The organism is Acinetobacter sp. ACIN00229 (assembly GCF_016106645.1).
GTDB classification, from domain to species: domain Bacteria; phylum Pseudomonadota; class Gammaproteobacteria; order Pseudomonadales; family Moraxellaceae; genus Acinetobacter; species Acinetobacter oleivorans.
Window position 1 is genome coordinate 1 of the sequence record NZ_JADWOM010000005.1, and the last position, 115,343, is coordinate 115,343.

Sequence of the window (115,343 nt, forward strand, 5' to 3'; positions counted from 1 at the left end):
CGTGGGAATTAAATGGGAAAAATAAAACTGAAAATATTATGAAAGATTCATGCTATAAATAATAAGAAAATTACATACTTAAATATGAATAATAAGGGAAAAGCATCTATGATAATTTATGGTGATGTAGGTTCAGGTAATTGTTATAAGATTAAACTATTACTTTCCTTATTAAATATTAAACATAGATGGGTCCACATTGATATTTTAAAAAAAGACACTCAAACAGCAGATTTTTTATTCTTAAATCCTAATGGAAAAATACCTGTATTGGTTCTGGATGATGGCCGTGTTTTAAGTGAATCTAACGCTATTTTAGGCTATCTGGCGGAGGGAACAGAGTTTATTGCTACAGATTCCTATACGAAAGCAAAAATGTATCAGTGGATGTTCTTTGAACAGTATAGTCATGAACCATTTATTGCAGTTGCTCGTTTTATTAATAAATATTTAGGGTTACCACCAGAAAGAATAGAGGAATACCATAATTTACAGCCAAAAGGCCATAAAGCACTATCTATTATGGATAAAGCTTTAGTAGATCAAGACTATCTTGTTGGAGATCAATTAACTATTGCTGATATTGCCTTGTATGCATACACGCATGTCGCGGAGGAAGGTGGTTTTGATTTGGAGCTATATCCAAATATTCAAGCGTGGTGTCAAAGGATTCGAGAATATTTAGGTTATGTAGATATGATTTAAATAAAAAAGAACTCATATAGAGTTCTTTTTTATTTCTGAAATTCTGATTTAGAAATGTGCTTCTAGACCTATATATGGGCCTTTAAACTCAAATTTAAGGTCAGTGTTATCGTAGTCATCTAAATCAATATTAAGTACGCGATACCCTGCTGTTAAACCAAGATCAATGAGTAAATTATCTGCAAATTTATATTTTACTTCTGCTAATGCATCTGTGATTCGTGCATCATCAAAGTTCGTATAGGTTGCTTCACCTTTAGCACTTAAGCCTGTAAATGGAAGTTTGACTTCACCAGATAAATAAGCAATAGGATACGTTTTATCAATATCTACGCGCTTACCTGTATAAGCAGTAATATCACCATTTAGTACAGTTGCACCAAGCCCAGCATCTACACTCACAATATTGTCTAGTAACTCATAATAGAGAATAAAATCGCTATGATCTAAATCAACTTTATAGTTAGCTTGACCTAGAGTTTCTGATTTAGTTTGAGTATCTAAATTTACATAACGTATTTTTGCATTTGGAATAAATGGGATTGGGTGTTCTATTGCCAATGAGAGTTGAGCACTACCTTTTTGATCTAGATCTTGATCATCAGGAAATTGAGAAGACATATTCGCTTTACCATCGTAAAACCAGTAGCCGACATCTCCCTTTACTCCAACAAAATCTGCTTGAGCAAGGCCACTTAAGCCCATCCCGAGCGTTAATAAAGATATTTTTAATATTTTCACTTTGAACATCCGCATAAAAGAAATCTTTGAGCGCATCATATAGACATCTTGCTACAGATGCATTGATAAAAAATATGAGTCTGAAGCCTATATTATTAATAATTTTTCTAAGCTAGATAAAATATTAATCATTTCAAATAATTAATATTTACTTTTTTTATTTGGATAACATTAGCCCTCTACAGATTTTAGTATAAATTTTGTCATCTAAAAAATGGGTATTATCAAATTTTAATTGGAAATTAAGGAAGAAATTAATGGATAAGTCGAGTAATTAAATAGATCTTTTTAAGATTTGGAAGAAAATGTCATTGAACAATATTGTCTGACTATTTGATTTAAACGTAAAGATTAGCTGAAAAATAACCAATTGTGAAAAAAACTTAAAAAATTCGTAAAATTTCTGATGGAAATTACAGTAAAAAGAAATAAAAACAGGTATTGTTCAGCTATATAGGGGCAAAAAATGGACAAAAATCTTTAAGGAAGAATTTTCTATTTTTGCTTGTTTGAAATGAAAATAAAAATACTCACAAGGTGCCTTTTATTCTCAATCAAACACAAAAGTATTCTTTGGTTCTTTTTTTGCATGCGGAATAACAATCAACAATAGCAGTAAAAATAAGCAATCTTTTAACATTAGGTGTTCTATGACAGATTCTCGTGAAAACTGGACGTCACGATCTGGTTTTATTATTGCAGCCGTTGGTTCGGCTGTAGGCTTAGGTAATATTTGGCGCTTTCCATACGTTGCTTATGAAAATGGTGGTGGGGCTTTTCTTATTCCTTATCTATTGGCACTCATTACTGCTGGTTTACCGTTACTATTTTTAGATTATGCGGTCGGTCATCGTAGTACTGGTTCACCTCCAAAAGCATACCGGGCCTTATTTAAAGGTGGAGAAACATTAGGTTGGTGGCAAGTTTGTGTCTGTATCATTATCGGTTTGTATTATGCGAGCGTTTTGACATGGGCAGGTAGTTACGTTTACTTCTCTATTGGTCAAATGTGGGGAAGTGATCCGGAAGGTTTCTTCTTTAATACCTATTTACAAACGTCAAAAGCGACTGGTTTTGATTTACAGTTTGTAAGTCATTTATTCTGGCCGATTGTTGGAATTTGGGCACTTACTTTAATCATTCTTTATGGTGGGGTGAAAAAGGGTGTGGAATTATCCAATAAAATTTTCATGCCATTATTATTCATTCTCTTCACTATTTTGGTGATTCAGTCATTGCGTTTACCAGGTGCAGTTCAAGGTTTGAATGCATTCTTTACGCCAAACTGGTCAGCAATGATGGACTATAAAGTATGGTTAGCCGCTTATGGTCATACTTTCTTTTCATTATCTGTTGGTTTCGGGATCATGGTTACCTATGCATCTTATTTAAAACCAAAAACGAATTTAACTGGTTCTGGCTTAATCGTTGGTTTTGCAAATGCATCAACTGAGATTTTGGCAGGGATTGGTATTTTTGCTGCTCTTGGTTTTATGGCACATGCAGCAGGTACTGATGTTAAAGATGTCGTGAGTGGCGGAATTGGATTAGCATTTATCGCATTCCCTAAAATTATTTCAAGCTTAGGCGCTGGGGCTGATTTATTTGGTCTTTTATTCTTCTCTTCACTTTTCGTCGCAGGTATTTCTTCGATGGTCAGTATTTTGGAAGTGCCGATTGCAGCAATGCAAGATAAGTTGAAATGGGGCCGTAAAAAAGCTGTAACGATTATTGGTGGTGGTAGTGCACTTGTATCAATTATTTTATTCTCAAGTGTAAATGCAATTAAGTTGGTTGATATTGTTGATCACTTTATTAATAACATTGGTATTATCGGTGGCGCATTAATATCAATTATTAGCGTAGCTTGGTTTAAACGTTCAGCTCTTAAAGAACTTAGTGACCATATAAATCGTATCTCAACCATTCAAGTTGGTAAGGGATGGGATTTCACTTTAACGGTTATTACATCTTTAATCTTGTTAACTACACTCTGTATGACTGTTTTTAATTTGATCAAAAATGGCTATGATACTTATAGTATGAGCTTACAAGGTGTATTCGGCTGGGGCAGTGTGATTTTCTGTGCGGTCGTTGCAATCGTGTTAAGCAAAATGAAAGATCGCTAGGAGGATAAAATAATGAATACTTCGGCAATCGTGATGATGGTGATTTCGATGGTGTTTTTATGGGGTGGGTTGGCTTTATCCATTCTACATTTATCGAAACATCCTGAAGAGTTAGATGACGTTTTAGAAGATGTAAAAGATCAGCATACGCTTTGATGCTGATCTAAAAAAGCAGGCTTAAAGCCTGCTTTTTTTATGCAATTTTTTGAATTTTACAATAGTAAAATCCATCGCCAGACTGTGCTTGCGGTAATAATTGTCGACCATGAATTTGTTCAAGTCCCCAATTCGCTTCAATCTTAATTTCTTTTGCATCAGTATGTTCTGCAAAGAAATTTATCATCTGCTGTTCATTTTCAGCTTTTAAAACTGAACAGGTAATATAGAGCAATGTGCCTCCAACGTTGAGTTGTTGCCACATGTGTTCCAAAATTTGCTTTTGCAGTTCAATCGTTTGAGCTATGTCGCTAGATTGGCGCAATAGACGTATGTCAGGATGACGACGAATAACGCCTGTAGCGGAGCAAGGTGCATCAAGCACAATACAATCTACTGGTTGTGCAGGTACCCATTGGGTTGCATCGGCTGCCAAAATTTCTGTTTGACTTTGATCAAGTGCTAAGCGGTTTAAATTCTCAGTTACACGGATTAAACGATTCGAATCTTGGTCAATAGCAATCAGCTGAGCCGGTTTAAACTTTTCGAGTAAATGAGCTGTTTTTCCACCGGGAGCTGCACAGGCATCAATTACTGTTTTATTATTTAGATCTGGCAATAATGTTGCACATAGCTGAGCATGTTCATCTTGTACAGAAAACCATCCCTCTTCAAAGCTGGGTAGCTGAGTAATTTGTACAGATTGTTCAAGAAGAATACCTGCTTCAGACAGAGTACAAGCACGTGCCTGAATATCTAGACTTTGTAATTTTGCTAAATAAGCATCACGGCCAATATGACGCTGGTTAACTCGCAAGGTTAAAGGTGCGACTTGTTTTAATGATTGGCAAAGAGATTCAGTTTGTTCACCCCAATCCTTTTTTAACCTTTTGAAAAGCCAACTTGGTAAGCCATGCGCTTGCTGTAAACCTTGCTGAAAGTCATCAGTTTCACGAGTAGCTCGGCGCAAAATAGCATTCACAATACCGCCGAGCGCAGGAAAACCAAGTTGTTTGGTGGCATCTACTGTTTCTGATATAGCAGCATGCGCTGCAATACGCGTGCATAAAACTTGATAAAGCCCAACATACAGACAGGTTTCAACAGTTTCATTATTTAACGGTTTACTGAGTAAAGGTAGGCTAATTGATTTAAGAGCAAACCATTGGCGTAGCGTACCTAGAACAAGTTCATGAAATAGTGCGCGATCACGTTCTGCAACTTGATTCAGTTGTGTATTTAATATACTAGCAAGTGATTGCCCTTGCTGGACTTTTAATAACGTCTGAACGACTTGAGCACGTAAGTTAAATCGTGACGAATTTGATGAAACCTGACTCATGGTAGAATTTGTCCTACGTGAAGTTTTTGAGTTTGTGCAATTTGTTGTGCATTCATTGCTTTACCACCCGGCCATTGCACGCTGGTCAGACAAATAAATGTATTTTCACCGCAAGCAACATGTACGCCTTGTTTATCAATCGCGATAATTTCACCAGTTTGGGCATTTGCTTGGCTTTGAGTGGAAGTGGTTGAGTTCCAAACACGCAAAGCACTATTTTCATCTAACTGAATGAATGCAACTGGCCAAGGGTTGAACGCACGAATATTTCGGTCAAGCTGAACAGCATCATTTGACCAGTCAATACGAGCTTCTGATTTCACTAACTTATGTGCATAGACAGTTAGGCTTTCATCTTGAACTTCACGCTCTGCTAAATATTTTTGTAGTGTTTCTTCTGACTCGAGTACGTCACAAATTGCTGTTGCGCCTTGAGCTGCGAGTTTGTCATGTAAAGTCGCTGATGTATCTTCGGCTGTGATTGGACAGTAGGTTTTATACATCATATCGCCTGTATCTAAACCAGCAGCCATTTGCATGATTGTGATTCCGGTTTCTTCATCACCTGTTGCAATCGCACGTTGAATGGGTGCTGCACCGCGCCAACGTGGTAATAGTGAACCGTGAATATTTAAACAGCCATATTTAGGTGTATCAAGCACAGCTTGTGGAAGAATCAAGCCATAGGCTGCAACGACCATCACATCGGCACCTAAAGCTGCAAGTTCTTGTTGGGCTGCGAGCCCTTCTTCTGTAGATGCTTTAAAGTGAAGTGGTTGATAAACAGGGATACCATGTTCAAGCGCAAGCTGTTTTACAGGAGATGGCGTTAATTTTTGTCCACGGCCTGCTTTACGATCTGGCTGGGTGTAAACGGCGATAATTTCATGGGAAGTTTTTAATAATGCCGCCAATGGTGTTGCAGCAAATTCGGGGGTGCCAGCAAAAATAATTTTCACAAATGCAATCCAAAAAGAGTTTATGGGTAGTATACGTGAAAAACGTTTGAAGCCCTAAACTCATGGCTATTGAGAGATTTGATTTTTAAATAGTGAACAAAAAATTATTCAAAAATTTTTATTGATAAAAAAAGGTTATGAAAAAATAAAAAATTATTCATGTAAGTTTTGCTAAATATTGACTGACTATTACTGTTCTTGGCTTTCCGAATATTATTTGCTTCTATAGAATGGAGAATGATCAAATTATGATGATGAGTCAATATTCCGACTGATCTAACGCTATATCAGTATCATTCAGCCAGAGTGGAAGAAATTCCGCTCAAGCACAACTTGTTGGAAACACTAATGCCTGACTATCGTTCAAAAACATCGACACACGGAAGAAATATGGCTGGCGCACGTGGCTTATGGCGTGCAACAGGAATGAAAGATGAGGATTTCGGCAAACCGATTATTGCGGTGGTCAACTCATTTACTCAATTTGTTCCGGGCCATGTACATCTTAAAGATTTAGGGCAACTAGTCGCAGCAGAAATTCAGGCGGCAGGTGGTGTTGCTAAAGAGTTTAATACGATTGCAGTAGATGACGGGATCGCAATGGGGCATGACGGCATGCTTTATTCATTACCATCACGTGATTTGATTGCTGACTCAGTTGAGTACATGGTAAATGCACATTGCGCCGATGCGATGGTATGTATTTCTAACTGTGACAAAATTACTCCGGGAATGTTGATGGCTGCGATGCGCCTGAATATTCCAGTTGTTTTTGTGTCTGGCGGACCAATGGAAGCGGGCAAGGTCAAGTTCCGTGGTAATGAAAAAGCGATTGACCTTGTTGATGCAATGGTTGTTGCAGCTGATGAAAGTTATACAGACGAAGAAGTTGAAGAGTTCGAACGTTCGGCTTGTCCAACATGTGGTTCATGTTCAGGTATGTTCACTGCAAACTCAATGAACTGTTTAACTGAAGCTTTAGGTTTATCTTTACCGGGTAATGGTTCGATTGTTGCGACACATGCAAACCGCAAGAAACTATTCTTAAAAGCAGGCCAACTTATTGTTGAATTGGCTAAGCGCTATTACGAACAAGAAGATGCAAGTATTCTACCTCGTTCAATTGCAACCAAGGCTGCGTTTAAAAATGCAATGACCCTTGATATTGCAATGGGTGGTTCAACCAATACGGTTCTGCATTTATTGGCTGCAGCAAGTGAAGCAGAAGTTGATTTTACAATGGATGACATTGACGAGTTGTCACGTCGAGTTCCTGTACTGTCTAAAGTAGCGCCTGCGAAACAAGACGTTCACATGGAAGATGTTCACCGTGCTGGCGGTATTATGGCCATTTTGGGTGAGCTTGACCGTGCGAAGTTACTTGATGTATCAGTGCCAACTGTACACGAGAAAACTTTAAAAGATGCATTGGATAAGTGGGATATTATTCGCACTGAAGATGCAGACGTATATGAGTTCTATCGCTCATCTCCGGGTGGTGTACCAACACAAGTTGCATTCTCTCAAAATCGTTACTATGCAACTTTAGATGGCGATCGTGAAAAAGGCGTTATCCGTAATGCAGAACATGCATTTTCTAAAGATGGTGGTTTAGCTGTGCTATACGGCAACATCGCGCTTGATGGTTGTATTGTAAAAACTGCGGGTGTAGATGAATCGATCTTGAAATTTACGGGCACAGCGCGTGTATTTGAAAGCCAAGATGCCGCTGTCGATGCAATCTTGGGTCATGATATTAAAGCTGGCGATGTTGTTGTGATTCGTTATGAAGGTCCACGTGGTGGTCCGGGTATGCAAGAAATGCTTTACCCAACCAGCTACCTTAAATCGAAAGGTTTAGGAAAAGACTGTGCATTGGTGACAGATGGCCGTTTCTCTGGTGGTTCATCAGGTCTTTCAATCGGACATGTTTCGCCAGAAGCTGCTGAAGGTGGTGCAATTGGTTTGGTAGAAGATGGCGACACCATTGAAATCGATATTCCGAACCGTACCATTCACTTAAACGTTGATGATGCGACTATGGCGCACCGTCGTACAGTTCAGGAAGCGAAAGGCTGGCATCCGAAAGAAGAACGTAAACGTAAGGTATCAAAAGCGTTAAAAGTTTATGCAATGCATACAACAAGTGCAGCGAAAGGAGCTGTACGCGTTCTATAAAATATTCAATTTTATTAATTGAATAGAAACTATGCATCCATTTGCACGATGAATTATTATCATGCTGATGGGTGCTTTTTTTACATCTGTTCGAAAAAATAGGCTTGTAGATGAGGGTGTTGCAAGTCATTCTATGGGTTTGCCATAAAATGATGATAAAATCTTCACCGATGCAGGAATATGTGCAATAACATGATCTTTGTTCTGTGTAAGCAGAGCTCATCAGCATTTTGTATATGAAGTTTCTGCGGTACTTTGTACTGCGATCAAAGCAGTTTTTTGGTCTTGCTTAGGATTTATTTTTTAGAGGCTCTACTCTCATGTCACTGCTACGCCGTTGGTTTGACCCTATCCGATCGAGTTGGTTTTACCAAAAACCTTCACGTCAAGCGGTGTTACCCACGGAAAATGGTTTAAGTATTTATTTACGACTTGATGATGTGTATAGCTATTTAGCTGTTCAGCAACTGTCTCAGCTTGATGAGATTTTAAGTGATGAACTTAAGCCCTTAAAAATTATTATTTCCCATACGGCTTCTGAACCTCCGAATGGTATGTCGCATGAAGAATGGCAAAATTATTGTTTGAATGATGCCAAAATATTAGCCAAACAACATCGTTTTGCTTTTGATGAATTTCCAGAAATCCCAAGCCAAGAATCTTTAAAACAAGCCGCTGTCATATTAAAAAGAACCCCATTACAAGGTCAGAATTTCTTACATTTACTTGAAGACATTTTTCATATGCTTTGGCAGCAGCAATACGGAAAGCTGCGTACTTTACATGCCATGGCAGTTAAACATCAGCTTCCTCAACATTTTTCAGAACGTATTTTTACGGATGAGCCTGTACCGGCAGCTTACTTTGAATTTGGTGGACGTAAATATCATGCAGTAGATGATTTATTACGTTTAACCCGTCGTCTAAAACAGCAAAAATTACTGACTGGCAATCCGATCTTTTTAATTAATCATATTGAATGGCGTGAACATTTAATTAATGATGCTGAGGCACTTACCGAAATTCAGACACTTCATCCTGAACTTGATTTATATATTGCCTTAGAAGATCCAATGAGTTGGCTGTTGCTTGCTTATATTAAGGAAGAACTGGCTGATTATTATGATATTCAATTAAAAGTTTACCCTTTAAGCTACCAAGGCCGAGACTGGTTTGATTGGAGTTTGGCAACACGTGTTTCTAAACGAACAGATGTCGCTTTTACTCCTTTTTGCCGCCCTACCGAAGAAAGTGCGCTTGAAATGGCAAAGCTTTTCTATAGTGTGCAGGAAAATCAGCAAATCGATACGATTTTTACGATCTTGCAAGCAGTTTGGACAAAAGGCAAAGATTTATCTTTCCAAAAGCATTTCCAAGAATTACAGCATCAGCTGGGAATTGAGCAGTTAACAGAGCAGGATGTGCCAGCTGTTCTGACACAAAATGATGCTTTTTGCAAAGATAAACATCAGCCTGATTTACCAGTTCTAGAGTTGCGTATTGATGGGCAAAGTTATGTATTTAATAGCTTGTACCGCGTTTGGATGATTGAAAGTATTTTTAGTAATGTTTTAGAAGAAAAATACAAAACGGCCTCAACTTCTAATTGAGGCCTACTCCTAAAAACAAGAATAGGGCAAAACCTGTTTTTTTCCGTAGCATAACCATGTAGGGAATCGGAGATAAACAGTGACTTTTTTAGTAATTATTATGATGGTGTTTGCCTTTGCTGGCATGATTAAAGGCATGATCGGTTTAGGGTTGCCCGCAGTATCGATGGGCTTACTCACCATCGCAATGAGTCCTTTTCAAGCAGCCTCTTTACTCATTGTTCCTTCAATGGTCACCAATGTCTGGCAGCTTTTTGCTGAAGGACATGTCTGGGCTTTTATTCGCCGTTTCTGGACTTTGCTTGTAGGTATTGTGGTGGGCTCAATATGGAGTTTTCTACCGACTTTAAGCCAAAGCCATGGGCAGAGTAGTGAGATTTTATTGGGCTGTATGTTGGCCTTATATGGTCTTTATGGACTGTGTGTCAAAAAGCTTCCGCACTTAGGGAAGCATGAGCGCTGGTTATCGCCGATTATTGGGTATATTGGTGGAGCAGTCACCGTAGCAACAGGCGTCATTATTATTCCGATTGTTCCTTATTTGCAGTCTTTGCATTTAAAACGTGATGAGCTGGTACAAGCTTTGGGATTAACATTTACAGTCTCTACCATTTGCCTTGCTGTTTTTTTACACCATAACCCGATGTCTGCAGTAACACTGGACTATCGTTTATCTTTTGCTGCGTTGTTGGCTGCACTCGTTGGAATGTGGTTAGGTAAAAAAATCCGTTATCGACTCAATGAGCAGTTATTTCGCCGTATCTTTTTCATAGGGTTAGTGTCGTTAGGTCTTTATATGATTTTGCACTAAACCAAGTTTCTAAGGGCGATGCTCTAATAGGAAATCTGCAAATTGCTTATAACTGCTAGGCAGCTGATTGAAGTTTTGCGTGGCTAAAAGCAGTTTACGATTTGCCCATGCACCGAGTAATTGGATCGAATGAAAATCATAATCTGATTGCAAACGCTGTGCAGCACGAGCTGGCATAATCGCAATTCCCACGCCTTTGGCGACTACCTCAGCAATTGCGCCAAAGTTAGGTAAGCGCAAACGGTACTGTATGTTAAAGCCTAATAGCTTAGCTTGGGTCTCGATAGACTGTTGCAAAGAGTGATGGGGTTTAAGGCCAATAAAGCCATAACTTAGAGCATCTACCAAATTCAGCTCTTGGTATTGAGCTAAATTGTGAGTAGTAGGGCAAATCAGAACTAACGGATCACTCGCAAATTCCTTAGTTTGCAAATGTCTGGTATCAAAAAAACTTGAGACTAGACCGAGACTCGCAATTCCTTGGGTTAATGCATCTACAATTTCTGAGCTTTCTGCCTCATGCAAATCGATATTCATTTCTGGATGAAGCACCAGATATTGCGGTAATAACGTAGGCAAATATTCACTTTGAGCAGAAGAGTTACACCAAAGCGTTAATGCCTCTGTGGTAGGGTGCCTAAACCGCTGCATTTCTTGTTCGAGTTGATCTTTTTGTACTAAAAGCTGACGAGCATGTTCTACAAAAGCATGTCCAGCTGTGGTGAGTTCTACCCCAGTGGTTTGGCGAACAAATAAGGGTGTCTCAAAATACTGTTCGAGTTTTTTTATACGCTCGCTCGCTGCTTGAAGTGAAATAGCAGAGCGATCAGCACCTTTAGTTAGGCTACCAGTCGAGACAATATGAAGAACCAACTGTAAATCAAAAAAATCAAAACGCATGATAGGAACGTATTGAAACGCAAAAATTCATCATACTAAATCGTAATCAAAAAAGGCAGCTTACGCTGCCTTTTTGAATTTAGGTTTTATCTTTTAAACTAAACAACCAATTTAGAATAATGGCTGCAAATGTTGCTGTACCAATGCCACCTAAATTGAAATTGCCAAACATTAATTCAAAATTTCCTGCACCTAAGATAATTGTTACAGAAGCAACAATCAGGTTTTTATTGTTAGAAAAATCAACTTTGTTTTCAATCCAGATTTTTGCGCCGGCAATGGTAATTAAACCAAACACGACAATAGATGCGCCTGTTAAAACAGCACTTGGAATCGTACTAATTACCGCGCCAAATTTTGGAGATAGGCCTAAGAAAATGGCGAAGACACCAGCAATCACAAAAACAATGGTTGAGTACACACGAGTGACTGCCATGACTCCAATGTTTTCGCCGTAAGTAGTCATCCCCGGTGCACCAACACTACCAGAAAGAGTGGTTGCTAAACCATCTGCAACAAATGCTTTGCCTAATTGCGGCGTCAGGTTTTCACCAGTCATTGCACCTACTGCTTTAATATGACCTAGGTTTTCTGCTACTAAAATAAGCGCAACTGGCGCAATAATTAACATAGCCTTAGTATCAAAAGTAGGATGTGAAAAGCTTGGAATTCCGAACCATGCAGCCTGTGAGATTTGGCTAAAATCGATTGGTTTACCAAAACCTAGACCATTAGTGGTGATAGCATAAATTGCATATGCCAAAATTAAACCGACCAATAGAAGCAAACGTTGCAATAAGCCGCGAGTAAAGACTGCAATACTACCCATACAAAGTACGGTAATTAAGGCCATCCACATTTCAAATGGTTGGCCTGCAACACCTCTAATGGTAACGGGTGCGAGGTTTAGACCAATAATCATCACAATGGCGCCAGTCACCACAGGCGGCATGAGTTTTTCAATCCAGCGTGTACCCGTAAGCATCACAATAAAACCGATAATGGCATAAAACACACCACATGCTACGATTCCGCCTAAAGCCATCGAAAGGTTTGGATTGGCCCCTGAACCTGTAATATGTCCAGTTGCTGCTGCAACCACACCAATAAATGCAAAACTTGAGCCTAAGTAACTCGGAACACGACCACCCGTAATTAAAAAGAATAGGATGGTACAGATACCAGACATTAAAATGGCAAGGTTAGGATTAAAGCCCATGAGTAATGGTGCTAAAACAGTTGCTCCAAACATGGCAAACGCATGTTGAATACCTAAAATAGCACTTTGAACTGGAGGGAGATATTCGTTGGTAGAGACCGGTCGGTGGTCAATATCACCTTGGTAAGGCTGCCATTTTGGAAACCAATTGGACATAAAATAAGCTCGTTATTCTTTAATTGGTGCCATGATACTCTTTCTTGAGAGTGCATTTAATCTCTAGAGAGAAGTATGTTAGTGAAAAGTAATTGTTTTTTAACGATTGGTATAATTTTATGAATTCTAAATATAAGGAATTAGTTATTTTTTTCTCATAAAGACTAATTTTTTGATTTTAAAAAAATATTCAAAAAAATAGAAAATCGAGGAAAATTTAAGAAAAATAGAGAATTTTGCAAGTAAAAAGCAGTACATCAAGATGCACTGCTTTGTTAAACAATTGGTAAAATTAGCTTAGCCCGTATTACGTAAACCAGCAGCAATACCCGCAATACTCACCATAAGTGCATGGTCAACAGGCGTGTTCTCTGCCTGACGCTCAGCAAGATAATCACGGCGGCGTTTCATGAGTTCAGCCTGTAAAAGATGCAAAGGAAGTAAGTACGGTTTACGAACCTGCATTGATTGATCAAGAACTTCGTTGTTACTAAGAAGCTTTGATTCATCTTTCAATTTAAGGAGCGTTTCAACAGCATCTTTTAAGCGCTGACGTAATTGATTACCGAGCACTTTTAAATCTTCATCTTCAGTCAAATGAGACTCGTAATAGAGTGCAATGTTGGCATCGGATTTAGACAATACCATTTCCAGCATATCAATAAGCGTCTGGAAATAAGGCCATTGCTGGAGCATTTCATCAAGCGTTGCTTTTTGCTGATCGGCAATCACTTCATTAATGGCAGCACCAGTACCTAGCCATGCAGGTAGCATCAAACGGATTTGAGTCCATGCAAATACCCATGGAATCGCACGTAAAGACTCAATACCCCCACTCACTTTACGTTTTGCTGGACGTGAGCCTAATGGCAACATTTGTAATTCGAGTTCAGGCGTAACGGTCCGTAAATACTTCACAAAATGTGGATTTTCACGCACTGTCTGGCGATAAACCTTAACGGAGTGATCTGTCATACGGTTCATGATTTCACGCCACTCGGCTTTTGGCTCTGGTGGTGGTAATAAAGTCGCTTCGAGTGTTGCTGCGGTATAGATTTCAAGGTTTTGCATGGCAATCCCTTCTAAACCGAACTTAAAGCGAATCATTTCACCTTGTTCTGTGACACGGATTGCACCAGAGATCGAACCTGGCGGCTGTGAAAATAGTGCCTGTTGTGTTGGAGCACCACCACGACTAATTGAGCCACCACGGCCGTGGAACAGCGTCAACTGTACGCCGTGTTTTTGAGCAATTGCAGTTAGCTCTTCTTGAGCACGATATTGCGCCCAGTTAGCTGACATGAAACCAGCATCTTTTGCAGAGTCGGAGTAACCGATCATCACTTCGTGTTTACCCTGAATGTGCTGTTTATACCAATGCATATTGAACAGCGTATTCATGGTTGTTGCAGCGCCATCTAAATCTTTTAAAGTTTCAAATAGAGGAACTACACGTAAAGGGTGCTGAATACCTGCTTCTTTTTGCAATAACAACACAGCTAAAACATCACTTGGATATTCAGCCATCGAAATAATATAAGCCCCTAAAGACTCAGGCGGTTGGTCTGCCAAAGTACGCATGGTTGCAAATACTTCTTGGACATCTGGGTGCCCAATCAAACTGCCTTCAGGTTCATTAATATATTTCGGTAAAAGCGGGCGCTTGCTTTGTAATTCCTGAATTAGGAAGTTTTGGCGCGCTTGTTCAGTCCACGATTCAAAATTACCTAAACCTAAATATTCGGTAATTGCTGAAATCGCTTGGCGATGACGACCTGATTCTTGGCGAATGTCGAGTTTAAGTAGTTCAATACCAAAACAGTTCACACGGTAAATAAAGTCGAGAAGTTGACCATTCGCAATTTCAGGCAAGTTGCTGTCGATTAAAGAGCGATAGCACAGCAATAAAGGCTGTAAGAGTTCGTCTTTGCTTTTAATGACATTGCTGTCGTCTGCTTCTAAGCCTTGTAGGCGCTGCGCTAACCAGTGGCGAGTCGCTTTTAAGCGTTCGCGTGTAGCACGTAAATATTCACGATAAGGCTCTGCATGTTGGTTACCAATAGCCTGAATCATTTCTTCAGAACAGGTTTGGATCGAAAGTTCCCAACGTAAGTTTTCGATATCTCTTAGGTAAAGGTCAGCAGCTTGCCAGCGAGATAACCACAGTACTTCTTGGGTAATTTGATGAGTAACATTTGGGTTGCCATCACGGTCTCCGCCCATCCAAGAAGCAAAGCGTACCGGCGCAATATTGAGTGGTAAGTTTTGTTGGCAATTATCTTGAACCAACTCATTTAATTCACGAATAAATTTAGGTACGGCATTCCAAAGTGTTTGTTCAATGGTTGCAAAGCCCCATTTTGCTTCATCAACAGGGGTCGGGCGGTGTTGACGAATTTCATCTGTTTGCCATGCCGAACTAATTTGTTGCTTTAAGTTGGCAAGTGCACTTTGACGCTCTCGAGGTGTAAGTTTTTGCTGATCAAGTTGAGAAAGACAAGCATTGATATCATCATATTTTTGAATGAGGGTACGACGGCTAACTTCGGTTGGGTGCGCCGTAAGTACCAATTCAATATTAAGATCACAAATTTGCTGGAATAGTTTTTCTGTTGAAATACTTTTGTCTTTAAATTTTTGAAATAGGTGAACAAGCGGATTTGGAGAGTTAGCCTCCGAATCAAATTCTGCCTGTCTGCGGCTACGCACTACATGGTATTGCTCGGCAATATTGGCAAAATTTAAAAAATGAGAAAAAGCGCGGGTAAGAGGCAATAGCTCTTCATCGGGCAATTCTAAAAATAATTGTTCTAATTGCTTTTCGGCTTCAGCTTGACCATCACGTGCACCTTTGGCAAGCGCACGGATTTGTTCGATCTGATTAAACAGTTCTTGTCCTGCATGTTGTTTTAGGGTTTCACCTAACAAATTGCCAAGTAAACGGACATCCTCACGCAGTGGCGCATCGATTTGCTGAACCATGCTATTTTCTCCTGTTCTTATTCTTATCGAATATAGCGCGATTAACAAACATTCCAAGCTTTGAGCGTAAGAAAATGTGAATTTTTGCTTAAAAAATAACATTTAATTCGCTTATTGCATCTTAAAAGTAGACATGCACTCAGTGCAACTTTTGGCAATCGGACTTTGGTTTAATTCCGATATTTGAGCAAAAATAAATGAATTGCATCTTTAATAATTTGTTCTAGCTCTTCTGCATTAGGTACGGCAATAATTCTAAGTAGAACCTTATGGTGACGTACACCAAGCAACAAAGTTAAAAGAAGCTCTGTTTGATAAATTGGATCATCGGCTTGGATAAAACCTAATTCAGCTGCTTTTTGGAAGAATGCGGCTAACTGATTTTGAAGTCGTGTATGCGATGCATCAAAAAACTGTTCAGCTAAAGGGCTTTGTTCTGCTGCGAGCTCAAATAATACATGTTCCAGCTTTAATGCTTCAGGTGAATAAATAATCTGCAAAGCGCGTGAACACACAATAAAGAGTGCTTGATAAAAGTCTACCGATGCATCTAATTCAAATTGTTTAGGATTTAGCGTCTCTTCACAGGTTTGCGTAATTGCACAGATAAACAGGTTTGCTTTGTCTTGAAAGTGATTATAAACCGTGAGTTTAGTGACACCTGCTTCCTGGGCAATCTGGTTCATGCTGGTACCGTGATAGCCAGATTTTAAAAAAATAGCTTTCGCGGCTTGTAAGATACGAGCACGTTTTTCCAGATCTTTGGGACGACCACTTTGATTAACTGTTTGCACAAAATCCTCTGATAAAAATTTAAAAAGATAGCAATTTATAAGTTTTTCTTTAATTAATGTACCCATGGGTATATTAATTAAAAAATAAACAATTTATGATGCAAGCATATTGTGCCTTAAAAAATCAGTTTGAATAAGAGCGATAAGATATGAATCTGTTAAAACCTCTCATCATGAGTATGGTGATTGTTTGTACGGTCACATTAATGGGGTGTAGTAAAGAAGCTCCCAAAACAGAAGAAATACCCTATGTAATGGTGGCCCAACCCTTAACTACTCTCAATGAACAAAAAAGCTATGCAGGGGATGTGCAGGCCAGACAGCAAACAGCTTTAGCATTTCGGGTCGGTGGACAGGTTACGGCACGTTATGTGGATGTAGGTGATCGAGTTAAAGTCGGACAAGTTTTAGCAAAGCTTGACGTAGCAGATGCTCAGCTACAATTAAATGCCGCTAAAGCCCAACTGGACAATGCACAGGCTTCAGCAAAAACAGCAGCAGACGAACTTAAACGTTTTCAGCAATTATTGCCGATTAATGCGGTAAGTCGTTCGCAATTCGATACGGTAAAAAATCAATATGACGCTGCGCAAGCGGCTCTACAGCAAGCTCGTTCTAATTATGAAGTTTCTGCAAACCAAACTGGTTATAACCAACTCGTTTCTAATAAAAACGGGGTGATTACTGCACGAAACATTGAGATTGGACAAGTCGTTGCTGCGGGCCAAGCGGCTTATCAACTGGCGATTGATGGAGAGCGTGAAGTTGTCATTGGTGTGCCAGAACAAGCGGTTTCCGAGATCAAGGTTGGCCAAGCAGCTTGGGTGACGTTATGGTCTAAACCGAATGACCGATTTGCTGGTTATGTGCGTGAAGTTTCCCCAGCAGCGGATCAGTCTCGTACATTTACAGTGAAAGTTGCACTCAAAGAAGGTCAATCTGCTATTCAGCTTGGACAAAGTGCACGCGTATTTTTTAGCTCGACTCAAACCAATGTGATGAGTGTGCCACTTTCAAGTGTTTCAGCAACAGATAATCAGCCTTATGTCTGGGTGGTTAATGTGAATCAGACTTTACGTAAAGTACCTGTAACGATTGGTGCATATGGCAAAGATAGTGTACCTGTGTTATCTGGCTTGGCTCCAAATGATTGGGTTGTGATTGGCGGCGTACATTTGCTACGTGATAAACAGAAGATTCATCCGATCGATCGTGAAAACCGTGGGGTGAAAATTCAGGGAGCAACCCAGCCATGAAATTCAATCTCTCGGAATGGGCATTAAATAATAAGGGCATTGTCCTTTATTTTATGCTGTTGCTTGGCATTATCGGTGCAATCTCTTATTCAAAATTATCACAAAGTGAAGATCCACCATTTACCTTTAAGGTCATGGTGGTGCAGACCTACTGGCCTGGGGCGACTGCCAAAGAAGTTTCTACTTTAGTTACTGACCGTATCGAAAAGGAACTCATGACAACAGGGCAGTATGACAAGATTATGGCTTACTCCCGTCCGGGTGAGTCGTTGGTCACTTTTGTAGCGAAGGATTCACTGACTTCTGACAAGATTCCTGATGTTTGGTACAACGTTCGTAAGAAGGTAAATGATATACGCCATGAACTTCCAAACGGTGTACAAGGTCCATTTTTCAATGACGAATTTGGAGACACTTACGGCAATATTTATGTACTGACAGGCAAAGACTTTGACTATGCACTTCTTAAGGAATATGCAGATCGTTTGCAATTACAGCTTCAACGTGTCAAGGATGTCAGTAAGGTTGAATTAATTGGTCTGCAAGATCAAAAAATCTGGATTGAGATTTCTAACACCAAAGCGGTACAGCTTGGTATTCCAGTTACAGCGATTCAAGATGCCTTACAAAAGCAAAATAGTATGGCAAGTGCAGGTTTTTTTGAAACAGGCACAGACCGCATCCAGATTCGGGTAAGTGGTCATTTACAAAACATTGATGAAATTAAGAAAATGCCTTTACTGGTAGGTGATAAAACCATTCAGCTCGGAGATGTCGCTGATGTCTACCGTGGTTTTAGTCAACCTGCTCAGCCACGTATGCGTTTCATGGGTGAAAATGGCATTGGTATTGCTTTATCAATGCGTAAGGGCGGTGACATTATTGCCTTAGGTAAAAATCTCGACACAGAATTTGCCCAACTGCAAAAAACTTTACCTTTAGGCATGAAGCTCCAAAAAGTTTCTGACCAACCTGTAGCAGTACAACGCAGTATTCATGAGTTTATAAAGGTACTCGCTGAGGCAGTTATTATTGTCTTGTTAGTGAGTTTTTTCTCTTTAGGTTTCCGTACAGGATTGGTTGTCGCTTTTTCTATTCCTTTAGTTTTAGCAATGACTTTTGCGGGGATGAATCTATTCGATGTCGGACTGCATAAGATTTCACTGGGTGCTTTGATTCTGGCGCTAGGTCTATTAGTCGATGACGCCATTATTGCCGTCGAGATGATGGCAATTAAGATGGAGCAGGGTTATAGCCGGATTAAAGCCGCCGGCTTTGCGTGGAAAACAACTGCATTTCCGATGCTCACCGGAACACTGATTACTGCGGCTGGTTTCTTACCGATCGCTACAGCTCAGTCTGGTACAGGTGAATACACTCGCTCTATCTTTCAGGTGGTAACGATTGCCTTATTAGTCTCTTGGGTTGCAGCAGTTTTATTCGTACCTTATTTAGGCGAAAAGCTATTACCCGATTTTACTAAAACAGGTCATCAAGCACCTTGGTATGTCCGTTTATGGGCGAGGCTAACCAAAAAACCGCAACCGCAAACTGTGGCCATTTCACAGGACCATCACTACGATCCTTATCAATCTAATTTCTATTTACGTTTTAGAAAGATGGTCGAGTTTTGTGTGACTTACCGTAAAACCGTAATTGCGACGACGGTGGGTGTTTTTGTGCTATCTGTGCTGATGTTTAAGATAGTGCCTCAGCAGTTTTTCCCACCTTCAAACCGTGCTGAGATTTTAGTCGATTTAAAACTTGAAGAAGGCGCTTCTTTAACAGCGACAGAACAAGCTGTGAAAAAGGTTGAAAAATTCCTGTCTAAACAAAAAGGTATTGATAACTATGTGGCATATGTCGGTACAGGGTCACCACGTTTTTATTTACCGTTAGACCAGCAATTACCGCAAGCCAGCTTTGCACAGTTTGTTGTACTCGCATCATCGCTTGATGATCGTGATGAAATCCGACGCTCGTTAGACAAACAAATTAGACAATTGCTGCCGCAAGTTCGTACTCGCGTGTCATTACTGGAGAATGGCCCTCCTGTTGGTTATCCATTGCAATATCGTGTGTCGGGTGAAGATCAAAATCTGGTCCGTCAAGAAGCACAGAAAGTCGCTAAACTGATTAGCGAAAACCCGAATACCACCAATGTACATTTAGATTGGGGTGAGCCGAGTAAGATTATTTCAATTCAAATTGATCAAGATCGTGCTCGACAAATGGGTGTTTCTAGTGTGGATTTAGCGAACTTCATTAATGCATCAATTACAGGTAGTGCAATTGAGCAATATCGTGAAAAGCGTGAACTCATTGAAATCCGTTTACGTGGTGATCAGAGCGAGCGAGTTGAAGTGGCTTCCCTAGCAAGTTTAGCTGTACCAACGAACAACGGAACGACTGTGCCTTTAGCCCAGATTGCTAAAATTGAGTATAAGTTTGAAGATGGTTTAATTTGGCATCGTAACCGCTTACCGACCATTACTGTTCGCGCAGATATCCGCACTCAATTACAACCAGCTACAGTAGTTGGCGAGTTAGCTGAATCGATGGATAAGTTACGGGCTGAATTACCAAGTGGTTATCTTGTTGAAGTTGGTGGAACTGTAGAAGAGTCTGCACGTGGGCAAAATTCCGTTAATGCGGGTATGCCACTGTTCTTGGCTGTGGTCATGACATTACTGATGATTCAGCTCAAAAGCTTATCTCGCGCGACCATTGTGTTGTTAACAGCTCCGCTTGGTTTAATTGGTGTGGTTTTATTCTTGCTCCTATTTAACAAACCATTTGGCTTTGTGGCCATGTTGGGCACAATTGCGCTCTCTGGCATGATCATGCGTAACTCGCTTATTTTGATTGATCAAATTGAACAAGACAGGCAAGCAGGGCATCCAACATGGGAGGCGATTATTGAGGCGACAGTGCGTCGATTCCGCCCGATTATTTTGACTGCATTAGCCGCGGTTTTGGCCATGATTCCACTTTCACGAAGTATTTTCTTTGGTCCAATGGCAGTTGCGATCATGGGCGGCTTGATTGTTGCCACCTTACTGACATTATTTTTCTTACCTGCGCTCTACGCAGCATGGTTTAAGGTGAAAAAAACCGCATAAAATTCATAAATTTTTTGTGAATAAAGGTGCGAAATATTGAAAACTCCAATATAGTAGCACCTGTCTTTACACAAAAAATACAGGATTATTTCGCTGCATAAAAAATAGGCTAAGTGCAGTGGATTGAGGTGAAATACAGATGGGGCAAGACCATATCGAACAGCATCGCCGTTATATAGTAATTTCTTATGCGTTCATGTTTCTTGCATTGTTTACGGTTATTTTTGCGGCCTTTGCTTATTTGGTCGCTCGTAAAGTGGCGGTTGTAGATAATGCAGAAGTTTGGATTCATGCGCATGCACTATGGATTATGCGAAACGGGATTCTATTTCTTTGTATGGCAATTTTTGCTGTGGTCTGGTTTATTCCGCTCTTCTTTTTTGCATGGGACAGTAACCTCTGGATAACCGCCTCTACGGTTGCGGGTGTGGTATTTAGTGCTATTGCGTGGTTATTTCTATTAAATGCATGGTTAAAAGGCTTGTCTAAATATTTAAAAAATAAGGCAGTTTTTTAATATATCTATTTTTTAAACATTTTACCCTTGTAAATTCGGCTAAAGCCCCCCATTTAGTCGGCAATAGAGTATTGATAAAATTCCGTGAGGAGCACCGCCAAAAATGGCTAAACGTGATTATTATGAGGTTTTAGGCGTTTCAAAAACCGCAAGTGATGATGAGATCAAAAAAGCCTACCGTAAATTGGCGATGAAATATCATCCTGATAGAAACCCTGACAATGCCGAAGCTGAAGAGAAATTTAAAGAAGCTGCTGAAGCTTATGAAGTTTTATCGGACAGCGAAAAGCGTAGCATGTACGATCGCATGGGTCATAATGCGTTCGAAGGCGGCTTTGGCGGCGGTGGTGGTGGCTTTGGTGGATTTAGTGCCGAAGACATTTTCAGCCAGTTCGGTGATATCTTCGGTGGTGCATTCGGTGGCGGTGGACGTCAACAGCGTCAACGTCGCGGATCAGATCTACGCTATGTAATGGAACTTACCCTTGAAGAAGCTGTAAAAGGGGTGAAAAAAACCATTACCTTTACTGCTCCAGCACCTTGTGATGTGTGTGATGGTAAAGGTTCAAAAAATCCAAAAGATGTTGAAACCTGTAAAACTTGTCATGGTTCAGGACAAGTGCGTATGCAGCAAGGTTTCTTCTCTGTACAACAAACATGTGGTACTTGTCGTGGCCAAGGTAAAATTATTAAAAACCCTTGTCAGGCATGTCATGGTTCAGGTGTTGCTGATCGCCAGCAAACGTTGGAAGTTACAATTCCAGCGGGTGTAGATAATGGTGACCGCGTTCGTTTGAGTGGCAAAGGCGAAGCAATTCGTGATGGCCAATCAGGTGATTTGTACGTTGAAGTCGTTGTTCGTGAACACGAAATTTTCCAACGTGATGGTGCCGATCTTTATATGGACGTACCAGTGAGCATTGCTGATGCTGCACTTGGTAAAGAAATTGAAATTCCAACTTTGGAAGGTCGCGTTAGCTTGAAGATTCCTGAGGGAACTCAAACAGGTAAACTATTCCGTTTACGTGGCAAAGGCGTTCGTCCAGTACGTAGCAGCATGGTGGGTGATTTACTCTGCCGTATTGTGGTAGAAACACCAGTCAACTTAAATTCTCGTCAACGTGAATTACTTAAAGAGTTGCAAGCTTCTTTTGATGGCGAAGACAGTGCTTCTTCACCGAAGAAAAAATCATTCTTTGATCGTTTGTTCGATTAATACTTGATTAGATAAGAAATTAAAAAGAAGGCGGATATTCATAAAATATCCGCCTTTTTATTGCGCTGATTCATCTTATTATTTTTATTCTGCTTAAAAGAAAATTACGTCTGCTTACTCTGTAGGGTGAGCAACATCAATATCATTAACACTTACAGTCGGTTCGTTAGAAGCAAGAGTAGGAGCATTTTCGATTACTGGTGCAGCTACTGCTTCTGCCTGTACAGCTACTTTTGGCGCCTCTGCTGTTGTTTCGCCAATAATCGGGTCAATATCTTCAACTTTAACGTTGGTATTGGCATCAGTTGCTACAGTTTGAGCTGTAGGAATTGCTGTTTGAGTACTTACGTTAGTTGTAATACGTGCTTAGATAAGCTTTCTAATGTGTCTCCTGGCTGGATTGCAGGCTCTGCAAATGCCACTGAACTCATAATCCCCATCATCACTGTAAAGCCAATAATTCTCGAATGCATGCTGAACTCCTTATAGTCATCTTTTTTTCATTCGTGGCTGAGTAGTGTGCAGATTAATTCTTTAACTTTTGTGAAAACAGATTAAATTTCAGTTCATCTCAAAAAATAATTTTTACTTTTTATCGTGAGCAAAGAGTTTTGATATAGTAGACAAATTACGTAAAACAGAAGATTGGGAAGGATTATGTCAGCAGCTCCACGCATTGGTATTTTAGGTGCAGGCGGTCGTATGGGCCGTACGCTTATTCAAGCAGTTCAACAAGCAGGCTATCAATTAGCTGCTGCGGTAGAGCGTCCGGAAAGTAGTTTGGTGGGCACTGACGCTGGTGAGCTTGCTGGTATTGGTTCAGTGGGTGTGAAGGTTTCAGGAAGCTTGGCCGATGTTCTGAAAGATTGCGATGTAATCATTGATTTTACTGCACCAGTTGCAACTGCTCAGCATTTGAAGCTTTGCCGTGAAGCTGGGGTTGCCATGGTTATTGGTACAACAGGTATGTCAGATGAGCAAAAAGCTGAATTAGACGAAGTTGCCACTCATACACCTGTAGTTTACGCAGCGAACTATTCAGTAGGCGTAAATGTATCAATCAAGTTACTTGAGCTTGCAGCAAAAGTATTTGGCGATACAGTAGATATTGAAGTGATTGAAGCTCATCACCGTCATAAAGTAGATGCGCCGTCAGGTACAGCGTTAATGATGGGTGAAGCGATTGCAGATACTTTAGGCCGTAACCTAAAAGAAGTTGCTGTTTATGGCCGTGAAGGGCACACAGGTCCGCGTGAACGTCAAACGATTGGTTTTGAAACCATTCGTGGTGGCGATATCGTGGGTGAGCACACTGTGATGTTCATTGGTGAAGGTGAGCGCGTTGAAGTGACTCATAAAGCAACGAATCGTATGAACTTTGCTGCTGGTGCAGTGCGAGCTGCTGCATGGGTTGTGGGCCGTGAAGCACGTAAATATGACATGAAAGATGTTTTAGGATTGAACGACGTACAGGTTTAAAACCCTGTCCGTATTCCATGTGTAGCGAGAAAAACAAGATAGAGCAGAACATGAATAAAAAACAAATTGCCTTGACCACTCTTCTTTGCTTAAGCAGCCTCTGGACGGGGGCTGCTTCTACGGAAAAAGCTAAACTCAGCTTAGACCGTAATAATATTAAAGTCTGGACCTATCAAAAGACTGATAATCCAGTCTTTCAATATAAGGCTGAAACGACTTTTGATGTGCCACTTGAACGCGCTGTTGCTGTGATTTTAGATGTAAATCGTGCTGATCAGTGGGTGCCTTATATGGGCAAGGTTCAGATGTTGTCTCAAGATGAGAAAAAGGGTGAATTCACACTCTATATGCTGTTAGATTTTCCTTTTCCTCTAAAAGATCGCGATGTGGTCGTGAAAGGAAAAATGAGTAAAGCAGCCAATGGCCTCATTACCATTAAGAATACGGCGATTAATAGTAATTATCCGATACAACCCGATGTCGTGCGCTTAACACGCTATGAAGGGGATTGGACCTTCCAGAAACTTGCAAATAACAAAGTTAAAGTAACTACAAGTGGTTATGCTGATCCAGCCGGTGCGATTCCGCTGAGCTTCGTAAATATGTTTGTTCAACAGCAACCTTATCAGATGTTGTTGAAAATGAAGCGGGAAGTGACTAGTCCGATTTATGAACAACCTAAATTACCAGATATTTTAAAATGAATAACTTAAAAAAAGCGCCTGATCTCAGGCGCTTTTTTTATTAATCTGAACACTGCTGTAATGCTTGGGCTGGACTACTCTCGCGTTTGATTTGGAATAAAACCAATAACAAACCTAACCCTGCTAGCAATGCACCAGCAAATGATACTGCGCTATAACCCCAACCTAAATCGAGTACTAACGCACCTGCTGCTGCTCCAACTGCGTTACCTAAGTTAAAGGCACCGATATTTACTGAAGAGGCAAGGCCTGGTGCTTCGTGAGCGACAGACATTACACGCATTTGCAAAGGTGGAACTAAAGCAAAGGTTGCGGCACCCCAGATCACTAATGCAATGGCTGCTCCAATCTGGCTTTGTGCAAGGATTGGGAAAGTCACCATCATTACAATTAACAGAACCAAGAAACCAATCAGAGTTTTGTTAATAGACAAATCTGCAAAGCGACCGCCTAAATGGTTCCCCACTGAGAAACCGACACCAATCAACATGAGCATAAACGTAATGAAGGTCGGAGAAGCATGTGTAAACTCAGTCAAACTTGGCGCAATATAGGTATAGAGCGTAAACATTGCACCTGCACCAAGTACGGTGGTGAGTAGAGCAAGTATTACTGGAGTGCGCGTTAACACTTTCAACTCAGCTTTCACATTCGGCTTTTGGGCAACCATACCTTGTGGTAATGCTTTCCATAAAGCGAGCATAGTAATCACACCAAGCAAGGAAATCGCAAGGAAAGACATACGCCAGCCAATGTTTTGCCCAACCCATGTTGCCAACGGTACACCACCAATATTCGCAATGGTTAAGCCCATAAACATGGTTGCTACAGCACTGGCCTGTTTATGTGCGGGCACAATGCTTGCTGCTACAACTGAACCGATCCCGAAGAAAGCACCATGGTTAAGGCTTGTGATGAGACGCGCACCTAATAAGCTCATATAGCTTGGTGAAAATGCCGCTATCAGGTTACCTACCGTAAAGATCGCCATGAGAAAGATAAGCGCATTACGTCGTGCAAAACCACCAAACCACAGGGTCATGAAAGGCGCACCTAGCATGACGCCAAGAGCATAGCCCGTAATTAACATTCCAGCCGTTGGAATTGAAATCCCTAAATCATTAGCGATATTCGGCAACAGTCCCATCGGAGAGAATTCTGTGGTGCCAATGGCAAAGGCACCAATTGCCAATGCCAATAACGAGAACGCCGTATTTGATTGAGTGTTCATGAGTTTAGTCCCAAACTGGTGCCCATGGCTCTGGGCTAACTTCACGACTGTTACGATCAAGTTCGGCAATCATTTGCATTTCAGCTGAAGTTAACTCGATATCCTGTGCTTTTAAGTTGCTAATCAGGTTTTCACGTTTAGTCGAAGATGGAATAACTGCAAAACCACGTTGCAATGCCCATGCAAGTGCAATTTGTGCTGTCGTTGCTTTATGAGCTGCTGCAATTTCAGTTAAAACAGGGTCTTGAAGCACTTTACCGTACGCAAGCGTCATATATGAAGTGACATCAATATTCTTCTCTTGTAAGAAATTTACAAGTTTATGGTTTTGAAGATAAGGGCTTAACTCAATCTGGTTGGTTGCAATATTTTCAGCACCAATTGTATCAATCGCTTGTTGAGTAAGCTCAATATTGAAGTTTGAAATACCAATTTGTTTAGTAAGACCTTGTTCTTTCGCTTCAAGTAAAAGCTTCATGATTTCAGGAATCGAAACGCCTAAATCTGGTGCTGGCCAATGAATCAAAGTTAAATCGACATGGTCAGTACGAAGCTTTTCTAAGCTTTCTTTTAAGCTTGGAATAAACTTATCTTGAGCAAAATTATCTACCCAGATTTTTGTGGTTAGAAATAAGTCCTGACGCGATACACCGCTTTCAGCAATGGCTTGACCAATCGCTGCTTCATTGTCATAAATTTGAGCAGTATCAATTACACGGTAACCTACGTCTAAAGCAGTTTTCACAGAATCAATGACTGCTTGTTCTTTAAGACGGAAAGTACCTAGACCAAAACGTGGAATATTCATGTGTTTACCTAAATTTGAATAATCATTTAACTTGATGTGCATTTTGCTTTTTTTATTGTTGCGAAAAAATAGATGAATAAGCAAAATATCTTTGATCATTAGTCAATAATGGAATAAGACATGAAATCAACAATTGAAGAACTCGTCGCGTTTATCGCAATCGTTGATACGGGTTCTTTTGTTGCGGCAGCAGAGCATTTAAAACAAACACCTTCGGGAGTTAGTCGATCTTTAACACGCTTGGAAGCGAAGTTAGATGTGACCTTGTTAGAGCGAACGACACGTAAATTAAAACTCACACAAGAAGGGCAGCAATTTTTGGTAAAGGCCCGTAAAATCTTAAATGAACTAAATGCGGCTGAAGAAGAACTACAAAAATCTGATCAGGGTACTGCGGGACTCATTCGTATTGATTCAGCAACGCCGTTTGTTTTACACGTGATTGCCCCATTAATGCATAAGTTTCGAGAGTGTTATCCAAATATTGAAATTGAGTTAAATAGTAATGATCAGGTGATTGATCTATTGCAGCATAAAACCGATGTGGCATTTCGGTTTGGGGAGCTTAATGATTCGAGTCTGCATGCCAAACTTGTGTGTAAAAGTCGCTTATTTATTGTTGCGAGTCCAGAATATCTAGCGATTAAAGGCACACCAACACAACCTGAACAACTCGAACAGCATAATCTGATTGGCTTTACCAGACCTGCCTATATTAATAGCTGGCCGATTAAAGTCGGCGATGAATATTTTTTCGCACAAGCAAATATTAAAGCTTCTAGCGGTGAGACGGTACGCCAACTCACGATTAGAGGTCATGGTATCGCACGACTATCTGAATTTGAAGTTTGGAAAGATATTCAAGAAGGACGCTTGATTGCATTATTCGAAGACCAAATTGAACATCAATATCAAAGCATCCATGCTGTGTATTATCAACAAGAGCATCTACCAAAACGAATCCGTTTATTCATTGAGTTTTTGGCAGAACAGTTAAAAGATGGTTTTAAAAGCGCTCTCTAAAAGTAGCATAGCCATTAGTTGGAAAATGAACTTCTAAAATTGGAGTGATTTGCCCCTCTGATGAATGCTGTGCCAGAAAATAGCTTTTTTGCTGTTGTCGACAACTAAAATATAATTTGGAATAAGTTGAATTCACCATGACAACTTCATTTGAGCTATTACGCTTATATTGATAGTGAGAAATCGTACTGGCCTCATCATCAGTGCGTTGCTCCATTTTATAGTCTTGTTGATTGGTCATTTTTAAATAACCTTCAATGAGACTTTGGCAAACCGTATGTCTGTACTGCTCGTTTTTTGGTTGTGGCTGGCAACCTGCTAAAACAATAGTAAATAACAATATAGCTTTTAATTTCATGATCTTGCTACTCTTTGAGTTGATTTCTATAGCGTAAAGGTGTTCTATAAACCAGTACAGATACAGAAATTTTTAAAAAAGCAGCACAGAATGACTTTCCAATATCAGGTTCTTGCCAATCAATTAGCACATCGAATTTATCAAGATGAGCTCAAGCCTCATCAGAAGCTGATTTCATTACGAGATTTCGCTCGTCAGCACAGTATTAGCTTAAGCACAGCAAAAAGTTGCTATGAATTACTTGAGGCGAGGGGGCTGATTTATGTAAAGCCGAAATCAGGTTATTTTGTGGTTGCTCGTACTCAATCTAGTCCTATTCCGGATAGTCCAGATTTTTTGTCTTTACCTCGGCAAGTCTCAAATTTAGAGTTGCATAACCAAATTCAAGAAGCCGCCTTACAAAGCCATCTCGTACCGTTGGGTTCGATTCAGTTGACGCCGCATTTTATTCCGGTAGAGGGTTTACGTCGTTCTATTCAACGGGCGTTAAAAAATTGCCAGCCACAAGATTTTCTCTATTGTAATAAACAAGGACATGAGCAATTAAGAAAAGCGCTTTCTGATCATTGGCGTGAAGACGGAATCTTCATTGCAACGGAAGATATTTTTATTACCAATGGTTGTATCCCCGCTTTATCGTTAGTCATTCAGCATCTAACAGAAGTAGGCGATAGTATTTTGATTCCGACACCTACTTTTAATGGGCAACTACAGCTTATAGCAAGTTTAAAACGACAGATTATTGAAATTCCAGCGCATCATCGTGGTATTGATCTTGAACGTTTAGAATCATTGATGGAGCAGGGTTTGGCGAAGGTTTGCCTGATGACAGCCAACTATCAAAATCCTTTAGGATATTGTTTAAGTAATGCGGAAAAACAAAAGATTGCTGAATTAGCTGCAAAGTATCAGTGCTTTATTATTGAAGACGATATTTTTGGTGAATGCGGTTACAGCAATGAACGCCCTTTACCGATTCGCTATTGGGACCGAGAAGGTTATGTCATTTGGTGTGGATCAGTCTCTAAGTCACTATCGAGCGCATATCGGGTAGGGTGGTTCTGTTTAAGTTCAAAGCTACAGCATTTAAGGCTTGAGCTACTGGCAAGTAATATTGGCGTAAATACACCGCTACAATTAGGTTTGGCCGATTTTATTTATAGCCGTGGTTATCGAGAGCATTTAGAGCAGCTACGACCAAATCTAATGCGACAGGTCGAACAATATCGCAGTTGTATTTTAAGAGCCTTTGACGGCCTTCCCATTGCGTTAAGTCAGCCAGAAGGGGGCTACGCACTTTGGATACAATTACCAAAGGAAGTAGATACCTTAGCGCTTTATTACACTGCGAAAGCTGAAGGAATTACCGTGGTACCGGGCCATGTTTTTGGTGAGGATGAGCGATATCGGCACTTCATTCGTTTAAATGCGGGTCATGAATTAACAGCAGATGTCCGCCAAGCAATTAGTGACTTGGCGGAATGGTCACGACAACAGATGAAAACCGTGAGTTAGTTTTATTCTGCGAAGTCTGCTTTCAACACAATGCGGTAGCGTGCCTGACCTGAGTGTAAACGTTCAATTGCCTCATTAAGCTGTGACATTGGAAATAGCTCAATTTGAGGCGCAATTTTTTTGCGTGCAGCAAACTTCAAGAGTTGACGTAGTGCAGCTGGTGAACCCGTCGGTGAGCCTGTCACTGACTTAGCACCACTAATAAGTGAACCTACGGAAACAGGAACAGGTTCAAGAGTAAGCCCCAAGAAGTGCAACGAACCATTCGGTGCTAGCGTAGAAATGAAAGCACGCCAGTTTAGGGTCACGTTTACTGTGCTGAGCAATAAATCAAATTTCCCTTTTTGTGCTGTTACCGCGTCTGTATCGCGGCTATTCACGACATGATCTGCTCCCATTGCTTTGAGTTCTTCTGTTTTGTCAGGATTAGAACTAAAAGCAGTGATTTCACAGCCCCATGCTTTAAGTAACTTAATGGCTATATGACCTAAGCCACCAATGCCAATCACACCGACATGATGTGTTGCTTGAATTTTATGTTTGAGTAGTGGGTCAAAAACGGTAATTCCGCCACAAAGTAAAGGACCAGCACTTTCAGCGTCTAAATCGTCAGGGAGGGGAATAGCCCACTGCCAACCTGCACGGACCTTATCGGCAAAACCACCCGCATGTCCTACGATTGTTGCAACACTTCCGCCTGTACAAAGTACTTGCTGACCATCAATACATTCATCGCAGGCTTGGCAACTTTCCGCGGTCCAGCCAATGCCGACACGTTGCCCGATTTGTAGACCTTTGGCTTCTGAACCCAAAGCAACAATTCGTCCAATAATTTCATGACCCGCAACCACAGGGTACACAGTTGAACGCCATTCATTGTTCAAAACAGAAATATCAGAATGACATAAACCACAGTATTCAACTTTTACCTCAACCTGATGCGGTTGTAATTCACCTGCATCAAATTGGTAGGGAACCAGTTTCTCACCTGCTTGCATTGCGGCATAAGCCTGAATCGTATTATTGCTCATCGGAAACTCCTTAAGCGGATTTGAACCGTTCGAGTGGGTTATGAAGCTTTAAATTGACAATCGTTTTCATGATCATCGACCATGCCTACTGCTTGCATAAAAGCATAACAGGTGGTTGGGCCGACAAATTTGAAGCCATTCTTTTTAAGAGTCTTGGAGAGTTTTACGCTGAGTTCAGTTTGTGCAGGAGCCTTACGATAATCTACAACATCATTGTGTTGTGGAGCTGCATCTACAAACTGCCAAAGCCATTTAGGAACGTCACCGACTTGTGCTTTGAGCGCTTGCCAAGCAATTGCATTATCACGAATAGCTTTGAGTTTGCCTAAGTGGCGAATTAAGCCTGCATCGGATAATTTTAGTTCTAAAAAATCATCTGTGAATGAAGCAATTTCTGCAATCGGATGATTAAAAAAATGCTGACGGTAGCTTTCTCTTTTTTTCAGTACGGTAATCCAAGATAAACCAGCTTGCTGGCCTTCAAGGCAAAGCATTTCAAATAAACGTGCTTCGTCATGTTCCGGTTTGCCCCATTCTTCATCATGGTAGGCAATATAGAGTGGATCGTCGGAACACCATCCGCAACGTTGAGTTTTCATGATAATGCTCCTTATATTTATCTTAGAATTTTAAAGTTTAAACAGCACCCATTCATTTGGGCGAGTATCCCAATAATACAGTTCAGCTTGAGTTAAGTCTTCAAACTTTAGCCAAAAGTCTTTACCAACTTTATCTGAAAAACCGGTACTGATTAGCAGGGCATCATCGCTGATTTCCATGATCCAGCCTTGATAGCTATTGCCTTTTAAAATGATCTTTTGCTGGTTGCCAGACTCGGCAAATTCTACTAAGCGATTGATCAGCGCTTCCGACATAAAATGTTCCTAGCGTAAATATGAATAAGGATTAACAGCACCACGTCCTTTACCATCTAGGTAAAGACCATAATGAAGATGAGGTGAAGTATAACGTGCATTGCCTGTATTGCCGACATAGCCAATTAGATCGCCTTTTTTGACATAGTCACCAACATTTAAGCCACGTTTGTGGTCATCAAGGTGGGCATAATAATGCCATGTTCCAGCTGGACCTAAAATCCAGATGACTTTGCCACCTAAGTTGTTATTGCGAAGATCGGCAACGAGCCCTTCAGTTGCACTGTACACTTTGGTTCCACGTGGAGCCAAAATATCAATTCCTTCGTGACTACGACCCTGACTGCGAGCAGCTCCCCATGTGTCTTTTAACTCATCTCGATCGACACCTTTCACGGGTACAGGCAGTCGATTTGGAAGCTGCATACTTTTAAGTTTATTAACTTGAGCAGGTGGAAGTGGGGCAGGTTTTTTAGGTGCACTGGCACAGGCCGCCAATAGGATAATCAGAAAACCAAGTGAGAAATGAGAAACAAAACGTCGCACAAAATACTCCCTGTCACAGTCATATCAAAATTATTTTGCTCACTATGTCACGAACGGCTTGTCGAGATCAATTTTTTCATGGCGGTTGGTACACCTTTAGCAATAGCTTGTTCTGGGCTCAACCATTGGCCTTCAAGTTCAATTGACAGATGTTCTTTTTGATCAGGTTCCACGTGGAACATGTGAGCATTAAGTAACCATGTGAAGTGAGTGAAGCTATGACTGATCTGAAAAGTTTGTGGTTGAGCCTGTAATTTAAATTGCTGGCTTAAGCTCAGTCGCTCATGTTCATTTTCTAAAATAGGTAAGCAGAATAAACCACCCCATAGACCATGGGCTTGGCGTTGTTGCCAGAACCATTCATCTTCGCACTGGATGATAAGAACATCTGCGGTTCTAACAGGAGGTGTTTTTTTCGGTTTCTTAAAAGGTAATTCTTGTTCTAAACCTTGCTGGTATGCTTGGCAATGTTCTTGCATTGGGCAATATAAACAAAGCGGTTTTTTGGGCGTACAAATCGTCGCGCCCAAGTCCATAATTGCTTGAGTGTAGTCATGGTTGCGATATGTAGGACAAAGCTCTTCAGCAAGTTTCCACATCTCACGTTCGTGCGGTGGTTTGCTTAAATCATCTTCAATAGCAAAGAAACGGGCTAATACGCGTTTTACGTTGCCATCCATAATCACGCCGTACTGGCGTAAACCCAAAGACATCAGTGCGCCTGCGGTAGAGGGGCCAATGCCGGGTAGTGCAATCCATTCTTCAAGTGTTTTAGGAAACTTACCTTGCTGAGTGACAAGGCCAGCAGCTTTATGCAAATTGCGTGCACGAGCGTAATAGCCCAGACCCGCCCAATAAGGCGCTACTTCATCCCAAGTTGCATGACCTAACGTCTCTACAGTTGGGAAGCGCTCCATAAAACGGTCAAAATATTGCAGAACCGTTTTCACCTGAGTCTGCTGCAACATAATTTCAGAAACCCAAACTTTGTACGGATCATCTGCAACTTGCCAAGGCAAATCGTGACGACCATGTTGATCGAACCAGTTTAAAAGGGCATCAGAAAAAGAAAATTCAGGCATGAACAGCTATAGAAGAGAAGTAAGGGCTAAATTATAGCTGAAATTTAGATGAAATTTTGTTTAAAGCAGGCGAACAGCGAGAGTATGTTAAAACAGAGATTACCTGATAATGAGTAACCTCTGCTTCATGTATAAAAAGGACTAATCCTTTTGTACACCCCAACGTTGGTCAAGTTTCAACGGCTGGTTTTTGTAGTACGGAATGACATGAATGTGGAAATGATCAGAATTTTGTCCGAACACTTCACCATCATTGAAGCCAATATGGAAACCGTCTGGTTGATGGCGAAGCTGTGTTTCGTGGCGAGCAATTTCAAGAAGTGTAAGCAAGCCTTGATGTTCTTTAGAAGTAATATCAAAAAAAGAACGAACATGGCGTAGTGGCGTTACCACACAGTGGCCTTTAGATAGCGGATTAGAATCAGGCAAAATTACAGCAAATTCATTCTTATCAATGATGTCATATTCATCAAATTCGCAATACGGACATTTCTTGTCAGTCATTGTTGTATCCTCTCATGTTATTCCATTAAACCCCGAGTGCGGGAAATAAGACTAGGCTTTGCTCTAGCTCAACGGGAGTATAGTTATTGAAGTATGGTTTAAAAAATACAGTAAAAATATTGCAAAGTCATAAACATTTAAGGGAGCAAATGCGAAAAAACATTTGCTCCAAATTGGCTTCTTTTATTTTAAAGTACGATCTAACAACGCGTACATTTTAGCAAGGCCTTGTTTTTCCGCTTCGCTATTATAGCCAAGGTCTACACCGTTCGCTTTAGCTTTTTCATCTGCAAGCGGGTTACTAAAGCCATGTTTAGCACCTTCTAAAACCACTACTTCGTGTTTAACCTCAGCAGCTTGCATCTCTTTTTTAAAATTAGCAACATCTTCTAAGGTGACCATGCTGTCTAGTTCACCATGTAGTACTAAAACTTCACCTTGAATGTTGCCTTTTTGAGCAGGTGCTTTCGGAGCTAATGTAGCATGGAACGTTATAATTGATTTAAGTGGTGCACCTGAGCGAGCAAGGTCTAATACAACTTTGCCACCATAGCAGAAACCAATTGCAGCAAGTTTTTCACTATTTACTTCTGGTTGGGCCGCTAGAGTTTGAAGCGCTGCATTGGCACGATCGGTAACCGTATCTAAATTTTCAAATGTCTGCATCATCCATTCATAGGCTTGAGCGGCAGTCGAAGTTACTTTTTTATCGCCATACATATCAATTGCAAGAGCAGCATAGCCATGTTCAGCAAGCTCACGTGCACGTTGTTCAGTATATTCGTTACGACCCCACCACTCAGGACCAACAATTACACCCGCAACAGGTGTTTCACTATCTGGAGCCGCAAAGTAACCAATTAAATGGCTGCCATCTGGTGCAGTATATTGAATTTCACGGGTTTTAATTGCTGTACTCATAACCTTAATCCTGAAATTTAAAGAGATTTAAACACGCTTGATTAAAGCATAAAAAGATAAAACTAATATAAATAACTGTGTAAGAATCTACATCAAAACAAAAGATAGAAATCTTCAAGCAATAAAAAAGAAGGAAACCAGTTCCTTCTTTTTAGGTGATCATAATTAAGTTACGTTCTGCCTCGGGAAATGAACCCAATGACAGCGAGAATTACAGCCACAACTAATAAAATCACGGCAAAGTCTTTAGATAGTCCTGCAACACCACCAAACCCTAATAGACTGGCAATGAGTGCAATCACTGCAAAAATTATAGCCCAACGGAACATATGCTGTTCTCCTTATTTTTTCATTGTTGTTTAACTATATAGCTTGTTTTTTGCACCGAATGTGTCGTTTATGTGGTTGAAATGTATATTAAACAATCATTTTGTGATGCTAGGAATACAGCTTCTTTTTTCGTACAGACGACTTCAATGTTATACTTAGTCACTGTTTCATCTCATCAGCTGCTAAAACATTATGTCTACCGAGACCTCACTTCGACCACTCTTCTGGAAAAACTATCCATTAGAGCAACTCACTCAAATTGAGTGGGAAGCTTTATGCGATGGGTGTGGTTTGTGCTGTTTGGTCAAGCTTGAAGATGAAGATACCCATGAGGTGGCTTATACCAAAGTGGCCTGTAAGTTACTCGATTGTGATACAGGACGTTGTACCGATTATCCAAATCGTCAGCAGCAAGTGCCAGACTGTTTGCAACTAACCCCAGAGTCTTTAAAAACAATTCATTGGTTACCATCGAGCTGTGCCTATAAGCGATTGAATGAAGGCAAAAATCTACCTTCTTGGCATTATTTAAATACAGGTTCGAGACAAAGCGTCGTTAAGGCGAAAAAGTCAGTTGCTGGACGTTGTCTTTCTGAAGTTGATGTCCATGAAGATGATCTTGAAGATTATGTCGTAAGATGGGTGCGTTAATATGCTTATGATGGGCATTTTTAATTACAACGTATTATAAAGTAACATTTTATCGTAAATTTTTTACTCATCTCCGTTATATAACAATAAAAACAAAAGGAGATAAGAGTGATGAGACGATTAGCAACCCCCTTATTATGTAGTAGCTTTTTTTTGTTGATGGCTTGTGGGTCTAATAATACAAATTCAAAAAATCTTGAACAAAATACGTCTGCAAAAACAGAGCAGACCGCCTTAACCAAACAACCTTATCAAACTGAAATATTTGCTCAATTCAATGAACCTTGGGCTTTGACCAGCTTGCCTGATCAGCGTTTATTAGTCACTGAACGGCAAGGTAAATTAAAAATTTTTAACCCTAAAAATAAACAAATCTTGGATGTTCAAGGCGTTCCAGCAGTGAACTATGGGGGACAGGGTGGTTTAGGAGATGTAGCTTTACACCCTGACTTTGCTAAGAATTATTGGGTTTATCTCAGCTACGCTACAAAAGGGCAAGGCGGATCTGGGGCAGTGATTTCGCGTGCGAAATTAGATTTATCTAATCCCAATCAGCCAAAACTTACCAATATAAAGCAGATTTGGCAGCAAGTACCTAAAGTTTCAGGACAAGGCCATTATGGACATCGTATGCTTTTTGGTGCGGACAGTAAGCTGTGGGTCAGTTCAGGTGAGCGACAAAAGTTTGACCCTGCTCAAAACATGAAAAGTAACTTGGGTAAAATCTTGCGTTTAAATGAGGATGGTTCAGCGGTTGTAGATAACCCTTTTTATAAGCAAGGCGGGGTTACTGCTGAAATATGGTCGCTTGGACACCGTAATCCATTAGGTATGGCTTTTGACCGCCAAGGACAACTCTGGGTAGTTGAAATGGGGCCTAAAGGTGGTGATGAGCTTAACGTCATCGTAAAAGGTGAAAATTATGGTTATCCAATCGTTTCAAATGGAGACCATTATTCAGGTCAACCTATTCCAGACCATCACACTCGCCCAGAATTTAAAGCACCAGAAATTGACTGGACTCCCGTAATCTCTCCGTCGAGCCTGATCATTTATCAGGGACAACAATTTCCTGCATGGAAAAATAAGGCGTTAATCGGCGGGCTATCTTCAGAAGCAATTATTGTGGTGGATTTAGAGCATAAACCCGTGAAAGAAGTGCAAAGATTAGATATGAAAAAACGTATTCGTGGATTACATGAAGCCCAAGATGGCTCGATTTGGGTGATTGAAGACGGCTCAAATGCGCGTTTACTGAAGCTGAGTAAGAAGCCCTCTTAATGCGAACCAGCCTGTAAATAACGGACGTGTCTCATAGATTCAAATTGTAGATTTCTGTGAGACACAATAGACTATAGTGAAAAGACGATAAAGCCATTTGAGATGTCAGACACCCATATTCCACTTCCTGAACGCCTGCGCCCGAGAGACTTGTCTGAAATTATTGGGCAAGATCATTTATTAGGTGAACATGCGCCCTTACGTCAAATGATTGATCAGGGGCATTTGCCTTCTATTATTTTTTGGGGACCACCAGGCGTTGGTAAAACAACAATTGCTTTGCTTTTGGCTCAAGCGATAGATCGCCCATTTGTGAGCTTATCTGCGCTGAATACGGGCGTAAAAGAATTACGTGAAGTGATTGCAGAAAGTGGTGATTTACTGACACCTGTGGTTTTTATTGACGAAATTCACCGCTTTAATAAATCACAGCAAGATGCATTATTGGGTGCAGTTGAAAAAGGCAAAATTACCTTAATTGGCGCGACGACTGAAAACCCATCTTTTGAGGTGAATAGTGCGCTTTTATCTCGCTGTCAGGTCTATACCTTAAATAGTTTAGACAGTGAGGCAATTCAGACACTCCTCAATAATGCACTTCAAGCCGATAAATTCTTAAAAGAGCGTTACATTCATGTTGAAGAATACGATGCTCTCATACAATTTGCAGCAGGCGATGCTCGTAAGGCGCTTAATTTACTGGATTTAATTGCAAGTACGTTTGAGCCAGAAGTTGAAAACACGATTACCAATGCGGTGGTGGTGAAAGTCGCTCAGCAAAATATTGCGCGTTATGACAAATCGGGTGAGCAGCATTACGACCTCGTTTCTGCCTTTATTAAATCAATTCGTGGTAGTGATCCAGATGCAACCCTGTATTGGATGGCACGTATGCTCAAAGGTGGAGAAGATCCAGTTTTTATTGCAAGACGTATGCTGATTGCAGCCTCCGAAGATATCGGAAACTCTAACCCAAATGCGCTATTACTTGCAGGTGAGTGTTTCCGCTCTGTACAAGCAGTGGGGATGCCTGAGGCTCGAATTATTCTGGGCCAAACTGCGGTTTATTTAGCAACGAGTGCAAAGAGTAATAGTACTTATTTAGCGATTAATAAGGCTCTGGAACTTGCTGAAAAAACGGCAAATTTGCCTGTGCCTTTACATTTGAGAAATGCGCCGACCAAGCTGATGAAGCAACAAGGTTATGGGATTAATTATCTCTATCCTCACGATTATCCTGAGCACTTTGTGTTGCAGGACTATTTGCCACCTGAGTTAAAGGGAACCAAACTCTATGAATCTGCAAGAAACAAGCGTGAGGTTGAAGGTGAGCGCTTACAGCAACGCAGATGGCAGCAGGAACAATAGTTTATTGATGCTTCTGCTCTAGTTCTTCAGTCACTTGACCATAAATCAGTAGTGTAAATACACCTGTGCCGCCAATAATATTGCCAATAGTGGTGGGGATCAGGAAAGTAAACAGATAGTCATTAATGGAAGCCTCTCCTTGCCAGACGAGATAGGACATTTCTGTAGAACCCACCACTACATGGGTAAAGTCACCCAGTCCTATCAAGTAAGTCATGAAAAAGATGAGCAGGAACTTATTAGTAACTGAGGGCAACATCCAAACCAAGGCAGCAATTAACAGCCCTGACATAATACCTTTGAGCATATTCTGGGTTGCAGAAAAGGAACCGACATGATGGGCGAGTTCATCCAGTGCTTTGTCAATATCTGGAGTAAACAGGTGAGTAGTTAAGAAAAATAAACTCGCCAACGCTGTCCCAATGATATTGCAGAGAATCACAATCCCCCATAAGCGGCCCACTGCTCGTAATTTATCGAAGGTAAAGGGTTTGAATAAAGGCACAACAGTGGTGATGGTATTCTCGGTAAAGAGTTGCATGTGACCCAAAATAGCGATCAGGAACCCAATGGTATAACCGATATTGGTGATTAAATCGGTCCAAACAGCATCAGTTGGGAGATAAGAAGCAATAATGGCTTTAAATACAAATGAAAAACTGATGACTAAACCCGCCGCAATCCCTGAAAAGATCAGTGCGGCCGTTGGACGATCCAGCTCTTCGGCACCATCACGGCGGATAATTTCATAGACCAAACGGGGTGACAGTTTTTCATGTTCTTCAACTGCCATTTTTTCACGCCAGCTTAAGGTTTTCTCGACCTTTTTTTCCTCTATTTCATGATCCATCAGGTTTACTCCTCACTGAATAAATAATTTATATTTCTTATTTTTATTTATTGATAAGGCAGTACTTGGGATAAATCCAGTCGATTCCTAACAGCTTTATGTGTCTTTTTATAAATTGAATGTGAAGTGGCAGCAGATTATCAGCAATAAGATTAAAGAAATGTATAAGCCCTTAACGTACGGATCAGTGCCATATAGTCACCTTGGGAGGCTTTAGAAATAACAGATTCGACTTCTGCCTGACTCCAGCCTTGTTTTAAGGCGGAATTGCTAAAGTTAGTTAATAAGACCAAAGGATTTTCACCAAAAAGGATTGGATGATTCGTTAATCTCTTTTCAAGCTTAGATATTTCCATAGCTTTACCCTAGTTTTGAAATTTAATTATTGTGAAGTGCTTAATGTTTTTTTAGATTTTAGTGTTTTAAATTAAGTTTGTGCAAGTGCTAATTTACTTTAATAGACAAATCTGTCTACTTTTTAATATCTCAAGTAATTAAATATAAAAAAACCGGGCTAAAGCCCGGTTTTTCATGAAGTTTGAACGATTAGAGAGCAGATAAATCTACGCCTAAACGAGCAGCAACTTCTTCATAAGCTTCAACAACACCGCCTAAACCTTGACGGAAACGGTCTTTGTCGAGTTTCTTCTTAGAGTCTTTATCCCATAGACGGCAGCCGTCTGGAGAGAATTCATCACCAAGCACGATACGGTCATGGAAAACACCGAATTCAAGCTTGAAGTCCACCAAGATCATGTTGCCTTCAGCAAATAATGCTTTTAATACATCGTTTACTTGGTAAGTTAACACTTTCATTTGTTCTAATTGTTCAGCAGTCGCCCAACCTAAAGCAATCGCTTGAGATTCGTTAACCATTGGGTCGCCTAGACCGTCATCTTTATAGAACAATTCAAATGTAGGAGGAGTTAACTCTTTACCTTCTTCTACACCTAAACGACGGCATAGAGAACCAGCTGCGTAGTTACGAATTACACATTCAACAGGAATCATTTGAAGTTTTTTAACAAGCACTTCAGTTGGAGAAAGCAATTTTTCAAAATGCGTTTCAATACCCGCAGCAGCAAGTTTTTCCATGATGAAGGCGTTAAAAAGGTTGTTCACCTTGCCTTTACGATCTAGTTGTTCGATTTTTTCGCCGTTGAACGCAGAGGCATCATCACGAAAGACTAAAATCAGATGGTCGGCATTGTCTGTTTCATATACAGATTTTGCTTTACCAGTATAGAGCAAGGTTTGTTTTAACATGAGGGAACCTTTTAAAAAAAATGCCTAGTAAACGACTAGGCTGGCCAATTTTGGTAAATCTGGTTTAACACTTCAGCAGCCACATCTGGGCTTGCAAAAGTGTTGTCTACATTAAATAGAGCAAGAGTATGACTTGAACCTACACCAGTAAGTTTAAGCACATAAGTATTGTCATTTACTTTAATCGTCGCCTGATTACTGCCTTGAGCGATGATGTTGTAATTTAAAGTACTTAATGTCGCTTTGGTGTATTGCCAGATCTCGGTCGTATTCCCATCAACTTTTAATAATGGGTTTTTATTACCGTCGGTCACAAGCTGAGGACGTCCAAGCGCAGTTGTCGTTTGAGCAGATGCATCTGCTGTTGCATTGTTACCTTGAGTTTGTTCAGGGCGTGGCAATGCAAAACGGTTACCACGCTGGTTTTCAAACTTCGGCGCGTGCTCAATAGCGAGCTGGTCAACAGTTGGTGCAGGATACAAAGGTGTCGCTGGTCGTACAGTTGCATCGGCAGGATACTCAAGCGGGGCAAGTTGCTTGGCATTTTTATAATCTAAAGAGTGATTATTAATTGCGAAGCGACCACAACCAGCTAAACTTAAGGCTGAAACTGCAAGGACTAAACCAAGACGTAATTGCATCATAAATTGCTCTTATTAAATAATTCCCGCATCTTTTAGGGCATTGCGGAGAGGTTCGCGATATTGCTCAGCGAGAGGAGTGAGTGGTAAACGAATACCAGTATCAATCAGTCCCATCTCATGTAGTGCCCATTTCACAGGAATTGGGTTTGATTCGCAAAATAGAATATTGTGTAAATTTGCAATCTTATTGTTAATCGTCTTCGCTTGTTGTTCATCTTTGGCAATCGCAACAGCGCATACTTCACTCATTGCTTTAGGTGCAACATTTGCAGTAACCGAAATATTACCGTCAGCGCCAAGAAGCATGAGTTCCCAAGCAGTTTCGTCGTCACCTGAGTAGACAGCCATCTTGCCGTTTAAAGCTTCGATTAATGCTTTACCGCGAGGTACATCACCTGTCGCATCTTTAATACCAACAATATTAGGGATCTCTGCTAAACGTACAGCTGTATCGTTTGCAAGATCTACACCAGTACGACCTGGTACGTTATAAAGAATAAGAGGTAGTTCTACGGCTTCAGCAATCGCTTTATAGTGTTGGAATAGGCCTTCTTGAGTTGGCTTGTTATAGTATGGCGTCACAAGTAAAGCTGCATCCGCGCCAAGATCTTTCGCAGCTTTAGTTAATTCGATTGCTTCACGGGTTGAGTTTGCACCAGTACCGGCAATAATTGGAATACGTTTATTGGCTACACGAATAATTTCTTTAATAACCTGTGTGTGCTCTTCCATGCTCAATGTTGAGGCTTCGCCGGTTGTACCGACGGCTACAATACTGTTTGTACCTTGTTCTATGTGCCACTCAACCAGCTTCTCAAGACCCTTCCAATCTACACCGCCGTCTTTCAACATTGGTGTGACGATTGCGACGATTGAGCCTTGAATGGTCTGTGCTTGCTGAGTCATTTTTAAAAATATCCTATTTATCCATCCGAATCTGAGGTAAGAAAAACAAAATGTGGGATGGTTGCAGTATTTTGATTGTCCAGTTCTAACAATAACAGATTGTTGAATGACAATTATGCAAATTATGACTGATCAGACGCATAAGAACAATACGCCTAACGGATAATCGCGAGGTAAACTTGAGGAAAAGATAGGATGTTTTCATTATTGTCAGCTGAGAGAGGCCAGTAAATATAACAATAGAGCCTGATTCGACTGGACCTTACTTAATATGTACTTTTTTTATGGCAAGATAGAATGCAATTTTCCCGGTTGGGATTGAAGATGACATGAATATGAATAAACAACCACAAAATGCGGTTTTAATCGTAGTTGATGTGCAAAATGGTTTTACACCGGGTGGAAATTTAGCAGTTGCCGATGCCGATACAATTATTCCAACGATTAACCAACTTGCTGATTATTTTGAAAATGTTGTTTTGACACAAGATTGGCATCCCGATAATCATATCTCTTTTGCTCAAAACCATTCGGGTAAGCAGCCATTTGAAACCATTGAACTCGACTATGGGCCACAAGTGCTTTGGCCTAAGCATTGTGTGCAAGGTACCCACGATGCCGAATTTCATCCGAATTTAAATATTCCGACTGCTCAACTGATTATTCGAAAGGGTTTTCATGCTCATATTGATAGCTACTCGGCTTTTATGGAAGCAGACCATGCCACAATGACGGGTTTAACGGGTTACTTAAAAGAACGCGGTATTGATACGGTTTATGTGGTCGGAATTGCCACGGACTTTTGTGTGGCATGGACTGCCTTGGATGCAGTTAAACAAGGTTTTAAAACTTTAGTGGTTGAAGATGCTTGTAAAGCTATTGATCTGAATGGCTCGTTAGAACACGCGTGGCAAACCATGCAGCAACAAGGTGTTATCCGTATTCAATCGACTGATCTGTTGAGTGGGCGCTAAGTCTATTGGTCTAGTATTTTAATTTTTAGGGATAGAAAGTATGTCTGCATTACTGCGCTTTACCCAATTTATTCAAAAAACTTTTGCCCTATGGGTTATTGTTTTTGCAGCACTAGCGCTATGGCAGCCTGAATTTTTTGTTTGGCTCAAAGCTTACATTCCATGGATTTTGGGCATTATTATGCTCGGCATGGGAATGACCATGACGGTAGACGACTTTAAAGGTGTATTGCAAAGTCCTAAAGCTGTGTTGATTGGGGTGGTTGCCCAGTTTGTGGTGATGCCCGGTTTAGCATATGTTCTATGTAAATTATTTAACTTACCGCCTGAAATTGCCGTTGGGGTTATTTTAGTGGGGTGCTGTCCCGGTGGAACTGCTTCAAATGTGATTACCTACATGGCCAAAGGCAATGTGGCTTTATCGGTGGCTTGTACATCAGTATCAACACTTTTAGCACCAGTATTAACACCAGCGATTTTTTATTTGCTCGCGAGTCAATGGTTAAAGATTGATGCAGCTTCGATGTTTATTTCGATTTTGCAGGTGGTGTTGCTTCCTATTGTGGTTGGTCTAATTTTAAGAACATGGCTCAAGCGTCAAGTCGAATCCTATATTCAGGTCATGCCATTAGTTTCAGTGATTGCAATTGTAGCGATTGTGGCAGCCATTATTGGCGGTAGTAAAGCGGCTATTTTACAGTCGGGTTTGCTTATTTTGGCGGTAGTGATATTACATAATGGATTTGGATATTTATTAGGTTTTGCAGCAGCAAGATTCTTTAAATTGCCTTATGCAGACAGTAAGGCAATTGCTGTAGAAGTCGGTATGCAAAACTCAGGTTTAGGTGTAGCGCTCGCAGCAGTACATTTTGCTGCTTCTCCAATTACAGCTGTACCAAGCGCAATTTTCAGCCTTTGGCACAATATTTCTGGTCCTGCACTTGCGACTTATTGGGCAAGTAAACACAAACAAGAATAACTGTATAAACAACATACATTACAAAAGAAGGCCAAACGAATAGTTTGGCCTTTTTATTTAAAGCATATTTTACGGGAGCTGAATTTAGAGCTGGTATGTCTTTTGCTTTGGATTGATGCACTAAAAATAACGTGAATATGAGTATAAATCGCAAAGAAAAATAAGGTATTTCCTAGATGAACCAGATTTTTAAATTATTTATTCCCATGCTCTCAAGCAATTTAATTCTAGTTTTAAGTGGATTGATTGATATTGCTTATGTAGGGCATTTTAGTAATGACCATGTCGCCGCATTATCGGTGACCTTATCTTTATATACAGTGGTTTACGTCATTGGAATGGGTATCCTGCAAGGCGTGATACTCAAGCTTTCGGAAGCTTATGGTTGCCATGACATACCCCATATTCGTCAAATTTTTATTCAAGGCATTTGGCTGATGTTATGTTCAGTATTGATTAGTATTGGCTTGCTTTACTTGTTCCGTGATCTACCAAAATTATTTGGTGCATCTGAACATGTCATTTCAATTACTAAAAACTGTATTTGGGCTTTGGTATTTATTTTACCTGCGCATTTACTGATGCGCTTATTTACAGCTTTGTCTCAGGTCACTGAAAATGCGCATAAGGTTTTACTATCAGATAGCATTTTCTTCATTCTTAAAATTATTTTGTCCTATCTTTTAATTTATGGTGTCGCTTTATTTTCAATTCCGCCACTCGGTGCGATAGGGGCTTTGTTAGCCACTCTCATTGTACGGTGGTTTATGTTGGCTGTTTATTACCTGTTTTTCCTAGAGAAAGGATACATCTTTATTGAACATCCAGAACATTCGGTTGAAGATAGCCGACAGAGTCTGCGGATGATTTTAAAAATAGGTATCCCGACAGCAATCATGGCGTTGATGGATGTCGTTGCATTTTGTTCGGTTGCTATTCTGATTTTACCTTTTGGGAGTGTGGTGTCAGCAGCTCATCAAATTGTCGCGAGTACTGGCGGCTTCATGTTTATTTTCCCTTCATCAATTGCCTCGGCTTATAGCATTTTGGTGTCCCGATCTATGGGCAGCGGCAACATGGAAGAAGCAAATAAAATTGCCAAACAAAGTATATGGGTAATTATGGCAGTGAGTGGCAGTCTGTCCCTGTGTTTATTGCTGGAACGGGACTTAATTGTTACGTTCTATTCAGACGATTTGGCCGTGCAGATTTTGGCAGCATCCTTGTTGTTGATTGTCTGTATGTTTCATTTTCTAGATGGCTTAATGGCGTTATTGACCTCTTTGTTACGCTGTTGGGATGTGTCGATTTTACCGATGCTAATTTTCTTGGTCGTTGTGCTGGGTTGTGGATTGGGCGGTGGTTGGTGGATGGCCTATAAAGGTCTACATTGGCAGGATATTTCGATTTCTGCGATGGGAATTTATGGTTTTTGGTGGATGGCCGCTCTGAGTTATTTAGTAGCTTGTCTATTGAGTGCCTTTTGTTTCCATTTTAGAAAGCAATTAAGAGGGTTTTGATTGAGCAGACAACCATTAAAGAGGATGTGTTACTAACCAATCTTCAATCTCATTTTCAGAAATTACTTCAAAACCATGGCGCTGCAATAGTGCCGTGGTAATTCCAGTTCCAACAATTTTTTCCCCTTGAAAAGTCCCGTTATAAATTTTTTGACTACCACAAGAAGGGCTATTTTCTTTTAAAACCACACAGCTTGCTTTTATTTGCTGTGCAATTTTTAAAGTGCGGTAAGCGCCTTTCAAATATAAGTCTGTTACATCTAAACCAGATGAATCGGTAATTTTTGCTTTGCCATCAAGCACATCTTGACCTGTTCCTCCCACAATTTCTGCGGGTAAGCGAGGAGTAGTAAAACCTCCTAATAACTCTGGGCATAATGATTGGGCTTTTTTATTGAGTAATAGCTGCTTAAGTAAAGTATTTGGACAAGATTTACCATCATATCGAACAGGTTCACCAATTAAACAGGCGCTGACTAAGATCATAAGTTTTCCTAAATCAAATGGATGGTAGGGCTTATTGTAGAAATCATAAACAAAATTTGGAAACTGACCATTAATTTTAAAATTACTTAATTTAATATTACTAAAATTATGCAATTCATAATTAAGTTATGTATTGCATAATTTAATTGTTTTTAGTAGCATCTAATTCAAGGTAAATGGCCAATGGAGATCCAACAAGGATGTTGGTCTCCATAAATCTATAAATGATTTTTAGGAAAAGACGATTTTTAAGGGTTTATTGAAAAATCTCAATCGTACTTTTAGATAACAAAGGACAGTGTGTATGGAAAATAATCACCACATGGAACGGAAATTAATCATCAAAGGCTCTACGCTCATCATATCTTCATTTTAATGATTCGTTTTTTTCTCATAGGATGCGTTGGGTTAAGGCATTTTGACGGTTCAAAGACTCACCCAATGATTACGTATTCTATAGAGAAAGGAGCTGAGTTCATCAGCAATAGAGATAAACGGAACAGGTAATCACCAGAGGGAAACTAGATGGATATTTTAGAGAACCCATTAGAATTATGCGGTTTTGCATTTATTGAGTTTGTTTCAAAAGAAAATGAATTAGATCCAATTTTTGAAACAATCGGCTTTTCAAAAGTAGCCAAGCATAAATCGAAAGAAGCGTACTTATGGCGTCAAGGAAATATCAATATTATCCTGAATTATCAGCCAGAATCTTATGCGTCATTCTTCTTTAATGAACATGGTCCATCTGCTTGTGCGATGGGTTTCAAAACACGTGATGCAGCAAAAGCTTTCCAAAAAGCAGTAGAGCTTGGCGCTGAACCAATGTATTCAAAAGTTGGGCCAATGGAGCTTAACATTCCGGCAATTAAAGGTATTGGTGGCATGCCGATCTTCTTAGTTGACCGCGATATTTATGAAAATGACTTTGTCTTCTTTGATGATGCGAAAAGACATCCAGTAGGGGCAGGTTTAAACGAGATTGACCATTTAACCCATAATGTCTACAAAGGCCGTATGGAGTATTGGGCAAACTTCTATGAAAAAATCTTTAACTTCCAAGAAATTCGCTACTTTGATATTAAGGGCGAATATACGGGCTTAACGTCTAAAGCATTAACAGCACCAGACGGCAAGATCCGTATTCCATTAAACGAAGATTCGGATAAAGGAAACGGCCAAATTGCAGAGTTCCTATCTGACTTTAATGGTGAAGGTATTCAACATATCGCGTTTATTTGTGATGACTTAATTTCGACTTGGGATAAGTTAAAAGGCCTCGGTCTGAAATTTATGACACCGCCGCCAAATACTTATTATGAAATGCTACCAGAACGTTTACCTGAGCATGGTGAGCCAACTGAAGAGTTAAAACAGCGTGGTATTTTGTTAGATGGCAACACTAAAGATGGTCAGAAGAAACTGTTATTGCAAATTTTCTCTGAAAACATGATTGGTCCAGTCTTCTTTGAATTTATTCAACGTAAAGATGATGATGGTTTTGGTGAAGGTAACTTCAAGGCGTTATTTGAGTCGATTGAACGTGACCAAATTCGCCGTGGTGTTCTAGAAGCTAAATAAGCTGAGCTTTATTCCTGATGTAAAAAAACCAAGAGTTTGATCTCTTGGTTTTTTTATTGCTATTGATTAGCGGCTTTTAATATATTGATTGATGAGCTTTACTTCATTTTTCAAGATTTCAATCGTTTTACTGTGAGGGTCGACTGGTAAAAACATTTCGCTATCCAGTGCGACAATACAAAATTCAATGCTCTGATTTGAGTTAAACACAGGTAAACCCACCGCATTAATTCCTGTCAGTAAGTCACCTTTCGCTGCCGACATTTCTTGCTGGCGAATGGTTTCTTTAAGCTCTGTAAACGCTTCCCAGTTTTGTGGTGCGATGTTTAGACCTAGCTCTTGATGTTTTTGCCATTCTGTTTCCATTAAGGGGCGAACAAAATGCTCTGGAAGATAAGAAGCGAATAAACGTCCCGCAGCAGAATTGACTAAAGGCATAATTGAGCCGACTTTAGTGACAATCGAAATAGGGTGGTTTGATTCAATCGATTGAACAACTACAGGGCCTTTAGGCGACCATTTACTAATTTGTATGCCGCAACCAATTTTGTTTTGTAGGTCGTAAATTAAATGCTGTACCAGCTGTAGTGTGTCGCTATGTTGAACACAGTTGAGACCTAAGCGCCATGCCTGATCACCTAAAGCATATTGCCCATCATCAAGTTGTTTTGCATATTCCATACGAATAAGGCTGACCAGATAGCGATGCACTTTGGCAGGATGCATTTCTAGCTTGCTCGATAGGTCTTTGAGAATAATAGGTTGATTGTGCTCTAAAAGGGCGTTTAGTACAGATAAACCGACTTCAAGTGATTGAACCCCCCCAGATACTTTTTCTTCAATCATTTAAATACCCTTAATAAAGTTACTTCAGCTGTTAAACAGCGATGTTCAAAATATAAATTGAAATTGCCGCGATTTACATCATGCCTGAGCCTAGTGAGAAATAGAAATCACCTTTTTCTATTAGCGAAATTGGCATGTTTAATAATCAACAATTTTTCTAAAATCCCGACACTCTTATTTATAGCGCGTTTTTCTAGAAATTTAGCAGTTTTAAATAATATAAATCGGCATTGATATAGAACCGTTCATTTAAACAATTCTAATCAATGCCGACTTTTTAGTTTGCTCTTTTTAAATTAGGTTCCTAACTCTGCTTCATGTAAGAAATGAGTGTGGTGTGGAGCACGTTTAGTTTTGCTCCATTCCTCTAGCATTTCAGCTTTCATTTCTTCTGTAATTTTTGCAATTTTTTCTTCAGCATGCACATCGTTATAAGTCAGTTCTAAACGATGGCCATTTGGATCGAAGAAGTAAATTGAGTGGAAAATGCCATGGTTGGTTACGCCCAAAACTTTCACGCCATTTTCTTCTAAATGTTGCTTCGCAGCCATCAACGCATTTAAGTCTTCAACTTCAAAAGCAATGTGTTGTACCCATTGTGGGGTATTTTCGTCTCGGCCCATGTCTGGTTGAGTTGGCAATTCAAAAAAAGCCAAAACATTGCCTTGACCTGCATCTAAGAATAAATGCATGTAAGGGTCAAAGGCTTTAGTTGAAGGCACATGGTCTTCAGCAAAAGCTAAAATGAAGTCCATGTTGAGCATTTTTTTATACCACTCAACAGTTTCTTTCGCATCCTTACAACGATATGCAACGTGATGTATTTTTTTAATGGCAAATGTCATATTAAAACTCCTTTTTACTATTCCCAATCTGGTTGTTGTTCTGGCGCCGCGTTATAGAAGGCTGGGATAGACAAACAATGGTGATAAATCGATTCAATTTTTGGAAACGCAGATAAATCAATCTTGAAGCGTTTCGCGTTGTAAACCTGTGGAATCAGACAGCAATCTGCAATTGTTGCTTCGTGTCCAAAGCAAAATTGTCCATTTGAATCTTGAAGTAGCTGTTCGAGATTTTGAAAGCCTTCAATAATCCAGTGCTGATACCAATAATTTTTTTGTTCGTCCGAAATATTTAAGTCATTTTTTAAATATTTCAGTACGCGTAAGTTGTTTAACGGGTGAATATCGCAAGCGATTGCTTGGGAAAAAGCACGAATTTTGGCTCTCTCTTGCACATCGCTTGGAAGTAGTTTGGTTTCTGGATATTGTTCATCTAGATATTCCAAAATACTTAACGATTGAGACAAGGTTAAATCGCCGTCAATTAATGTCGGAACCAGAGCACTACGGTTTAACTTTAAATAGTCTTCGCTTTGCTGTTCATTTTTTACCAGATGAACTGGAACAGTCTCATAAGCTAAACCTTTAATGTTTAGACCAATTCGTACTCTGTAGGCTGCAGAGCTACGAAAGTAACTATACAGCTTCATAGTCTGGCTCCGAAGTTTCTGCAAAGTCGAACGTTAATGCAGGAAGAACCGTATTTCGAACTTCACCGAAGCCAATGCGAATACCATTTTTCTCACAGTGCCCTTTCATAATGAGTGTATCGCCGTCTTGTAAGAAACCACGAGTTTCGCCATTGGCAAGTGTTAAAGGCTTGGTGGTGTTCCAAGTAAGCTCAAGCAAGCTGCCATAAGAGTCAGGTGTAGAACCTGAAATCGTACCTGAACCCATTAAGTCACCAACCTGAACGTTACAGCCGCCAATGGTGTGGTGAGTGAGCTGCTGAGACATAGACCAATACATATATTTGAAATTGGTTTTGCAGATTACGTCGCTTTGTGCCGATTTCGGACTTTGAATTTCAACACTCAAATTAATGTCGTAACTGTTGGCGATATTTTCTTGTAAATAAGCTAAAGGTTTAGGCTCTTGTTTTGGACCTTCAACTTTAAATGGCTCAAGTGCTTCAAGTGTTACCACCCAAGGTGAGATGGCACTAGCAAATGATTTTGAATTGAATGGACCTAGAGGCACATATTCCCATTGCTGGATATCACGTGCTGACCAGTCATTGAGTAATACCATTCCAAAAATATGGTCCCACGCATTTTCAATCGAGATCGGTTGACCAAGCGCCGTTGGTTTACCAATAACAAATGCTGTTTCAAGTTCAAAATCGAGTTTACGCGATGCAGAAAAAACTGGGCGCTCTTCATTTGGAAGTTTAATTTGTCCAGACGGACGCACAACTTGAGTGCCACTGACTACAACAGAGCTAGCACGACCGTTATAACCAACAGGTAATTCAGTCCAGTTTGGCAGTAAAGCATTTTTAGGGTCGCGGAACATACAACCTACATTGGTCGCATGTTCTTTAGAAGAATAGAAATCGGTATAACCAGGCACCTGAAGAGGTAAATGCAAAGTAACGCTGTCTTGCTTAACTAAAACTTCTTGGCGTAATGCTTCATTTTCTTGAAGTGTTAAATTTTCAACTGAAAGAAGAGACTGTAGTGTCTTACGAACTTTTGACCAGTTGGCTTTGCCAGACTCGATAAATTTATTCAGTGTTGGTTGATTAAAGTATGTGTCTTGTTCTGAGAGTTTTAAAAGACCGTGCTTTTCAAGAGCAGCGAGATCAATCACCCAATCACCAATAGCTACACCGACCTGACGCTTGCCATCAGCTGTTTTGCTAAAAATACCATAAGGCAAATTATGAATAGTGAAATCTGATTGAGGTGAAACTTCAATAAAAGAGTTTAGTTTTTGTTCCATTTTCGCGTCCTTGTCTTTATCTCGGGTCTTATACAAATAAAAGTTCGGTCTAGGACTGAGCTACTCAATAAGTTTTTAATCTTTGCTTAGATCATTTGTCTTATGAGTTTGATATAGACCGAGCACAACCAATTGCTTCATGTCTCTATAATACTGAATTCATAAAATTACGCAATACATAATTTAATTACACATTTCATAATAATTGTCATTTCTTGTATTTTCTGTTTTCATTCGCGGTCATGAGAAAAGTCACGCAATTATTTTTTCATGAATATCTATGAAAGTTTGATCAATTTATGATATACGTAATTTATTGGAAAAAAATTACGTGACACGGATGAGAATAATCATATGTCAGCACAAGAGCAAGGAAACCTGAAACATGGTTTGAGTAATCGGCACATCCAGCTTATTGCATTGGGTGGGGCGATTGGCACAGGGCTTTTTCTTGGTATATCACAATCGATTAAATTAGCAGGTCCATCGGTCATCCTCGGTTATGCCATTGCAGGATTTATTGCTTTTTTAATGATGCGTCAGCTTGGCGAAATGGTGGTTGAAGAGCCAGTCAGTGGTTCTTTTAGTCATTTTGCCTACAAATATTGGGGACCATTTGCAGGGTTCATGTCAGGATGGAACTATTGGGTACTCAATGTGCTCGTCTGTATGGCAGAACTAAGCGCAATTGGTCTTTATATTCAATATTGGTGGCCGCAAATCCCAACGTGGGCATCTGCTTTAACCTTCTTTGTCTTAATTAATGGCATTAATTTGCTACATGTTAAGTTTTTTGGCGAAATGGAATTTTGGTTTTCTATTGTCAAAATCTTGGCGATTCTTGCAATGATTGGTTTTGGTTCATATTTACTTGCAACAGGCACGGCAGGTCCACAAGCAAGCATTTCGAACCTTTGGGCACTTGGTGGTTTCTTCCCATTTGGTGTTGAAGGTTTAGTCATGGCAATGGCTGTCATTATTTTTGCTTTCGGTGGTATCGAACTTTTCGGTATTACTGCGGCTGAAGCACGTGACCCTGATAAAACTTTACCTAAAGCTGTGAATCAAATTATTTACCGTATTTTGATTTTCTATATTGCGACACTTTTTGTTTTATTCTCGCTATTCCCATGGAATCAAATGGCACAAGGCGGAAGCCCGTTTGTGATGGTATTTGCTTCTTTAGATAGCCAAGGGATCGCAACGTTGTTGAACTTTGTGATTTTGACTGCTGCTGTTTCAGTTTATAACGGTACAAGTTATTGCAGTAGCCGTATGTTGCTTGGTCTTGCTCAGCAAGGAAATGCACCAAAAGTATTTGCACACATTAATAAACGCGGCATTCCAACCAATGCAGTGATCCTTTCTGCTGCTGTGACTATTTTATGTGTATTGTTAAATTATATTTTCCCTGAAAAAGCATTTGGCTTACTTATGATGCTTGTGGTTGCAGCCATTGTGATTAACTGGGTTGTAATTTCATGGACGCATTTAAAATTCCGCAAATATATGCAACGCCAAGGGCAAACAACGAAGTTCCCAAGCTTCATGTATCCATTTAGCAACTATTTATGCATCGTGTTTATGTTGGGCATTTTAATCGTGATGTCTTTAACACCAGATATGCGTGTTGCGGTCATGATGATTCCTGGCTGGATCTTATGTTTGATGGTGGCTTATCAATTTAAACGCCGAAAACTAAAAGCTGAGCAGTCTTTAACTGCTCTAGAAGCCGATATTTAATAACAGCGTAAGTTGTATTTACCAAAAGGACGTATCTCATACGTCCTTTTTTATTTTTAAAATTTAACAACAGAAATTAAAGGACTTTATTATTGTTATAATATAACATTTGTTCAATTTAATGATGAGCAGTCTTCCCATTTTTGGCGAAGATAGAGCATATTTATGAAACGTTATTTAGGTTTAATTTTATTATCTCTTACAGCGTGTAGTACTCAAACGCCCAAGCCAACAACTCCTCTACATACCCACACTTTGCCGCAGCCTATAAAAACAGTGGTCAGAATAAAGCAGCAACCCGAAGATTATGTGGCTTGGATCGCAACCGCAGATCACGGACAGTCTGTACAAGCTTATAAGCAATTTCTTAAGCAAAAAGGGCTTGCCAATTTAGTTCCAGACCATGAGTTATTACGCTCGGCTCGCGATTGGCAAAAATGTGGAGTTGAGCCGTATGCGGTGCCACCAAGAGAGATTTGGTCCAACATCGTTCCGACGCTTAGCATTTTAAAAGCATTAGTTGATGATGGTGTGATTAACGATTTTGAAGTGACATCGGCCTATCGAGCTTTATCTTTAAACCGCTGTGCGGGTGGTGCAGATGCTTCTCGACATGTCTTTAATGCAGCGCTTGATTTTCGAATTGGACCAGAACTGCCTACCGATTTAGACCAGTTTAATATTCAACAAACCAAAACCAAACTTTGTCAGTTCTGGGAAACCAAGGGGCAAGCACTTAACATGGGTCTGGGTGTTTATGCTTCGGGACAAATTCATATTGATAGCCAAGGATTCCGTTCATGGGGGCCTGACCATCACTATAGAACCTCAATTTGTCAGTAACTATAAAAGCAATTTTTTCAAAGACTAAGTGATTTGGCTTAAATAAAACTGGAATAAAAACTTGATCAATAGTTATGTTATAACATAACATTATTGTGGTTTAGAAATAGATTACGCCTGTGATCTGGCCATACTTAAATGGCCAGCCATGATCAGTTTAAATATTATTCAAAGAGATCAAGCCATGCGCACTGCAATCGCCAACTCATTTGCCAAGCTTCCCGTCACTGTTTTATCTGGCTTTTTAGGTGCAGGAAAGACCACATTACTCAACCATATTTTAAATAATCGTGAAGGCCGCCGCATTGCCGTGATTGTTAATGATATGTCTGAGGTGAATATTGACGCGGCATTAGTACGCGAAGGTGGGGCGGAACTTTCAAGGACAGATGAAAAACTGGTTGAAATGAGTAATGGCTGTATCTGTTGCACGCTACGAGAAGATTTACTGGTTGAGGTGAGACGCTTAGCCGACGAAGGGCGCTTTGATCAATTGGTGATTGAGTCAACTGGCATTTCTGAACCACTGCCTGTTGCAGAAACTTTTACATTTGAAGATGAAGATGGAAATTCACTCAATGAGTTTGCTCGACTCGACACTATGGTCACGGTAGTCGATGCTTTTAACTTTCTTAAAGATTACAGTTCAGTCGACTCTCTGCAACAACGTGGTGAGTCCTTGGGCGAACAAGATGAGCGAACTGTGGTCGATCTTCTCATTGATCAGATCGAGTTTTGTGATGTAATCGTGCTGAATAAAATTGACCTGATTGATCAGGCTCAGCAAGACCAACTCATTGCAATTTTAAAAACTCTAAACCCGCGCGCTCGAATTGAAATTGCTCAATTTGGAAAGATCGCTTTAGATAAAATTTTAAATACACAATTATTCGATTTTGATGAAGCTGCACAAGCACCGGGATGGTTAAAAGAGTTACGTGGTGAGCATACGCCAGAGACTGAAGAGTATGGAATCAGTAGCTTTGTTTACCGTGCCCGCAGACCTTTCCATCCAGAACGTTTTTATAATTTGGTGCAGGCTGAATGGCCGGGTGTCGTTCGTTCTAAAGGCTTTTTCTGGTTGGCTGCTGAACCGACATTGGCTTACTCATGGTCACAAGCAGGTGCGATGGCGCGGCACGGATTAGCAGGTTATTGGTGGGCGGCCGTTGCAGAAGAAGACTGGCCGAGTGACCTTGCCAGTATTGAAGAAATTAAAAAGGTTTGGGATGCTCAAACAGGTGACGCTCGTCAGGAGCTGGTGTTAATTGGTATGCAAATGGATGAGCAAGCTTTAATAGAACGCTTAGATCGTTGTTTATTAAGTGATGAGGAAATGGCTTTAGGACCACAAGCTTGGCAGAACTGGTCTAATCCTTTTAAACAAGAAGATGAAACCATGTTGATCGCTTAATTAAAAAAGCCCCTATTTTAAAGGGGCTTTTTTTATGATTTGTCTTTAATGAAAATCTTTCGAATGTAGCTGTTAAGTGGTGTCGAATAATATTTTTCAATCGCTGCGCTAATGATGAAAGTTAGAACCAGATAGCCAATTAAAAGCATAATTTTGATGCTAGAGTCGGTTTGAGCCGGAATAAAGGTAACTTTCATAAGCCCCAACACAACCAGATGAAACAAATAAGTTTCATAACTTCTTTGCCCCAACCAAACCATGATTTTTGTAAAGAGGTTATGCGCTTGCGTTTCGGAAGGATGTTGAAAACACAAAATCATTAAGCCTGTGGCAAGAGCAAATAAGCTAATACCCCAAGTACTCACTTCTTTAATTGGCGCATATAAATATAGAGCGGTCATGCTCAAAATAATTAGCCATGAAAGAGGTTTTTTATAAGTCCAATCTGGTTGGTAGGCATGAGAGAATATCGCCGTTAAACAGCCAATTGCTATACCATCAAAACTTGAAAAATAATGATATAAATAGGCGCCACTTTCTTCTCCAAAATGTAGAGATCTAAAATAAGGCCCGTATAAAATCACTCCAATCAATGCAGCAATAAAGACCTTATTACTACGCGTGAACAGGCACAATAATGGAAAAACAAAGTAAAAAACTTCTTCTACAGAGAGCGACCACAACACGCCCAAAGCATAGTTTACCCAACCGAATTTAATAATCAGGATGTTCATCCAGAAGGTTAAAGCTGCAAATATGGTTAAAGGATAGGAAACCTCAATACCATTGGGTGCTTGGTTCATAAAGGGTTTTAAGTCAAATGAACCAAGTATGCTTACACCTAAAATGAGTAAAACCAGACACGGTAAAATACGCGCTGCCCGTCGGATATAAAAATGCTTGAGGTTAATTGCGGAAAATTGTTTATCTCTTTTTAAGGTGTGATGGGTAATTAAAAAACCCGAAATCACAAAAAACATGGTGACGCCATAATTTCCGTTTCTTGCGATGACTGTGCTAAATGCTTCACCTAAGAAATCAAAACCTAACCATGTATCTTTAAGTTTATAAGGAATATTAAAATGGTGTAAAAGAACCAAAAGGATAGACATTCCTCGAAGAATATCTATTTTATAATTACGCATTCGATGTGCTTCCAGCTTTATTAATATACTGTGTGGCAGAAGAATACTATCGATCAGTTATTTTAAATAAAAATTTTAAGCAGCATTTCGTAAACCAGAAAAGACAATACTTTTACATCCTTGAATGGAGCACGGGCATAGCAGAAATAACTATTAAATAAATATTGATAAAGCCTTTATATATTTGAATTTCTCTACATAAAACTTTAAATTAGCTCTTATCGAGCTATGTTTATTTTTAAACTTTTTAAAATCTATTTAATTCATAAATTAACATGTTGTATGTGGTTGTATATACATAGCATGTCAACTAAAATACCTTTTTGCCTGCCGCCTTTTTGAGTATTTGTTATGCCCAGAACATCAAAACAAGAACATACTGAGCTTTCGATTGAAGCTGATAGTCCAGTTCCTTTATATCAACGCGTAAAACAACTGATTTCACAAAAAATTTATGAAGGTTCATGGGCTGTAAATAAAAAAATTCCTTCGGAAAGTGAACTGGTTAATCAACTCGGTTGTAGCCGTATGACTGTAAACCGTGCGCTTCGTGAGTTAACGACTGAGGGCCTACTTGTTAGAATTCAAGGCGTTGGTTCTTTCGTTGCTGAAGGGCAAGGCCGAACTGCACTTTTTCAGATTAATAATATTGCCGATGAGATTATTGCACGAAACCATAAGCACCACGCTGAAGTTTTAGTCTTAGAACAAATTTATGCAAATGCAGAGCAAAGCGTGTTAATGCAGACTCGCGAAGGGCAAAGATTATTTCACTCGATTATTGTGCATTATGAAAATGATGTACCTGTTCAGGTCGAAGATCGTTTAGTCGACGCAGCGCTCATTCCAGATTATCTACAACAAGATTTTAAAACCATTACCCCAAATGCTTACTTAATGGCGAAAGCACCTGTGTCAGAAGGTGAGCATATTGTCGAGGCCGTTTTAGCCTCTCCGCAAGAGTGTAAATGGTTAAAGATCACCAAAGCTGAGCCGTGTTTACTGATCCGTCGCCGCACGTGGTCAAACAAACAACTCATTTCAAGCGCACGTCTGATTTATCCGGGTAGCCGCTATTATCTCGAAGGGAAATTTAACCCATGATTGAATTGATCAGGGCCGATCAATATACAAAAATGCTTTGGAAAAATGGTGCTGGCTTTACTTTAGAAATTGCTCGAAGCCAAGGTGAAGCTGATTTCGATTGGCGCATTTCGATGGCTGATGTGACCACTTCTGGGCCATTTTCTTTATTTCCCAATAAGCAGCGCATTATTAGCGTACTCGATGGACAAGGCATGGTGCTGCATGTCGATGATCTTCCTGCCAAAAGGTTGAACCAAGGCGATATTTTTGCTTTTCATGGTGAAAGTCAGGTTCAAAGTGAACTGCTAGACAGTGCAATTCGAGATTTAAATTTAATTTATGATCCTGCAAAGTTTCATGCCCGTTTTCAGTGGTTGAATGATGCAGCGGATCAAGCATTTATTAGCTCGGCAGATCTGATTTTTATTTTTAATCAGGGTGGTGAAACACAAGTAAATGTTGATGATCATTCCGTTCAGCTTGCTGCTCACGAGACATTAAAAATTGAGAGAAATGCTGGCGTGAAATCGATCAGTTTTCCCAAAAAACAAATCAAAAGCTGCTATGTCATTGAGTTAATTCAACGATAAAAAGACATTATTTATTACTTAAAAAGCACATGTCGATTTAAAAGATATGTGCTTTTTTTATGTCTAATATAAAAATAAATTAATTTAATTCATATGCTTATTCAATTTTTTTAAAAAAATATGAGGAACCCTCTTCACGCCGTAAAATATTTGTGTAGTATATGGATGTATATACAAGTTAATACATTACTATACAAATGCAGAAACAAGTGATGTTCTGCTGATGTAAGCTCAAAGGAAGGAGTCCGCCTGTGACAACAACGACAACAAAATTTCGTGATGTAGAAATTCGTGCACCACGTGGCACTGAATTAACGGCTAAGAGTTGGTTAACTGAAGCCCCATTACGTATGTTGATGAATAACCTTGATCCGGACGTTGCAGAAAACCCGAAAGAGTTGGTTGTATACGGTGGTATTGGCCGTGCAGCACGAAACTGGGAATGTTTCGACAAAATTGTAGATACTTTAAAAAATCTTGAAACTGACGAAACTTTATTAGTTCAATCAGGCAAACCAGTCGGCGTATTTAAAACTCATAAAGATGCACCACGCGTTTTAATTGCAAACTCAAACCTTGTACCGCACTGGGCAAACTGGGAACATTTCAACGAGTTAGACGCTAAAGCTTTGGCTATGTACGGTCAAATGACAGCGGGTTCTTGGATCTACATCGGTAGCCAAGGCATTGTGCAAGGTACTTATGAAACTTTCGTTGAAGCTGGCCGCCAACATTACAATGGTGATTTAAACGGTCGTTGGGTTCTTACTGCTGGTTTAGGCGGTATGGGTGGCGCTCAGCCTTTAGCTGCAACACTTGCAGGGGCTTGTTCTTTAAACATCGAATGCCAACAAGCAAGTATCGATTTCCGTTTACGTACTCGTTATGTAGATGAACAAGCAACTGATTTAGACGATGCTTTAGCGCGTATTGATCGTTACACCAAAGAAGGCAAGGTTATTTCAATTGCGCTTCATGGTAACGCTGCAGAGATTTTACCTGAGCTTGTTCGCCGTGGTGTACGTCCTGATATGGTCACCGACCAAACAAGTGCACACGATCCACTTAATGGTTACTTACCAGTAGGCTGGACTTGGGATGAATACCGTGAACGTGCGAAAACTGAACCAGAAGCTGTTGTAAAAGCTGCAAAACAGTCGATGGCGAAACATGTACAAGCAATGCTCGATTTCCAAAAAATGGGTGTTCCAACATTTGACTACGGTAATAACATCCGTCAAATGGCGAAAGAAGAAGGCGTAGAAAACGCTTTTGATTTCCCTGGCTTCGTACCTGCATATATCCGTCCATTGTTCTGCCGTGGCATTGGTCCATTCCGTTGGGCAGCGCTTTCTGGTGACCCAGAAGACATTTATAAAACAGATGCCAAAGTTAAAGAGTTAATTCCTGATGATGAACATTTACATCACTGGTTAGACATGGCTCGTGAACGTATTAGCTTCCAAGGCTTACCAGCACGTATTTGTTGGGTTGGTCTAGGCTTACGTGCAAAACTTGGTTTGGCATTTAACGAAATGGTTCGTAGCGGTGAATTATCAGCTCCAGTTGTGATTGGTCGTGACCACTTAGACTCAGGTTCAGTTGCGAGTCCAAACCGTGAAACTGAAGCAATGCAAGATGGATCAGATGCAGTATCAGACTGGCCTTTATTAAACGCTTTGCTTAATACAGCAGGCGGCGCAACTTGGGTTTCTTTACACCATGGTGGTGGTGTAGGTATGGGCTTCTCTCAACACTCAGGCGTTGTGATTGTGTGTGACGGTACAGATGAAGCTGCTGCACGTATTGCTCGTGTACTGACCAATGACCCTGCAACAGGTGTTATGCGTCATGCCGATGCCGGTTATGAAATTGCGATTAACTGTGCGAAAGAGCAAGGCTTAAACTTGCCAATGATCACGCAATAAAAATACATGGAAGAACTGGCGGTGCTTTTTGCAATTGTGAAAAGCACTGTCTCAGCAGAATATAGTGCAAAAAATTAGGAAGCCAACATGGAATTACTGATCCAACCGGGAAAATTAACCTTAGCTGATTTACGTCAAGCTTACCTCAACCCGATTAAAGTTAAATTAGATGAAAGTGCTTCAGCTGCAATCAACGCAAGCGTGGCTTGTGTAGAACAGATTGTAAATGAAGGGCGTACAGCTTACGGCATTAACACAGGTTTTGGTTTACTTGCTTCAACCAAGATTGCTCCTGAAGATTTAGAAAAATTACAGCGTTCGTTAGTTCTTTCACATGCAGCAGGTGTAGGTGAAGCACTTGATGATGCAATGGTTCGTTTAATTATTCTATTGAAAGCAAATAGCTTGGCACGTGGCTTCTCAGGTATTCGCCGTAAAGTCATTGATGCTTTGTTGGCTTTAATTAATGCTGAAGTTTATCCGCACATTCCTCTTAAAGGTTCAGTCGGCGCTTCAGGTGACTTGGCACCACTTGCACATATGTCTTTGATTTTACTTGGTGAAAGTAAAGCGCGTTATAAAGGTGAATGGTTACCAGCAGTTGAAGCTTTAAAAATTGCAGGCTTAGAACCAATTTCTTTAGCAGCGAAAGAAGGCTTGGCACTTTTAAACGGTACACAAGTTTCGACTGCTTATGCTTTACGTGGCTTGTTTGAAGCTGAAGATTTATTTGCTGCTGCGACAGTTTGTGGTGGCTTAAGTGTTGAAGCAATGCTGGGTTCACGCTCACCGTTCGATGCACGTATTCATGAAGTACGTGGTCAACGTGGTCAAATTGATGTTGCGGCGGCTTATCGTGACTTATTGACGGATTCGAGTGAAATTGCACATTCACACGAAGACTGTAGCAAAGTTCAAGATCCCTATTCTTTACGTTGCCAACCACAGGTGATGGGTGCATGTCTAACTCAAATCCGTCAGGCTGCTGAAGTTTTAGAAATTGAAGCAAATGCGGTATCTGATAACCCACTTGTTTTCGCAGAACAAGGTGATGTGATTTCTGGTGGTAACTTCCACGCAGAACCTGTAGCAATGGCGGCAGATAATTTAGCATTGGCAATCGCAGAAATTGGTTCACTTTCAGAACGTCGTATTTCGATGATGATGGACCGTCACATGTCACAGCTTCCACCGTTCTTGGTTGCAAATGGTGGTGTGAACTCAGGTTTCATGATTGCTCAAGTGACAGCAGCAGCTCTTGCGAGTGATAACAAAGCACTTGCACATCCAGCGAGTGTTGATAGTTTGCCAACTTCAGCGAATCAGGAAGACCATGTATCAATGGCTCCGAATGCAGGTAAACGTCTTTGGTATATGGCTGACAACGTCCGTGGCATTTTAGCTGTCGAATGGTTAGGCGCTTGTCAGGGTCTAGACTTCCGTGAAGGCTTAAAAAGCTCGCCTAAACTTGAACAAGCTCGTAAAATCTTGCGCGATCAAGTTCCTTACTACAGTGAAGACCGTTTCTTTGCTCCTGATATTGAACAAGCAAGTGAATTACTTTCGAGTGGCTGTTTAAACGAGTTACTTATTCCAAAACTACTCCCTAGTTTATCTGAAGTGTGATTGATAAAACGGTCACATGGAGTGGCCGAATCTAACTAAATTTCCTCAAGGATTGGAGATTATAATGTCACAAAACTCCACACTACAGCGGGGATTGAACACCCGCCATATTCGTTTCTTGGCATTGGGCTCAGCAATTGGAACTGGGCTTTTCTATGGTTCGGCTACCGCCATTAAAATGGCGGGGCCTTCAGTATTATTGGCGTATATCGTTGCAGGGATTGCAATTTATATCGTTATGCGCGCATTGGGTGAAATGGCTGTCCATAACCCAGTATCCGGTTCATTTAGCCACTATGCATCACAATACATTAGTCCTCTGGCAGGTTTCACGACAGGCTGGACTTATGTTTTTGAAATGGTGATTGTTGCGATTGCCGATGTCACCGCTTTTGGTATTTATATGGGGTTCTGGTATCCCGATGTACCACGGTGGATCTGGATTTTATCCCTAATTATGTTCTTGGGTGCTATTAACCTGATTCACGTTAAAGTCTTTGGTGAACTCGAATTCTGGCTTTCCATCATTAAAGTCAGTGCCATTGTTGCCATGATTTTAGGCGGAATAGGGTTAATGTTCTATGGCTTCCACGCTGACCATAGCAGTGTGGTACCGGGTATTCAAAACTTATGGATTTATGATGGCTTTATGCCGCATGGCATTGCAGGCTTAGTTGCATGTTTATCTGTGGTTGTATTTGCTTTCGGTGGTATCGAAATTATCGGTTTAACTGCTGGTGAGTCACAAGACCCTAAAACCACTTTGCCAAAAGCAATTAATGCTGTTCCAGTACGTATTTTACTTTTCTATGTACTGACCATTTTTGTTTTGATGTCGATTTTCCCATGGAATCAAATTGGTAGCCAAGGTAGTCCATTTGTACAAATTTTTGAAAATTTAGGCATTAAATCTGCTGCGAATATTCTAAATATTGTGGTGGTGACTGCTGCGATTTCGGCAATTAATAGTGATGTATTTGGCGCTGGCCGTATGCTTTATGGTATGGCAAACCGTGGTCAAGCACCTCGCATTTTCCAAAAATTATCGCGTAATGGTGTGCCTTGGATGACTGTTGTGGTTATGGCTGGCGTGCTGTTAATTGGTGTGGTGTTGAACTACCTAATTCCTGAAAATGTATTCATGATCATTGCATCAATTGCGACTTTTGCAACGGTTTGGGTATGGCTCATGATTTTACTTTCGCAAGTTGCGATGCGCCGTAAATTATCTACTGCTGAAATTAAAGCACTTGATTTCCCTGTATGGGGTTGGCCAGTTGCACCTGCGTTCGCGATTGGTTTTATGGTGTTTATTTTAGTGATGATGGGTTATTTCCCTGATTCACGTCCTGCAATTTATGTCGGAATAACATGGCTTGCACTCTTAACTATTGCTTATCGCATATGGGTAAAACCACAGCAAAACTTGGGAAAGGAAAGTAATCCTATCCAGCAAAATGTTGAGATAGAAAGCTAACAAATGAACTGCCCAATGGTTTAACTATTGGGCAGTTTTGAGGAAAGGCTCATGAAAAAACTTTGGCAGAATTGCCACATTGCGACCATGCAAAATGGGCAATACTCCTACATTGAAGATGCTGCAATTGTCACAGAAGGGCATCTCATTCAGTGGATTGGAAAACAACAACAACTTCCTGCCGACACATATTCCGAAACAGTTGACTTAAAAGGCGCTTGGGTGACCCCAGGGTTCATCGACTGTCATACGCATAGTGTATTTGGTGGTAACCGTAGTGTTGAGTTTGAAAAGCGCTTGCAAGGCGTAAGTTATGCTGAAATTGCAGCAAGTGGTGGTGGTATTGCCAGCACAGTGCGTGCAACCCGTGAAGCCAGCGAAGAACAATTATTAAATTCGGCACTGAAACGTATTCGTTGCATGCAACAAGACGGTGTAACCACCATCGAAATTAAGTCTGGTTACGGACTCAACTACGAAAACGAGCGCAAAATGCTGCGTGTGATCCGTCAAATTGGTGAAGCTTTACCAATGACGGTCAAAAGTACCTGTTTAGCTGCTCATGCTTTACCGCCAGAGTACAAAGACCAAAGCGATGCTTATATCGAGCATATCTGTACAGAAATGTTGCCTAAACTGCATGCTGAAGGTTTAGTCGATGCAGTTGATGCGTTCTGCGAGCATTTAGCATTTTCACCTGCTCAGGTCGAACGTGTTTTTAAAACAGCACAATCATTGAGTCTACCCGTTAAGCTTCATGCTGAACAGCTCTCATCATTAGGTGGCTCAAGCTTGGCAGCACGTTATCATGCTTTGTCGGCTGACCATTTAGAGTACATGACCGAAGATGATGTCAAAGCCATGGCGGAGTCGGGTACGGTTGCTGTGTTATTACCGGGTGCGTTTTATTTATTACGTGAAACACAATATCCACCGATTGAAAGTCTCATTAAACATGGCGTGCGTATTGCGCTTTCGAGTGATTTAAATCCGGGCACATCTCCAGCACTTTCTTTACGTTTAATGCTGAACATGGGCAGTACGTTATTCCGTTTAACGCCTGAGCAAGCATTAGCTGGTGTCACCATTCATGCTGCACAAGCACTTGGTTTAGAGCAAACACACGGCAGTTTGGAGCAGGGTAAAGTCGCTGACTTTGTGGCTTGGGATATTGAGCATCCATCTGAAATTGTTTACTGGCTTGGCGGCGATTTGCCTAAGCGAGTCGTTCAGCATGGACAAGAAGTTATTTTTTAAACGGTGTCACATGAATCACACATTTAAATGGCAAGGTCGCCATGATGGCGAGGGTGAAGCACACCAACGTATTCACCATATTATGAATAAAACCCAACATGCTGAATTTGCGTTGATTGGTTTTAGCTCTGATGAAGGCGTGAAACGTAATAAAGGTCGGGTCGGTGCTGCCGATGCGCCAGATGCAATCCGTAATCAGCTTGCTAACTTACCGATTCATCGTCCAGTCAGTATTGTCGATTTGGGTACCGTGACCTGCGAATATGACAATTTAGAGCAAGCACAAAGTGAGTTAGCAGAACAAGTCGCAACTAGCCTACAAAATGGTTTAAAACCGATTGTATTGGGTGGTGGACATGAAGTTGCTTTTGGTAGCTTTAGCGGTCTGTTCCAATATGTACAAGCCCACGTACCAGATAAAAAAATAGGCATTATTAATTTTGATGCCCATTTCGATTTGCGTGAAGCAGAGCATGCAACTTCTGGAACACCTTTTTTACAAGCAGCGCGACTTTCAGAACAGCATCAAAAACAATTTAATTACTTATGTATTGGGGTTGCTAACCACGCCAATACTAAAGTTTTGTTTGATACAGCCGATGCGCTGAATTGTTCATATTTACGCGATCATGAGGTTAATATTTTTAACCTAAACAACGTGCTCGCAGCGGTTGATGCTTTTATTGAAAAAGTAGACTGTTTGTACGTTACGATAGATTTAGATGTCTTCACGGCTGCGGTTGCACCCGGAGTCAGTGCACCAGCTGTAAAAGGAATTGATTTAGCCACTTTTGAAGCAATTTTTAAGCATATTCAAGAGACTGGAAAAATCAAACTTTTAGATATTGCTGAGTGCAATCCAAAATTTGATTTAGACAATAGAACAGCAAAACTGGCTGCATACATTGTTTATCAATATTTGTTTTCTTGAGAAACAATTTTTAATGTAGAAATAAAAAAGTGCACTGAGATCGCTCATGTGCTCTTTTTTTGACTTTCTAGTAAATTAAAGTCAGATTCGGAATAAAGATAGCAACTATAAATAATTTAATTAAAAAGAAAATTAATTTATAAAATCATTGAGTTAAAAAATACTCGATTTTTACACTATTTTGTAGGCTGCTTGGCACGTAATTTGTTTTGTCTTTATTTTAAACTTCGTTAAATATTTCTGGATAATTAAATGAAAAACAGAACCTTACATTTTGCTTGTATCAGTGTTTTATTTTGGATGTCTCATTCTTCTGATGCTGCAACCCCCGAAATAAATACAAATACCATCGAAAAATCACAATCTAAACAAAACAGTAATGTCTCTGTTCGGGTGAAAGCTTTAAACCAGCTTTTACAAGAACAGTGGGAATACACTTTAAAAAATAATCCTGAAACTGCAACGACTTTAGGAGATTTACGCTACAACAATCGATGGACCGAGGTTTCAAAAACTCAGATCGAGAAAGATAAAAAAAGTACGGAAAATTTTTTAAAACGTTTTGAAGCGATTGATAGCACAGGATTTTCAGCAACTGATCAATTAAATAAAGACTTGATGATTTATCAGTTGAAAGAAACACTTAAAAATTATGATTTGAAATTGTATGAGATGCCTTTTAATCAAATGTGGGGGCTACATTTACAATTTCCGGGATTTATTAGTGCAATTCCATTTAATAATGCTAAGGAATATCAAGACTATATTGCTCGTTTAAAACAAATCCCACTTATTCTTGATCAAGGTATTCAGTTAGCAAAACAAGGACAAAAAGATGGTTTAATGCCACCGAAATATTTACTTGAAAAAGTGGTGAAGCAGGTTGATAGCATTGCAACTCCTGCAGGGAAAGACAGCGTGTTTGCTTCTCCATTAAAGCAATTTCCAAAAAACATTTCGAAAGCAGAACAAGAGCGTTTAAGCCGTGAAATACTACAGGCCATAGATCAGAATGTTCGCCCTGCTTATCAAAAACTCGGCACGTTTATTCAGAAAGATTACTTACCCTATGGACGACAGCACGAGGGTATATGGAGCTTGCCAAACGGTGATGAGCTCTATCGTTTTTATGTAGAAGATAATACGACAACCTCAGAAAGCCCTGAAACTATTCATCAGCTCGGATTAAAAGAAGTTGCTCGTATTGAAGCGGAAATGCTTAAAATTGCCAAAGCACAAGGTTTCAATGACTTAAAAAGTTTCCAACAATCTTTAAAAACAAATCCAGCTGTTTTCCCAAAATCTCGTGAAGAAATTTTAGAGATTTATCGCGGGTATATTGCCCAAATGCAACCAGAGTTACCGAAGCTCTTTGGTTTATTGCCCAAAAATAAAGTCGAAGTTTTGCCTGTAGAGCAATATCGAGAAAAAGAAGCGGCAGGTGCGGAGTATCACCAAGGCACACCTGATGGTTCACGCCCCGGACAAGTATATGTAAATACTGGCGACTTCTCTGAACGTTCCAAAATATCAATGGAAGCGACCGCTTACCATGAGGCTATTCCCGGCCACCATATGCAGATTGATATTGCCCAAAACCTGCCAAATTTGCCGATGTTCCGAAAGCAACCCAACGACACCGCCTACATTGAAGGGTGGGCACTTTATGCCGAGCAATTGGGTAAAGACGTTGGTTTCTATAAAGATCCGCTTTCAGACTATGGAAGACTATCGAGCGAGTTGTTCCGCGCTTGTCGTTTAGTGGTGGACACTGGCGTACATTATAAAAAATGGACCCGTCAGCAAATGATTGATTTTATGCGTGAACACTCAGCTTTAGATGAACCAGATATTCAGGCAGAGACTGATCGATATATTGCTATTCCTGCCCAAGCATTGGCATACAAGATGGGACAACTAAAAATTTTAGAGCTACGGGAGCTCGCCAAACAGGAGCTTGGAGACCGTTTTGATATCAAAGCATTCCATGACATGATCTTAAATGCAGGAACACTGCCTTTAAATATATTGGATGCACGTATTAAAAATTGGATTAAGGAACAAAAAGCGGCAGCTTAAAACAAAATTCAAAATTTAGATCTGGTCCTCATTGGGCCTGATTTAAAAACCGATAGAAAACAGAATATAATAATAAAAAATATATTTTCGAAATTAGAAATGGAAAAAAACCTAAAAGAATATCAGGCTATTATTTTTGATTTAGATGGTACCTTAGTCGACTCCTTTCATTTTTTTCTAAGCGTTTTAAATCAACTTTCCGCAAAGTATAAGTTTAAATCTGTAGAGCTACATGAAGTAGAGCAGTACAAACATCTTTCACCAAAAGAAATTATGAAAGAAATGAATGTTTCTAGGTGGAAACTACCTTGGATTGCCAAAGATTTTATTCAGCTAATGAAAGAAAGAGACCAAGAAGTTTACATGTTTGAAGGCATGCGCGATCACTTAATTGAACTGCATAAGCGGGGATATACGCTCGCAATTATTACTTCAAACTCTAAAGAAAACTGTCAAAGTATTCTTGGTACAGAACTATGTGAACTTTTTAGCCATATTGATGGTGGCTCGTCTATATTTGGCAAAGCGAAGCGAATTAAGCGTGTTCTCAACATTTTGAATTTAAATAAAGAGCAGGCCATTTATGTCGGCGACCAAACCACGGATGGCGAAGCTGCACATAAAGCAGGTATTGATTTTGCTGCGGTAGGTTGGGGTTATACATCGGCTGAAAAATTAAAAACCATTCAGCCCAAAGTCGTGCTCAACGACTTGGCAACCATGAAAGAATTTTTCTAAATATATGAAATGCAGGATAAACCATGAATAACAATAACAACCCGATTGGAATGATTGATTCTGGTTTAGGCGGGTTGTCTCTCTTTAAGCACATTCGGCAGGCCCTTCCAAATGAAGATATTATCTATTTCGCTGACTCGAAATATGTCCCGTATGGAGACAAAGAAAGCGACTGGATTGTTTCACGAACCACGCATTTAATTTCAAACCTAGTTGCACAGGGTAAATGCAAAGCGATTGTGATTGCTTGTAACACCATGACGGCTGTAGCGATTGAAACGATTAGAGCACAAATTAATGTGCCACTGATTGCGATAGAACCCGCCGTAAAACCTGCTGTAGCAATCACACAAAGTAAGCATATTGCTGTCTTGGCAACTGCAACTACGGTTAAAGGCAAAAACTTAAAAAGTTTAATTGAAACGTATGCGCAAGATATTAAAGTGTCTTTAGTACCTTGTATTGGTTTAGCCGAAAAAATTGAAACGGGTAAAGCACATACAGCGGAAGTTGAAGATTATTTAAAAAATATTTTGGCGCCGTTGGTCGAGCAAAAAGTCGATACGATTATTTTAGGATGCACACACTATCCGTTTGTCTCAGATACGATTCAGGAAATTGTAGGCCATGATATCCAAATTATTGAGCCTTCCGAAGCTGTAACAGCGCAATTAATTCGGCAGCTCAATCAATATAAGTTAAGTTCTGAAAGTCCAAATGAGGGGAATCATATTATTTGGACCAGTTCAGACCCGTTGGAAGTTGCGGACGTTACTTTTTCATTGTTAGGTAAACATTTACCTGTAAAAGATATCGCAATATAAATTTTATAAAGATGGTAAGAGCATTTTCTCTTACCATCTTATGTTCTAGCTCAAATTAAGCACTTTTAAGTTCCCAGCGCTGTTTTTGGTCATCAGATCGTTGACTAATACCTACAGATGAACCCCAGAGATGTGTCAGTACAGCATCTGGTTGGCCTTCTACAAAGATATAACCATCTTCAAATGCCCATTTAGTTTGGTACTGGCGACCCGCGCCTTGCAAGAAAACACCGCCACTGTGCCAATTAACTGGTTTTAATTCTTTACCATTGGTACTGTTTAACGCTGTTTGCAGTTGTTCAAAAGACTCATTTGATTTTAAGCTTACCTTTAAAATCTTTTTGACCGTATCCATATTTTTTTCATTCGTATGTAAATCTAGCGTTTTTCTAAGCTCTAGAAGGACTTTTACGGCTTCTTTTTTAAGGTCTTGAGTATTTTCATATTCTTTATATGCTTTTCCATGAAGCTCCGCCATGCTCTCTTTCTTCATATTTTTTAGTAGAGCATCGATATTGTCATGGCGTAAATGCAATCGGAACTCTGATCTTGTAGTCCAATCTTTTTGATCCAAGACATCTAATTGCACCGCGGCAAGAATAATTTTATAGAGTTGTTCATTCTTCTGAGCGAAAGGATTTTCAGACAAACCTTTAAGTTCAGGAATATTTAAAAAGAGCCAAGGAGAGCGTGCATATTCATCGAATTTTTGTTCGATGCGACGAATTGATTCATGAGCGAGTACGGCATTTAAATATTCGTTCAGCTTAGTTTCATCGAGTTTGCCAATGAGTTCCGATTTAATATTTTCTTCGCCGTTACTATGAATAAATGTCTCTAATAAACCAACAATATCAAGACAATCACTGGTTTTTAAGTGGGCGAGTGTTTCTTCATCTTGCTTTGGTAAAAGGCTAAGAAAATGTTCTAAGTCTTTATCTAATAATTTATATGCAATCGCATTTGTTTCAACAGAAGCACCGAGCACCCAACGAGAACGGATATCTTTAACTTTGTTATAAAGCATATTCACTCTACGACCCCAGCCGTCTGCGTGACTGTCAAAATACCAAAGCTCTTCGTCTATATTTTTAACCTTGTCATGTACCGTAAATAGGCGGTCATTTGTATGAGAGTACGCTAACTTACCCGTTTCACCACGCGCAGTTACTGCATCTTGTACACCATGGGTTTGACCACCATACAAACTTGAAATACATGCACCTGTTTCTTTGTTAACGATTCTAAAGTTTCCTTCTGGAAAGCCATTAGCCATGATATGTCGCTCCTTATAATTAGAAAGTTTTTGTAATAGTCGAAATTAATAGTTATCAAGTAAATTTCGAAGCGTGATTTATACCATAATTTTTCACATATAAATCCAAGTGTTTTTGTTGGTTTTTGTATTTAACATTTTGATTTTATTATATTTATTAGAATTTCTTAATAAAAGCATGAGACTATACTTTAGAGCTATAAGAACACAATAAAAAAGTCCAATATGTATTTCAAAGACATATCTAGTTTTTTAATAGATGAGTTATCAAAGTTATGAATGCTTTGATAACGAAATACTTTTAAATTACTTAACGGTTACTGATTTAGCCAAGTTAGGCTGTTGGTTAACGTCTGTACTATGCAATATAGCAAGATGTTGACGGCCTAGGATTAGGACAGCATTCACCTGTAAAAGCTTAAAAATAAGCTCTCAAAAAGATGGTAAGAGGTGGGGCGCAGCATCTTTGGAGTAAGTGCTTTCTATAAGTTGTTTCTATGTCTCGCTTTTTCTCATCTTATATATTTATATAAACTGTTAAATTAAAATTAACGTTCAATCTATTTTATTAACCAAATATATAACTCAATTTTATATTTAATTAAAAACCATAAGTATAATAAAGAGGATAATATTATTTAAATATTAATAAAATTATTATATTTAAAATTTTTTATTAAAATAAATTGACGTAATTAAAATCACCGATTATTATCTCGTTGCTGGCCTACATTGCCAGACGGTTTTGACAGACCGTAAGTCCCCATAGCGGATTATAGTTCTACTATAAGTCGTTAGACCCTTGCGTCCCCTTTCTTTGCGGTAGGACGGAAGGGGGACGCCCCGTGCGTGCTGGTCTCTATGGGCACCAGTCTGTCAACCCTCTTTCGTTCTACCACCATAAATTAATTCGCGGTGATTTGGTGGTAGGACTCCATTTTTAAGGAGTTGGCCATGCCATTATTCAAACTTATTTTCTCTCTTATTTAACTATTTTATTTATTTAAAATTTGGGTTTTTGCTACCTGATATTTTAAATTTATAAATTATTTTTATTTTAAAATCTTAATTGTTTTATTTTCCTATTTTTATAGGAGGATTAACTGTTATTTGAAAAATTATTTTAATATTTAAGTTAATCATATTTTTATTTTATTTAAAGATATAAATAAGCATGAGAATAATATGAAACTTCATAAATTTATATTGTTTTTAAACCTTGTGGTCGGTGCTTACGGTATTACAAATGATGACGCCAATGCTCAGCAGGAATTTAAAAGAATTTGCTTATCAGGTGAACACGTGCAAGCAAGTTGCGATTGTATTTGCCAACAGCTTGCACAGATGTATTCGCCTCAAACCGTACAACGTTTAAAACACACCAGTTTGCAAAGTCCTGATCTCCCACAGGACTTAGCCCCTAACTTGTTCGGCATCATTCGACGCTGCGACAAAACCGAAATGGGCTAAGTTCGCTTAGCTCCTTTATCTCTGTGTCGCAATGCTCTCTCAAACTTTAAATCAGCGCAAAAGTAAAAAGTCCGTTGTGACACAGGGTCCTAGGGGACTTCTCTATTATTAAACTCGATTTTCTTTCACAGGAAAGGGGCTGTGTGGCCGTATGAATGGAATAAAAAAGCCCGATATGCACTTACACATACTGGGCTTTTTAATAAATGAGTTGTCAAAGCGAAGGTGGCTTCTGTGTTTGGACAATATAATTGTAAATTAAAGTAGACCAAAGCGTCCTTTATCTGGATTACTTGTGAAAAAAGTCGTATTTCAGGAAATATACATGGCGTCTTTAATTATCGTTTACACCATTTATTTAAGAAATTCCTTTGCAATCCTAATAATACATGATGCTCTAACTCAATCAGAAATTTACTTATTTTGTAAAGAGAGAGAAAAAAATTTAAAAAAACTAAACTATTTTAAAACTGAGTGGTTTTTTTAGATAGTAAATCACATGAGATTTTATCAACTTGGTCGGTATAAAAGATGAATGATCTACTCAGAATTTTTTATAATGAAAACTCGTCTACTCCAAATCATAGTGAAATAACCTAAGGCGAAACAAAGTGCTGGAATAGTCAGGCTTACTGCATGAAAGGCAACTTCACTTGATATAAGATTTGATAATAATAACCAACTTGGAAGAGCAATCAATGGTATGACTTTGAAAGATAGACAATGAATTTCCCATTCTAACCATGCAATTTCATTATCTATTTTCTTTGCTTTAAGCCTTAATATATTAAAAATAAGATACGTAAGTAAAGATAAAACTATAGTCACAATAAAAAAAGCATCAAAGCCATTTTGCTCACGATAATAAAGTGCGATGATTAAAATACTCGTTAAGAGACTAAACTTACCAATGATCTTAGCTAAATTGCTATTAGATCTTACTGTTGGATTTAAAAATTTGTATCTAAAATCAATATGTCTGGAAATTAATATCGCACAAGGCACAGCCAGATAACCATAAATAAGAGCGCTAAATAGGTTTGAAGTCTCTTGAGTAATATTTGGAATTTGTCCAATAAAAAGCCATTCTAAACGCAGAACTGGTGCAGATAACAATAATGAAAAATTAAAGATCATCAATGTTTGATGGATTAAGACCTGTTTCTTAATAATAGCGAAAATAGCAAGATACGAAGAAAGTAATGTGCCGATTGCAAGTAGCCATAACTGTAAATAAAAAGCCAAGCCATTATAGGTATTAGTTGGGCCTGTCTTAATTAAATAGCTTATCGCACCAAACATTGTAGCTGTTACCAAAAAGACTTGTATATAGCCCAATACACGGTGAACTTTAGGGTGCCGTAAACGAAATGTTCGATAGAATTGTAAACAGGAGATTAGGATAACGATCCCACCACCCATTGTATGGATGAGCATAGATACTCTGGAACTGACATAAGCGGTATGTTGAGAGAAATCTACTGATCCATAGCCTAAAGCGTGTTTTTCGCCTACGAAGAACTTAAAAAAATGATTCCAGAGTTGAGGAGAATTATCATTAAAATATTTAAAAAAGTATTCAAATGACATTGGTGCATAGACCAGCACAAAAATTGTTAATATTGCAAAAGCTAGCCCATTACCACATTTATTTTGCAGCACTTTCATGGCAAAATCCTATCTGAGTATTTTTTAATAACACATGTTATAACACTTGTTATTAATTTGAAATAGGCTGTGAATTAATGACTAAACATAATGACGAATCCATGCGTCAACGACTGATAAATGCAGCTGCACGAGTGCTTGCAGAAGATGGTGTAAAAGCTTTAACCACAAGAAAAATTGTTGCTGAAACAGGTACATCAACGATGAGTGTTTATACACATTTTGGATCGCTTGAGAATCTTGTAAAAGAAATGATTGTTTTTGGTTTTAAACAGCTTGATCACGCATTTGATGCTATTCCTCAATCACTTGATTCAGTATCGTATTTAGTGGGTCTTACCTATGCTTATATCCAATTTGCACGTGAACATAGCCATTTATACGCTGTGATGTTTGGTAGCATCCCTTTAGGTGATCTTAGAGTTATGGAAAAATCTGCTTTGGAGGAGGGACTATACACACTGGAGAAGATTGCTGAAACAGTGCAGTTAGCAATTGAGCAGAAGCGTTTTCATAGGGATTCAGCCTTTCTGATCGCTAATCAGTGGTGGACAATTGTACATGGCTTCGTTTTGCTAGAGAGTGCCAGATATTTAGTGCCACCTAATAATATTCAAAAAGTATTAAAGCCTTTATTGCTGAATTACTTCATTGGTTTGGGTGATCAACAAGAATTAGCTTCAGCTTCGTTATTGGAATATTTTTAGCTATTTTATTAAATGAGGATAGCCCCTAATTGAGATTACGATGAGAGACTTCTTGAGAAGACACATCTTGAATAGTCAGCCATGGTTGCTAATCTTTTCCCATACCTTGTCCACAACCATCTTTTATTTTTACTAATTCTTTCTTGTGTGCAGAATCTCAGAGTTCTATTCAAAGAAAAACCCAGCCTGCTTTTTAATCAGCATGGCTGGGTTTTTCTGGTTTACAACTTTAATGTCTAGTTTAGAACCTTAATGTTCAGCTTAAAACTATATTATCCAAACACACATGCATCGAGTGTCTGTTAATTTATTACTCTACAGTTACTGACTTAGCCAAGTTACGTGGCTGGTCAACGTCCGTACCACGTAATACAGCAACGTGATAAGACAACAACTGAACTGGTACGCTATAAACGATTGGAGCTAACCATTCGTTTACTGCTGGAATATGTACAACGTGTTGACGGTCTTTTTCATTGATTCCGCTATTTTCATCAGCGAAAACAAATAATTCACCACCACGTGCCTGAACTTCTTCCATATTTGATTTTAGCTTATCAAGCATTTCATCATTTGGAGCAAGAATGACGATCGGCATTTCATTATCAACAAGTGCCAATGGGCCGTGTTTTAACTCACCAGCTGCATAGCCTTCTGCATGAATATATGAAATTTCTTTAAGTTTTAATGCGCCTTCCAATGCGATTGGATAATTCGTGCCACGGCCTAAGAATAAGCAGTGATTTTTTTCAACGAATAATTCAGACAAACGCAAAATTTCTGGATCATGTTTAAGCGTATCAAGAATAACTTTCGGGCTGTGCCATAGCTCACGCGTAATTTCTTCAAGCAGAGCAGGGCTAATACGTTGTTTCACTTGACCAATTTTCAAGATTAACAACATAAGCGCAGCAAGCTGAGTCGTGAACGCTTTAGTTGAAGCAACGCCAATCTCAGGACCAGCAAGCGTCAATAAGTGATGATCAGTTTCACGAACCATTGAAGACGTAGCAACGTTACAGATAGTCAAAGTCTGAATATCGATATTGTTTGCTTTCGCACGTTTTTGAGTTTCACGTAGTGCCGCTAAAGTATCAGCAGTTTCACCTGACTGTGAAATACAAATATAAAGTGTATTTTCAACAATTACAGGGGTGCGATAGCGGAATTCACTCGCGATTTCAACTTGGCAAGGCACGCCAATCAGTTGTTCAAACCAATATTTCGCAATCATTCCTGAGTGGTAACTTGTACCACAAGCAATGATTTGTACGCTTTGAATTTTGTTGAAATCTGCATCAGCATTTTTCAAGAAATCATCACGTAAGCTATTGCCATCAAGTGCTTGAGAAATCGTTTGCTTGATTGCTTCTGGTTGCTCATAAATTTCTTTGAGCATGTAGTGCTTGTATTCACCTTTTGATGCACTGCTTACGGTTGCATCAAGCTCTCGCACTGGGCGTTCAACGCGTTCGCCATTTGCGAATACTTCAATTGAAGTGCGAGTAAGACGTGCAATATCACCTTCTTCTAGGTACATAAAGCGGTTAGTCACTGGTAAAAGTGCAAGTTGGTCTGAACTAATAAAGTTTTCACCAATACCTACACCAATGACTAAAGGTGAACCTTCACGTACAGTAATGAGTTCATCTGGATAATCGCTGTGGATAATACCGAGCGCGTAAGCACCTTTAAGCTGAGGTACAACAGTTTCAACAGCATCTAAAAGGCTATCTGTGCTTTTTAGTGCTTCAGCAACTAAGTGTGCAACAACTTCAGTATCTGTTTGAGAAGTAAAAACATAACCTAAAGCTTGAAGGTCGTCTTTTAATTCTTGGTAGTTTTCAATGATACCGTTATGTACAACAGCAACCTTACCCGACATATGTGGGTGAGCATTGTTTTCAGTTGGTTTACCGTGTGTTGCCCAACGGGTATGCGCAATCCCGATAGCCCCTGTAAGCTGGTGTTCAGCAACTGCATCGGCAAGATTAATAACTTTACCTACACGACGCTCACGTAAAATTTGTTGGTTATTCAGTAAAGCAACACCCGCAGAATCATAACCGCGGTATTCAAGACGTTTTAAACCTTCAATTAAAATCTCGGTTACACAACGCTCTGCAACGCCTCCGACGATACCACACATACTTCAATCCTCTTATTTTTTAACCTTTTGGGGACGTTGATAATTTGCTTTTGAAATTTGTTGCGCACGTTCAAAGGAGAGACTTTGTTCGGCTACATCTTTCGTAATCACAGAACCCGCACCAACTGTTGCGCCATTCCCAATGGTCACCGGAGCAACCAGCGAGCTATTAGAACCGATAAAAACGGCATCGCCAATAGTGGTTTTGTGTTTATTTGCACCGTCGTAATTACAAGTAATAGTACCTGCCCCAATATTTGATTCAGCACCGATTTCTGCATCACCTAAGTATGTGAAATGGTTAGCTTTACTACCTAGTCCAATCGATGTGTTTTTAACTTCAACAAAGTTGCCAATATGTACTTCATTTGCCAATTTAGCCCCTGGGCGTAAGCGTGCAAATGGTCCAATTTGAGCATTTTCACCTACAACTGCGCCATCAAAAACGCTATAGGCCTGAACTTTAGTGCCTGCTGCAATTTTGGTGTTCTTTAAAATACAGCCAGCGCCGATTTCTACAAAATCACCAAGCTCACATTCACCTTCAATAATAACATTGATATCAATACGAACGTCTTGTCCAACTTTTACAGAACCACGTAAATCAAAGCGTGCAGGGTCAAAGAACATTACACCTTGCTGCATGAGCTTTTTAACTTGCTCTTGCTGGAACTGGCGTTCTAAAGCTGCAAGTTGTAAGCGGTCATTAACACCTTCAACTTCAAAAGCAAGCTCTGGTTCAACAGAGGCAACTTCTAAGCCATCTGCAATTGCCATTGCAACGATGTCAGTTAGGTAATATTCACCCTGTGCATTTTCATTTGAAAGTTTCGGCAACCACTCATGAAGTTTTGCGTTGCTAACACAGTAAATGCCCGTATTGAATTCTTTAATTTGGCGTTGTGCTTCGTTTGCATCTTTATGTTCAACAATGGCTTGAATTTTGCCATCTTGACGCACAATACGACCATAGCCTGTTGCATCATCTACAGTGAGCGTAACTAAGCCAATTCCTGTTTGGGTCGATGCGTCTAATAATTTTTGTAGCGTATTTGCATTAATACATGGCACATCGCCTGATAAAATCAGTGAAACACCTTCTTTAGGAAGTACAGGTAAGGTCATTTGTACTGCATGACCTGTACCAAGTTGTTCAGCTTGCTCAACCCATTGAACATTTTCTTGGGCAAATGTTTGTTGTACGCGGTCACCACCATGACCATAAATCGTAATAATATTTTTAGCTTGTAATTGTTTTGCTGTTTCAATGACATGCCCTAATAGTGGGCGACCCGCTAAAGGTTGTAATACTTTAGGAAGCTGAGAACGCATACGCGTTCCTTTACCAGCAGCAAGAATAATGACGGTAGTTGACATGAATAACTCTAATGATTAAGTCAAATGGATAATAATTAGTGTACAAAGAGCAGCCCATACACCGGCAATAATATCGTCAAGCATAATACCAAAACCACCATGCACTTGACGATCAATAACACGGATAGGCCAAGGTTTCCAAACATCGAAAATTCGAAATAATATGAAGCCGACGATCACCCACATCCAGTTCATTTGTTGTAAGTAAATGAGAGGAAGAAAGGTAATAGATTGCCCTGCAAATTCATCCCACACAATTCGACCATCATCGTGTACATTTATGACTTTCGCAGTTTGACCACAGATATAAATCCCGACCAAGGACATGATAATTATCGCGATTAAGCTTAAGTTAAATCCAAGCGATAACCAGATCGGAACGAAGAGTAGGGCAAAAGCAGAGCCAAAAGTACCAGGGGCTTTAGGTGCGAGACCAGATCCGAAACCAACTCCACAGAAAACGATGCAGCGGTTGAACCAAGACATGTCTTTAAAATGAATCGGCGGCTTATGCAAAGTGTTGGTATCCATGAATTTGCAATGGGTAATCCGAACCCAAATGCTCAAAAGTTAGTTGTGTTTGCTCAACGATCTGTCCGATCATTGTAAACTTAATGTCTAGTTGTTTTTGCAAAAGTTTTTCATAATTTTGCGGTGTTATTGTAAAACATAATTCGTAGTCATCACCACCAGCTAGCGCATATTGCCAACGCTGCTGTTCTGGTAGTTTCTCTAGCGTTGAATCAATCGGTAACTTTTCTAAAAATAACCGAGCACCGACTTTTGACGCTTTTAAAATATGACCTAAATCTTGGGCTAATCCATCAGAAATATCAATCATGCTAGAAGCAAGGCCCTTTAACTGTTGTCCAAGCTGACAACGTGGTGTGGGGTAGTCTAGTCTTTTTTGTAATGGATGGCCTAGGTGTTGTAAACCATAAGCTGCATCTCCAACTTGACCGCTCACACAAACATAGTCACCGACTTTTGCGCCTGAACGTAACACAGCTTGTCCAGCTTCAATCCAACCCATCGCCGTCACGGTAATGGTCAGATGTGGACCTTGGGTCGTATCTCCACCAATGAGAGCAACACCAAATTGATTACAGCAGTCATAGATGCCCTGACTGAATCCTTCGAGCCATTCATGGTCAATGGTAGGGAGACTTAACGCAAGTAAAATACTATGGGGTTTAGCACCCATGGCAGCAATATCTGAAAGATTTACAGCCACACTTTTCCAGCCAATTGCATGGGGAGAGGTATCAAGAGGAAAGTGACGACCAGCAACTAGCGTATCTGCACAGATCACCAATTGTTGATTTTGGGGAGGGGTGATTAAGGCTGAGTCATCTCCAATACCTAAGGTGACATCTGTGTAAGATTGTCTGTTAAAGTATTGGTCAATAATAGAAAACTCAGCCATATCAACTTCAAACCTATTAGTTTGCTTGTTGTTTTTCAGCACTACGTAGTGTTGAACTTAAACGATCTAAAACGCCATTAATGTATTTATGGCTATCTGCTCCACCAAAGTGTTTGGCGAGTTCAATGGCTTCATCAAGAACTACACGATAAGGTACTTCTAAATGATCACGTAACTCGTAAGCACCTAAACGTAAGGTTGCGAGCTCTACACCATCAAGTGCACTAAGTTCACGGTCAAGTACCGGAATGAGTAATGCATCAAGATCATCGCGCAGTGCAATCACTTGCGTTAGTAGTTCGTGATAGTAATTTAAGTCTACCTTGTGCATAGCATTTTCAGCACGAGTACGTGCTTCAATTTCATGTACAGGATTGTGACTCATTTGCCACTCATAAATACCTTGTACAGCAAAACGACGTGCTTTGCGTTTTGCTGCATAAGCGGCTTGCAGTGTTTGAGACATGCTTTAAATTGCCTTTAATAAATTAACCATTTCAATTGCAGTTAAAGCAGCTTCGCTACCTTTGTTTCCTGCTTTTGTACCTGAACGTTCGATGGCTTGCTCGATGCTATCAGTAGTTAATACACCATTGATGACAGGCAAGCTGCTTTCTAACGCGACTACACCTAAACCTTTTGCACATTCACCAGCAACGAAGTCAAAGTGTGGTGTGCTACCACGAATAACTGCGCCAAGTGCGATGATTGCATCAAATTGATTTGATGTAGCTAATTTTTTAGCAACAATCGGGAGTTCCCATGCGCCAGGAGCATGAATAACAGTAATGTTATCTTCATTTACACCATGACGTTTTAATGTGTCGATTGCACCATCCAATAAGTGTTCAACAACAAAACTGTTGAAACGACCCACTAAAATCGCATAACGACCTTCGCTTGCGAGATGTAATAAACCTTCAATACGGCGAATTGCCATAGCAACCTCGATTATTTCGTTGTGATTTGATCAGCAGTGACATATTCCACTACTTCTAAATTAAAGCCAGATAAAGCATTGAAACGTAATGGTGAGCTAAGAAGCTTCATTTTTTCAACACCTAAGTCACGCAAAATTTGAGCGCCTACACCAATGGTTTGATATTGATGTGAAAGTGCTGCATTGGATTTCACCGGTTTTGGTTTATTTAAATCATCCAACGCTGGTCCCAAGTCTTGCAAATGATCTTGCCCGATCCAGACTAAAACACCGCGATCACTCGCTGCAATTGTCTGTAGTGCACGGTCTAGATTCCACGCAGGTTCACCATCAGCTTTATTGAGCTTAAGTAAATCGCGAATTGGACTGAAACCATGTACACGTACTGTTGTAACACCTTCTTTTGGCTCGCCTTTGACTAAAGCCAAATGGATGTCCGGGTTACCAATCTCACGATAACGATAGAGTTCAAATGAACCATATTCTGTTTGAATCGTTTTTTGATCCAGACGTTCAACCGTTTGCTCATTGGTCATGCGGTAGTGAATCAAGTCCGCAATTGTACCAATTTTTAAGCCATGCTTCTCGGCAAAAATTTCTAAATCTGCACGGCGCGCCATTGTGCCATCTTCATTGATGATTTCACAAATAACAGAAGCTGGTTCAAGACCTGCTAAGCGTGTTAAATCACAGCCCGCTTCGGTATGACCTGCACGATGTAGAACACCGCCTGGCTGTGCCATTAACGGGAAAATATGGCCCGGTTGTACAATATCACTTGGCTTTGCATGCGCTGCGACAGCAGCTTGAATTGTATGTGCACGCTCTGCTGCTGAAATACCAGTTGTAATACCTTCAGCGGCTTCGATTGATAAGGTAAAGTTTGTACTATGCTGAGCACCGTTTTGGTCAACCATCAACGGAAGGTTTAACTGCTTACAGCGCTCACGGCTTAACGTTAGGCAAACTAGACCACGTGCATGGGTAATCATGAAGTTAATATCTTCAGGACGAACATGCGTTGCTGCAATGACAAGATCACCTTCATTTTCGCGATCTTCGTCATCCATCAAGATAACCATTTTGCCTGCACGAATATCGGCGACAAGATCTTCAACACGACTCAGCGGCATTCGCTTTCACCTTTTTTTGTCGTTAGACAATTTCTATTTAATAAATTTTGCATAGTTTACGCTGTTTAGAGAATTTTGCCTATGATTCTGATTTATCCAACTTTGCAACGAGATAGAATAGATCCAGCTTTATTTATACAAATAAATCATAAGAAAATGGAATAATTTAAAATAAAAACAATGAATTTAAATAAAAAAAACCTAGCCAAAAGGCTAGGTTCTGATATGCGCAGTTATTTTTTATGAAGCTGCACTGCTTGGACTATCATTTTGTGGGATTGATTTTTTTCCCATCAAAATCTCAGTGCGAATATTTTGAGCAAGTTCAGCACACTCTGCATTCATACCATTGATCATAAATGCATGACGAGTCATGACATTGCTTGGATTCGGCATTGCAACAAGTTGATAGCTGTCTTGAATTGCTTTGAGTTGATCATTCTCAAGATATAAAGCAGATTCTTTCGCATGAAGATGCTGTGCTAAACGTTGAGCAGCTTCTTTCGCATCAATTTGCATCGCTTCTACAGCATTACACGTTGCACTACGAGTTTGAAGCGCAAAGCGTTTGTCTTCGCGATAACGTTTATATAAAACGTCAGAGAGCAACTGGAATACGGTTCCAACCATAAGCAGACACTCTACAGCGTGAGTATGCGAGGTTGAAATCGCAAGTGTAGCGCCATCTGCATTAAATTCATTTACGACTTCAATGTCCGCTAACTTTAACTGGTAATGCTTAACGCATAACTCAATACTCTTGTTTAAAAAGAGCTGACAGAGTTTAAAGTACGGAACAGATACCGATTGGTTGACACTGCTTAATAACTGTTTAGGGTCATAAAACTGAATATTGAGTGCCAACATATCTTGGTCAGCTGAATCTGTAGTTTTCTCTGGTTGTGGACGAGCCGCTGGTTTACCTTTCGCTTGTTGTTGGGCTTGAGCAACCAACGTTACTGTATTTTGTTTTTCTAAAGCCAATGCCTGAGTTAACTGCTGAATTTCATGTTTTAAGCGGTTCTCTTCATTAATGCGTGCCAAATATTCGCTACGGGTCGGACGAGCAATCGCGCGATAGGCAAGCCATAATAAAACATGCAAAAACAGAGAAGCTAAGATTGCCAGCCATTGAGTGCGGAGAATTTCCCCAATACTTGGCTGAATAAGCGTAATCTCGATAGAACCCACTTTCTTTTCATTTTGCAGCGCATCGCGAGCAAAAATCTCACCTTGGCGAGTTTTCGAAATTCCGCTCGTTGCCAACACTTGTTTATTGGCATCAAGAATGCGAATAGACGCAACGCTTGGATTGGTCGCATAGCGATTGGCAATCAGAGCTAAAGAAACCGTATTTGCCGGTTCTAGCTCGGATAAGCTGTCTGCAACGAGCTGACTGGTCATGAGCTGACCTTGACTCGCACGGTTTTCATTGAGCTGGTGTGTCGTTGCAATCACCAATAAAAAGGTATGCAATGCAAAACTAACGATCAGTAGGCTAGCAAATAGCCCTTGTCTAGGCGCAATCAAGTTAAACTTCCAAGGCAATTATATTGAAATTCGATTATGATTCTTACAATAGTTGTCACTCAGACTAGAGTCAATTCATGCGAGAAATCATTCTTATATCCTTTTTAGGACCAGACCAACCAAACCAGTTTACCCGATTAATGCAAGTACTATCCGTACATTCATTGCAAATACTGGATGTAGGTCAGGCTGTTATTCATAATCAACTCACATTGGGCATTGTAGTCGCGTCAGATAATGAAACTGCGACCGCATTGGCAATGAAAGAAATTCTGATTTTAGCACATGATATTGGCTTAACAGTGCGCTTTAAACCAATCACAGGCGCAGAATACGATCAATGGGTAAGTGAAGGCGGTCGTACTCGTTATATCGTCACGGCTTTGGCACCTGAACTCACTGCTGCCCACTTACAAGCAGTTACACAAATTGTGTCTAGCCAAGGCTTTAACATTGAAACTGTTACCCGATTATCAGGCCGTGTCGACTTTGAAAAGGATAGCGCATTTCCACGTCGTGCATGTGTACAGTTTGGTTTAAGTAGTGGTCCAACTTTAGATGCACAAGCCATGCGTGCAGCATGTTTACGTCTTTCAAGCGAATTAAACATTGATGTTGCTGTTCAAGAAGACAACGCTTATCGACGTAACCGTCGTTTAGTTTGCTTTGATATGGACTCAACATTAATTGAACAAGAAGTTATTGATGAGTTGGCGATTGAAGCAGGGGTAGGCGCACAAGTTGCTGAAATCACTGAAAGAGCGATGCAAGGCGAACTTGATTTCCAGCAAAGCTTCCGTGCTCGTGTTGCATTATTAAAAGGGTTAGATGCTGCTGTTTTACCTAAAATTGCAGAGCGCTTAACCATTACTGAAGGTGCAGAACGCCTCATTTCAACATTGAAGGCGCTTGGCTATAAAACAGCAATTTTATCGGGTGGATTCCAATATTTTGCTGAATATCTACAAGGCAAACTTGGTATTGACGAAGTTCATGCCAACATTTTAGATGTGCAAGATGGCTTTGTAACAGGTGAGGTTAAAGGTGCGATTGTTGATGGCGCACGTAAAGCTGAGCTATTACGCGAACTTGCGAATAAAATGGGCATTTCTTTAGAGCAAGCCATGGCGGTAGGAGATGGTGCAAACGATCTACCTATGCTTGCGATTGCGGGCCTAGGTGTTGCTTATCGTGCTAAACCTTTAGTTCGTCAAAATGCAAATCAGGCGATTTCAAGTGTGGGCTTAGATGGGGTTCTATATTTACTTGGTATGCATGACAAAGATTTAAACCGTGCTTAATCCATAAGACTAAGCTTTAAGCGCTACTTCAGAGTAGCGCTTTTTTTATGCAGAATCGTCATAAAAACAAGCATGTTATGCTCAAATCATGCACAGAAAAAAGGCAATAAAAAAATCTGAAAAAAACTTATTTTGGTCCTTAAAAACAGCATATTTTTTTGTAATGACACGCCAGAATTGATGCCATATAGGGAATCGAACTTTTTGAATTTTACAAAAATGTAATGACAAAAGAATGTTGCGACAGAGTATGTCGCATTAAGAAAAAACGGGTCTTTTTTTCTAAAAAAAAACATCCATAATGCATCCTAAGCTTCAACACAAATTATGAATTAAAGTTGTTTTTGGAATGAGGTCGGGTTTTTAAGACCGAATCTTTTTAGACGTTTTCATTAAGACGGAGGTTTCTATGGTAACAGCGAATTTTGCCGCTATCGCCGGATTCAGCTTGATCGCTGTCGCGCTTGTTGCTGTTTTCTTTTCTCCTTACCGTCGTTGGCTTGGTTTTATGCTTGCAGGGATGTTCTTTTGGGGGCTATTAGAAGTGGTCCGTTTTGGAGTTCAAGTCACTTTTGAAATGCCAGTCACATATAGTTATTTAACTGCACTAAGTCTAGCGATGGTAATGGTTACATTTGTTTTGTTACGTGAGGATAAACAGGCACAAAAGGCTTTGGCAAATCGCCAATATATAGAACACACGCCAGTATATGAAGATGATCAGCAGCAATGTTCTAGCCGATAATTAAATTGTTATCTAACGGTAAAGAGGTATGCACAGCATGCCTTTTTTATTTACGAAACGTGATTTTTATTATACAAAGCATTTATTAAAAAATAGCCAGTTATGCTACGATAGATGCGTCTGTTGACGTTTCATCTAGATTGCGTTGCCAGCTAAAAATTATCAGTTGATGCACGAAACACAAGCAATGGTATGTCCTTGCTGAGTTTTGCTCTAAAGTTTTCATAAAAATACAATAGGCGTGAATGTTCATGAAACTTTCTTCTATACCTGTAGTCAAGTTACCTCTCGTTGATGTCAGTACAGACCCGTTAGATTTATTGGTAGCAGGTTTAGTGCTGCGTATGAAGCAATTGGCACGTACTAGCCCTAAGTTTATTGAATTGATTCATGACCGCGCATTCCGTATTCAGATCGGTACGGACTTAGGTGTTGCACGTCAGATCATTATTAATAATGGACAGATCGATACTGTTGCAGGTGCACCTGAAAAAGCTGACTTTATCTTGCAGTTTGCAGATAGCGAACAGGGTGTAAAAACTTTGATTAAAGGTGACCCAACTGCATTTATGACAGGCATGCAAAATGGCAGTATTAAGATGGAAGGAGACTTCAGTCTACTCGTTTGGTTTAACCAAGTGGCTAGACTCATTCCACCTAAGTTGCCAAAACCAGTTAAAGAGAAAGTACGTCAAGCACGTGCTTTTATTAAAGAGAAAACTGGTCGTTAATCGCCAGATATAAAAAAACTCCCAAATGGGAGTTTTTTTATATCTACGCTTCGACTTCCAAGTTAAACGTAACTGGACCATCATTAATGAGATGAACCTTCATATCGGCTGCAAAAATGCCGGTTTGAACTTTTTCAAATTGTGAATGGGTATATTCAACCAGCTGTTCATATAACGCTTTGGCATCTGCTGGAGGCATGGCTGGACCAAAATCTGGACGTAAACCTTTTTGCGTTTGGGCCATTAGAGTAAATTGTGAAACAAGCAGGATTCCACCATTTGCTTGAGAGACATTCCAACCCATTTTGCCTTGTTCGTCATCAAAGATGCGATATTTCAAAATCTTATCAATAAGCTTCTGGCCAATTGCTAAAGTGTCATCACGGCCAATGCCTAAAAAAACCAGTAGTCCGTGTTGGATTTCACCTGTAGTCTCACCGTCAACCACCACTTTGGCTTCAAGAACTCGTTGTATTAAAGCGCGCATAGTTAAAGCAAATTTCTGCAATTAATTGAATTGGTTTAGTTTAGCAGAATTTAAATTAAATGATTTTTAAAAGGAAATTTCATGGAATTGCAACAATGGTCTAAAAGCTCGCAATTGATTTATAAAAATATGCTTTAATGCTAAGAAGCAAGCGAATAATCATTGACTATGTCTCCAATTATCCATTCTTTACTAGATACAGACTTGTACAAATTTACGATGTTACAAGTGGTTTTGCATAAATTTCCGCAAACCCATAGTGTCTACCATTTCCGCTGTAGAAATTTAGAAGATACTGTCTATCCACTAGTAGATATTTTGGATGATTTAAACGAGCAACTCGACTATTTGTGTAGTCTTAAATATAAAGAAGACGAGCTTCAATATTTACGTAAATTACGCTTTATAAAAAGTGACTTTGTCGATTACTTAGAACTGTTTCAACTGAAGCGACGCTTTATTCGGGCTAGCATCGATGCGGAAGGTCGTTTGGATATTCATATTGAAGGTCCGATGGTCCAAGCCATGATGTTTGAAATTTTTGTATTGGCAATTGTAAATGAACTTTATTTTAGTCGTATCAAAACTGATGAAGTATGGGCTGAAGGCGAGCGCCGTTTAAAGGCTAAGCTTGAATTGATTCAGGAATATGAAAAAACACAAAAACCGAATGATCCGCCATTCTTAGTTTCTGATTTTGGTACACGTCGCCGTTATAGTTTCGTATGGCAAAAACATGTGGTGGCAGCCTTTCATAAAACAGTACCAAATGTGTTCCGTGGTACAAGTAATGTCCTGCTTGCAAAAGAGTTAAACATTACACCGATTGGAACCATGGCTCATGAATTCCTACAAGCTTTTCAGGCACTTGATGTACGTCTGCGTGACTTTCAAAAAGCTGCTTTAGAGACGTGGGTACAGGAGTATCGTGGCGATTTAGGAATTGCTTTGACTGACGTTGTTGGTATGGATGCGTTCCTTCGAGATTTTGACTTGTATTTTGCGAAACTCTTTGATGGCTTACGTCATGACAGTGGTGACCCTTACGAGTGGGGTGATAAGGCCTATGCGCATTATCGTAAATTAAAAATTGATACTAAAACCAAAATGCTCACCTTTAGTGATGGTCTTAATTTGCCAAAAGCATGGGAATTACATCAATACTTTAAAGATCGTTTTCAGGTGAGTTTTGGTATTGGAACTAATTTGACCAATGACATGGGCCAAAAGCCGCTCAATATTGTGTTGAAACTAGTCGAATGTAATGGTCAGTCAGTTGCGAAAATTTCTGATAGTCCCGGTAAAACCATGACTGATAACGATACTTTCTTGGCTTATTTACGTCAGGTTTTTGAAATTGAAGAACTTGAAGAAGTGGTTTAAGTAATAAATAGTCTCGCTATTTTGTATTTTTAAAAGTAAGAATGCTGATATCTGATTTTCTGCTAAAGAGTTGCAGAAAATCAGAGTTTGTTAGATATAAGCTTATGCTAATATGAAATTAAGCTGGTATAAAAAGAAACCATGACGATGACACTCCCGAATTTTAAACTCGATTTATTAATAGAAGCAGAAGAATTAGTGCCTTATTTAGGCAATGAATATATTCGCATTGTAGATTTGAGCCGTGCTTCTGTTTATGAGCAACTTCATATTCCGCATGCCATTCACTTACAACCAAAATGGTTAGTGTCTCAACACGAAGAAGCCACTGGCATTTTGCCAGATGAAGCAGGTTTACAAGCACTGATTGAGAAATTGAATATTTCACCTAATCATCATGTTGTGGTCTATGACGATGAAGGCGGAGCATGGGCTGGACGTTTAATCTGGAATTTGCATTGCTTAGGATTCACACGTACCAGTTTAATTAATGGCGGTATCCATGCATGGTTAGGAGCAGGGTTACCAACTACAGCAGAAGTCGAAGAAGTTTCTCCTGTTGCAGACTTAATTCAGATTGATTTATCGCATGCCGCTCAGTTCCGAGTGAATTACGAAGAATTACGCAAACAAGTAGAACAAGAAAATGTTCAATTGTGGGATTGCCGGACGAGTGATGAATATAGTGGGATCCGTCTAGCAGCGCGACGCGGCGGTCACATTCCAAATGCACTCCATTTTGAATGGAGTACTGCACTTAATCGTCAAAATCATCTAAAATTGCACCCGCTTGAACGCACGCGGCAGCGCCTTGAACAACTTGGGTTCGATTTACAGCAACCTGTAGTTGTGTACTGCCAGTCACATCACCGTTCCGGTTTGGCCTATATTTTGGCTAGGCTCTTGGGCTGGGAAGCAAAAGCCTATGATGGTGCGTGGAGTGAATGGGGCAATCGCCTCGATAGTCCTATTATTACTGGAGAATCACCGTCGTGAGTTTCACATCTCGATTAAAAAAAGAATTATTTATTAAGGCACAAAACCTTGTACCACAGCATCAATTGAGCCGTGTGGTAGGTAAAGTTGCTGCGAGTGAAAATCCAGTTGTGAAAACTGCTGTTATTCATGCATTTAAAACCAAATATGGGATTGATTTATCGATTGCTGAACAAGGCAATGCACTGAAATATAAATCTTTTAATGACTTTTTTACCCGTGCTTTAAAAGATGGCGTGCGTCTCGTTGACGAAAATGCAGATAGCATTGTGTCACCTGCTGATGGTGCTATTTCTCAGATTGGTAAAATTACTGCGGGTGAAGTATTTCAAGCAAAAGGCCAAAGCTTTTCTGTAGAGAAACTCATTGGCGACCCACAACTTGCTCAGCCATTCCAAGAAGGTGAGTTCGCGACAGTCTATCTATCTCCACGCGATTACCACCGTGTACATATGCCGTTTGCAGGTACATTAACTGAAACTTTGTATGTACCGGGTGAGCTATTTTCGGTAAATCAGGTGACTGCTGAAAATGTACCGGGACTATTTGCCCGTAATGAACGCATGGTGTGTTTGTTTGATACTGAACTTGGCCGTATGGCTGTTGTGTTAGTGGGTGCAATGATTGTTGCTGGTATTGAAACTGTGGCGACAGGTAAAGTGAAACCTTCAGGTCGTATTGAATTACAGCATCATCAGTTAAAGCTAGAGAAAGGTGCTGAGCTTGGACGTTTTTATTTAGGTTCTACCGCAGTTATTTTATTTGAAAAAGATAAGATCGAATGGGAACAACGTTTTAAAGCTGAGTCTGTGGTTGTAATGGGCGAGCGCATGGGACATACAGTTTAATAAACGATATAACCCCTATAAGATAAATAAACCCTGACTTTAATTATTCAGGGTTTATTTTTTATTTAAATTATATAAACGTAAAATATATAACTATGTTTGTATTTATATTATATGGAAATATAATTGTTATTAAGTGATCTGAAATAGGACGTTATAGAAGCTAGTCTATAAATATGTGTCTGAAGAGAGCAAAAATATTAATATGATTGAAAATTAATAAATAAAAATAGAAAGAAATATTTAAGTTAGACTTAAGTCGTAATTTTAATTTTATTTGAAGATAAGTTATTAAATCTAAAAAAATTATTTAATTTTATAAATATGAAGTACTTTTTAGATATTACACAGCCTTTAGCCTTGGCACAATGCTTGCTAACTATTGAGGACCTTACTGTAATTTTCATATTTTTTAGGTTCTGAAATCATGTTAAAAGTTAAACGTCTGACAGCTTCAGTTTTATCTGTACTTTGTATTTCACTAACTCATGCCAATGATTTTAAAGTTTTAAATCAAATTTCAAAACAGCCTACTCAACTTCAAAGTGGCGAATATAAAGGTAATTATTACGTTCCATCTACTTTAAATACCATTACATGGGGTTATTTACCGAATCGTGATGCCAAACCCGTCCTTACCGTTCCGTCGGGTAGTGTTGTGACATTTGATACGGTTTCTCATGAAGGTTTGCTTGAAGACCAAGGGCGTAATGCTGAAAAGTTCTTTCAATCGAAAGGTGTCAAATCTAATGAAATCTTGGAAGATGCAAAAACAATTACGCAGTCAAATTTAAAGCATGATTTTCATAAAGATGGGCCACATATTGTGACAGGTCCTGTTGCAATTGAAGGCGCGCAGCCCGGTGATATTTTGAAAGTTGAGGTACTTAAAGTTGAGCCGCGTGTACCTTACGGTGTTATTTCAAATCGACATGGTAAAGGTGCTTTAGTCGGGGAATTTCCTAAAAAAGCAAAGCAAGAAAATGCATCGGCTGAGCATCCTGAACGCTATGGAAATGTCTCAATTTTCACACCAATTGAAAAAAATGCTAAAGGTGAGTACGAAGGTGTATTAAAAACAGAATCGGGTAAATCAATACGTTTCCCGCTTTATCCTTTTATGGGCATTATGGGGGTAGCAGCCAATACTTCTGAGCCGGTTCACTCTGTACCGCCTGCAATGTATGGGGGAAATATTGATATTAATGAACTAGGTGCAGGTTCAACAGCCTATTATCCTGTTCAGGTCAAAGGTGCCTTATTCTATACGGGTGATAGCCATTTCGCGCAAGGGGATGGTGAAGTAGCATTGACTGCACTCGAAGCGTCAGCACGTGCGACACTAAAATTTACTTTACTCAAAGCAGGTAAAGATAAAATACCGGGCAAAGAGCTAAAACAACCTTTAGCTGAAAATGCTGAGTTTTGGATTACACCGGGTCTTGATGAAGATCTAGATGAAGCGATGAAGAAATCTACACGTGAAGCCATTCGTTTCTTAAATCAAGAATACGGTATTGATGAAGCAACGGCTTATGCGTATTTAAGTGCCGCAACTGATTTTGAAGTTTCACAAGTTGTAGATAAAACCAAAGGGATTCATGCAAAAATCAGAAAAGCTGATTTTAAAGAGTTTGAGAGTAAATAATTGGGATGACCCGAGCTTGGTATTTAAAATATTAAATACCAAGTTAAATTCATTTCAACTATTAATAAGTTTTATATATTTTATAATTGAGTATAATAAATATCACACATATTTATTAGTATAAAATCTAATGCACTCACTTCCGAACGCTCTACTTTATATTGCTGCATTATTAACATTCTGTGCCGCATTACTTCATTTTGTTTGTGTGTTCTGGGGGGCAAATGGTTTTCGGTTTTTAGGGGCTGGGAAAAGTATTGTTCAGATGGTCGAAAGAGGGCATTGGTATCCTAATTTTACAGCTATAGCTGTGGGGTTAATTCTAACGGTATGTGCTACTTATGCTTTCTTTGCAGCAAAGGGAATACAGGTATTACCATTTACTAAACTTATTTTGTCGCTTGTTGCAGCGGTTTTTCTTATCCGGGGTCTGGCTTTTCCATGGTTAAAGTCAAAATTTGTCGGTAATAGTGATTTATTTTGGTATATCAGTTCAGCCTTTTGTCTCATATTGGGAAGTTTATATGCTGTTGGAGTATATTTAATTTGAAATGAATATATTTTAAGTGAACTAGAGTGAATAATTTAAAAAAATAAAAGGGAGCTACGCTCCCTTTTTAATTATTTAGTCCAACCATATTTTTTGAAAATAGTATTACCTTGTTGAGACGATAAGAACTCTACAAAATGTTTAGCTTCAGCATCTTTTAAACTATGTTTAGTCAAGGCAACACCTGTGTCGCGATAGACAACTAGCTCTGGTTCAATAGGTATAATTTGCCCAACATCTGGGTTACTAATTCCCCAAATATTAAAAACTAACCAAGCATCATAGTTACTATTTTCTTCCCAGTTTTTCTTGGCAATTCCTGTGTTAGCTGCATAGGTGGCAATATTTTTTCGAACAGATTTGGTTAATTGAATATTGCCAGTTCTACCAGCGATATCCTCCCACATACCGACCTGACCTGCACCATGAGTAACTAAAACTTTAACGCCAGATTTAGCTAGGTCTTTAAATCCTTTAATATTTTTAGGATTTCCTTTGCGTACTAAAATGGCTGCGGGGCGTAAATATAAAGGTTCCACCGAGTCTTTTATAATTTGCTCAGAAAAAGCATTTTCAAAATCAGACATCATGGCTTCGGAACCACTATAGATAACATCGGCATCAAGTTTCGCTTTGTCAGACCATTGAGAAGTAGGCCCAGACGTTACATGGACTGCTATGCCCGTTTTATTGGTGAATTGTTTGGCTGCTTCTTTCATGGCGGGTGCTGGCCCACCAGGACCATACACTTGTACGTCTGCAAAGCTATGGATAGGTAGAGAACCGAGAATAAGACAAATCAGGTACGGTATAAATTTATATTGTTTTGACATTTTAATCGCTATAGTAATTAAGAAAATATCAGCATATATTTTTTATTATTTAAATGGGATTAATTTTTGCAACGATATTTATAATACATTTCTTTAAAATATATTTTAATTAGATTTTAAGTGACTGTATAAATGTAAATTCTTTTGAAGTAAATATAACTATAGAAGTTTTTATGGTAATTTATATTTTATAAATTGATTATTTGAATAGATATATTGTAAATAATAGAGGAGTAATCCCTTGATTAAAAAAAGTAATTCTTTTTTAAAAATTTTATTTAGCAGCGCTTGTTTGGTGTCTGGTTCTGCTATGGCTGCTCCCATTACCGATTTGGGTAAGCAAATTGTGAGCGACAAACCGGGTTCAATACTGTCTTTAGAACGGCAAGATGTGACGGATTTATTTCCTCATGCTGATCAGCGTTTGTTGATCAATTATCGTAGTCGAGGTATTCAGGATGAGCCCATTGTGGCATCGGCTTTTATTTTATTACCGAAAGGCACTCCGCCAAAAAATGGTTGGCCGATACTGGCTTGGGCGCATGGCACGACTGGAGTTGCCGATACTTGTGCACCTTCGGGTGATTATGTTGGCGGACCCGTTCATTCATATCAAGAAGTTGCTTCTAAAGCTTTAGATGGTTGGCTTGCACGTGGCTATGCAGTTGTTGCACCTGATTATCAGGGCTTAGGTACACCAGGTGGGCATCCTTATATGAATGCAAAGAGCCAACTGCATACAGTGGTCGATGCAGTGCGAGCATTACATTTGCTTAAACCTAAGAGTTTTAATAAACAATGGTTGGTAATGGGGCACAGTCAAGGTGGGGCTGCGGCAATTGCAGTGTCTGCCTATGGTCAAAAAGATGCACCTGAACTGGATTTAAAAGGGGCAATCGCTCTTGCGCCAGGCGGCTATCAATATGAAGGCATCACAGAATATGTGCAGAGTAATCCAAACCCAGAACCAAGTGTGGCAGCATTTTTCCCGATTGTGTTATTGGGTGCGCAAGCAGCAGATCCAAGCATCGTTCCTGAAAAGCTGGTAAGTCCTGAAATGAACACTGTGCTGACTCAAGCGCGCAGTCGTTGTTTATCTGAACTTCAATCTGATTTGAAGAAATCTCCTTCTAGCATATTTCGATCTGATGCTGATTTAAAACCTCTTTTGGCTTATCTAAAACAACAGTCCATTGAAAATATGGTACCTACCGTGCCATTAATGATTGTTCAAGGTTCTAAAGATCATTTAGTCGACCCGAGAGGCACATCTGCTTATTATCAGCAGCTATGTAAATTAAAAAAACCAACTATATATCAAACGATTGATGGCGGAGATCACCGCGATGCACTGCGTCAAAGTAATACTTTTGCCACTAACTTTTTAAACGTAATAGAGAAAAACCAGAGCAAATCGTATTGCTCGACTTCTAAGTAAATTGGTTTAAATGCTAAAAAAGCCGACTTTCATGAGCCGGCTTTTTATATTTGAAGAGGTGACTTTAGGTCAGGTTATACAGTCTTTCTTTAGGGAAAACTGCGTTAAAATCAGCCTTCATATTCACGCCCATTTTTGCGCCATTTTCCATCAGCACCTTTATACCAGTCTGGGGCTACAGCTGGGCCTCGTGCTCCTGAGCCTTCTCGTGACTCATCTATATAATCAATTTTATCAATGTACACTGTATCTTCTCGGCCTTCATAAACTCTGCTGCGTAACAGTATTGTACGGTGCTTCCAATCAATACTTTTAAGTTCTCCTTGCTCGCAACGTTGATTTATTGAACCACCAAAATGTCCCCAAACCATTAAATACTTGCCCATAGGTATGCATCTTAATTGATCATCAATAGTTTCTATGTAAGGTTCTTCTTCGATTGGCTCAAGTGACTCAATTTTATCAAAAGAGATTAGTCCAATTGATTCACCTTCTATGAATACACGAATTGATACAAGAATAGTCTGTTGATCTTTATCAATATGAAGAACTTTTACTTTTAATGATTCTCCACTTTTTAAACCAAGAATAAAGCAATCAGTTATTTCTGCATTATTCGATATTATTTCTACAGGGTTAATAGTCATTTAAGCCTCGCTTAATTATTATGTTAGCTGTTCTTATGGGTTAAGTTATTTGTAGCGATTTAATAATACTGAATTATTTTTAAAATAAAAGTTGTTTTTAAAATTGTTAATTTATTAATTAAATAATATTTTTTTATTTTAAATATTTTTTAAATTATCAATGATATTAATTATATATATTGTATAAATTGGGTGGTTTTGTATTTTAAAAGTACAGTTAGTATATCTATTTCATAAATTCTAATCTATGAAATAGATACGAGGAAAAAGAAGAATTATTAAATAACTTATATAGGCTGACCATAGGTTATATTTGATATTATCAATGACAAAAAATTAAAATCATGTCCATAATAAATTATATATAAAAAATGGCTAAGTATTTTTCACTGCGTCTATTTAATATCCACCCTTTATGTGGAATGAATACTTTTTAAGCCATGTTATATAGTCTTTCTTTAGGAAAAACTGCGGTAAATGTTGATCCTTCGTTTTCTTTAGACTGCACATCTAAATACGCGCCGTGTTGCATCAGCACGTGTTTTACAATCGCAAGACCTAAACCTGTACCACCTGTTTGGCGACTACGGTCACTGTCAACACGATAGAAGCGTTCAGTTAGTCGTGGCAAATGTTTTGGGTTAATCCCAATACCTGTGTCTTGTACACTAAAGTACGCATGTTCACCGTCATCATGCCAGCCAATGGTAATGGTTCCACCTTTGGGCGTGTACTTAATGGCATTGGTAATTAAGTTACTAAATGCACTAGCAATTTCCATGTCAGAACCAATTAGGTCACAGTGGCTATCAATGTGTAAATTGAGCGTGTGTCCATAATCGGCATTGTAGGCCTGAGCGTCATCAAAGAGTTGACTCATTAAACTCGGCATTTCAATAATCTGATTTTTTGCAATTTTCTTATTATTTTCTAAATTCGATAACAGCAGTAAGTCATTCACCAAAGCATTCATACGCTTGGTTTGTGACTGCATCTGATCAAACGCACGTTTCCAGCGCGGACTAATATCTTCCTGATCGGTAAATGTCTCGATATAACCACTCAGTACCGTTAATGGTGTACGAAGTTCATGAGAAATATTATCGACGAAGTCTTTACGCATTTGCTCAAGGTTGTGCATACGAGTCACGTCGTAAGCCACCAATAAGCGACTTTCTCCACCAAATCTTGTCAGCTTAACCTGTACATAGCGGTCATCATCAAAATTTGAGTGAAGCTTAATCCCGTCGGGTGCTTGATCAATATTGTTAAAATATTCAATAAAGGTCGGCTGACGTAAAATCGTTAATAAGTTACGACCACGATCGAGAGGGCTGATTCCTAACAAACGTTCGGCAGCAGGGTTCCACCACTCGATTTGATGTTGGTCATCAATTAAAACAACGGCTTCAGCAAGTGCAACCAAAGAAGACTGAGCTCGGTCAATTAAACCGACCATTTCTGCCTGAACAATTCGTTCTTGGCGCTGAGCACGATAGACATTAAATAATAATGCCCCCCAAATCCCATTAAGATTTGGAGGAACGTCATAAGGTTTATTCGCAATCCAGTCATTGACCAGATATAAAGAACGCAACTGGAGTGTAAAAAATACCACGAAGGCGATAAAAATACAGCTCCAGAAATACCCAAGGCCTAAACCGACTAAACCGGCAATAATTAGAAAAAATAATAAGAGCCGTAAATCTTGTTTGGCAAACGTCCATAAACTACTGTAGCGGGAAAGTTTTTGTTCACGTACCTGTTCGGGGACGGGGTAGGGTTCATACATAAATCTTGGTTAACCTGCGGCTAAATCTGCACGTGTTGAGAAACGGTAGCCAGTTCCACGTACAGTTTGAACAAATCGGTCTACACCAAAAGGTTCTAAAACTTTACGCAAACGGCGAATGTGCACATCGATAGTGCGGTCTTCGATATATACATTACCGCCCCACACCTGATCGAGCAACTGGGCACGTGTATATGCACGCTCTGGATGGGTCATAAAAAATGCAAGTAAGCGATATTCAGTTGGACCCATATCTAAAATGCTGTTGCCAAAGCTAACACGTTGGCTTACAGGATCAAGAATTAAGCCATTGGCATCAATGGTTTTTTCACCACTTAATGCATTAGCACGACGCAGAACTGCCTTAATACGTGAAACCAGTTCACGTGTAGAGAAAGGCTTAGTCATGTAGTCATCTGCACCTGCGTCAAGACCTTGTACTTTGTGGTCTTCTTCTCCGCGAGCAGTCAACATAATGACTGGGATTTCTGCTAGATTTTCATCTCGTTTTAAGCGGCGACATAAATCGACACCACTTACGCCTCCAGGTAACATCCAATCAAGCAAGATAAGCGCCGGACGTTGGTCGACGATAATTTGATGAGCTTGTTTGGCATCTTCTGCCTGTAAACACTGAAAGCCTGCCATGTCCAAAGAAGTATGGATCATTTCGCGAATAGGAAGCTCATCATCGACAATTAAAATATAGTCATCTTTCACAGCGCAATATCCTATAGATTTAACGGTGAACCGTTTTGTAGTTATGACAGGCTTATTACAAAGATTAATTATGACAATTTCATTGCAGAAAAGTCTATAAAATTAAATTTAGCAATAATTTGTGACAAAACTAAGGCAAAGGTATGACCAAATTATGACATGAAGACTTTAATTTTCTTAAAATCATTCAATAGGTTATCACTTGAATAGCTTAGCTGGTTTTGTACATTTATGGCTGTCAAAAAACTTTAATATTATTTTGAAACTTGCGCTAATAAAGATAAGAAAACGATACGGCATGCGGTTAAAACCTGCTCAAGCGACTGCTCAAACCCTCCCATGACCCATCGAATCGCTATTTGAGTGACATATCCATTTAAGCCAGTTGCGATTAAAGAAAGCTCATTTTCATGGTGTTGAATTTGCGGCATGGTCAGCATAACAAAGGCTTGAATCATGCGATCAAATTGCGCAAGTGTTTCTTGAATGGTGGCCTGATTATGTAACTCTTGTACCAAAACTGCGTCGACATAGACAATACGAGCTAATCTTGGGTCGTCTTTTAATGTTGTCAGCAGTGCTCTTAAACCAGCATCGACCATTTTTTCTGGATCGGGTGCAGCTTTAATCACGGCCTGCATTAAGTTCTGCTGTAATTCTTCAATCATTTTTAAAAAGATGGTTTGGAATAAATCTTCACTCTTTTTAAATGATTCATAAAAATAACGTTCTGTGAGTTTTGCCTCTTGGCATACATCTTTTACCGTCACGGAAAAAAAACCGAGCGTTCCGTAAGTCGCAATACCTGCTTCAATCAGTTTTTCACGGCGGGCCTCTTTACGTTCTGATAGAGATAACCCTTTGAACTGACGTTCTTTACTCACACTTTTTGTTTTCTTTTTACTGGTTGAGTCGTTAGTCGCCATAAATAAGTCGTTTCCTAAAGATTGGTTTCCTAATTTATAGGTTTTGGCCAAATATACTCACTATGATAAAGCCCTCAGAAGAATTGTGCCATTCTATCTGAAATTACAGTGTACTATATTGACAATGGATATTGTCAAAATTATATTGAAGATGTCTGAACTGCACATGCAATGAACCGGTTGTGCAAATATCGAAAAACAAAGGATGGACAATGAAAAATTTTAAAAACAAAGTCGCTGCAATTACGGGCGCAGGTTCTGGCATTGGGCAACAGTTAGCAATTCTTTTGGCAAAACAGGGCTGCCATCTTTCGTTGAGTGATATTAATGAAAAAGGATTACAACAAACTGTCGAGCTTTTAAAACCGTACAGCAATATTACTGTTACCACCAAAAAGCTTGATGTGTCGGATCGGGATGCGGTAAAGCAGTGGGCACAAGAAACTGTGCAAGATCACGGTTCTGTTAACCTGATTTTTAACAATGCTGGTGTTGCGCTAGGCTCAACTGTTGAAGGTGCGACCTACGAAGATTTAGAGTGGATCGTTGGGATTAACTTCTGGGGTGTGGTGTACGGTACTAAAGAGTTTTTACCGTTCATTAAGCAAACTCAAGATGGCCATATTATTAACATCTCGAGCTTATTTGGTCTAACAGCTCAACCGACTCAATCTGGCTATAACGCGACTAAATTTGCTGTACGTGGTTTTACCGAATCATTACGCCAAGAGTTGGATATTGAAAAAAGTGGCGTAAGCTCGTTATGTGTACATCCGGGTGGAATTCGCACCAATATTGCTAAATCTGCAAAAATGAGTGATAGCTTGAATAGTTTGGGTATGGATCCGACGAAATCGATCCAAAACTTTGACAAGCTACTACGTACTCCACCTGAAGAAGCAGCTCGTCAAATCTTACAAGCGGTATTAAAAAATAAGCGCCGTTTATTGATTGGTAGTGATGCAAAAATTCTTGATGCATTCCAGCGTTTATTCCCAACGGGATATCAACGTGCTTCAACCATTGTGACCAAATTAATGAAGTAATTTTTTAACTAAAAAAGCCATCAAATGATGGCTTTTTTTATGTGGTTTAGTTAGTTCTAAATAAGAACTTTGATCTTCTTTTTCTTCCAGATAAATTGATAATACAAGCCTTGAATAATACATAAACTAACGAATGCCAAGGCATAGGCAACCCAGATTCCTTTAAGGCCCCATATTGAGCTAAACCAGTAAGCACATGGAATTTCAATAAATAAAATAGCAGAAATATTAAGTAGCATTGGGACAGTCACGGTTCCGCTGGCACGCATGATCGATGCAAAAATGGCACCTGCACCAAAGAATAAAATTGCCCAAAGTACAATAAATAAAAGTTGCTGCCCTAACACCACCACAGTTGGGTCGGTAATAAACAAAGCCATTAAATATTTAGAAAATAGATAGCCGAGTGCAATTAAGGTACCTGTAAATAAAAAGTTCATTCCCAAAGCTGTGCGGGTTACTCGTGCTAACAGATCTGATTTGCCAGCACCAATCGCTTGTGCTGCAAAAATTGAAGCCGCAATTGATATCGACAAGGCAGGGAACTGAATGTAGTTGAGCACCTGATTCACTGCACCATACGCTGCTGTAGCATGCGATCCGTAATGGTTAACCAACCCAACAATAACCAAGCCAGCCATTGAGGTGGTAATCATTTGAATGCCGGTTGGAACGCCTAAGCGCAAAATGATTTTGCTCAGTTCTGGATTGTGGCGGATATGTTGCAGAAGCTGACGATTCGGCCGAAGTGGATGATTTTTCTTGTTCAGATAAATCGCTAGAAAAATCAAAATAGCAACATAACCCGTGATCGTTGCAATTGCTGGAGCAATAATTCCTAGGGCGGGTAAGCCAAAATAACCTTTAAGCAATATCGGGGTAATCACCAAGCCAATTACACTGGTTAGAGCCAATGCAAGTAAAGGCGTGGTACTGTCGCCTACACCACGTAAAATTGAGGTATAAATAATATAAACAAACAGAAGCGGGCTACCCGCCAGCATCCATTGCACATAAGGCAAAGCAAGATGCATTACCTTTGGATCTGTACCTAATAACTCTAAAATATCATGGGCAAAAAACACGCCGATAATCGCGGTAATTACCCCACCAATCAGTGTCATAAACAGGGTAGAACCGACCACACTTTGGACTTTCTCTATATTTTGTGCGCCCCACGCTTGCCCTACTAAAACAGTAGTACCTGTTGAAATCCCGATAATAAAAGCAAGGAGCAAGAATAAAATAGGGAAAAAAACCGAGACGGCAGCAATCGCATCAACACCCATCATTTGGCCAACAAAGATGGTGTTAATCGTCCCCGACAAGTTTTGCAAAATATTGGTTGCAATGAGTGGCAGTAAGAAAACAAAAAATGTTTTCCATAGATTTTGCTGGTGAATTAAAGACTGTCTTGGTGGCATGTGTTCTCCATCGCCCATCTCTTTGATGAGCGGGGCAGACATTCAACTTAGCATAGTTAGGTGAAATTTCTTGTAGTGTTTTACTATGCTAAGTTTCTAAATTTATTAACATTCATTCAAGATTTCTCCTGCTTTTTGCAGAGTCTCATCATTTTTAGCAAAGCAGAAGCGAATCAGGCGTAAAGACTCTGGCGCTTGCTGGTAGAAAACTGAAACAGGAATAGCCACAATTTTATGTTGCTCGGCAAGAAACTGGCACATTTCTACATCGTTTAAGTCAGGTCTAATCTGACTGTAATCAAGATTTTGGAAATAGGTCCCTTGAGATGGTTTTAGTAAAAAACGGCTATTGTGAATTGCCTGATTAAAACGATCTCGCTTAGTTTGGTAAAACTGCGAAAGCTCTTGAATATGTTCCGGATGTTGCTGCATATATTGCGCTAGGGCAATCTGACAAGGTGTCGTGCCACAGAAATTCGCATATTGGTAAATCTGGCGAAATAAACGCATTAACTCAGGTGAAGCCACGCAATAACCTGTTTTCCAGCCGGTCACATGAAAGGTTTTCCCAAAAGACCCAATCACAAAACTACGCTCTCTGAGCTCTGGAAAATGCAAAGCACTGAAGTGTTGTTGATCATCAAACACTAAGTGTTCATAGACTTCATCGGATAAAACCACAATGTTTTTATCTTGAATCAGTGCAATAAGCTCTAACCAATCCTGTTTTGCCCAGATGCTACCTGTTGGATTATGGGGAGTATTCACCACAATCATACGGGTTTTGTCATTAATCAAATCTTTAACTTGCTGCCAGTTCACCTTAAAGTCAGGTGCTTCAAGTGCAATATGAACTGCTTTACCACCTGCTAACTGCACAGAAGGGCCATAACTGTCATAACTTGGGTCAAAAATAATGACTTCATCACCTGCGTTTATGCAGGCTTGTATGGCGCAGAAAATTGCTATGGTTGCGCCGGGAGTAATCGTGATTTGCGTTACAGGGTCAAGTTGAAGTTGGTCACGCTGCTGAAATTGTAAAGCGAGCTGTTCCCGTAAACCGAGAATACCATCGCCGGGTGGATATTGATTATGCCCAGCTAAAGTCGCCTGAGATAAAGCTTCCAGTAAGGCTTGTGGTGCCGGAAAATCTGGAAAGCCTTGTGACAGGTTGAGAGCACCTAAACGATGTGCCATTGCCGTCATGGTACTAAAAATAGTCACGCCTTGAGTGGCCAGTTTTGACTGTAGCTGTAGCATATTGTTCTCTTATTAAAAATATTTAAAGTTATAAAATTGATTCAATCACTGCTCGAATTACACCGAGGGTTAAACCAATAAATGCACCGACTACAACGCCATTTACTCGGATCATATGTAGGTCGCCACCGACTTCATTTTCAATTTTCCCGATCATTTCGCGTGAATCCCATTCATGAATGCGTTCACTGACATAGCGTATGATTTTATGGCTATATTGATCTGTAAAAGTCAGCGCAAGTCCTGTCATTTCTTTGTTTAGCACTTCACGTACCTTGGTATTTTGAACAAGGTTTTCACCTAGTTGTTGAATAGCCGCTCTTAGGTTCATTGCAATACCAGAGTCTTCTTTCATTAAATCTTCTTTAATGGCATTACACAAAATCGTAACAGCGCCACTGATGAAATTGAGGACTTGTGGACTATCAAGAAGGGCATCTTTACCGCTGTTGAGACGTTGGCTAGCAACGCTGTCTGGTTTTGCCAGCTCAAGCATGAGAGAGTGGGCAATGGTTTCAATTTCTTGTCGCCATGGGTGTTCAGGGTCTGCCAGCATCGATTCTACTTTTTCAACCAGTGAATCGATGGTACGTTGTTGAACATCAATACCAATCCAGCTTGCGCCTTTTGCAAGGGACCAGACACCAAGTGCTTTAAACATTTTTCGGGTTAATTCACGGGTTTTATCTGGGTTTTGTACCACCCATTCATGCGCGATATCGAGTCCACGCTGTAAAACGTCTTGATGGAAATCATTTTCCAGTACCGCGCGTAGCATTTCACTTGCGAGTTTATTGACTTCGGTATTACGCACCCATTGCACACTATTGTTTTGCACAAAATTGGCAATTTGATCTTGGCTAACAAACTCAAAAATTTTCGGTACGGTTTGCTGAATGAGCTGTACCACTTGGGTATTGTTTTGTGGGCTTGCTAGCCATTGGCCAATTGCGAGGCTCAAGTCCGTTTTTTCTAGGCTTCGTTCGACCACTTGAGGCGAAAGAAAGTTTTCTTGTACAAAACGTCCCATTGATTCTGCAATGCGAGCTTTGTTGCGCGGAATAATCTCGGTATGGTCGCGTAAAAACTTAGGAATGGGTAACTTACCAAATGGGTTCCGAAACAGAACTGTAATCGCGTACCAGTCGGCTAAACCACCGACTACACCGGCTTCTGCCCCTAACATTAAAATATGAATAAAACCTGTGTACTCTGGCAGAAAACGATCAGCCACCATCAGTGCAATCCACAGCACAACGACAATAATAAGCGCCAGAGTAGCAAAATATTTGCTACGTTTTAGACTGGGCACGTGGTGAACTTCTTCTGCCATGTTCATAAATTTATCCTATTCATTTTTGTTTTACTGGAGGCTCAGGCGGTGGCAACAGCTCTCCTGTCGAACTCAATCCATATTTTTGTCCGATTGATTTCAAGATCAAGGTTGCATCAAAAGCATCCTGTGGAGCCTGCTTTTGATCCCGATAACATTCAATAGTATACGACACTTGAACAGGGTCGATATTGACCACTTGTGGGTAATCATAGAACGGATCATGCCAGAAACCTGGGTAGCGACGACCATAACCATATGGGTAAAAGCTTGGAGCTGATGGATAAACCACAGCCTGACGAGGCGGTTTCTGGCTCTGATTACTTGGATCATTTTGCACTTTAAAAAAGCGGAAACCTTTTTGTATCGTCGTTTGTGCTGATTTCACCAAGGTAATTTCTTCAGCTCTGCCATAACTCATATTTGGGTCGGCTTGAAAACTGATACGGAATGTTTGGGCATTTAGAGGATATGCTGAAAACTGGCCAAGCTGATCAAAGGTTTTTGGTTTACTTGGAGTCGTTGCACACGCAGTTAAAGTTAAGGCAGTGCCTAAGGCTAAACAAAGAGAGAGATATTTCATGATGAACTCCCAGCTGAGCATTAAAAAATAGATGACTCAGCATTAAAAATTAAGAAGTTTTAAAAACTACTGTTCGGTTCTAATAAAAATTCAGTTTCCTCTGGAGTAGAAATACGCCCGAGAATGGTATTTCGATGAGGATAGCGTCCAAAGCGATCAATAATGACTTTATGCTTTTTCTCAAAACTTAAATTAATTTCATTGCCGAGGCGTTGAAAGAGTTTCAAGGCAAACTCATGAATCAGCTTCGATTCACTATGCATAAACGGCATATATAAAAAAGAACGTTGCTCTGGATTAAGCTGTGCATCGAGTTGTAAGCTAATCGTTTCTTGTGCCAAAGCTAATGCCAAACTGTCATAGGCAAAAGATTCGGGTTGATCACGATAAATGTTGCGAGAAAACTGGTCTAGTACAATAATCTCTGCCAAACGGCCTTCCGCTGTTTTTCGCCAAGACCACAGTTCTGCTTGAGTTGCCTGTCGATGAACGTCAGAAAAATTTTCACGGATTTTTTTGTCAAAATCATCACTTTTTGCAAACCAAAGTGAACGGTGTTCAGGAGAAAACCAGAAGTTTAAAATGTCTTGTTCGTTCATGATATTGACAACTCTTTAGCAATTATTCTTCAATAAAATCACAATTCTTTCGTGTCTTAAATAACAAGATTGTGATAAAAATTGCCAAACTGGAATGATGTGAGTATATAAATAGCCGTATCATCTCACGATTTTGTATATAGTGATCTTTAATAAGCGAGCAAATGCATGAGTCAACCCACTACACCCTCTCAATCAGTTATTCCTGCTTGGGTGGATTCGTCGCTACTACAAGGCATGTTACGTGGAATAGAGCGTGAAAGCCTACGTATGCAAAGTAATGGGTTCTTATCACAAGAGTTACATCCAAAGGCATTGGGTTCGGCTTTAACACATCCACAAATTACGACTGATTATTCAGAAGCATTAATGGAGTTTATTACCTCACCTAAGCCAACCATTGGTGAGGCTTTGAATGAGCTCACCGATATTCATGCGGTTGTGCATCGTCATTTAGAAAATGGTGAGAAACTCTGGCCGCTGTCTATGCCATGTATGTTAGACGATAATGAAGAACGGATTCGTCTAGCACAATACGGCACCTCTAATATTGGTCGTTTTAAAACACTATACCGCCGTGGGCTGGGAATTCGATATGGTCGCCGTATGCAGACCATTTCAGGCGTGCATTACAATTTATCTTTTCCAGATACACTTTTTGCCGAGCTACAAGCTCATGAAACTGACGAACAATTAAAATCATTAAGTTTGCAGGATTATCGTAGCCATCGTTATTTTGGTCTTATTCGTAATTTTATTCGTTTAACACCGTTAGTTATGTTTTTAGTGGGCGCTAGCCCAACAGTATGTCGTTGTTTCTTAACTGGACATAAACATCAGTTATTACCTTTAATCAAAGGTTCATACTATTTACCGTATGCTACAGCACTCCGTATGGGGCGATTGGGCTATCAAAACTCAGCTCAAAAGAGCTTAGGTATTCATTACAATAATTTGTCTGGCTATCTGGATGGTTTACAAAAAGCCGTTCATTCTCCTTACCCACCATTTAGCCGTTTAGGGTTAAATGATGCCTCTGGTGAACCGTTGCAAATTAATGATCATGTTTTGCAGATCGAGAATGAATATTACAGTCTCGTACGTCCAAAACAGGTGCCTCAAAAAGGTGAAACGCCGTCTCAAGCTTTGAAAAATCGAGGAGTGGGATATGTTGAGCTACGTGCTGTTGATGTAAACCCATACTCGGCAATTGGCGTTGATGAAACAACGGCAGGCTTCCTTGAAGTGTTAGCACTTTATTGTCTGTTAAGTGATAGCCCAGACTTGTTAGGTCCTGAGCAAGACTTGGTTGAGAAAAATCAGACCGAGGTGGTAAACCGAGGTCGAGCACCGAACGCAACCATTACTGATTTAACAGGGTCATATCACATCGAAGATTGGGCACGTTTATATATTGCAAAAATGCAAGATTGTGCACAGCTACTCGATCAGACCTACGCAACGGACTTGTATGGTTCAGCATTAGCGATCATGCAAGCACGAATTGATGAAGTTGATGAGACTTTATCTGCCCATGTTATTGACGATACGTTAAAACATGGTGGAACTTGGAGTTTTGGTAGCCACATGGCGCAATTACATGCTGAAAGTTATGAAGAGCATGAGCTTAGTGTGGAAACCTTGAAACATTTTGAACAATTGGCTGCACAGTCGTTACAGCAGCAAGAACAACTTGAGCAAGATACTCAGGTCAGTTTTGATCAATATCTTGAACAATATCGATAATAAAACGAGGTTTTACATGCGATTAAGTTACCGTTTGGTGAGTGGGCTACTTGTTTTAGCAAGTATTGTCGGCATGTCTTTTGCGTTGTATTTGGAACATGTAAAAGGTTTAGAGCCATGTCCGCTCTGTATTTTTCAACGTGTTGGCTTAATGGCAATGGGTTTTGTAGCGCTCATCGCTTTTTTGCATAACCCAGTTTCCAATGCGATTAAACGCTTTTATGCATTTTTGGCTGGCATCGCAATTTTATGGTCAGTCGGTGTCGCAGGGCGTCATGTGTGGATACAGCATTTACCCGCAGATCAAGTACCGAGTTGTGGACCAGGTTTAAATTATTTAATTGATGCTTTACCTATGAAAGCAGTTTTGCAAGAAGTGCTTTCTGGTTCAGGTGAGTGTGCTGCAATTGATTGGACCTTTTTAGGTCAGTCTTTACCAGTTTGGTCATTGGTTTATTTCGTTTTGCTCTTACTGGTCTGTTTATGGCAGTTATTCCGTTTTTATCCAGTGTTTAAGACTGCTAAAAAGTAAGTTTAAACAGATTAAAAAAAGCTCAATATTATGTTGGGCTTTTTTTATTGTTTTATAATTAATCAAACTATAAAAAAACAAATTGAAAAAAAGAATAATGATGTAGACAGATAGGTCTGTTTTTTATAAAGTGCAGCCGTTTTATATCCTTATGATTATAAAAAATGTTTTTTAATATCTTTAATGTTTTGGAAAAAATAGGGTTAAGTGCACAGAAACGTGCGATTCACGTGCAATTTTCTAATGAACTACTCAATAACCAAGTTTTTTTACAGCGTATCGAAGGCCAACACCAGCTAAATGGGGAAGTTGAAGCTGAGTTAATTTGTCTTTCGACGAGTGCACAAATTGCATTGAAGCAGTTTATAGGGGTACAGGTTGCTGTTGATCAGGTCACTGATTCAGGACAATTATTTCGAACTACAGGAATTGTAACGGAAGCCAGTTATGGCCAAAGTGACGGTGCTTTAACGCTTTATAAACTTACCTTAAAAGACGCGACAAATTTATGGCACAAGCGCCGTAATAGTCGTGTTTTTATGAATAAAAGTATTATTGAAGTCGCGGAAGTTTTATTTAAAGAATGGCAAGAAAAAAGTCAGCTTTTTGCGACAAGTTTAAGTCTTGATCTTAGTGGGCTAAGCCAGAGTTATGATATTCGCCCATTTATCATGCAGCACAATGAGTCTGACTATGACTTTCTGACACGCTTATGGCGAAGTGAAGGCATTAGCTGGCTAATTGATGAAGCCGAACTTTTTGTTCCTCATTTTACTGCGCCAATACACGCTCAAAAACTAAGACTCATTGATGACAATAGCCAGTATCAAGCTTTAGAACGACGCAGCATCCGTTATCACCGCAGTAGTGCGACAGAATATCAAGATAGCATTACGGGTTTTGTAGCAGTGCGGACTTTGCAGCCGACAGCGGTACATGTGCAGCGTTGGCAACCCGATGCTCTGGCACACGAAGAAGGTGTAGGTTCAGTTATTACTACACACATACATTCAGAGCAGTTTGATTCAGCGAGTTTGAGCCTTGAACAAGCATGGCACATGAGCCCAGCTTGGATGCAAGACTTAAAAGGGGAAGATCAAGCTACCGGTTCAAGTAGTAATCAGCTAGAGAAATTAAATCAGCACTTCACTGACATGTACGCAAGTCAGGCCAAATACTTTAAGGCCTATAGTAGTGTCCGTGATAGCCAAGTTGGTTATTGGTTTAATCTACAGGAGCATCCAGAAATTGATCAGCATGATGGGGCTGATCAAGAGTTCCTCATCATTGCTAAAAATTTCTATAACCAAAATAACCTACCGAAAGATTTGCATCAGCAAGTTAACCAGTTGTTAACCCAAAGTCGTTGGGATAAACATGGTTATGAAGATATTGAGCGTCAAGGTAATGAGCTGACCTTAATACGCCGTCAAATTAAAACTGCACCTGAATATAATCCAGAACAGCATCGACCAATTGCCTACCCCCAAAGGGCGAAAGTTGTAGGGCCAGAGGGAGAGACCATTCATGTCGATGAATGGGGACGTATAAAAGTACGCTTTCTATTTACCCGTAGTGATGATCATGGCCATGATGGTGGCGCAGGTAGCAATGACAACGACACTGACTCGGCTTGGGTTGATGTATTGACTCCTTGGGCTGGCGAAGGTTATGGAGCACGGTTTTTACCACGTATTGGTGAAGTGGTTGTCATAGACTTCTTTGATGGCAATATTGATCGTCCATTTGTGACGGGGCGTATCCATGAAGCGCAGCGTTCGCCAACCAAGTTTGATGTAAAAGGGCAGCTTCCTGCGACTAAAAAACTAAGCGGGATTCGCAGTCAGGAAATCAGCGGTAGTGGTTTTAACCAATTACGTTTTGATGACACAACAGGGCAAATCAGTACCCAACTACAAAGTAGCCATGCAGCGACACAGTTGAACTTAGGTAACTTAAGCCACCCGAAAGAACAAGCGACGAGCCAAGGTCGTGGTGAGGGTTTTGAGCTTAGAACAGATGCTTGGGGAGCTGTGCGGGCAGGCAAAGGCATGCTCATTAGTACCTATGCGCAAGAGCAGGCAATTGCAGACCATTTAGAAGCTGCACAAGCACAATCTTTACTTTCACAAGGTTATGACAGCATGAAAATGCTCAGTGAAGTTGCAGCTAAGCAACAAACTGATGCTTTGAATGTGATTAATCGATTACCCAAATTCATCCAGTCCCTTGAACTAAAAACCACAGGGCAGGCATTAAATAGTACGGTAAACCTATTTAAGGAAGGCATTAATAATGACCCTATTCACGCATTAAAAGACTGCGGTGGCTTTATTCAAGACATGGGTGCATTAGGTGGCGATACAAAAGGTGTTGTAGACGAATTTAATGCTTTCTTTACCGACGCTAAAGATGCGGTAGAGAATTTAAAAGCGTTCATCGAAAATGTTGAAGAACATGGCGCTGAGATTGTTAAAGGAAAACTTGCCAGCATTAAAGATCGGATTCATAAAAATCCATTTGAAAGTATTAAAGAGGTCGGAAAAGTCTTAGGGAATGTTGAGACTAAAGACTTTGACATGATGAGTGTATGTGGAACATTTAGTAAAGGCAGTAAATTAGAAGTATCACCATCAAAAGCATTGAGTTCTTTGCAAGGCTTTATGGAGGGTTATACCCAAGGTTTAGAAAGTAGTGCAGATACGAAACAGCAAGAACAAGGCAAAATCTTTAGACAAGCTCTTATGTTATTAGCATCGCCAAATGGCATTGCTTTAACGACACCCGAAAATATTATTCTGCAAGCTTCACAAGATATTGCTGAAAGTGCCAGCGGTTCAATTAATTTAAGCGCACAGAAAAATATTATTGGGCATGCACAAGATAAAATTAGTTTGTTTGCTGCACAAAAGGGTTTCCGCGCTTATGCAGCAAAAGGAAAGCTCGAACTACAAGCGCAAGATGATGCTATTGAAGCGATTGCCAAGAAAGTCATCAAGTTCATTTCTACTGAAGACAAAATTGAGCTTACCAGTCCAAAAGAAATTGTATTAACAGCAGGTGGGTCGCAGCTCAAAATTAATGCGGATGGTGTATTTTCAACAACAGGCGGTAAGTTTGAAAGTAAAGCTGGGCAGCATTTGTTTACGAGTGGGGTTAAGGTTTCTTATGAGGTTCCACAGCTTCCAAATACTGCTATGTATAGTAATAAGTTAGATGTTTATGATTTATTTTGGGAGAGCGATTTTAGTCAGTTTACTTATAAAGCATTTATTCAAGAAACAAATTCATTTATCTCAGGAGCCTTAGATGAACATGGGCGAACTGGGAAAATTACAAAAGAAGATCCATTTAATATAAAAGTTTTAGTTGGAAAAGAGCAAGAGCTTTGGGATGTAATTGTTGATGAATGGGATAATGAGGATTTTACTTTAGGAGTAAAAAATAATGAAAAATAAGTGTTTAGTAACCTTTATTTTATTAGACTTACTAGGGCATCCCATTAAAAATGCTAAATATCAAATAAAAAATGGTAATAATCTCATTGCTGAAGGATTAACAAATTCTAAAGGAGCGATTGTTGATATAAGTAGAGATAAAGGAGTTGTACTTGATGTTTATTTCCAAAATATTTTAAATCAGATGCAACTTATCAGTAGGGTTTGTCTTGAAAAAAGCCATGCTATCGTCAAGTTATATAGTCCATCAGTTTTAATAAAAACTCAGCTGAGAGAGAAAGGGAAAACTGGTCAATATAGTAGAAAAACATATAAAGTGAAAAAGGGTGATACTTTATTAAAGATTTCAAAAGATACAAATTGTAAAATTGAAGAAATTCAAAGAATAAATAAAATTAAAGATGCAAATAAGATTTCGGAAGGACAAATACTAAAGCTACCTTTAAACAAAGTAAGTAATGGAGAACCAAAGAAAATAAATAATAGTTCTAACATTAATAATGGAGTTGCTAAAAAGGATAATCATGATGATAAAGATGACCATTGGTTTGGCACATTAGCGAAAGCTCCGGATTGGATGCCAGATATTAGTGCAGATAAGATCTATAATCATATTAAAGATCAGATTCTTAATAGTACTGCGCCAGAATTAAAAAATATGAATGCTGAAAGTCAAGATACAGGGAATCCAAAACAGAATATATCTAATTATAAACCAAGTATTATTTTCCCTTTTAAAGTAAAACCTATCAATGATATTGGTGGAGAGCTATCAAATTATTATTGGGGAGCTAAACTCAATGATACTAATGCTTCAATGGCAATCTTTGGAAGAAATAGAAGTGGTAATAGAAAGCATGCGGGAAGAGATTTATATAGTAATTGTAAACCTGTCAGCAAAGCAGAAAGTGGCTTTGAAGTAGTGGCTATAGCACCAGGTAAAGTAATAGCTTCGCAAGGATTCTATCTACAAACTAATCAAGTAAGTATTAGGCATAAAACTGATGATGGTAGAGAGTTTGTAATTAGGTATGGTGAATTAGATCCAAAATCAATAACATTAAAAGTGGGTGATCCCGTTAAGCAAGGCCAAATATTGGGCAAAACAGGTGTAATGAAAAATAAGAATGGACCAGCTGCTATACCTATTTCTGGAAAAACAGCACATAATGTTTCAATGCTACATTTTGAATATTTTACAGGCAATGGTTTTTCATTAGATGATGCGTCAAATCTTACAATAAAAGAACATGGACTTTATTCGAGACGTGATGATGTAGCTGATCCTTTAGCAATATTGTTAGAAGGATATAGAAATAGTTTTGATTTACAGTTGCCTCAAACTACTTCTCAGAAATCAATTGGAAATAGAATACCTCTAAACACTTTAACAACAAGTGCAAATGCAAGATTATTTATTCAAGAATGGGAAGGAAAATATTTAACTACTGATGGGCAAGGAACATACTATTACGATGATTCTAAAGGATATTGTACAGTTGGCTGGGGGCATCTCGTAGGTCAATCATCATGTAAAGCTTTAGGTAAAAAGGCTTTAAAAGATTTTATCTCAATATCTCAGGCTAAAATTTATTTTGAAGAAGATGTTTTGAAACATGAGGCTTATGTGAAAAAAGCTATTAAAGTTCCTCTATATCAATATGAATTTGATGCTTTAGTATCGTTAGCATTTAATATCGGGAATATTGCTAGTAAAGCCCCAAATTTATGTAAGCTTATTAATGAAAGTAATTATAAAGATGGGCCTAAAGAAATGTTAGATATAAATAAAATAACTGTAAATGGAAAAAAAGTTCCAGATCTCGGTTTAACGAAAAGACGTAATAGTGAATATCAATTGTTTATTAAAGGAACGTACGATGCAAGGCATTAATTTTAATTTTCTTAGTGTGCTATTTGTCTTTAGTTTGAGTGCCTGCTCAAATGCTGCAGATTATAAGCCACAACGGTTAGATGAGAAAACAGCATATAAAAATAGTGAGCATGATCTGAATAGTACATATTCTGATATAAAAAGCTATATTAGTGATAATAAAAACGAAGTTAAGTATCTTGTTGATAATCAACGTTCTTGGTTGAAAAATAGAAATTTAAGATGTAATTTTAATGGGAGAGAAGCAAATAATGAAAATTATAAATGTCTGAGTGATTTTAATAATTCTAAAATTAAAGATTTAAGAATATCATACCTAGACTTTGATAGTTTAGAAGGAAACTTAATAAAGCCATTTAAGTATAAAGATGGTGTTATAAAAGAGTTAGAAGTAGGTGGGTGTTATTGTAATGAAAGTGCAATTAAGATTTTAAAGAATAAGATATATATATATCAAGCTTGTGATAAAAAATTAAATGAACCACGTATATATAATATTGTTGGTAAGAAAAAAGATGAATTTTCTGTAGAGTATCAAATTGATACCAATAACAATAAAGTCCCAGAGTTTAATTTGGTCTTTGTCACTAATGGAAAAAATGTTTGGAATATTGTCCCTAAAGTTTTTAGAAAAGAAGACTTGTTAAATTTAAATTTTAAAATTGGTTACACAACTGATGCGAGTTTAAAAAATAAGAAAATTGATTGTAATGATTATGAAGAGTAATTATAAATTATTGGAACTTTGATTGTATTTAATAATAGTAATATTAGCTAAAAGATAATATTACTATTTTATTAAGATATAAATTCAAAACGGAACTTATCCTAAATGAAGAAACAACTTAAGTTTATAATTTTTACTTTTCTAATGATAGGTCCAGTAGCTTCATATGCTGACTTTGGTTTTATTCAAGATAAGGATGGGTACGTTAATGTACGAGGAAATTCAAGTTTAAATTCTAAAGTTACGTCCAAATTAAATAATAATGAAATTGTTTCTTGTGTGATGGATGAAGGGACAAATAATTTTTGTTTAGTTAATGCAAGCAATGGTGTATCTGGATTTGTCTATAAAAATAGAATAAATAATTTTAGTGGTTATACTTCTATTAAGCTATCTCAATATTCTAGAGAAAAAGCTATTTATAATGATAAAAATATAATAGTAGAAGTGTATGCAAAAAAAGCTATTTTAGATCCTAAACTTTATAAAAATTTTAAAGGTGAATATAATTATTTTAATGATAAAAAATTCTTTGGTGCTGATGGTATTTTATCTAATAATGATTTTTTACAACTTGATAAAATCATAATTAAGGATAAAGATAAGAAAATAGAAATTGGTAGAAATGATATAGAGCAATACTTTTTTCCTAAAAATGGTATAGATGGAGACAAGAACGAGCTTGCTGATTTTAAAATATATTATTTAAATAATAATATTTATATTTTAAATACTTTTAATAATGGTGGTGCAGCAGCTTACAATATTGTTTTAAATATAAAAAATGGAAAAGTAATTGCCAATAAAGCTTGGAAGGTTGAAATTTAAAAATATTTTCTTCCTGCTACAAAAGCTAATTAATTAAAAAAGCCCAACAAAAGTTGGGCTTTTTTTACGTCTCTACAATTCCTTCTAAATCTTCAAGCGTATAGTTCGGCATATCAATAATATGGGTTTGAATACCGTCTTGCACATAATCATTCACATGAGGGTATAGCCAGCGTGTGATCTGCTCGGCTACACTTGAGTGATACTGAATTTCAAAGTGATTTAAGCCATAAAACACGGCTTTGTGCGAATCTGGGACTTTCAGCTGGAAACGTGGATTTGGATGCTCACCTAGCGCGCTTTTCACACTCACCAAGTAATCGCCAATCACGGTAAGCGCTTTATTACGCACCTTTTCAAACTCGAGTGTTCCTGCTACTAAAAAGGTATTGATATGGGAAGGTAACGGAGCTGGGGCACGGTTATCATCCATCATGCCAATTCGGGCATCCATATATTCCCAGTCGTCATCACGAACACTACCGTGGCGTAAGTCTAAAATCCCATTACTACGAATATTAACTAACTGACCCAGTAACCCAACAAATGGGAAAGCCCCGAGCTTATCTTGTATGGTAAAGCCAAAACGCTCAAGTACTGCACCATGATGTGGAGAGCCAATACATACCAAATTCTCGACCATATGAATCCATTGATACATATTTTGTTTGCCATAAAACAAGGCACTACGAGAGACTAGCCCGCCCATACTATGGCCAATGATATCAATACTGGTAATTCTTGGATTACGTTGTACCAAATCTTCTAATAAATTTGAAAAACTGCGCCCATTGGCTGAAATACGTCGACCTGTATTGTAGTTTAAATACAGCATCGTGTTATGGTCGCGCTGTGCTAACAGACGCTCCCCAATACCGCCATAATGTGCATTTGACCAACTCAGATGATTCATACATAAACCATGAGCCAAAATCACAATACGACCTGCAAGTTCCCCTTGTTGTATTGCACCGTAGTGATCGTATAGCACCATTGGTAAAGCGAGTGGACTATGTTGTTTAAGTAGGTAATCCCCAAAAATCCCATTCAAAATTCCGACTAAAAAATGTAAGCTCGGGGTGAGGGGTTTTTCGTGAAGTGTGGGATATTTTTCAATAATGTGACGTAAACTTGGCGCTAAAAAGTGGCTACCATATTTTTGTAAAGCGCCATAAGAAAATTGATATGCCTTTTGCACAAATGGTCGTTTTTGAAAGTTTTTAGCATTTTGTGTGCTTACACCAAAAGCATTTTTTAATACTTCAATATTAATAACTTGTATTAATTCATGTACACCATTTAAGCTGGTACTGAACAGTTGAGCTAAACCTTCTAGTACGTCTGCCTGACTCGGTGGCGTACGATCCCATTTACAATAAGTTTCATGTAGTGGTGTTAAGCTCGGCATATCTTTTCCCCATATACGTTATAACCGACGTTTTAAGCTGTACTTTTTATCAACGGCAGTAAACGTTTCCATCTTAGTAGTTTAAATAACACATGTTTTTAAAATACTGATGAATGGTTAGTTGAGTGGTTTTTCTTGTCTGACAATAGTGTTTTTATATACAAACCGAGAACAAAAATGTGAGTTTATTCTCAATTTAGAGGGAAATATATGAATATTATCTACCTCCATGGCTTTAATAGTAGCGCTCTTTCAATTAAAGGGCTAAGCCTTAAGCAGTATTGTAGCGAATTAGGCATAAATGTGCATTTGCCAGACCTAAACAGATCTCCTAATCTAGTGGTAGAGCAAGTTTCAGCGCTGATTGAATCGTTGCAAGACGTGGCTTTAGTTGGTAGTAGTCTCGGCGGGTTTTTTGCGACATATTTTGTCGCGAAATATAATATTCCGGCTGTACTGATTAATCCTGCTATGCAACCATGGAAGTTGTTTGATGAGCTCTTCCAAGTTGAAAGCATGCCTTATGTGGTGAATGATCAATGGTCAATTGACCATATTCAGTTGCGACAATTACAACAACTGGAACTGAAACAACCTGAAAATGCTGACAAAATACTCGTCTTGTTGCAACAAGGCGACGAAATTTTGGATTATCGTCAAGCACAACGCTATTATAGTGCTGCAACGCCATCCTCATTGATTTTGACGGATGCTCATGGCAATCATGCTATGGAAGATTTTGAAGAAAAATTACCGTTAGTG

General features: G+C 39.4%; 103 protein-coding genes and 2 pseudogenes (1 of these 105 running past the window's edge). 53 read left to right on the forward strand and 52 right to left on the reverse strand.

Annotated features, from left to right (window positions below; all coding sequences use genetic code 11):
- Nucleotides 1–108 precede the first annotated feature (108 nt).
- Nucleotides 109–705 carry a glutathione S-transferase family protein gene (locus tag I7H67_RS05650; RefSeq protein ID WP_198307335.1) on the forward strand — a complete coding sequence of 199 codons (597 nt, stop codon included), beginning with the start codon at nt 109–111 and terminating at the stop codon, nt 703–705.
- A gap of 48 nt (nt 706–753) precedes the next feature.
- Here I7H67_RS05650 and I7H67_RS05655 read toward each other — a convergent pair whose 3' ends face one another.
- Nucleotides 754–1,455, reverse strand: a complete 702-nt coding sequence (locus I7H67_RS05655) for a TIGR04219 family outer membrane beta-barrel protein (RefSeq protein WP_198307432.1) — start codon at nt 1,453–1,455, stop codon at nt 754–756.
- Nucleotides 1,456–2,096: 641 nt separating this feature from the next.
- Here I7H67_RS05655 and I7H67_RS05660 point away from each other — a divergent pair.
- Both I7H67_RS05660 and I7H67_RS05665 read left to right on the forward strand, forming a co-directional pair.
- The gene (locus tag I7H67_RS05660) at nt 2,097–3,575 is read left to right on the forward strand and encodes a sodium-dependent transporter (RefSeq protein WP_005300319.1); all 1,479 of its coding nucleotides are present in this window, start codon (nt 2,097–2,099) and stop codon (nt 3,573–3,575) included.
- A gap of 12 nt (nt 3,576–3,587) precedes the next feature.
- Nucleotides 3,588–3,731, forward strand: coding sequence for a methionine/alanine import family NSS transporter small subunit (locus I7H67_RS05665; protein ID WP_004790262.1), 144 nt, complete (start codon nt 3,588–3,590; stop codon nt 3,729–3,731).
- A gap of 37 nt (nt 3,732–3,768) precedes the next feature.
- On the opposite strand, the gene rsmB is transcribed toward I7H67_RS05665, so the two are convergent.
- Both rsmB and fmt read right to left on the reverse strand, forming a co-directional pair.
- On the reverse strand, nt 3,769–5,073 hold the full coding sequence (rsmB, locus tag I7H67_RS05670) for a 16S rRNA (cytosine(967)-C(5))-methyltransferase RsmB (RefSeq protein ID WP_198307336.1): 1,305 nt from the start codon (nt 5,071–5,073) through the stop codon (nt 3,769–3,771).
- Nucleotides 5,070–6,032 carry a methionyl-tRNA formyltransferase gene (gene fmt, locus I7H67_RS05675; protein WP_198307337.1) on the reverse strand — a complete coding sequence of 321 codons (963 nt, stop codon included), beginning with the start codon at nt 6,030–6,032 and terminating at the stop codon, nt 5,070–5,072. Before fmt ends, rsmB begins: the two co-directional genes overlap by 4 nt.
- Nucleotides 6,033–6,380: 348 nt before the next feature.
- Between fmt and ilvD the strand changes: the two genes are divergently transcribed.
- From ilvD to I7H67_RS05690, 3 genes are all read left to right on the forward strand, one after another.
- Entirely contained in the window at nt 6,381–8,210 is a 1,830-nt protein-coding gene (gene ilvD / locus I7H67_RS05680; RefSeq protein WP_034590616.1) for a dihydroxy-acid dehydratase, read from the forward strand.
- A 320-nt stretch (nt 8,211–8,530) separates the two neighbouring features.
- Nucleotides 8,531–9,820 carry a hypothetical protein gene (locus tag I7H67_RS05685; protein ID WP_198307338.1) on the forward strand — a complete coding sequence of 430 codons (1,290 nt, stop codon included), beginning with the start codon at nt 8,531–8,533 and terminating at the stop codon, nt 9,818–9,820.
- 79 nt (nt 9,821–9,899) lie between these two features.
- Nucleotides 9,900–10,631, forward strand: a complete 732-nt coding sequence (locus I7H67_RS05690; RefSeq protein WP_198307339.1) for a sulfite exporter TauE/SafE family protein — start codon at nt 9,900–9,902, stop codon at nt 10,629–10,631.
- A gap of 9 nt (nt 10,632–10,640) precedes the next feature.
- Here the strand turns inward: I7H67_RS05690 and I7H67_RS05695 are convergent, their stop codons facing one another.
- From I7H67_RS05695 to I7H67_RS05710, 4 genes are all read right to left on the reverse strand, one after another.
- The gene (locus I7H67_RS05695) at nt 10,641–11,531 is read right to left on the reverse strand and encodes a LysR family transcriptional regulator (RefSeq protein ID WP_198307340.1); all 891 of its coding nucleotides are present in this window, start codon (nt 11,529–11,531) and stop codon (nt 10,641–10,643) included.
- A gap of 79 nt (nt 11,532–11,610) precedes the next feature.
- The gene (locus I7H67_RS05700; RefSeq protein ID WP_013196519.1) at nt 11,611–12,906 is read right to left on the reverse strand and encodes a solute carrier family 23 protein; all 1,296 of its coding nucleotides are present in this window, start codon (nt 12,904–12,906) and stop codon (nt 11,611–11,613) included.
- A 297-nt stretch (nt 12,907–13,203) separates the two neighbouring features.
- Nucleotides 13,204–15,888: a phosphoenolpyruvate carboxylase gene (gene ppc, locus I7H67_RS05705; protein ID WP_198307341.1), complete on the reverse strand. Its 2,685-nt coding sequence runs from the start codon at nt 15,886–15,888 to the stop codon at nt 13,204–13,206.
- A 170-nt stretch (nt 15,889–16,058) separates the two neighbouring features.
- On the reverse strand, nt 16,059–16,682 hold the full coding sequence (locus I7H67_RS05710) for a TetR/AcrR family transcriptional regulator (protein WP_198307342.1): 624 nt from the start codon (nt 16,680–16,682) through the stop codon (nt 16,059–16,061).
- 149 nt (nt 16,683–16,831) lie between these two features.
- Between I7H67_RS05710 and I7H67_RS05715 the strand changes: the two genes are divergently transcribed.
- The 4 genes from I7H67_RS05715 to dnaJ all read left to right on the forward strand — a co-directional run bounded on the left by I7H67_RS05715 (nt 16,832) and on the right by dnaJ (nt 22,793).
- The gene (locus I7H67_RS05715) at nt 16,832–17,938 is read left to right on the forward strand and encodes an efflux RND transporter periplasmic adaptor subunit (RefSeq protein WP_198307343.1); all 1,107 of its coding nucleotides are present in this window, start codon (nt 16,832–16,834) and stop codon (nt 17,936–17,938) included.
- A complete protein-coding gene (locus tag I7H67_RS05720; RefSeq protein WP_013196521.1) occupies nt 17,935–21,060 on the forward strand; it encodes an efflux RND transporter permease subunit in 3,126 nt (1,041 codons plus the stop codon). The genes I7H67_RS05715 and I7H67_RS05720 overlap by 4 nt, the downstream gene beginning before the upstream one ends.
- A gap of 139 nt (nt 21,061–21,199) precedes the next feature.
- Nucleotides 21,200–21,577, forward strand: coding sequence for a hypothetical protein (locus I7H67_RS05725; protein ID WP_198307344.1), 378 nt, complete (start codon nt 21,200–21,202; stop codon nt 21,575–21,577).
- Between the two features lie 103 nt (nt 21,578–21,680).
- Nucleotides 21,681–22,793 (forward strand): molecular chaperone DnaJ, encoded by a 1,113-nt coding sequence (gene dnaJ, locus I7H67_RS05730; RefSeq protein ID WP_002119101.1) that lies wholly within the window; start codon nt 21,681–21,683, stop codon nt 22,791–22,793.
- 114 nt (nt 22,794–22,907) lie between these two features.
- Here dnaJ and I7H67_RS05735 read toward each other — a convergent pair.
- A pseudogene (locus I7H67_RS05735) lies at nt 22,908–23,266 on the reverse strand (hypothetical protein).
- A gap of 184 nt (nt 23,267–23,450) precedes the next feature.
- Here I7H67_RS05735 and dapB point away from each other — a divergent pair.
- A complete protein-coding gene (gene dapB, locus I7H67_RS05740; protein ID WP_013196523.1) occupies nt 23,451–24,272 on the forward strand; it encodes a 4-hydroxy-tetrahydrodipicolinate reductase in 822 nt (273 codons plus the stop codon).
- A gap of 50 nt (nt 24,273–24,322) precedes the next feature.
- The gene (locus I7H67_RS05745) at nt 24,323–24,976 is read left to right on the forward strand and encodes an START domain-containing protein (RefSeq protein ID WP_004790231.1); all 654 of its coding nucleotides are present in this window, start codon (nt 24,323–24,325) and stop codon (nt 24,974–24,976) included.
- 40 nt (nt 24,977–25,016) lie between these two features.
- Here I7H67_RS05745 and I7H67_RS05750 read toward each other — a convergent pair whose 3' ends face one another.
- Nucleotides 25,017–26,207, reverse strand: a complete 1,191-nt coding sequence (locus tag I7H67_RS05750; protein WP_144732403.1) for an MFS transporter — start codon at nt 26,205–26,207, stop codon at nt 25,017–25,019.
- A 4-nt stretch (nt 26,208–26,211) separates the two neighbouring features.
- Entirely contained in the window at nt 26,212–27,015 is an 804-nt protein-coding gene (gene dkgB, locus I7H67_RS05755; RefSeq protein ID WP_005300363.1) for a 2,5-didehydrogluconate reductase DkgB, read from the reverse strand.
- Between the two features lie 120 nt (nt 27,016–27,135).
- Between dkgB and I7H67_RS05760 the strand changes: the two genes are divergently transcribed.
- A complete protein-coding gene (locus I7H67_RS05760; protein ID WP_151988799.1) occupies nt 27,136–28,038 on the forward strand; it encodes a LysR family transcriptional regulator in 903 nt (300 codons plus the stop codon).
- Here the strand turns inward: I7H67_RS05760 and I7H67_RS05765 are convergent.
- Nucleotides 28,022–28,396, reverse strand: coding sequence for a hypothetical protein (locus tag I7H67_RS05765; RefSeq protein WP_198307345.1), 375 nt, complete (start codon nt 28,394–28,396; stop codon nt 28,022–28,024). The two genes, I7H67_RS05760 and I7H67_RS05765, sit on opposite strands and share 17 nt — an antisense overlap.
- A gap of 90 nt (nt 28,397–28,486) precedes the next feature.
- On the opposite strand from I7H67_RS05765, the gene I7H67_RS05775 reads away from it, so the two are divergent.
- Nucleotides 28,487–29,911, forward strand: coding sequence for a PLP-dependent aminotransferase family protein (locus tag I7H67_RS05775; RefSeq protein WP_198307346.1), 1,425 nt, complete (start codon nt 28,487–28,489; stop codon nt 29,909–29,911).
- 2 nt (nt 29,912–29,913) lie between these two features.
- Here the strand turns inward: I7H67_RS05775 and ahr are convergent, their stop codons facing one another.
- From ahr to I7H67_RS05815, 8 genes are all read right to left on the reverse strand, one after another.
- Nucleotides 29,914–30,942 (reverse strand): NADPH-dependent aldehyde reductase Ahr, encoded by a 1,029-nt coding sequence (gene ahr, locus I7H67_RS05780; protein ID WP_198307347.1) that lies wholly within the window; start codon nt 30,940–30,942, stop codon nt 29,914–29,916.
- 38 nt (nt 30,943–30,980) lie between these two features.
- Nucleotides 30,981–31,541: a DNA-3-methyladenine glycosylase I gene (locus I7H67_RS05785; RefSeq protein ID WP_005300378.1), complete on the reverse strand. Its 561-nt coding sequence runs from the start codon at nt 31,539–31,541 to the stop codon at nt 30,981–30,983.
- A gap of 30 nt (nt 31,542–31,571) precedes the next feature.
- Nucleotides 31,572–31,817, reverse strand: a complete 246-nt coding sequence (locus I7H67_RS05790; RefSeq protein ID WP_151827006.1) for a hypothetical protein — start codon at nt 31,815–31,817, stop codon at nt 31,572–31,574.
- Between the two features lie 9 nt (nt 31,818–31,826).
- Nucleotides 31,827–32,363 (reverse strand): M23 family metallopeptidase, encoded by a 537-nt coding sequence (locus tag I7H67_RS05795; protein ID WP_005300382.1) that lies wholly within the window; start codon nt 32,361–32,363, stop codon nt 31,827–31,829.
- 47 nt (nt 32,364–32,410) lie between these two features.
- Nucleotides 32,411–33,445, reverse strand: coding sequence for an A/G-specific adenine glycosylase (mutY, locus tag I7H67_RS05800; protein ID WP_198307348.1), 1,035 nt, complete (start codon nt 33,443–33,445; stop codon nt 32,411–32,413).
- A 141-nt stretch (nt 33,446–33,586) separates the two neighbouring features.
- Nucleotides 33,587–33,949 carry an HIT family protein gene (locus I7H67_RS05805; protein WP_005300389.1) on the reverse strand — a complete coding sequence of 121 codons (363 nt, stop codon included), beginning with the start codon at nt 33,947–33,949 and terminating at the stop codon, nt 33,587–33,589.
- 183 nt (nt 33,950–34,132) lie between these two features.
- Nucleotides 34,133–34,870: a dienelactone hydrolase family protein gene (locus I7H67_RS05810; protein WP_198307349.1), complete on the reverse strand. Its 738-nt coding sequence runs from the start codon at nt 34,868–34,870 to the stop codon at nt 34,133–34,135.
- Between the two features lie 170 nt (nt 34,871–35,040).
- Complete coding sequence (locus tag I7H67_RS05815; protein ID WP_002053759.1) at nt 35,041–35,199, reverse strand: DUF1328 domain-containing protein; 159 nt, start codon at nt 35,197–35,199, stop codon at nt 35,041–35,043.
- A gap of 193 nt (nt 35,200–35,392) precedes the next feature.
- Between I7H67_RS05815 and I7H67_RS05820 the strand changes: the two genes are divergently transcribed.
- The 3 genes from I7H67_RS05820 (at nt 35,393) to I7H67_RS05830 (ending at nt 38,500) form a co-directional block, all read left to right on the forward strand.
- A complete protein-coding gene (locus I7H67_RS05820; RefSeq protein ID WP_004790211.1) occupies nt 35,393–35,851 on the forward strand; it encodes a YcgN family cysteine cluster protein in 459 nt (152 codons plus the stop codon).
- A 108-nt stretch (nt 35,852–35,959) separates the two neighbouring features.
- The gene (locus I7H67_RS05825; protein ID WP_198307350.1) at nt 35,960–37,132 is read left to right on the forward strand and encodes a PQQ-dependent sugar dehydrogenase; all 1,173 of its coding nucleotides are present in this window, start codon (nt 35,960–35,962) and stop codon (nt 37,130–37,132) included.
- A 102-nt stretch (nt 37,133–37,234) separates the two neighbouring features.
- Nucleotides 37,235–38,500 carry a replication-associated recombination protein A gene (locus tag I7H67_RS05830; RefSeq protein ID WP_111855307.1) on the forward strand — a complete coding sequence of 422 codons (1,266 nt, stop codon included), beginning with the start codon at nt 37,235–37,237 and terminating at the stop codon, nt 38,498–38,500.
- Nucleotide 38,501: 1 nt separating this feature from the next.
- On the opposite strand, the gene I7H67_RS05835 is transcribed toward I7H67_RS05830, so the two are convergent.
- From I7H67_RS05835 to dapA, 5 genes are all read right to left on the reverse strand, one after another.
- Nucleotides 38,502–39,350, reverse strand: a complete 849-nt coding sequence (locus I7H67_RS05835) for a formate/nitrite transporter family protein (RefSeq protein ID WP_192454680.1) — start codon at nt 39,348–39,350, stop codon at nt 38,502–38,504.
- A 152-nt stretch (nt 39,351–39,502) separates the two neighbouring features.
- The gene (locus I7H67_RS05840) at nt 39,503–39,706 is read right to left on the reverse strand and encodes a hypothetical protein (RefSeq protein ID WP_013196537.1); all 204 of its coding nucleotides are present in this window, start codon (nt 39,704–39,706) and stop codon (nt 39,503–39,505) included.
- A gap of 190 nt (nt 39,707–39,896) precedes the next feature.
- Nucleotides 39,897–40,616, reverse strand: a complete 720-nt coding sequence (purC, locus tag I7H67_RS05845) for a phosphoribosylaminoimidazolesuccinocarboxamide synthase (protein WP_004790203.1) — start codon at nt 40,614–40,616, stop codon at nt 39,897–39,899.
- A 35-nt stretch (nt 40,617–40,651) separates the two neighbouring features.
- Nucleotides 40,652–41,257: a lipoprotein-34 precursor (NlpB) gene (locus I7H67_RS05850; protein ID WP_081399090.1), complete on the reverse strand. Its 606-nt coding sequence runs from the start codon at nt 41,255–41,257 to the stop codon at nt 40,652–40,654.
- A gap of 15 nt (nt 41,258–41,272) precedes the next feature.
- The gene (gene dapA, locus I7H67_RS05855) at nt 41,273–42,166 is read right to left on the reverse strand and encodes a 4-hydroxy-tetrahydrodipicolinate synthase (RefSeq protein WP_005300412.1); all 894 of its coding nucleotides are present in this window, start codon (nt 42,164–42,166) and stop codon (nt 41,273–41,275) included.
- Between the two features lie 329 nt (nt 42,167–42,495).
- Here dapA and pncA point away from each other — a divergent pair, with 329 nt between their 5' ends.
- The 3 genes from pncA (at nt 42,496) to I7H67_RS05870 (ending at nt 45,639) form a co-directional block, all read left to right on the forward strand.
- Nucleotides 42,496–43,140 carry a bifunctional nicotinamidase/pyrazinamidase gene (gene pncA / locus I7H67_RS05860; RefSeq protein WP_151767022.1) on the forward strand — a complete coding sequence of 215 codons (645 nt, stop codon included), beginning with the start codon at nt 42,496–42,498 and terminating at the stop codon, nt 43,138–43,140.
- A 40-nt stretch (nt 43,141–43,180) separates the two neighbouring features.
- Nucleotides 43,181–44,119 carry a bile acid:sodium symporter family protein gene (locus I7H67_RS05865; protein WP_107880401.1) on the forward strand — a complete coding sequence of 313 codons (939 nt, stop codon included), beginning with the start codon at nt 43,181–43,183 and terminating at the stop codon, nt 44,117–44,119.
- 176 nt (nt 44,120–44,295) lie between these two features.
- A complete protein-coding gene (locus tag I7H67_RS05870; RefSeq protein WP_198307351.1) occupies nt 44,296–45,639 on the forward strand; it encodes an MATE family efflux transporter in 1,344 nt (447 codons plus the stop codon).
- 15 nt (nt 45,640–45,654) lie between these two features.
- Here the strand turns inward: I7H67_RS05870 and I7H67_RS05875 are convergent, their stop codons facing one another.
- Nucleotides 45,655–46,125: a DUF523 domain-containing protein gene (locus I7H67_RS05875; protein ID WP_151767024.1), complete on the reverse strand. Its 471-nt coding sequence runs from the start codon at nt 46,123–46,125 to the stop codon at nt 45,655–45,657.
- Nucleotides 46,126–46,650: 525 nt separating this feature from the next.
- On the opposite strand from I7H67_RS05875, the gene hppD reads away from it, so the two are divergent.
- On the forward strand, nt 46,651–47,706 hold the full coding sequence (hppD, locus tag I7H67_RS05880) for a 4-hydroxyphenylpyruvate dioxygenase (protein ID WP_151767025.1): 1,056 nt from the start codon (nt 46,651–46,653) through the stop codon (nt 47,704–47,706).
- Nucleotides 47,707–47,772: 66 nt separating this feature from the next.
- Here hppD and I7H67_RS05885 read toward each other — a convergent pair whose 3' ends face one another.
- The 4 genes from I7H67_RS05885 to fahA all read right to left on the reverse strand — a co-directional run bounded on the left by I7H67_RS05885 (nt 47,773) and on the right by fahA (nt 51,341).
- Complete coding sequence (locus I7H67_RS05885) at nt 47,773–48,552, reverse strand: IclR family transcriptional regulator (protein WP_005300427.1); 780 nt, start codon at nt 48,550–48,552, stop codon at nt 47,773–47,775.
- 296 nt (nt 48,553–48,848) lie between these two features.
- Nucleotides 48,849–49,397 carry a VOC family protein gene (locus I7H67_RS05890; protein WP_004790185.1) on the reverse strand — a complete coding sequence of 183 codons (549 nt, stop codon included), beginning with the start codon at nt 49,395–49,397 and terminating at the stop codon, nt 48,849–48,851.
- Between the two features lie 17 nt (nt 49,398–49,414).
- Nucleotides 49,415–50,047, reverse strand: coding sequence for a maleylacetoacetate isomerase (maiA, locus tag I7H67_RS05895; protein WP_151821543.1), 633 nt, complete (start codon nt 50,045–50,047; stop codon nt 49,415–49,417).
- Entirely contained in the window at nt 50,034–51,341 is a 1,308-nt protein-coding gene (gene fahA / locus I7H67_RS05900; protein ID WP_151821542.1) for a fumarylacetoacetase, read from the reverse strand. The genes maiA and fahA overlap by 14 nt, the downstream gene beginning before the upstream one ends.
- A gap of 354 nt (nt 51,342–51,695) precedes the next feature.
- On the opposite strand from fahA, the gene I7H67_RS05905 reads away from it, so the two are divergent.
- The 3 genes from I7H67_RS05905 (at nt 51,696) to zigA (ending at nt 55,341) form a co-directional block, all read left to right on the forward strand.
- A complete protein-coding gene (locus tag I7H67_RS05905; protein WP_198307352.1) occupies nt 51,696–53,084 on the forward strand; it encodes an amino acid permease in 1,389 nt (462 codons plus the stop codon).
- 165 nt (nt 53,085–53,249) lie between these two features.
- Nucleotides 53,250–53,927 carry a YcbK family protein gene (locus I7H67_RS05910; protein ID WP_198307353.1) on the forward strand — a complete coding sequence of 226 codons (678 nt, stop codon included), beginning with the start codon at nt 53,250–53,252 and terminating at the stop codon, nt 53,925–53,927.
- Nucleotides 53,928–54,075: 148 nt separating this feature from the next.
- Nucleotides 54,076–55,341 carry a zinc metallochaperone GTPase ZigA gene (gene zigA / locus I7H67_RS05915; protein WP_198307354.1) on the forward strand — a complete coding sequence of 422 codons (1,266 nt, stop codon included), beginning with the start codon at nt 54,076–54,078 and terminating at the stop codon, nt 55,339–55,341.
- 32 nt (nt 55,342–55,373) lie between these two features.
- Here zigA and I7H67_RS05920 read toward each other — a convergent pair whose 3' ends face one another.
- Nucleotides 55,374–56,486, reverse strand: coding sequence for an acyltransferase family protein (locus tag I7H67_RS05920; RefSeq protein ID WP_198307355.1), 1,113 nt, complete (start codon nt 56,484–56,486; stop codon nt 55,374–55,376).
- Between the two features lie 351 nt (nt 56,487–56,837).
- Here I7H67_RS05920 and hutC point away from each other — a divergent pair, with 351 nt between their 5' ends.
- From hutC to murI, 10 genes are all read left to right on the forward strand, one after another.
- Entirely contained in the window at nt 56,838–57,590 is a 753-nt protein-coding gene (hutC, locus tag I7H67_RS05925) for a histidine utilization repressor (protein WP_032067955.1), read from the forward strand.
- Entirely contained in the window at nt 57,587–58,162 is a 576-nt protein-coding gene (locus I7H67_RS05930) for a HutD family protein (RefSeq protein ID WP_198307356.1), read from the forward strand. Before hutC ends, I7H67_RS05930 begins: the two co-directional genes overlap by 4 nt.
- Before the next feature lie 251 nt (nt 58,163–58,413).
- Entirely contained in the window at nt 58,414–60,090 is a 1,677-nt protein-coding gene (gene hutU, locus I7H67_RS05935) for a urocanate hydratase (protein WP_005300451.1), read from the forward strand.
- 87 nt (nt 60,091–60,177) lie between these two features.
- Nucleotides 60,178–61,716, forward strand: a complete 1,539-nt coding sequence (gene hutH / locus I7H67_RS05940; protein WP_005300454.1) for a histidine ammonia-lyase — start codon at nt 60,178–60,180, stop codon at nt 61,714–61,716.
- Nucleotides 61,717–61,780: 64 nt separating this feature from the next.
- Nucleotides 61,781–63,193 carry an amino acid permease gene (locus I7H67_RS05945; RefSeq protein WP_005300457.1) on the forward strand — a complete coding sequence of 471 codons (1,413 nt, stop codon included), beginning with the start codon at nt 61,781–61,783 and terminating at the stop codon, nt 63,191–63,193.
- Between the two features lie 51 nt (nt 63,194–63,244).
- Nucleotides 63,245–64,450: an imidazolonepropionase gene (gene hutI, locus I7H67_RS05950; RefSeq protein WP_198307357.1), complete on the forward strand. Its 1,206-nt coding sequence runs from the start codon at nt 63,245–63,247 to the stop codon at nt 64,448–64,450.
- Between the two features lie 10 nt (nt 64,451–64,460).
- A complete protein-coding gene (gene hutG, locus I7H67_RS05955) occupies nt 64,461–65,381 on the forward strand; it encodes a formimidoylglutamase (RefSeq protein WP_198307358.1) in 921 nt (306 codons plus the stop codon).
- Nucleotides 65,382–65,633: 252 nt separating this feature from the next.
- Nucleotides 65,634–67,460 (forward strand): DUF885 domain-containing protein, encoded by a 1,827-nt coding sequence (locus I7H67_RS05960; RefSeq protein WP_198307359.1) that lies wholly within the window; start codon nt 65,634–65,636, stop codon nt 67,458–67,460.
- Nucleotides 67,461–67,559: 99 nt separating this feature from the next.
- Nucleotides 67,560–68,198: an HAD family hydrolase gene (locus I7H67_RS05965; RefSeq protein WP_151823287.1), complete on the forward strand. Its 639-nt coding sequence runs from the start codon at nt 67,560–67,562 to the stop codon at nt 68,196–68,198.
- 23 nt (nt 68,199–68,221) lie between these two features.
- Nucleotides 68,222–69,022, forward strand: coding sequence for a glutamate racemase (gene murI / locus I7H67_RS05970; RefSeq protein WP_198307360.1), 801 nt, complete (start codon nt 68,222–68,224; stop codon nt 69,020–69,022).
- A 55-nt stretch (nt 69,023–69,077) separates the two neighbouring features.
- Here murI and I7H67_RS05975 read toward each other — a convergent pair whose 3' ends face one another.
- Nucleotides 69,078–70,298 (reverse strand): hypothetical protein, encoded by a 1,221-nt coding sequence (locus I7H67_RS05975; protein WP_198307361.1) that lies wholly within the window; start codon nt 70,296–70,298, stop codon nt 69,078–69,080.
- A 1,185-nt stretch (nt 70,299–71,483) separates the two neighbouring features.
- On the opposite strand from I7H67_RS05975, the pseudogene I7H67_RS05980 reads away from it, so the two are divergent.
- A pseudogene (locus I7H67_RS05980) lies at nt 71,484–71,778 on the forward strand (hypothetical protein).
- Nucleotides 71,779–72,308: 530 nt separating this feature from the next.
- On the opposite strand, the gene I7H67_RS05985 reads toward I7H67_RS05980, so the two are convergent.
- Nucleotides 72,309–73,436 carry a DUF2306 domain-containing protein gene (locus I7H67_RS05985; RefSeq protein WP_198307363.1) on the reverse strand — a complete coding sequence of 376 codons (1,128 nt, stop codon included), beginning with the start codon at nt 73,434–73,436 and terminating at the stop codon, nt 72,309–72,311.
- A 77-nt stretch (nt 73,437–73,513) separates the two neighbouring features.
- Here I7H67_RS05985 and I7H67_RS05990 point away from each other — a divergent pair, with 77 nt between their 5' ends.
- Entirely contained in the window at nt 73,514–74,143 is a 630-nt protein-coding gene (locus tag I7H67_RS05990) for a TetR/AcrR family transcriptional regulator (RefSeq protein WP_198307364.1), read from the forward strand.
- A 310-nt stretch (nt 74,144–74,453) separates the two neighbouring features.
- Here I7H67_RS05990 and glmS read toward each other — a convergent pair whose 3' ends face one another.
- From glmS to I7H67_RS06030, 8 genes are all read right to left on the reverse strand, one after another.
- On the reverse strand, nt 74,454–76,292 hold the full coding sequence (gene glmS, locus I7H67_RS05995) for a glutamine--fructose-6-phosphate transaminase (isomerizing) (RefSeq protein ID WP_017386164.1): 1,839 nt from the start codon (nt 76,290–76,292) through the stop codon (nt 74,454–74,456).
- A gap of 12 nt (nt 76,293–76,304) precedes the next feature.
- Nucleotides 76,305–77,669, reverse strand: a complete 1,365-nt coding sequence (glmU, locus tag I7H67_RS06000) for a bifunctional UDP-N-acetylglucosamine diphosphorylase/glucosamine-1-phosphate N-acetyltransferase GlmU (RefSeq protein ID WP_068564620.1) — start codon at nt 77,667–77,669, stop codon at nt 76,305–76,307.
- A gap of 15 nt (nt 77,670–77,684) precedes the next feature.
- A complete protein-coding gene (locus I7H67_RS06005) occupies nt 77,685–78,200 on the reverse strand; it encodes a phosphatidylglycerophosphatase A (protein WP_013196559.1) in 516 nt (171 codons plus the stop codon).
- Nucleotides 78,178–79,095 carry a thiamine-phosphate kinase gene (gene thiL / locus I7H67_RS06010; RefSeq protein WP_198307365.1) on the reverse strand — a complete coding sequence of 306 codons (918 nt, stop codon included), beginning with the start codon at nt 79,093–79,095 and terminating at the stop codon, nt 78,178–78,180. Before thiL ends, I7H67_RS06005 begins: the two co-directional genes overlap by 23 nt.
- A 16-nt stretch (nt 79,096–79,111) precedes the next feature.
- On the reverse strand, nt 79,112–79,561 hold the full coding sequence (gene nusB, locus I7H67_RS06015) for a transcription antitermination factor NusB (protein WP_004790142.1): 450 nt from the start codon (nt 79,559–79,561) through the stop codon (nt 79,112–79,114).
- A 3-nt stretch (nt 79,562–79,564) separates the two neighbouring features.
- Nucleotides 79,565–80,035, reverse strand: coding sequence for a 6,7-dimethyl-8-ribityllumazine synthase (gene ribE / locus I7H67_RS06020; protein ID WP_002119264.1), 471 nt, complete (start codon nt 80,033–80,035; stop codon nt 79,565–79,567).
- 11 nt (nt 80,036–80,046) lie between these two features.
- On the reverse strand, nt 80,047–81,168 hold the full coding sequence (gene ribBA / locus I7H67_RS06025) for a bifunctional 3,4-dihydroxy-2-butanone-4-phosphate synthase/GTP cyclohydrolase II (RefSeq protein WP_003654193.1): 1,122 nt from the start codon (nt 81,166–81,168) through the stop codon (nt 80,047–80,049).
- Nucleotides 81,169–81,408: 240 nt separating this feature from the next.
- Entirely contained in the window at nt 81,409–82,716 is a 1,308-nt protein-coding gene (locus I7H67_RS06030) for a hypothetical protein (protein WP_198307366.1), read from the reverse strand.
- A gap of 59 nt (nt 82,717–82,775) precedes the next feature.
- On the opposite strand from I7H67_RS06030, the gene serB reads away from it, so the two are divergent.
- The 3 genes from serB (at nt 82,776) to I7H67_RS06045 (ending at nt 85,475) form a co-directional block, all read left to right on the forward strand.
- Nucleotides 82,776–83,999, forward strand: coding sequence for a phosphoserine phosphatase SerB (serB, locus tag I7H67_RS06035; protein ID WP_017391083.1), 1,224 nt, complete (start codon nt 82,776–82,778; stop codon nt 83,997–83,999).
- A gap of 409 nt (nt 84,000–84,408) precedes the next feature.
- Nucleotides 84,409–84,744 carry a ciprofloxacin tolerance protein AciT gene (aciT, locus tag I7H67_RS06040; RefSeq protein WP_004704819.1) on the forward strand — a complete coding sequence of 112 codons (336 nt, stop codon included), beginning with the start codon at nt 84,409–84,411 and terminating at the stop codon, nt 84,742–84,744.
- A 251-nt stretch (nt 84,745–84,995) separates the two neighbouring features.
- The gene (locus I7H67_RS06045) at nt 84,996–85,475 is read left to right on the forward strand and encodes a hypothetical protein (protein WP_013196563.1); all 480 of its coding nucleotides are present in this window, start codon (nt 84,996–84,998) and stop codon (nt 85,473–85,475) included.
- 43 nt (nt 85,476–85,518) lie between these two features.
- Here I7H67_RS06045 and dtd read toward each other — a convergent pair whose 3' ends face one another.
- On the reverse strand, nt 85,519–85,962 hold the full coding sequence (dtd, locus tag I7H67_RS06050; protein WP_009391425.1) for a D-aminoacyl-tRNA deacylase: 444 nt from the start codon (nt 85,960–85,962) through the stop codon (nt 85,519–85,521).
- 168 nt (nt 85,963–86,130) lie between these two features.
- Here dtd and pncB point away from each other — a divergent pair, with 168 nt between their 5' ends.
- From pncB to I7H67_RS06075, 5 genes are all read left to right on the forward strand, one after another.
- Entirely contained in the window at nt 86,131–87,345 is a 1,215-nt protein-coding gene (pncB, locus tag I7H67_RS06055; protein WP_005300500.1) for a nicotinate phosphoribosyltransferase, read from the forward strand.
- Nucleotides 87,346–87,492: 147 nt separating this feature from the next.
- Nucleotides 87,493–88,341 (forward strand): sulfurtransferase, encoded by an 849-nt coding sequence (locus tag I7H67_RS06060; RefSeq protein WP_192454662.1) that lies wholly within the window; start codon nt 87,493–87,495, stop codon nt 88,339–88,341.
- Nucleotides 88,338–89,189, forward strand: a complete 852-nt coding sequence (gene asd / locus I7H67_RS06065) for an archaetidylserine decarboxylase (RefSeq protein ID WP_004790127.1) — start codon at nt 88,338–88,340, stop codon at nt 89,187–89,189. The genes I7H67_RS06060 and asd overlap by 4 nt, the downstream gene beginning before the upstream one ends.
- Before the next feature lie 427 nt (nt 89,190–89,616).
- Nucleotides 89,617–90,837, forward strand: a complete 1,221-nt coding sequence (locus I7H67_RS06070) for an acetamidase/formamidase family protein (protein ID WP_198307367.1) — start codon at nt 89,617–89,619, stop codon at nt 90,835–90,837.
- A gap of 130 nt (nt 90,838–90,967) precedes the next feature.
- Nucleotides 90,968–91,387, forward strand: a complete 420-nt coding sequence (locus tag I7H67_RS06075; RefSeq protein ID WP_049837554.1) for a hypothetical protein — start codon at nt 90,968–90,970, stop codon at nt 91,385–91,387.
- Nucleotides 91,388–91,458: 71 nt separating this feature from the next.
- Here the strand turns inward: I7H67_RS06075 and I7H67_RS06080 are convergent, their stop codons facing one another.
- Nucleotides 91,459–92,220, reverse strand: a complete 762-nt coding sequence (locus I7H67_RS06080) for an AcfC family putative adhesin (RefSeq protein ID WP_198307368.1) — start codon at nt 92,218–92,220, stop codon at nt 91,459–91,461.
- 241 nt (nt 92,221–92,461) lie between these two features.
- On the opposite strand from I7H67_RS06080, the gene I7H67_RS06085 reads away from it, so the two are divergent.
- Nucleotides 92,462–93,658 carry an alpha/beta fold hydrolase gene (locus tag I7H67_RS06085; protein ID WP_198307369.1) on the forward strand — a complete coding sequence of 399 codons (1,197 nt, stop codon included), beginning with the start codon at nt 92,462–92,464 and terminating at the stop codon, nt 93,656–93,658.
- Between the two features lie 110 nt (nt 93,659–93,768).
- Here I7H67_RS06085 and I7H67_RS06090 read toward each other — a convergent pair whose 3' ends face one another.
- The 4 genes from I7H67_RS06090 to I7H67_RS06105 form a co-directional block, all read right to left on the reverse strand.
- Entirely contained in the window at nt 93,769–94,305 is a 537-nt protein-coding gene (locus I7H67_RS06090) for a hypothetical protein (RefSeq protein ID WP_151822344.1), read from the reverse strand.
- Between the two features lie 433 nt (nt 94,306–94,738).
- The gene (gene phoR, locus I7H67_RS06095; RefSeq protein WP_151767084.1) at nt 94,739–96,097 is read right to left on the reverse strand and encodes a phosphate regulon sensor histidine kinase PhoR; all 1,359 of its coding nucleotides are present in this window, start codon (nt 96,095–96,097) and stop codon (nt 94,739–94,741) included.
- A gap of 9 nt (nt 96,098–96,106) precedes the next feature.
- Nucleotides 96,107–96,817, reverse strand: coding sequence for a phosphate regulon transcriptional regulator PhoB (gene phoB / locus I7H67_RS06100; protein ID WP_000650776.1), 711 nt, complete (start codon nt 96,815–96,817; stop codon nt 96,107–96,109).
- A 254-nt stretch (nt 96,818–97,071) separates the two neighbouring features.
- On the reverse strand, nt 97,072–97,743 hold the full coding sequence (locus tag I7H67_RS06105; protein WP_000224580.1) for a TetR/AcrR family transcriptional regulator: 672 nt from the start codon (nt 97,741–97,743) through the stop codon (nt 97,072–97,074).
- Between the two features lie 212 nt (nt 97,744–97,955).
- Here I7H67_RS06105 and I7H67_RS06110 point away from each other — a divergent pair, with 212 nt between their 5' ends.
- Complete coding sequence (locus I7H67_RS06110; RefSeq protein WP_005300520.1) at nt 97,956–98,789, forward strand: SDR family NAD(P)-dependent oxidoreductase; 834 nt, start codon at nt 97,956–97,958, stop codon at nt 98,787–98,789.
- 56 nt (nt 98,790–98,845) lie between these two features.
- Here the strand turns inward: I7H67_RS06110 and I7H67_RS06115 are convergent, their stop codons facing one another.
- From I7H67_RS06115 to I7H67_RS06135, 5 genes are all read right to left on the reverse strand, one after another.
- The gene (locus I7H67_RS06115) at nt 98,846–100,213 is read right to left on the reverse strand and encodes an MATE family efflux transporter (RefSeq protein ID WP_005300523.1); all 1,368 of its coding nucleotides are present in this window, start codon (nt 100,211–100,213) and stop codon (nt 98,846–98,848) included.
- 105 nt (nt 100,214–100,318) lie between these two features.
- Nucleotides 100,319–101,473: a pyridoxal phosphate-dependent aminotransferase gene (locus I7H67_RS06120; RefSeq protein ID WP_198307370.1), complete on the reverse strand. Its 1,155-nt coding sequence runs from the start codon at nt 101,471–101,473 to the stop codon at nt 100,319–100,321.
- A gap of 28 nt (nt 101,474–101,501) precedes the next feature.
- Nucleotides 101,502–102,812 (reverse strand): DUF445 domain-containing protein, encoded by a 1,311-nt coding sequence (locus I7H67_RS06125; protein WP_174759139.1) that lies wholly within the window; start codon nt 102,810–102,812, stop codon nt 101,502–101,504.
- Between the two features lie 13 nt (nt 102,813–102,825).
- Nucleotides 102,826–103,389, reverse strand: coding sequence for a CC0125/CC1285 family lipoprotein (locus I7H67_RS06130; RefSeq protein WP_198307371.1), 564 nt, complete (start codon nt 103,387–103,389; stop codon nt 102,826–102,828).
- Nucleotides 103,390–103,448: 59 nt separating this feature from the next.
- On the reverse strand, nt 103,449–103,988 hold the full coding sequence (locus tag I7H67_RS06135) for a DUF924 family protein (RefSeq protein WP_198307372.1): 540 nt from the start codon (nt 103,986–103,988) through the stop codon (nt 103,449–103,451).
- 168 nt (nt 103,989–104,156) lie between these two features.
- On the opposite strand from I7H67_RS06135, the gene gshA reads away from it, so the two are divergent.
- The 6 genes from gshA to I7H67_RS06165 all read left to right on the forward strand — a co-directional run bounded on the left by gshA (nt 104,157) and on the right by I7H67_RS06165 (nt 113,173).
- The gene (gene gshA / locus I7H67_RS06140; protein WP_151767078.1) at nt 104,157–105,734 is read left to right on the forward strand and encodes a glutamate--cysteine ligase; all 1,578 of its coding nucleotides are present in this window, start codon (nt 104,157–104,159) and stop codon (nt 105,732–105,734) included.
- A gap of 16 nt (nt 105,735–105,750) precedes the next feature.
- Nucleotides 105,751–106,266 carry a disulfide bond formation protein B gene (locus I7H67_RS06145; protein WP_024433026.1) on the forward strand — a complete coding sequence of 172 codons (516 nt, stop codon included), beginning with the start codon at nt 105,751–105,753 and terminating at the stop codon, nt 106,264–106,266.
- 164 nt (nt 106,267–106,430) lie between these two features.
- A complete protein-coding gene (locus I7H67_RS06150) occupies nt 106,431–109,724 on the forward strand; it encodes a type VI secretion system Vgr family protein (RefSeq protein ID WP_198307373.1) in 3,294 nt (1,097 codons plus the stop codon).
- Complete coding sequence (locus I7H67_RS06155; RefSeq protein ID WP_198307374.1) at nt 109,714–111,618, forward strand: glycoside hydrolase family protein; 1,905 nt, start codon at nt 109,714–109,716, stop codon at nt 111,616–111,618. Before I7H67_RS06150 ends, I7H67_RS06155 begins: the two co-directional genes overlap by 11 nt.
- Nucleotides 111,605–112,345: a lysozyme inhibitor LprI family protein gene (locus I7H67_RS06160; RefSeq protein WP_198307375.1), complete on the forward strand. Its 741-nt coding sequence runs from the start codon at nt 111,605–111,607 to the stop codon at nt 112,343–112,345. Before I7H67_RS06155 ends, I7H67_RS06160 begins: the two co-directional genes overlap by 14 nt.
- A gap of 105 nt (nt 112,346–112,450) precedes the next feature.
- The gene (locus I7H67_RS06165; RefSeq protein ID WP_198307376.1) at nt 112,451–113,173 is read left to right on the forward strand and encodes an SH3 domain-containing protein; all 723 of its coding nucleotides are present in this window, start codon (nt 112,451–112,453) and stop codon (nt 113,171–113,173) included.
- Nucleotides 113,174–113,237: 64 nt separating this feature from the next.
- Here I7H67_RS06165 and I7H67_RS06170 read toward each other — a convergent pair whose 3' ends face one another.
- Nucleotides 113,238–114,581 (reverse strand): hypothetical protein, encoded by a 1,344-nt coding sequence (locus tag I7H67_RS06170; protein ID WP_198307377.1) that lies wholly within the window; start codon nt 114,579–114,581, stop codon nt 113,238–113,240.
- Between the two features lie 210 nt (nt 114,582–114,791).
- On the opposite strand from I7H67_RS06170, the gene I7H67_RS06175 reads away from it, so the two are divergent.
- Nucleotides 114,792–115,343 carry the 5' portion of a YqiA/YcfP family alpha/beta fold hydrolase gene (locus tag I7H67_RS06175; RefSeq protein WP_107880433.1) on the forward strand. 30 nt of this gene lie beyond the right edge of the window, so 552 of the gene's 582 nt are visible here — the first part of the coding sequence; the start codon lies at nt 114,792–114,794; its stop codon lies off the right edge, out of view.

Bases quoted from the DNA above. Each gene is read 5' to 3' on its own strand.
- I7H67_RS05910 (WP_198307353.1), top strand. From the start codon at position 53,250: ATGAAACGTTATTTAGGTTTAATTTTATTATCTCTTACAGCGTGTAGT.
- I7H67_RS05765 (WP_198307345.1), bottom strand. From the start codon at position 28,396: ATGAAATTAAAAGCTATATTGTTATTTACTATTGTTTTAGCAGGTTGC.
- I7H67_RS05890 (WP_004790185.1), bottom strand. From the start codon at position 49,397: ATGACATTTGCCATTAAAAAAATACATCACGTTGCATATCGTTGTAAG.
- rsmB (WP_198307336.1), bottom strand. From the start codon at position 5,073: ATGAGTCAGGTTTCATCAAATTCGTCACGATTTAACTTACGTGCTCAA.
- ribE (WP_002119264.1), bottom strand. From the start codon at position 80,035: ATGGCAATTCGCCGTATTGAAGGTTTATTACATCTCGCAAGCGAAGGT.
- I7H67_RS06170 (WP_198307377.1), bottom strand. From the start codon at position 114,581: ATGCCGAGCTTAACACCACTACATGAAACTTATTGTAAATGGGATCGT.
- I7H67_RS06110 (WP_005300520.1), top strand. From the start codon at position 97,956: ATGAAAAATTTTAAAAACAAAGTCGCTGCAATTACGGGCGCAGGTTCT.
- nusB (WP_004790142.1), bottom strand. From the start codon at position 79,561: ATGTCTCAAACACTGCAAGCCGCTTATGCAGCAAAACGCAAAGCACGT.
- I7H67_RS06005 (WP_013196559.1), bottom strand. From the start codon at position 78,200: ATGGATACCAACACTTTGCATAAGCCGCCGATTCATTTTAAAGACATG.
- thiL (WP_198307365.1), bottom strand. From the start codon at position 79,095: ATGGCTGAGTTTTCTATTATTGACCAATACTTTAACAGACAATCTTAC.
- phoR (WP_151767084.1), bottom strand. From the start codon at position 96,097: ATGTATGAACCCTACCCCGTCCCCGAACAGGTACGTGAACAAAAACTT.
- I7H67_RS06160 (WP_198307375.1), top strand. From the start codon at position 111,605: ATGCAAGGCATTAATTTTAATTTTCTTAGTGTGCTATTTGTCTTTAGT.
- I7H67_RS05920 (WP_198307355.1), bottom strand. From the start codon at position 56,486: ATGCGTAATTATAAAATAGATATTCTTCGAGGAATGTCTATCCTTTTG.
- I7H67_RS06060 (WP_192454662.1), top strand. From the start codon at position 87,493: ATGACACTCCCGAATTTTAAACTCGATTTATTAATAGAAGCAGAAGAA.
- I7H67_RS05750 (WP_144732403.1), bottom strand. From the start codon at position 26,207: ATGAACACTCAATCAAATACGGCGTTCTCGTTATTGGCATTGGCAATT.
- pncB (WP_005300500.1), top strand. From the start codon at position 86,131: ATGTCTCCAATTATCCATTCTTTACTAGATACAGACTTGTACAAATTT.
- ppc (WP_198307341.1), bottom strand. From the start codon at position 15,888: ATGGTTCAGCAAATCGATGCGCCACTGCGTGAGGATGTCCGTTTACTT.
- I7H67_RS06155 (WP_198307374.1), top strand. From the start codon at position 109,714: ATGAAAAATAAGTGTTTAGTAACCTTTATTTTATTAGACTTACTAGGG.
- I7H67_RS05830 (WP_111855307.1), top strand. From the start codon at position 37,235: ATGTCAGACACCCATATTCCACTTCCTGAACGCCTGCGCCCGAGAGAC.
- I7H67_RS05655 (WP_198307432.1), bottom strand. From the start codon at position 1,455: ATGTTCAAAGTGAAAATATTAAAAATATCTTTATTAACGCTCGGGATG.
- I7H67_RS05815 (WP_002053759.1), bottom strand. From the start codon at position 35,199: ATGTTCCGTTGGGCTATAATTTTTGCAGTGATTGCACTCATTGCCAGT.
- I7H67_RS05695 (WP_198307340.1), bottom strand. From the start codon at position 11,531: ATGCGTTTTGATTTTTTTGATTTACAGTTGGTTCTTCATATTGTCTCG.
- dapB (WP_013196523.1), top strand. From the start codon at position 23,451: ATGTCAGCAGCTCCACGCATTGGTATTTTAGGTGCAGGCGGTCGTATG.
- I7H67_RS05665 (WP_004790262.1), top strand. From the start codon at position 3,588: ATGAATACTTCGGCAATCGTGATGATGGTGATTTCGATGGTGTTTTTA.
- mutY (WP_198307348.1), bottom strand. From the start codon at position 33,445: ATGCCTGAATTTTCTTTTTCTGATGCCCTTTTAAACTGGTTCGATCAA.
- I7H67_RS05965 (WP_151823287.1), top strand. From the start codon at position 67,560: ATGGAAAAAAACCTAAAAGAATATCAGGCTATTATTTTTGATTTAGAT.
- I7H67_RS05775 (WP_198307346.1), top strand. From the start codon at position 28,487: ATGACTTTCCAATATCAGGTTCTTGCCAATCAATTAGCACATCGAATT.
- hutH (WP_005300454.1), top strand. From the start codon at position 60,178: ATGGAATTACTGATCCAACCGGGAAAATTAACCTTAGCTGATTTACGT.
- I7H67_RS06145 (WP_024433026.1), top strand. From the start codon at position 105,751: ATGCGATTAAGTTACCGTTTGGTGAGTGGGCTACTTGTTTTAGCAAGT.
- dtd (WP_009391425.1), bottom strand. From the start codon at position 85,962: ATGCGCGCTTTAATACAACGAGTTCTTGAAGCCAAAGTGGTGGTTGAC.
- I7H67_RS06115 (WP_005300523.1), bottom strand. From the start codon at position 100,213: ATGCCACCAAGACAGTCTTTAATTCACCAGCAAAATCTATGGAAAACA.
- I7H67_RS05685 (WP_198307338.1), top strand. From the start codon at position 8,531: ATGTCACTGCTACGCCGTTGGTTTGACCCTATCCGATCGAGTTGGTTT.
- zigA (WP_198307354.1), top strand. From the start codon at position 54,076: ATGATCAGTTTAAATATTATTCAAAGAGATCAAGCCATGCGCACTGCA.
- I7H67_RS05745 (WP_004790231.1), top strand. From the start codon at position 24,323: ATGAATAAAAAACAAATTGCCTTGACCACTCTTCTTTGCTTAAGCAGC.
- I7H67_RS05930 (WP_198307356.1), top strand. From the start codon at position 57,587: ATGATTGAATTGATCAGGGCCGATCAATATACAAAAATGCTTTGGAAA.
- I7H67_RS05850 (WP_081399090.1), bottom strand. From the start codon at position 41,257: ATGCAATTACGTCTTGGTTTAGTCCTTGCAGTTTCAGCCTTAAGTTTA.
- I7H67_RS05760 (WP_151988799.1), top strand. From the start codon at position 27,136: ATGAAATCAACAATTGAAGAACTCGTCGCGTTTATCGCAATCGTTGAT.
- I7H67_RS06105 (WP_000224580.1), bottom strand. From the start codon at position 97,743: ATGGCGACTAACGACTCAACCAGTAAAAAGAAAACAAAAAGTGTGAGT.
- ribBA (WP_003654193.1), bottom strand. From the start codon at position 81,168: ATGCCGCTGAGTCGTGTTGAAGATCTTGTCGCCGATATTCGTGCAGGC.
- murI (WP_198307360.1), top strand. From the start codon at position 68,222: ATGAATAACAATAACAACCCGATTGGAATGATTGATTCTGGTTTAGGC.
- I7H67_RS05905 (WP_198307352.1), top strand. From the start codon at position 51,696: ATGTCAGCACAAGAGCAAGGAAACCTGAAACATGGTTTGAGTAATCGG.
- I7H67_RS05790 (WP_151827006.1), bottom strand. From the start codon at position 31,817: ATGTCGGAAGCGCTGATCAATCGCTTAGTAGAATTTGCCGAGTCTGGC.
- I7H67_RS05975 (WP_198307361.1), bottom strand. From the start codon at position 70,298: ATGGCTAATGGCTTTCCAGAAGGAAACTTTAGAATCGTTAACAAAGAA.
- I7H67_RS05660 (WP_005300319.1), top strand. From the start codon at position 2,097: ATGACAGATTCTCGTGAAAACTGGACGTCACGATCTGGTTTTATTATT.
- I7H67_RS05720 (WP_013196521.1), top strand. From the start codon at position 17,935: ATGAAATTCAATCTCTCGGAATGGGCATTAAATAATAAGGGCATTGTC.
- I7H67_RS05875 (WP_151767024.1), bottom strand. From the start codon at position 46,125: ATGATCTTAGTCAGCGCCTGTTTAATTGGTGAACCTGTTCGATATGAT.
- glmU (WP_068564620.1), bottom strand. From the start codon at position 77,669: ATGTCAACTACCGTCATTATTCTTGCTGCTGGTAAAGGAACGCGTATG.
- gshA (WP_151767078.1), top strand. From the start codon at position 104,157: ATGAGTCAACCCACTACACCCTCTCAATCAGTTATTCCTGCTTGGGTG.
- pncA (WP_151767022.1), top strand. From the start codon at position 42,496: ATGAATATGAATAAACAACCACAAAATGCGGTTTTAATCGTAGTTGAT.
- dnaJ (WP_002119101.1), top strand. From the start codon at position 21,681: ATGGCTAAACGTGATTATTATGAGGTTTTAGGCGTTTCAAAAACCGCA.
- I7H67_RS06080 (WP_198307368.1), bottom strand. From the start codon at position 92,220: ATGTCAAAACAATATAAATTTATACCGTACCTGATTTGTCTTATTCTC.
- aciT (WP_004704819.1), top strand. From the start codon at position 84,409: ATGGTAACAGCGAATTTTGCCGCTATCGCCGGATTCAGCTTGATCGCT.
- serB (WP_017391083.1), top strand. From the start codon at position 82,776: ATGCGAGAAATCATTCTTATATCCTTTTTAGGACCAGACCAACCAAAC.
- ilvD (WP_034590616.1), top strand. From the start codon at position 6,381: ATGCCTGACTATCGTTCAAAAACATCGACACACGGAAGAAATATGGCT.
- I7H67_RS05870 (WP_198307351.1), top strand. From the start codon at position 44,296: ATGAACCAGATTTTTAAATTATTTATTCCCATGCTCTCAAGCAATTTA.
- I7H67_RS05810 (WP_198307349.1), bottom strand. From the start codon at position 34,870: ATGAGTACAGCAATTAAAACCCGTGAAATTCAATATACTGCACCAGAT.
- dapA (WP_005300412.1), bottom strand. From the start codon at position 42,166: ATGACTCAGCAAGCACAGACCATTCAAGGCTCAATCGTCGCAATCGTC.
- hutC (WP_032067955.1), top strand. From the start codon at position 56,838: ATGCCCAGAACATCAAAACAAGAACATACTGAGCTTTCGATTGAAGCT.
- I7H67_RS05835 (WP_192454680.1), bottom strand. From the start codon at position 39,350: ATGGATCATGAAATAGAGGAAAAAAAGGTCGAGAAAACCTTAAGCTGG.
- I7H67_RS06120 (WP_198307370.1), bottom strand. From the start codon at position 101,473: ATGCTACAGCTACAGTCAAAACTGGCCACTCAAGGCGTGACTATTTTT.
- I7H67_RS06045 (WP_013196563.1), top strand. From the start codon at position 84,996: ATGAAACTTTCTTCTATACCTGTAGTCAAGTTACCTCTCGTTGATGTC.
- I7H67_RS05945 (WP_005300457.1), top strand. From the start codon at position 61,781: ATGTCACAAAACTCCACACTACAGCGGGGATTGAACACCCGCCATATT.
- I7H67_RS06070 (WP_198307367.1), top strand. From the start codon at position 89,617: ATGTTAAAAGTTAAACGTCTGACAGCTTCAGTTTTATCTGTACTTTGT.
- I7H67_RS05885 (WP_005300427.1), bottom strand. From the start codon at position 48,552: ATGATTGAAGAAAAAGTATCTGGGGGGGTTCAATCACTTGAAGTCGGT.
- ahr (WP_198307347.1), bottom strand. From the start codon at position 30,942: ATGAGCAATAATACGATTCAGGCTTATGCCGCAATGCAAGCAGGTGAG.
- hutG (WP_198307358.1), top strand. From the start codon at position 64,461: ATGAATCACACATTTAAATGGCAAGGTCGCCATGATGGCGAGGGTGAA.
- I7H67_RS06130 (WP_198307371.1), bottom strand. From the start codon at position 103,389: ATGAAATATCTCTCTCTTTGTTTAGCCTTAGGCACTGCCTTAACTTTA.
- purC (WP_004790203.1), bottom strand. From the start codon at position 40,616: ATGTTAAAACAAACCTTGCTCTATACTGGTAAAGCAAAATCTGTATAT.
- I7H67_RS05960 (WP_198307359.1), top strand. From the start codon at position 65,634: ATGAAAAACAGAACCTTACATTTTGCTTGTATCAGTGTTTTATTTTGG.
- I7H67_RS05715 (WP_198307343.1), top strand. From the start codon at position 16,832: ATGAATCTGTTAAAACCTCTCATCATGAGTATGGTGATTGTTTGTACG.
- I7H67_RS06135 (WP_198307372.1), bottom strand. From the start codon at position 103,988: ATGAACGAACAAGACATTTTAAACTTCTGGTTTTCTCCTGAACACCGT.
- I7H67_RS05785 (WP_005300378.1), bottom strand. From the start codon at position 31,541: ATGAAAACTCAACGTTGCGGATGGTGTTCCGACGATCCACTCTATATT.
- I7H67_RS05840 (WP_013196537.1), bottom strand. From the start codon at position 39,706: ATGGAAATATCTAAGCTTGAAAAGAGATTAACGAATCATCCAATCCTT.
- maiA (WP_151821543.1), bottom strand. From the start codon at position 50,047: ATGAAGCTGTATAGTTACTTTCGTAGCTCTGCAGCCTACAGAGTACGA.
- I7H67_RS05650 (WP_198307335.1), top strand. From the start codon at position 109: ATGATAATTTATGGTGATGTAGGTTCAGGTAATTGTTATAAGATTAAA.
- I7H67_RS05725 (WP_198307344.1), top strand. From the start codon at position 21,200: ATGGGGCAAGACCATATCGAACAGCATCGCCGTTATATAGTAATTTCT.
- I7H67_RS05865 (WP_107880401.1), top strand. From the start codon at position 43,181: ATGTCTGCATTACTGCGCTTTACCCAATTTATTCAAAAAACTTTTGCC.
- I7H67_RS05820 (WP_004790211.1), top strand. From the start codon at position 35,393: ATGTCTACCGAGACCTCACTTCGACCACTCTTCTGGAAAAACTATCCA.
- hutI (WP_198307357.1), top strand. From the start codon at position 63,245: ATGAAAAAACTTTGGCAGAATTGCCACATTGCGACCATGCAAAATGGG.
- I7H67_RS06075 (WP_049837554.1), top strand. From the start codon at position 90,968: ATGCACTCACTTCCGAACGCTCTACTTTATATTGCTGCATTATTAACA.
- fahA (WP_151821542.1), bottom strand. From the start codon at position 51,341: ATGGAACAAAAACTAAACTCTTTTATTGAAGTTTCACCTCAATCAGAT.
- I7H67_RS05805 (WP_005300389.1), bottom strand. From the start codon at position 33,949: ATGACTGACAAGAAATGTCCGTATTGCGAATTTGATGAATATGACATC.
- I7H67_RS06125 (WP_174759139.1), bottom strand. From the start codon at position 102,812: ATGAACATGGCAGAAGAAGTTCACCACGTGCCCAGTCTAAAACGTAGC.
- I7H67_RS06090 (WP_151822344.1), bottom strand. From the start codon at position 94,305: ATGACTATTAACCCTGTAGAAATAATATCGAATAATGCAGAAATAACT.
- I7H67_RS06165 (WP_198307376.1), top strand. From the start codon at position 112,451: ATGAAGAAACAACTTAAGTTTATAATTTTTACTTTTCTAATGATAGGT.
- I7H67_RS05990 (WP_198307364.1), top strand. From the start codon at position 73,514: ATGACTAAACATAATGACGAATCCATGCGTCAACGACTGATAAATGCA.
- I7H67_RS05700 (WP_013196519.1), bottom strand. From the start codon at position 12,906: ATGTCCAATTGGTTTCCAAAATGGCAGCCTTACCAAGGTGATATTGAC.
- I7H67_RS06150 (WP_198307373.1), top strand. From the start codon at position 106,431: ATGTTTTTTAATATCTTTAATGTTTTGGAAAAAATAGGGTTAAGTGCA.
- dkgB (WP_005300363.1), bottom strand. From the start codon at position 27,015: ATGAATATTCCACGTTTTGGTCTAGGTACTTTCCGTCTTAAAGAACAA.
- glmS (WP_017386164.1), bottom strand. From the start codon at position 76,292: ATGTGTGGTATCGTCGGAGGCGTTGCAGAGCGTTGTGTAACCGAGATT.
- hppD (WP_151767025.1), top strand. From the start codon at position 46,651: ATGGATATTTTAGAGAACCCATTAGAATTATGCGGTTTTGCATTTATT.
- I7H67_RS05985 (WP_198307363.1), bottom strand. From the start codon at position 73,436: ATGAAAGTGCTGCAAAATAAATGTGGTAATGGGCTAGCTTTTGCAATA.